An 87,437-nucleotide genomic window follows, 5' to 3' on the forward strand; every position below is an offset into this window, starting at 1 on the left:
GCGTCCTCGAGGTCGAGGATGACGGCGTCGGCTCGGTCGGCGGCCTTCCCGAAGCGCTCGGGACGGTCGGCGGGGCAGAACAGCAGGGCCGGGCCCATGCTGAAGGGCGTGGGCCTGCTCGATTCAGACGGCGTCATGGTGTGCTTCCTTGGTCCACATGAGGCACGAGCGCTTCGCCCGCGCAACGACGACGCCGTCCTGGTTGCGGCCAGTGTGCTCCATCGTCACGATCCCCTGACCGGGCCGGGACGAGGAGAGCCGCTTCTCGACGACGACCGTCTCGGTGTAGAGCGTATCGCCGTGGAACACGGGATGCGGGAACGAGACGTCGGTCAGGCCCAGCTGCGCGACGATCGTGCCTTGGGTCAGCTGGGCGACGGACTGCCCCACAACGGTCGCGAGCGTGAACATCGAGTTCACGAGGCGCTGGCCGAACGGCTGGGCCGCGCTCCACGCGGCGTCGAGGTGCAGCGCCTGGGTGTTCATGGTGAGCGTCGTGAAGAGGACGTTGTCCGCCTCCGTCACCGTCCGGCCGGGCCGGTGCGCGTAAACCACACCCTCTTCGAGTTCGTCGAAGTAGAGGCCACGCTGCTCGATGACACGGGGGCCCTCCACGTTGGCGTTTCCGCCGGCTGCCGGCTGCGGATCAGGGCTCATTGTCATGGATCTCCACCTCGAGCTCGGCCGCGGTCGCCGCCACGACCTGCTCCTCCGTCACGCCCGGAGCCAGTTCGCGCAACACCAGCACGGCACCGGTCGCGGTGGCAGGCTCCATCCCCGCCCCCACGAGCCCGCTCCCGGCGTCCCGCACCACGTCGATGACCCCGAGGTCCGTGATGATGCGGTCCACGCAGCCCTTGCCCGTGATCGGCAGGGTGCATTCGGGCAGGATCTTCGGATTCCCGTGCTTGTCCGTGTGGTCCATCATGACGATGAGCCGCTTGGCCCCGAAGACGAGGTCCATGGCGCCGCCCATCCCCTTGACCATCTTTCCGGGGATCATCCAGTTGGCGAGGTCGCCGTTCTGCGACACCTCCATGGCTCCGAGCACCGCAACGTCCACGTGGCCGCCGCGGACCATCCCGAACGACGTCGCCGAGTCGAAGAACGCGGCGCCCTTCTTGACCGTCACGGTCTCCTTGCCGGCGTTGATGAGATCCGGATCGACCTCGGCCTCGACGGGATACGGCCCGGTGCCGAGGATCCCGTTCTCGGAGTGCAGCACGACCTCGACGCCGCTCGGAATGTAGTTCGGAATGAGCGTCGGCATCCCGATCCCGAGGTTCACGTACTGGCCGTTGGTGAGCTCCTGCGCGACGCGGGCCGCGAGCTCGTTGCGGTTCCACGGCATTACTGGGCCACCGTCCTCTTCTCGATCCGCTTCTCCCCCAGCGGGCTGTCCGCCGGCACGTGCACTACGCGTTGGACGAAGATCCCCGGCGTGTGGATGTGCTCGGGGTCCAGCTCGCCGGGCTCCACGAGCTCCTCGACCTCGGCGATCGTGATCCTCCCCGCCATCGCACACAGCGGATTGAAGTTCATGGCCGTCTCATGGAACACGAGATTGCCGTGCCGGTCTCCCTTGAGGGCGTGGACCAGGCCGAAGTCCGGCGTGAGCGACTCCTCGAGAACGTAGTCGGCGCCGTGGAAGGCGCGCACCTCCTTCGGCGAGGAGGCCTTCACGACGTTCCCTTCGGCGTCGTACTTCTGCGGAAGGCCGCCCTCGGAGACCTGGGTGCCCACCCCTGCCGACGTGTAGAAGGCGGGAATCCCGGCTCCGCCAGCGCGGAGCTTCTCGGCGAGCGTCCCCTGCGGGGTGAGGACGACCTCGAGCTCGCCCGAGAGGAACTGGCGCGCGAACTCCTTGTTCTCTCCCACGTACGAGCTCACGGTCCGGCGGATGCGACCCGAGGACAGGAGGATCCCGAGGCCCCAGTCGTCCACGCCGCAGTTGTTGCTGATGGTCTCGAGGTCTTTCGTGCCCTGCCGGTGCAGGGCGTCGATGAGCCCTACCGGAATGCCGCACAGGCCGAAGCCGCCGACGGCGAGCGAGGCGCCATCCGGGATGTCCGCCACCGCCTCCTCGACGCTGGCCACCACTTTGTCGATCACAGAACCTCCTTATGGCACCGCTTCGTGACCCAGGCTGTTTCCGCGACCTACGCTACAGCCCAAGCTCCCGGGCGATGAGCATGAGCTGCACCTCAGTTGTCCCCTCGCCGACCTCGAGGATCTTCGAGTCCCTGTAGTGGCGCGCGACCGTGAACTCGTTGATGAAGCCGTAGCCGCCGAACACCTGGGTCGCGTCGCGAGCGTTGTCCATCGCCGCCTCGCCGGCGACCATCTTCGCGATCGCGGCCTCGGTCTTGAACGGCTTGCCGGCGAGCATGCGCGCGGCGGCGTCGTAGTAGGCGAGCCGGGCGGTGTGGGCCCGGGCCTGCATACGGGCGATCTTGAATTGAATCCCCTGATACTTGCCGATGTTCGAGCCGAACGCGCTGCGTTCCTTTGCGTACTTCACGGAGAGGTCGACGCAGCCCTGCGCCGCGCCCGTGCCGAGCGCGGCGATCGCGATCCGGCCCTCGTCGAGGATCGACAGGAAGTTCGCGTAGCCGCGGCCCCGCACGCCGAGGAGATTCTCCTCGGGCACGCGCGCGTCCTTGAACGAGAGCGGATGCGTGTCCGACGCGTTCCAGCCCACCTTGTTGTAGGGCTTCTCGGCGCGGAAGCCGGGGGTCCCGGAGGGGACGATGATCGTGGAGATCTCCTTGCGGGTCCGGCCGTCGGGGCGGGTCTCCGTGCCCGTCACCGCGGTCACCGTGACGAACTTGGTGATGTCGGTGCCCGAGTTCGTGATGAATTCCTTCGAGCCGTTGATGACCCACTCTCGCCCCTCGGGACCATCCTCGAGCCGGGCATTCGTCTTCGTGCCGCCCGCGTCTGATCCGGCCTCGGGCTCGGTGAGACCGAAGCCCGCAAGCGCTCGTCCGGCCGCGAGCTCGGGCAGCCACGTCTCGCGCTGCTTGTCGGTGCCGAAGCGGTAGATCGGCATGGCGCCGAGCGACACACCCGCTTCGAGCGTGATCGCGACCGACTGGTCCACGCGGCCCAGCTGCTCGAGCGCGAGGGCGAGGGCGAAGTAGTCGCCGCCCATGCCCCCGAACTCCTCGGGGAACGGGAGCCCGAAGAGGCCCATCTCCCCCATCTGGGAGACGATCTCGTACGGGAAGCTGTGCTCCTCGTCGTGCTTCTGCGAGGCGGGGGCAACGACCTCGTCGGCGAACTCGCGAACGGTCTCGCTGAGCTCCCGGTAATCGTCGTCGAGCTGGAAGTCGACCATGGATGGCTCCTGAAGGTTTCGGGTCTCAGATTTCTGGGGTGGCGGTGGATGCGGGCGTGACAGTCGCGACGACTTGGTCGGCCTTGACGAGCGAGCCGACCGAGATGTGCAGCTGGACGGTCCCCGCGAGCGCGGCGACGAGCTGGTGCTCCATCTTCATCGCCTCGACGCTCACAAGAGGTTGACCGGGCTCGACGGCCTGGCCCGGGGCGACCGCCACGGAGACGACCGTCCCCGGCATGGGCGAGCGCACCTCGGGCGAGGCATCGCCCGCGTGGTGGTGGACGCCGTCGAGCACCCGCTCGAGGCGCTGCGCGCGGTCCAAAACGGGCAGCGCGACGGTCCAGCCGCCGTCGCCCAGGAACAGCGTGCGCCCGTCGCTTCCCCCGCCCACGGCCCATGAGTAGGGGTGCGGCTCGCCGTCGAGCCCGAGCGTCACGCCGTGGCCGACGACGGCGAGGCTCGCCTTGCGCTCCGGGCCCGTATCGACGCTCACGGCCGGCTCGTCCCCACTGTCGGTGCCGTAGTCCTGGGCGCCGGCCACGCGCACCGTGGTCACGCCGCCGTCTGGGGTTCCGAGCGTGACGCGGCGACGCGCGGGGGCGCCGAGGCGCCACGAGTCGGCACGCCAGGGTCCGGCGCCCACCGCGGGATCGCGCAGATGGTCGGCCAGCAGCGCGGCCGCGACGTACTCGGCCTCCCCCGCCTCGCGGAACTCGAGGTGCTCGAGGCGCCGCTCGATGAGCGTCGTGTCGAGGTGGCCCTTCTGGACGTCGGGATCGGCCAAGAGGAGACGCAGATATTCGATGTTCGTCTGGACGCCGAGGATCGTGTACCCGGCGAGCGCGGCGTCGAGCCGCTCGAGCGCCTCCTGGCGATCGCGGCCCCAAGCGATCGCTTTAGACAGCATGGGGTCGAAGTCGGATCCGACCTCGAGCCCGCCCATGAGGGAGCTGTCCACGCGCACGCCCTCCCCCGCGGGCTCGGACAGGAATTCGACCCGGCCCGTCGCGGGAAGGAAGCCCCTTCGCGGAACTTCGGCATACACGCGCGCCTCGATCGCGTGCCCGTCGAGCCGCACGTCCTCCTGCGCGAGCCCGAGCGCCTCGCCGGCCGCAACGCGCAGCTGCTGCTCGACGAGGTCCACCCCCGTGATCATCTCGGTCACGGGGTGCTCGACCTGGAGCCGCGTGTTCATCTCCATGAAGAAGAATTCCTCGGGCGCCTCGTCGCTCACCAGGAACTCGACTGTCCCCGCGCCGACATAGCCGACGCTGCGTGCCGCGTCGCACGCGGCTTTGCCGATCCGCTCGCGCGTCTCGGCGCCGAGCGGCGTGTCGAAGAGCGGCGACGGCGCCTCCTCGATGACCTTCTGGTGCCGCCGCTGGAGGGAGCATTCGCGCTCGCCGAGGTGGATCGTGGTGCCGTGCTGGTCGGCGAGGATCTGGACCTCGATGTGGCGCGGGGCGCGGATGAGCCGCTCGAGGAACAGCGTGTCGTCGCCGAAGGCGGCGGCCGCGACACGGCGAGCGGTCGCGAGGGCGCGCGGGAGCTCGTCCGCAGACTCGACCACGTGCATGCCCTTGCCGCCGCCCCCTGCGGAGGGCTTGATGAGCAGCGGGTACCCCACGCCGTCGGCCGCCTGGACCAGGTCCGAGTCGGTGAGCCCGGGCCTCGCGATGCCCGGAACCACCGGCACGCCGAAGCCCGCGACGTGGTTCTTCGCACGGATCTTGTCCCCCATGACGGTGAGGGCCTCGACGCCCGGCCCCACGAACGCGATTCCGGCCTCCTCGAGCGCCCGGCCGAACGCCTCGTTCTCGCTCAGGAAGCCGTAGCCCGGGTGCACGGCATCCGCGCCGACAGCGCGGCAGGCTGCGACGATCGCGCCGATGTCGAGGTAGCTCTGCACCGCGCTCTGGCGGCCGCCCGACCCGGAGCCGCCACTGGCGCCGAGATGCACCGCCTCGTCGGCCTCCAGCACGTGGCGAGCGCCCGCGTCCGCGTCGCTGTAGACGGCGACGGAGGGAATGCCGAGCCGTCGCAGCGTCCGCATCACGCGGCACGCGATCTCTCCGCGATTCGCCACGAGGACCTTCGCGAAGAGCGGGGCCTGGCCCGGATCGGACAGCGGGGTTTCTTTCACGGAAGTCACTTTCCTCACATCCTGAAGACGCCGAAGGACGTCTCGGGGAGCGGTGCCTGAGCCACGACGTCGAGGGCCATGCCCAGGACCCTCCGGGTGTCGGCGGGGTCGATGACGCCGTCGTCCCAGAGCCGGGCCGTCGAGTAGTAGGGGCTGCCCTGCGCCTCGTACTGAGCCTTGATGGGCGCCTTGAACGAGTCCTCCTCCTCGACCGGCCATTCCTCGCCGCGCCCCTCGAGTTGCTCGCGCTTGACCGTTGCGAGGACGCTCGCGGCCTGATTCCCGCCCATGACGGAGATGCGGCTCGCGGGCCACATCCAGAGGAAGCGCGGCGAGTAGGCCCGCCCGCACATCGAGTAATTTCCCGCGCCGAACGAGCCGCCGATCACGACCGTGAGCTTGGGGACGCGGGTGGTCGCCACAGCGGTGACCATCTTGGCGCCGTGCTTCGCGATGCCGCCGCGCTCGTAGTCGCGGCCCACCATGAAGCCCGAGATGTTCTGCAGGAACACGAGCGGGATGCCGCGCTGGTCGCACAGCTCGATGAAATGGGCGCCCTTCATCGCGGACTCCGAGAAGAGCACGCCGTTGTTGGCCACGATCCCCACGGGGTGGCCGTGGATGCGCGCGAAGCCCGTCACGAGCGTCGAGCCATACTCCTTCTTGAACTCGTGGAACGCGCTCGCGTCCACGAGGCGGGCGATGACCTCGCGCACGTCGTACTGGGCGTTCACGTCGGTGGGCACCGCGCCGTAGAGCTCGCCGACCTCGGCCTTCGGCTCGGCGGCCAAGGCGACGTCCCACGGTGCGGCCTGCGGCGGCTGGAGCGTCGCGACGATGCCGCGGACGATCTCGAGCGCGTGCTCGTCGTTCTCGGCAAGATGGTCGGCGACGCCGGAAATCCGCGCGTGGACTTCGCCGCCGCCGAGCTCCTCGGCCGAAACGATCTCGCCGATGGCCGCCTTCACGAGCGGCGGCCCGCCGAGGAAGATCGTGCCCTGGTTGCGCACGATGACCGTCTCGTCGCTCATGGCGGGCACGTACGCGCCGCCCGCCGTGCACGAGCCGAGGACGGCCGCGATCTGCGGGATCTTCGCCGCGGACATCCGGGCCTGGTTGTAGAAGATGCGCCCGAAGTGGTCACGGTCCGGGAAGACCTCGTCCTGCCGCGGCAGGAACGCGCCGCCCGAGTCGACGAGGTAGACGCACGGGAGGCGATTCTCGAGCGCGATCTCCTGGGCCCGGAGGTGCTTCTTGACCGTCATGGGGTAGTACGTGCCGCCCTTGACGGTTGCATCGTTCGAGATCACGAGCACGTGACGGCCGTGGACCAGGCCGATGCCCGCGATGACGCCCGCACCCGGGCTCTCGTCGCCGTACATGCCGTTCGCCGCGAGCGCCGAGATCTCGAGGAAGGGCGAGCCCTCGTCGAGCAGCGCGTCGATGCGCTCACGCGGGAGGAGCTTGCCGCGGGCCACGTGCCGCTCGCGCGAGCGCTGCGGGCCCCCGAGCGCCGTGGCCGCGAGGCGTTCGGCGAGCTCGCCCGCAAGGGCCCGCTGCGCGGCGTCGTTCTCGGCGAATTCGGCGCTTGCCGGATCGACGCGGCTGAGAAGGGTCTCCATCGAGCCTCCGCCTTGGGTTAGTGACGATTAACTGGAATCCAAGTTAGTCTTGATTAACTGTGATGTCCAGCACAGGAGACCTCATGCATGAGATTCCCAGCCCGCGCAGCGAAGCACACAGCCCGCGCAGCGAAGCACACAGCCCGCGCAGCGAAGCGAAGGCCGTCCGCCGCCAGGCGCTCCTCGATGCTGCCGCGGGGCTGTTCGCCGCCCAGGGCTTCGCGGGCGTCTCGCTCGACGATCTGGGCGCCGCCGCCGGCGTGAGCGGCCCTGCGATCTACCGCCATTTCGCGGGCAAGCAGGCCGTCCTCGGGGCGCTCCTCGTGGGGGTGAGCGAGGAGCTGCTCGCGGGCGGGCTCCGAGTCGCCGACGCGGACCAGCGCGCGAACGACGACGGCGCAGCGCAGCGGGGGGCGCAGGGGAACGCGAACGACGACGGCGCCGTCCTCCGCGCGCTGGTCGCCTTCCACGTGGACTTCGCGCTGTCGAAGCCCGAGGTGATCCGGGTCCAGGACCGCGATTTCACGAGCCTCTCCCCCGACGACCGGTCAGCGGTGCGGCGCCTTCAGCGCCGATATGTCGATGTCTGGGCGGGCGCCCTCGCCGGGCTGCACCCAGGCACGACGCCGGCGGAACTCCGCGTCCGCGCCCAGGCGGTCTTCGGACTCATCAACTCGACGCCGCATTCGGTGGGTGGGGCGCAACGCGGCGGGGGTCGTGTCCCCGCCGCGCGCGCCCGCGAACTGCTCAGCGCCATGGCGCTAGCCGCACTCACGGCGCCGGCGCCCTAGCCGCTCCCCGCGAAACGGCTTCCCCCGAAGCCGGGACCCTGGGCCGCTCCGCGAGGGAGTCTGATCACACCATCGCCAGGACCGTGCCGGGATCGGCCATGATGGCGCCGACATCGGCAAGGAACCGCGACCCCTGCTCGCCGTCGACCAGGCGGTGGTCGAAGGAGAGCGAGAGCGTCATGACGTCGCGCAGAGCGACCTCGCCTCGGTATTCCCAGGGCAGTCGGCGCACCTGGCCCATCGCGAGGATGGCCGCCTCGCCGGGGTTGAGGATGGGAGTGCCCGCATCGACGCCGAAGACTCCGATATTCGTGATCGTGATCGTCCCACCCGACAAGTCGGCCGGGCTCGCGTGCCCTTCGCGCGCCGACGTCGCGAGCTGGCTGATGGCGTCAGCAAGCTGCGCGAGTTCCATGGAGTCCGCGTCCTTGACGTTCGGGACCATGAGGCCACGCGGCGTGGCCGCCGCGAAGCCGAGGTTCACGTAGTGGTATTGGACGATCTCCTGCGCTGCCTCGTCCCAGTGCGAGTTGAGCGACGGGCTGCGTCGCAGGGCGATAAGCACTGCCTTCGCGACGAGAGTCATGGGAGTGAGCTTGACGCCCGCGAACGCCTTCGACGCCTTGAGGCGGGCCAGGAGCTCCATCGCCGGGGTGACGTCGACCGTCAGGAATTCGCTGGCGTGCGGCGCCGAGAACGCGCTCGCGACCATGGCCGCGGCGGTGTGCTTGCGCACGCCGCGGATCGGCGTCCGCGTCTCCCGCTCACCACGAACGACGGCGGCGGCCGCTCCCCGCGCTGGCCCACCCTGCTCTGGGCGAACCTGCTCTGGCCCACCTTGCTCCGGCCCAGCCTGCGCGAGTCCTTCCTTGCCGAGCCCGTCCTGCTCAGGCGTGCCGACGCGGCTCAGCACGTCGTCACGGGTCACGAGCCCCCTGGGCCCGGAGCCACGAACCGTGCCGAGATCCACGCCGAGGTCCTTCGCAAGCTTTCGCACGGGCGGGGTCGAGCGCGGGCGCTCCGCTCGCTCGGGCTCCGCCGGCGCAACGGGCTGGGCATCCCGCGGTGCCGGGGCGGCAGCCTGCGACTCCCGGTCGGGCGCGGCCCGGGCCGCGGGCTCGACCGGCGCAGCTGGGGCCGCCTGGGCGGGCGCAGCCGCGGGCTCGTCCGGTACAGCCGGGGCCGTCTGGGCCGGCGCAGCCGCCGTGGGCTCGTCCGGGACAGCCGAGGCCGCCTGGGCAGGCGCAGCCGGGGCCGCCTGCGCGGGGGCCGCCCCGGCCCAGCTGCGCACCTTGCGCGCCGGGCGGCCCGTGCCTTCCGGCATCGCACCGTAGCCCACGAGGTTCGGCTCGCGTTTCGGAGCGCCTCCTCCTGAACCCCCGCCAGGCTCCTGGCCCTCGACCTCGAACTCCGCGATCGGGGCCCCGACCGCGACCACCTGACCCGGTTCCGCGAGGAGCGCCGTGACCTTACCCGTGTAGGGGCTCGGGAGCTCGACGACGGCCTTCGCCGTCTCGACCTCGCCGATCACTTGGTTGAGCTGGACCGTGTCGCCGACCGCGACCCGCCACGCCACGATCTCCGACTCGGTCAGGCCTTCGCCGAGATCCGGCAGTCGGAATTCCCTGGTGTGCGTTCCCACGCTCGCCACGCTCATTCGCCCTCCTCGGTCCCGCTCAGGGAGTTCGGTCGGCCAAGCGCCCGGTCCACTCCGTCGAGGATCCGATCGAGGTCCGGGAGGTGGTGGAACTCGAGCTTCGAGTACGGGTACGGGACGTCGAAGCCCGTGACCCGCACAGGCGCATGCTCGAGGTAGTAGAAGCAGCGCTCGGTGATGCTCGCCGCGATCTCGCCGCCGAGGCCGCCGCTCTGCGAGGCCTCGTGTGCAATGACGAGCCGCCCGGTCTTCCGCACCGACGCCTCGAGCGTCGCGTAGTCGACCGGCGCGAGGGAACGGAGGTCGATGACCTCGACCGACACGCCCTCGTCCGAGGCGGCAACCGCCGCGTCGAGGCACGTCTTGACGAGCGGGCCGTAGGAGACAAGGGTCACGTCGTGGCCCTCGGCCATGACGCGGGCCGATCCCATGCCGAGCCCGTCCGGGGCATCCAGGCCGAACGACTCGTCGACGTCGCCCTTGTCGTGATAGCGGCGCTTCGGCTCGAAGAACACGACCGGGTCGTCGCACGCGATGGCCTGCTGGATCATCGAATACGCGTCCTGCGGGTTGGAGACCGCCATAACCCGCAGGCCGGCCGTGTGCGCGAAGTACGCCTCGGGCGATTCCGAGTGGTGCTCGGGCGACCCGATGCCACCGCCGAACGGGATGCGAATGGTCAGCGGGACCTTGACCCGGCCCAGAGTCCGGAAGTGGAGCTTCGCCACCTGGGCCACGATCTGATCGAACGCGGGATACACGAAGCCGTCGAACTGGATCTCGACCACCGGCCGGTATCCGCGGTAGGCCATGCCGATCGCCGTTCCCATGATCCCGGACTCGGCGAGCGGCGTGTCGATGACCCGGTGAGCCCCGAAATCCTTCTGGAGACCGTCCGTGATACGGAAGACGCCGCCGAGCTTTCCGATGTCCTCGCCCATGAGCACGACCTTGGAGTCGCGCTCCATGGCGCGGCGGAGGCCGGCGTTGAGGGCCTTGGCGAACGTCATCTGCGACGTGTTCGGGGCTGTCTGCTCAGTCATCAGTGCCCTCCTTCTGCATGTGCTCCGGCGAGGCCGGACTGATAGCGCTCGTAGTGGTCACGCTGCCGCTCGAGCACGGCGTGGGGTCCGGCATAGACGTGGGCGAACACGTCCTCGGGTGCCGGGTCCGGCATGTGGATCGTGGCCTCACGCAGCTCTGCGCCGACCTTGTCGGCCTTCGCGGCGACCCGCGCGCGCACCTCGTCGTCGAGCAGGCCCCGGCTCTCGAGGTAGCGCTCGAGCCGCGCGATCGGATCGCGCTCCTTCCAGTCCTCGAGTTCGTTGGCGTCCCGGTACCTGGTGGGGTCGTCCGCCGTCGTATGCGGGCCCATGCGGTAGGTGACTGCCTCGATGTAGGAGGGGCCATTCCCGGAGCGGGCTCGCTCCAGGGCCTCGCGCGTCGCGGCGAGGCAGGCGAGCACGTCGTTGCCGTCGACGCGGACGCTGGGGATGCCGAAGCCCGGAGCGCGGAGCGCAATCGGCACATGGGCCTGCAGCCCGACCGGCTCCGAGATGGCCCACTGGTTGTTCTGGCAGAAGAAGACGACGGGCGCCTGATAGCTCGCGGCAAACACCATCGACTCGTTGACATCGCCCTGGCTCGTCGCGCCGTCGCCGAAATAGGTGACGACAGCGGTCTCGGCGCCGTCGAACTGGACTCCCATCGCGTAGCCCACGGCGTGCAGCGTGTGGGCGCCGATCACCACTTGGGACGGTGCCATGTTGAATTCGTAGGGGTCCCAGCCCGAGTGGGCGTTGCCGCGCCATTGGCGGACCAAGTCCGGCAGGGCGACGCCCCGCACGTACGCGACGCCGATCTCCCGATAGCTGGGGAAGATGAAATCGTCGGCCGCAACGGCCCGCGCCGAGCCCACCTGTGCGGCCTCTTGGCCGACGAACGGGGGCCAGAGGCCCAATTGTCCCTGCCGCTGGAGGGCGGTGCCCTCCGCGTCGACACGGCGGGCGACGACCATGTCCTCGTACAGCGAGACGAGAAGCTGGGCGCCGTCGTCGCCTTCGACGTCGGCTAGGTAACGGTCGTACCGCTCGTGGCGGTGCCGAGCGCCATCAGGCGAGAGTAGCTGGATCGGCGACCCGTCGTCGCCGGCGGTCATGTGATACGTGGACACTTCGGTTCGCATCCCTATCTGCTCGCGGGAGGCCTGTAGGCCCCCGGGTTAATGTGACGATACTCACAACGAACAGGGGGTACAACCAACCGCGCCGAAACTGAGCAGGATGCCCTATTCGGCGGTGCGCTACCGTGCTAATCTGCGCATCATGCACCCCGTGGATGCCACCGACACCCGAATCTTGCGCGCTCTCGCCGTCGACCCGCGCAGAACCGTCGTGGCGCTCGCCCAAGAGCTGGGCCTCTCGCGCAATACGGTTCAGGCACGCCTGTCCCGCCTCGAGCAGCACGCGTTCCTCGCCTTCGACCGCCGCATCAACCCGGCCTCCCTCGGATATCCACTCCTTGCGTTCATCACGGTGCATGTCCAACAGCGCAAGCTCGGCCCCATCACGGAGGCGATCGCCCAGATCCCGGAAGTGCTCGAGGGGCACGGCCTGACGGGCACCGCGGACCTCCTGCTCCGCGTCGTCGCCGTCGACGCCGAGGACCTGTTCCGGATCAACGGCAAGATCCTCGCGTGCGACGGTGTCGAACGGACCGACACGGCTCTCGCCATGGGAGAGCTCGTTCCGTTCCGCATGGACCCGCTCCTCGAACGGGGTCCGCGGCCAGCCGGTTAGGGACATGACCGTTCTTGTCACAGAATTGGGGTCATGGACGTCGTCTTGGATGTCATGCTCCTTGGCCAACGCCGCTTTCATGAACTGAGCCTGCGGGCCCAGGTCGTCTTGAGGCAGCTGCCGCTCAACCTCACGATGATCCTGGTGTGCGGGATCTCCGTGCTCTCGGACACGTCCGACTTCGCGGACCTCGGATTCGTGGCCAGCCAGCTGCTGGCGCTGGCCCTTCTGGGTGCCTGCGCGGCGGTTCCGTGGGATCGACTTCCCTACTGGTCCTTCCTCGTCATCCCGGTGCTGGACTTCTATCCGATCGCGCTGCTCAGATTCTCCGACAACGACCTGCTGCCCGGACTCGGCCTCCTGGCGGTCTTTCCCGTGATGTGGCTCGCGGGCTCGGGCTACCGGCCACGCGGCGCGGTCGCCTTCGGAACGATCTCGACCCTCCTCATGGTCTGGGTCCCCCACTTCCTCGACGGAACGGCGAACGTCAGCACGCTCTCGTCCGAGCTCCTCACGCCGTTCACGATGCTCACGGTCGGGGTGGCCACGTCGGTCAGCGCTCTGAGCAGCAGCGCCCAGCGCCGCCAGATCGCGGAGCTGCTCGATCGCAGCGAGACGCGCCAGCAGCTCCTCGAGACGATCGTCGACACGGTCGATGTCGGGGTCGTCGTCGTCGATACCGCTGGGGAGATCCTGCTCATGAATGCCCGGCAGCAGGAGCTGCACCGTGCTGCCCTTCCCGACGGCGCCGATACGGCGCGCGAGCCCGAGCTGCTGGTCTTCGCAGACGGATCCGACAAACTCGTCCCGAGCGAGCGACGCCCTGCCGCGCGGGCCGTGGCCGGCGAGACGATCACGCACGAGCTATTCCGGCTCGGAACCGGGCAACGGTCCCGAACCGTGTCCGTCTCTGCTCGACCGTTCCGCGACGCGGGCGGAGAGATGATGGGATCGGCCTTGGCCTTCTCCGACGTCACCGACGTGGTCGCGGCCGTGCGTGCCCGCGACACGTTCCTCGCGGCAATGTCGCACGAGTTCCGGACACCGCTCACGAGTCTCCTCGGCTACGCCGAGCTGCTCCACGACGACCCTTCACTGAGCCCCGCCGCCCGCTCCGACACACTCGTCATGGCCCGCAATGCACGGCACCTCAACAAGATGGTGGACGACATCTTGGCCGCCGCAACGCCCGGCGCCACGGAGACGCACCAGCCCAGCGCCATGGACCTCGCCCAGCTCGTCCGCGACGCCGTGGACTCGGCGTCGCCGGATGCGGCGCGCCGTGACATCACCATCCACCTCACGGCCGACGGCGAGCTGCCGGTGTACGGCGACCGCACCGGATTCGTGCGCCTCCTCGACAATCTCATCTCGAACGCGCTCAAGTACTCGAGCGACGGCACGGCCGTCACACTCAGGACAGGGCGGGAGGGACGCTGGGCCGTCTTCTCGGTCTCTGACCAGGGCATCGGGATTCCCCCGGAGGATCTGCCGCGCATCTTCACGCGATTCCAGCGGAGCTCGGCCGCGGTGCGCTCGGGCATCCCTGGGACCGGGCTCGGCCTCGCTTTGGCGCGCGAGGTGGCGGTGCGGCACGGCGGAGACCTCGAGTGCGAGAGCGAGCTCGGCGTGGGGAGCACGTTCACGCTGCGCCTGCCGTTGCGGATCGGCGCGGCGGAACGACGTTAGGCGGGGAGCGCTGCGCCTCGACCAGTCCGCCCGGCCGGCGGGCAGGGTGGGCGCGGTCAGGCGATCTTGGCGATGAGCTCCACGCAGCGGTCGAGGAACGCGTCCACCTGCGTCTCCTCGTAGCCGTCGCGGCCAGTCACGGTCCGGAAGACGGCCGTCCGGACGTCGTCGGCGCTCATGACGGCGTCATGCTCAAGGTAGTTGAGAAGCCTGTGGCACAGATCGTCGACGTCACGCGGGTTGTAGCTCGGGGCGCCGTTCTTCGACGGACGGCGGAACCGGTCGCCGTCGGGCCGGAGGAGCCGCGCACGGAGCACGCTCGCAAGGTGGCCGACCTCATGCAGCCACGCGTCCTCGCCCTCGCGGTCGATGAGCTCGTCACGCTCGCGCCGCGCCAGGGCATCCTCGAGCCGATCGAGCGCGGCGTCGACCTGGCCCGCGTCGTAGCCGCCGCGCACGGCGTCGAACGCCACGCTGCGCACCTGATGGCTCGTCACTGGCTCGGCTGAGGACGTATTGCGCAGGTAGGCCCGAGCGGCCTCCATGAACTTCTCGACCTGCTTCGGGCTGTACCCGAGATCGCCTCGGCCCACGCGATTGAACCCAGCCGCGGCTCCCGAACCATTGCGCGCCACAGTGCCTCCGTCCTCGTTGTCAAACATTATCTTGCATCACGCCCCGGGCAGGAGGCTGAATACGACATACGCCACCGGCACGCCGAACAGGATCGAATCGAGCCGGTCCATCATGCCGCCATGCCCCGGCAGGATGCTGCTCATGTCCTTGATGCCCAGCTCGCGCTTGACCATCGACTCAGCGAGATCGCCAGCTGTCGCGGCACCGACCATGGCAAGGGCCAGCACGATGCCCTCCCACCAGGGGCGCCCCAGGATGAAGACGGTACCGAGGACGCCGATGACGACGGCGCCAGCCACCGATCCGGCGAATCCCTCCCACGACTTCTTCGGACTGATCTTGGGCGCCATGGGGTGCTTGCCAAGGCTCGCGCCGACGATGTAGCCGAACGTGTCGTTCGCGAAGACCAGGAGGAGGGTCACGATGAGCTGCAACACGCTGTGGGGAACGGCAAGCCCCGGCCACACGCCGAGCGGCGGTGGCGTGACGCCTGAATCGTGCAGCGGAAGCACGGAGAAGCCCACGAAGAAGGGGATCCACAGCAGCACGAAGACGCCGCCCACCACGTTCGTCACAGCGCCGTGGGCCGACTCCAGGCTCTGCCACAGGAGCACTGCGGCACTTGCCGCCACGAGGGCGAACAGCTGCGCCTCGGGTCCGCCGAAGAACGCGGAGAACGGGATCGCGACCGAGCCGATGAGGACCGGGACGATCGGGATGGTCGTCTTCCGCGTCTGAAGCGCCCGAAAGACCTCCCACACGCCGAGAACGCCTGCGGCTGTCGCGACGAATACGAAGCCGAGCGGCCAGAGGAACAGTCCTGCGAGCACGGCGGCGAGCAGGATGAGGCCCACCACGATCGCGGCTGGCAGGTTCCGCCCTGCTCTCGGGGTCGGCGACGCCGCCGCAGCAGCGCTCGCGGCGGCTTTTTCGGCGTCGTCCGCCGCGCGGCGGGCGCGCCGGGAGCTCGGGGCACCCGGAGCGTCAGGGGCCGGCCCAGCGTGCTCTGGATGATGTCCAGGCTGCGGGCCGGCCTCGGGCTGGGGATCGGTCATCAGACCTCGAGCAGCTCGGCTTCCTTGCGCTTCACGAGCTCGTCGACGCTGTCCGTGTGCTGCTTGGTCAGGCCGTCGAGCTCACGCTCGCCGCGCACGCCGTCGTCCTCGCCGACCTCGCCGTCCTTGACGAGGCGGTCAAGGGACTCCTTGGCCTTGCGGCGGACGCTGCGGATGGACACCTTCGCGTCCTCGCCCTTGCCCTTGACGATCTTGACGTACTCCTTGCGGCGCTCCTGCGTGAGCTCAGGGAGCACCACGCGGATCACGTTGCCGTCGTTGGACGGGTTCGCGCCCACCTCCGAGTCGCTCAGTGCCCGCTCGATGTCGCGGAGCGCGGTCTTGTCGAACGGCGTGATGAGGATCGTGCGCGCGTCCGAGACCTGGAACGAGGCGAGCTGCTGGAGGGGCGTCGGAGTGCCGTAGTACTCGACCATGACCTTCGCATACAGGGCGGGGTTGGCGCGGCCGGTCCGGATCGAGGCGAAGTCCTCCTTGGCCACCTCGACGGCCTTCTCCATCTTTTCGGCGGCTTCGAGAAGAGTCTCTTCGATCACGATTGCTTGGCTCCTGATTCGTGGGCTGCGGACAGCTGGCTGTTGCTCAAGGACTCCTGACATCCTAGCGGGATTACGGGGTCACCACCGTGCCGAGCTGGCCGTCAAGGATGGCCTTCGTGACGTTGCCCTCGCCCTGCATGCCGAACACGATCATCGTGAGGCCGTTGTCCTTGCACATCGTCATCGCCGTCTGGTCCATGACCCGGATATCGCGGCGGAGCGCCTCGTCGTAGGTCAGGCGCTCGAGCTTGCGCGCCGAGGGGTCCTTCTTGGGGTCCGCCGTGTAGACGCCGTCCACTCCGCTCTTGGCCATGAGGACCACGTCGGCGTGCACCTCGAGCGCGCGCTGGACGGCCACGGTGTCCGTCGAGAAGTACGGGAGGCCGGCGCCAGCACCGAAGATGACGACGCGGCCCTTCTCCATGTGCCGGATCGCCCGCCGCGGGATGTAGGCCTCAGCAACCTGGCCCATGGTGATCGCGCTCTGGACCCGCGTCTCCACCCCGGCCTGCTCGAGGAAGTCTTGGAGGGCAAGGCAGTTCATGACCGTGCCGAGCATGCCCATGTAGTCGGCGCGCGAGCGGTCCATGCCGCTCTGCGAGAGCTCGGCGCCGCGGAAGAAGTTGCCGCCGCCCACCACGATCGCGACCTCGACGTCGTCGACGGCAGATGCAATCTCGCGCGCTACGCCCTGCACGGTGGCCGGGTCGACGCCGAGCTTGCCCCCGCCGAAGACCTCGCCGGACAGCTTGAGAAGGACACGGCGTCGGCGGGGAGGAACCGGGTCATCGGCGATGGGGAGGGTAGTGGTCTGCACGTCGGTCTCTACGGTGTCCATGAGTGATCTGTCCCCTCGAACCAGTGGATTGGGCCTTGGTCTAGATTATCGGCATTGCTGGCGCGCAAAAGGGGCGGCCACACGGGGTGGCCGCCCCTCACGCTGGGTGGCTGCGAACAGCCGGGGGTGGATCGGCTAGGCGCCGACGCGGAAGCGCGCGAACGCGGTAGCCTCGACGCCAGCCTCCTGGAGGACCTGGCCGACGCTCTTCTTGGCGTCCTTCGCGAAGGCCTGGTCGAGGAGGACCTCGCCCTTGAAGAAGCCCGTCACGCGGCCTTCGACGATCTTCGTGAGGGCGGCCTCGGGCTTGCCCTCGGCACGGGCGGTCTCCTCGGCGATACGGCGCTCCGACTCGACGAGGTCAGCCGGGACGTCCTCGCGGCGGAGGTAGTTCGGCGACATCGCGGCGACGTGCACTGCGACGTCGTGGGCAGCGGCCTGAGCCGCCTCGCCCTCGCCGCTGACCGCGAGCAGCACGCCGACCTGGGCCGGGAGGTCCTTGGACGTCTTGTGGAGGTAGGCGTCCACGGTCGCGCCTTCGATGCGCGCAACGCGGCGCACGGCGACCTTCTCGCCGAGCACGGCGCCTTCCTCAACGACGAACTCGCTCACGGGCTTGCCGTCGATCTGGGCCGCGAGGAGGGCCTCGACGTCCGAGGCGCCCGAAGCGATGGCCGCACCGAGCACGCGGTCGGCGAGCTCGATGAACTTGGCGGACTTGGCAACGAAGTCGGTCTCGCAGTTGACCTCGACCATGACGCCGACGCCGTTCTCGACCTTCGCGGCCACGAGGCCCTCGGCGGTCGAGCGGCCTTCGCGCTTGGTGGCGCCCTTGAGGCCCTTGATGCGGATGATCTCGATGGCCTTCTCGGCGTCGCCGTTGGCCTCGTCGAGAGCCTTCTTGACGTCCATCATGCCGGCACCCGTGCGCTCGCGCAGGGCCTTGATGTCAGCAGCGGTGTAGTTCGCCATGTGAACCCCTCTGTCTCGTTCTCTGCACTTCTCACAGTGGCAGGATGGCACCGGGTCCGGTGCCATCCTGCCGTCAGCCTCCGGGCCGGGCGCATGCCCGGCCCGAAGGAATGGTTTGGGGGCTAGTTCTGCTCACCCTCGGCCGGAGCGGCCTCGGCGGCGGGAGCGGCCTCGGCGGCGGGAGCAGCCTCAGCGGCCGGAGCTGCTTCGGCGGCCGGAGCGGCCTCCTCGGCGTTCTGACCCTCGAGGAGCTCGCGCTCCCACTCGGCGAGCGGCTCGGCGGACGAGGCACCCTCGGAACCGGAGCCGCGGTTGTTGCGGGCGATCAGGCCCTCGGCCACGGCGTCGGCCACCACACGGGTGAGGAGGTTGACGGAGCGGATCGCGTCGTCGTTGCCCGGGATCGGGAAGTTGACCTCGTCGGGATCGCAGTTCGTGTCGAGGATCGCCACGACCGGGATGCCAAGCTTCTTGGCCTCGTCGACCGCGAGGTGCTCCTTCTTGGTGTCGACGACCCAGAGGAGCGCCGGCGTGCGCGTGAGGTTGCGGATGCCGCCGAGGGTCTTCTCGAGCTTGTCCTTCTCGCGCTCGAGGATGAGGAGCTCCTTCTTGGTGCGGCCCGAACCGGCCACGTCCTCGAAGTCGATCTCCTCGAGCTCCTTGAGGCGCTGGATGCGCTTGGCAACGGTGGAGAAGTTGGTGAGCATGCCGCCGAGCCAACGCTGGTTGACGTACGGCTGGCCGACGCGCATGGCCTGCTCGGCGATGGCCTCCTGGGCCTGCTTCTTCGTACCGACGAAGAGGACCGTGCCGCCCTTGGCGACGGTGGCCTTGACGTGCTCGTAGGCGCGGTCGATGTACGACAGCGACTGCTGCAGGTCAATGATGTAGATGCCGTTGCGCTCGGTGAAGATGAACCGCTTCATCTTCGGGTTCCAACGGCGGGTCTGGTGACCGAAGTGGACGCCGCTGTCGAGCAGCTGGCGCATGGTGACGACGGGCATGCCGACGCTCCTTCCGGCAGGTCATTTCGTGAGGGAGCCTTCTCGGCTGCCCTTGCCCCTGCCCTTGTTCTGACGGTTGTTCGACGGCGGCCGGTTGGCCGCTGTCCCTGGCATCCCCTGCAGTCCCGGACCGCCCGGCTGCAATCAGCTGAGCGGACCGTCGGGCACAGGGCCACGCCGTCGGACGGCGGGGCGCTGGATGCGCGGAGTCGGCATTCCCTACCTCGCGCATGGCATGACAAGCAAGTGACATGACAAGAGGGAGCAGAAAGCCGCGGCTCTCAGTGTACTACAGGGGCACGAGCTGATCGGCGCGACGTCGCGGATCCACACGCCGCTTCCTCCGGGGGCGAGGCCCGATTTCCCCTCCCCAGAAACGAACGACGGCGGAGCGTCCACATCGAGCGCGGCGCACCTCCCGCGCCAGGCCCGTCGGATGGAAGTCTCACCTCATGCTCGTCTTCTCGCCAGGCCTGCTTTTCGCGGCCGCCGTCATCCTCGCCTCGCAAGTGCACCTACCCCTGATGTTCGGTGACGTGCCGGAGTCGGTGGCAGCCGGTCCTGCAAGCGCCGCCCCGCGCGAGGCGTGGGGCTGGCCGCTCTCGCCGCGACCCGCCGTCGTCCGCAGCTTCGACGCCCCTGAGCGACCATGGCTTTCCGGGCACCGCGGCGTGGACCTTGCGAGCGCACCCGCGCAGGAGCTCCACTCCCCCGCGCCCGGTGTGGTGGTGTTCGCTGGGCAGGTCGTGGACCGTCCCGTCGTGACAGTCGACCACGGGAATGGCCTGCGGAGCAGCTTCGAGCCGATCGAGACGACCCTCAGCTCGGGCGACCGCGTCGAGGCGGGGCAGACTCTCGGCCGGCTCTGGACTGGAAGCACCCATTGCCGCGCGGGCCCGTGCGTTCACTGGGGCGTGCGCGATGGCGACGACTACGTGAATCCGCTCAAGTTCCTCGCCGACACGCGGCCATCGATCCTGCTGCCGTGGAGCGAGTGACAGCGCCCGAAAAATGGGGCAGACCTGCCGGCCCCTGACGGCTGCCGCCCACCCGAGGCGGGTCACGGCAGTCCTCGGCATGTCGGACGCCTAGACGATTGCGGAGATGCCCGTGATCGCGCGGCCCGTCACGAGGGTGTTGATCTCGTGCGTGCCCTCGTACGAGAACACGGCCTCGGCATCCGCAAACACCTTGGCCATTCCGTAGTCCGTCACGATGCCGTTGCCGCCCAGGATGCCGCGGCCCAACGCCACCGACTCGCGCATGCGGGCCGTCGTGTAGGCCTTCGCGAGAGCTGATTGCTCGTCGCGCGCCCGGCCGGCCTCCTCGAGCTGCGACAAGCGCACCATGAGGCCGAGCGAGCTCACCATGTTGCCGAGCATCGTCACGAGCTGATCCTGGACAAGCTGGAAGGAGGCGATCGGGCGGCCGAACTGCATGCGCTCCACGGCGTAGCGGCGGGCCACGTCGAACGCGGCCATCTGGAGCCCAACGGCCTGCCACGCGACCGAGAGCCTCGTGACCTTGAGTACGCGGTTCGTGTCGCGGAAGCTGTTCCCGTGGGCGAGCTTGAACTCGTGCGGCACCACGACGTTTTCGAGGGTGACGTCGGCATTCTGGACTGTTCGGAGAGAGATCTTGTTCTCGATCTTGGTCGCCGAATAGCCCTCAAGGGAGGTGTCTACGAGGAAAGCCTTGACCTGATCGTCGTCGACGTCGCGGGCGAAGACGACGATCCAGTCCGAGAACGTCGCGTTGCCGATCCAGCGCTTCGCGCCGTTGAGCACCCAGTTCGAGCCTTCGCGCCGAGCCGTGGTCCGGGTTCCGCCCGCCACGTCGCTGCCGCCGAGCGGCTCCGTGAGCCCAAACGCCCCGATCTTCCGCAGGGAGTACACGTCGGGCAGCCATTCCTCCTGCTGCTCGTGCGAGGCGAGAAGCTCGAGCGACCCAGTGAAGAGCCCGTCGTGAACGCCCATGAACGTCGCGATCGAGGCATCGGCCCTCGTGAACTCGGCGTGCAGGAGGCCGGCCAGGAGGTTCGAATGCCCCTGGCGGCGGATCGGGCTCACGACGTCCAGCTCGGCGAGGCGCGGGACAAGGCCGTGCGGAAACTCCGCGCGGTTCCAGCACTCGACTGCGATGGGACGCACGTTCGCGTCGAGCCAGTCGCGGACCTCGTGGAGCCGGTCACGCTCCTTGTCCGAGAGAAGCGCCTCGAACGCGTAGAAATCGCCGTCGGCGTAGGGCAGCTCAACCGGAATCGTCTGGGTCACGGTGTCCTCCTGACCTCAAGGGCCAGATGATCACCGGCCGTAGTTACTGGTCAGTAACATAGCAGCGGCAGCCCAAGCCGACAAGACCCATACCTTGCCTCGGCACGCGGTCCGCGACGGCGAGGAGCGAGTATTCCTTGCTGGACCGTCCTTGCTCAACCACCGGACTCCACGGACCCCTCGCGCGGCGCTTTGGCCTTGCGCGCACTCCAGGTCTTCGAGCTAGAGTTTATGCCATGCGAAGTATTACTAGATATTACGGGCACAAAAAAGACCTCGAACGGCACGTCGAGGGCGAGGCAGATGCGCTTGGCCGTGCGGGCACCGTTGACGGATTGAGTCCTCCCGGAGACGAGGTTGTCGATGGTTCCCGGCGCGCAGCCAACGAACTCCGCAAGGCCCCGGTTTGACAGGCCGCGAATGGACATCAGCTCCACTAGGGCGTCGTGCGCCACAAGCTTCATGCGCATGCCGGCGTGCCACCCCCTCAGGTACGTCCGATGCCTGATGCGTTACCCCATTCAATCGACAGCCTCGCGCAACGTCAAGCATGAGGTAACGTCAAACCAAGCAAAGTTAGGCACATCTTAGGCAGCCGCATCCATCGATCCGCGAGATCACGCGGATCGCACCACTGAAAAGTTAGGCAGAAGTTAGGCACCCCGGCTCGGCGTGTCGGCACGCGACGGCGAGAGATGCCTAAGATTCAGGAGTTGGACCCACACCGTCCAACACGAAATGAGGGGAGAGTGATGAGCCAGCCTGATCTCGGAACGCTGCTTGCGGAGGTGAAGGCTGCCCGCGGCTGGTCCTTCGAGGCCATGTCGCGAGCGTGCGGCGGCGTCCCCACCGGCAAGCGACTCTTCCAGCTCATCAACTCGCCCTTGAAGAACTTCCCGGATCCCGACACGATCCGGGGCCTGCAGAAGGCCACCGGTGCCAGCACGACCGAAATCGTGATGGCTGCAGCCCGGTCGCTCGGCCTCGACGTCACCGAAACGGACCCCGACGCTCTGCATGTCCCCGGCATCTCGCTCGCCTCCGACAGCGGTCGCAACGCGCTCCTCACGATCGGAAGGGAACTCGCAGACGCCGCGGCTGAAGTGGCAGCCAGCGGATCGTCACGCGGACGGAAAGCACAGGGCGGGTCGGCCGGCCGGAAGTCAGGCCGCGGGGCGCAGGGCCCGGCAACCGACCTCCCGGACAACTGGCAGGACCTCGCCGCCTATCAGGGACCTGAGGGCCACCTCCGCCGCGCGGACGAATGGGACTCAAGGGGCGAAGAGTCCCAGGGCTGACTGCCCCCGCGATCGTCAGCGACGCCCTTCGACCGCATCAGCAACGCGATGGGCGAGGAGTTCGAACTGCGCCCACAGGCCCTCGCGGATCGGACCCGGCGGGCAGTTCGCGATCCGGAACCTGACCCGCACCGTTCCGCGGTGCGCGACATGGAGATTGAGGTACGGGTCGCCGTCCGGTGAGCGGGCGTACGCCACCTTCCACGCCGGGTTGCCCCGCCCATAGCCTCCGGGAAGCCAGAAGACGCAACTTTCGCACTCTTCGTCGACCACGACGAGCGGCGGACGCACGGGCTGGTCCGAGTGATCGAGATCCTCTTCGCGGAGGAAGAAGAGCGTGCCGGGGACGCTCAGCACGAGGCGGTCCCAGCTCCTGTGGCTGCCCAAGTCGAAGAGCGTCACGGGGAGCAGCGCGGATTCGGCGATGAGCGCGTCTTCGCCGCCATCCCCGGCAGGGCCGCCCTCCCCGCCTTCGTGCGCGCCGCCGTCGTCCGCGACTCCTTCACGACGCACGCCGTCCGCGCCGCCGTCAAGGTCTCGGTCGTCGCTCGTGCCGTCGCCCACCAGACGCAGGGCGCGCCGGATGTCGAACTCGTGCTCGAGCTCCCACAGGGTGGCCGTGAGGTCCTCGCCCCGCGAGGGCGGGCCGAATCCCGCCCCGGCGGCCCCCTGACTCGCCGAGGCCGACGACTCGGCACCAGCCGCGACGGTCTCCGGCACGGGGAGGATCGCGCTCGGACCCGGGCGGCGCGCCACCGTGGCGTTCCGGAGCTCTCTGTCGAGCTCCAAGATCCGTTGCCGCGCGACGATGCCCATGAGCACGCCAGCCGCCGCGAAGACCAAGCCTGCTACCGGGACGAGGGGAACGGTGCCCGCTGCAGAGAGAATGGCTACGGCGGCACCCGCAAGCGCCGCGGCGCGGCCGGTCCACAGCGCCTCGACAGAGGCGCGACGCAGCCGCTTCAAGTGCTCGGTTCGCTGGCCCACGCTTTCCCCAATTCTTGGGCCGCGCCGACTGCCTCGACAGCGAGGACCAGGCGGAACGGCCTGCCCACACGATAAGGCAAGATTCGGTCCTGCGGAATGGGTCATCGGCGCGTCACGTCACGGGGCTCGGCGGGCCGCGCCGGGCGCTCGACGCTGCACGCTCTCCGCGGCGCGGAGAGTATGCTCTCCACCGTTGGGGGGAGCGAAGGAGTGCCCCTGCGGACCAGACAGGAGCACACATTGAGCCAGGAATCCGCCGGGCCGCAGCGGCCCGCCGCCGAATGGCCCGCCGCGCCGAGCTGGACCGGCCCAGCTCCGACTGGACCGGCCGTCCTCTCCCCGAGAGATGCCGCGAGGTCGAGCCGCTGGCGGATCATCGTCGGCTGCAGCGCCCTCTTTCTCGCCCTGTTCTCCGGCTTCTACGGCTACCTGAACTGGACGTCGGTCGCACGGGCGACGAGCGCCATCCAGGCAGCAGGGGGCTTCGTCCCTGAGAGCGCCATGGCTGCGGCCGTCGCTATCGTCGCCGCGTTCTGCGTGCTCGCCGTGTGCTATGCCGGTGTCGGCGTGTGGAACATCGTGGCGCGGAACTCGACGGCGAAGGCGCCGCTCATCGCGGCGATCGTCCTCGCCGCCGTCGCGCTCGTTCTCGTAGTGCTGTACACGGTGAGCCGCCCCACGGGCGTGACCCAGATCGGGGCATTCGCGCTCAATGTCCTCATCATTGTGCGGTCCGCGGTCATCCTCCGGATGAAGACGGGACCAGCAGGGCACCCGATCACAACGCGTGCCTGACCACCCAGGACGCCCGATCACACAGTAGGGGCGGCGGGGCTTGAACCCGCGACCGACGGATTATGAGTCCGCTGCTCTAACCGGCTGAGCTACACCCCCGCACAGCAGCAATAGCTGCGCATTACAGGCTACAGGAGCCGAGGCCCCGCACCGGCCGTCCGCCGCGCCAGCCGCGCTCGAGTGCTCAGCTGCCAGCCGCGCTCGGGGGCTCAGCCGTGCTCGGGGACAGTGTCCGCCCCACGGTAGAGCGCTTCGAAGGTGTCGAGCGTGCTCTTGATGCTGTGCTTCTGCACCATCTCGTGGCTCACCTTGCCCATCGCGGTGCGCTCGGCCTCCGGCAGGCTCACAATCGCCGAGAGCTTGGCCGAAAGGTCGTCGCGGTCGTTGGGACGGAACAGATAGCCGTTCTCGCCGTCCCGGACGAGGTGCGGGAGAGCCATCGCGTTGGCCAACACCACGGGAGTCGAGGCGCTCATCGCCTCAAGCGTCACGAGGGACTGGAGCTCCGCCGTGCCTGGCATGCAGAACACGTCAGCGCGGATGTAGGCCTCGCGGAGTTCCGCATCCGGCGCGAGGCCGAGGAATCGCACTCGATCCCCGAGGCCGAGCCGCGCGACCTGCGCATCGAGTCGCTGGCGGATCTCGCCATCGCCCACGATCTCGAGGTGCACGTTGAGCTCCTTCGGGAGCTTCGCGACGGCGTCGATGAGGACGTCGATGTTCTTCTCCTCGGCGAGCCGCCCCGCGAAGAGCACTGTCGGCCAGGGGTTGCGCTCGATGCGCTCCCCGGGCGCGAGCTCGTAAGCGTGGGAATCGATGCCGTTTGAGAGCGGGATGACCTTGTGGAGGAAGGCGTGGTCGCGCATCGCCTTGGCGGCGAGCGGCGTGGGCGTCGTGACGACGTTTGCCCGGCCCATGACCTTGCCCATGTCCTTCCAGGACTGGCGCCCCACGATGTCGAGGAACCACTTCGGGAACGGCAGGAACGGGTTGAGGTTCTCCGGCATGAAGTGGTTCGTCGCGACGACGCGGATCCCACGCTTCACGGCCTCGTACAGGACGTGCTCGCCGATCATGTAGTGGCTCTGGATGTGGACGACGTCCGGCTGGACACGGTCGAAGAGGAGCGCGATCTCCTTCTTGATCTCCCAGGGGAACACCACGCGGAAGTACGGGTGCGTGGGCACCGAGTGCGAGCGCAGGCGGTGGACCGTGGCTTCGGGGCGGGCCTCGCTGAAGCTCTTGCCCTTGTCGGCGCGGCTCGCGAGCACGTGGACGTTGTGCCCGCGGGCGGTCATCCCCTTCGCGAGGCGGTAGCCGAACTGCGCGGCACCGTTCACGTGGGGCGGATAGGTGTCTGCGCCGATCAGGATCGTCAGCGGCTTGTCGGTCTGAGCCTCGGGGTCGGGCAGGGTCACGAATATCTCTCCTGGTCGGCCGGTCACTGCCCGGGTCCGCTGGAACCCCGGAGTTCGCGGGCCGCTTCGTTCCTGCGGCTCGTGACCTCCGGGTGATGCCGGGACAGGGCAACGACACCCACGATAGCAACGAGCGCAGCCGCAGCCATGCCGATTCCCATCACGGGCGGTACGTGTGGCGCGAGCTCGCCGAGGATCGTGATGCCGATCGCGATGCCCACCATCGGGTCGATCACGGTGAGCCCCGCGATGACGAGGTCCGGCGGGCCCGCCGAGTACGCGTTCTGGACGAACCACGAGCCGAGGCCGCCGGCCGCCGCGATAGCGAGGATCGAGTACCACTGGACATTGAGCAGAAACAGCCCGTTCGGATCGAGGAGCTGCGTGCCGATGATGCGGGTGAGGACCGCCACGAAGCCGAACAGGACGCCCGCACCGAGGATGAAGACGAAGGCGTTGAGCCGCCGCCTGAAGACGACGGCGAGCCCGCCGAACAGCGCGATCGCGAGTGCGAGCAAGAGCACAATCGTGAGCTCCTCGGCGCTCGAGACGTGATGGTTCTCGACTGTCGCCCCGACGGCCAGAAGCACGAAGACCGCGGACCCCGTGACGCACGAGCTGATCGCGACGACGGTCGGACGGTTGAGGGTGATCCCCTGATCCTTCGAATTCACAACGGTCGTGATGACCAGGGCGATCGCCCCGATCGGCTGGACAACTGTGAGCGGGGCGGTGATGAGGGCCATCATGTTGGACAGCAGCCCGAGTCCCAGGAGCAGGAGCCCGAGGAGCCACCGCGGGTTCCGAAGAAGCCGCAGGAAGCCGTTCGAGTTGAGTCCCAGGCCCCCGGTATCTGCCTTGACGGCACTCCCCTGACGCTGGGCACCGAGGGCGAGGAAGAGCGCCCCAAGGAGGGCGAGGACAACGGCGAACAAGACCATCAGAGCCGCCCCCCGCCGTCGTCCGCTGCGCCGTCCCGGCCGCCGTGGGGCTCTCCGGTTCGCCGCTCGCTCCGGACGCCGCGGCCCTTGCGCACGATCGCCCAGAAGTAGTTGTATCCCGCCACCCAGTGCCCCAGGAGGCCGAGCACGAGGAAGAGCCACGCGAGCGCGAGATACACCTCCGCGCCGGGGATCCGCAGCTTCGAGAGGACCAGGAGCGGCGTGCCCACGAGCAGGAACGCCGTGCGCACCTTGCCGATGCGGCTGACGGGAAGGTCCGGGTGGTTGCGGAAGTAGAAGAGGGACGCCGTGCCGAGGACGACGTCGGGCAGGAGGAGCGCAGCGAAGTACCACCACTGGATCACTCCCGCGAGCACGAGGGTGAGCCCCACTGCGAGGAGTGCGAGGCGATCGGCAGCGGGATCAAGCACCCGCCCGAGCTCGGACACCTGGTCGAAGCGCCGGGCAACATACCCGTCGACCCAGTCCGTGCCGCCCATGACCGCGAGCACGAAGACGGCCCAGCCGTATTCGCGTGCGCCGAGGACGAGCCACATGAAGAGCGGCACGCCCATGAAGCGGACCACCGTGAGCACGTTCGGCACAGTCAGCACGCGATGGTGGTAGACCGACGGCTGCCCAGGACGGGCACCCGCGCCGAAGATCTTCATCGAGAGTCCCGAGCAGCGGCCCGAGGCCGCGTCAGCTCTTCACCAGCTTGCGCAGGAACACGACGAAAGCTGTGGCGGAGACCGTGAAGACCGCAATCGGTGCCCACCGCTCCTTGACGGCGTCGGCAGTGGACGACGCGCGGGCCGCAGCCTCCGCTGTCGGCTCGCCGGCTGCGGCTCCCGTCGGGGCGTGGGAGGTGCGCTGGGCCTTCGCCAGCGCGGCTCCCCGAAGCCGGAAGAACGCGTCGCGCGCGTCGTCGGCAAAGGCCTCCGCCTGGCGCTTGACGTCGAGTTCCTCGACGAGTCCGTCGCGGACGTCGAGGATGTGGTCGCGCCGCTTCGCGATGCGGGCGCGGAGCTCCGCCTCGCTCGGGGTCGGCGGCTTGATCTTGCCGTGCGCCCGGTCTTCGGCAGCCTTGTCCATCTTGGCCTTGGCCGCGGCCGCTTCCTTCGCCGCCTGCGCGCGCTTGTATTGGATCGTGGTGGGATCGAGGACGCGCGGATCGAAGTCGCGACCCTCGGTGATGACGCCCAGATCGTGTCGGATCCCGCGAATTGCGTCAGCGGGCATGAGCGGCATGGCCTTCTTGACGTTGCCCAGTCCGAGCAGCGCGGCAACGGCGAGGATGACGAGGCACGCGGCACCGACGATGAGGGCGGCCAGCCAGCCCGGCATGACCGTCGCGAGGCCGAGGATCGCCGCCACCACGAGGGCGATCACCAAGAGGCCGAGGAATACGAGCGCCACGGCGAAGAGTCCGGCCCCGATGCCGACCTTGACCCCTCGGGCCTTGAGTTCGTACTTCGCGAGGGCAATTTCGTCGTTGAGCTGACGGGGAGCCAGTCTCGCAGCCTGACCCACCAGGTCCGGCAGGGCCGCAAGGCGCGGACGCCTCCCGGCAGGCGAGCTGTGGCGACCACTCATTGCTGGGCCCCTTCCCCTTCTCGGCCGAAGCTGACAGGACCACGAGGCGGTCCGTCACCAAAGCTACCATTGACGTCCGCGCTTTCGCGGCACCGGGGAAGGAGGGGCAGGGCCCGGAGGGGACGGCCGGGGTCAGCTGGCTCAGCCGATGGCCCCGAAGGTGGCCTCGGCGACGAGGAACTGTTCTGCGGACTCGACGGCCGCCGCGAACGCGTCCGCGTCAGTGGTCGACCCCCGCGGGGCCCGGGGCTGCCACTCGTGCCGCGCGGTCAGAATGGGCTCCAACCCGTCACCCGGGGGCGCGTAGTAGATCGCGAAGCGCTGGACGGGCCAGCCGGTGGGAGTCTCGGGGGCCACGAGGATAGCGGACTTCGACGAGTAGTTGACCCATTGCGCGATGGGCCTGCGATGGTCGCGGACGAACATGCCGTCGGCGTAGTGCTCGGCAGACCCCTCGCCGTAGATGCGCTCGTACCGCTCGCGCCAGATCGTGAGGAGTGGACCCTCGTAACGGGTCCATCCGGCAGGCAGGGTGACCTTCCGCGCGGCCATGGATCCATGATATTCCGGCCGATGGCTCCCCCGACTGGACTCGAACCAGTAACCCTTCGATTAACAGTCGAATGCTCTGCCAATTGAGCTACGGGGGAATGGCGCCCGCCTGCCACAGGGCATAGGGCTCCAAGCTCCCCCGACTGGACTCGAACCAGTAACCCTTCGATTAACAGTCGAATGCTCTGCCAATTGAGCTACGGGGGAAGGCGCAACGCCCTAAAGATTAGCAGGGAGCGAGCCCGGATCGGAAATCGGCTCAGTCCCGCTGGCGCAGCTGACGGCGCCGCAGCTCGAGCTCCATGAGCTCGCGATTCAGGCGCTGGTGCTCCTCGGGCGGGGTGCTCGGATCCAGGCGCTGGAGCTGCCCCATGAGGTCGGCTTTGCGGGCCGTGATCTGGAGCTCGAAAAGCCCCGCAAGGATGTCGCGGCAGTAGCGCTCGAGCGATTCCTGCGTCGAGGCCGGCAGGGGCGTGACGGCAAGCTCCGCGAGCAGGGGCCGGAGGGGCTCGGGGGCCTCGTCGCGGATCCGCTCGACCCACGCCGACAGCCCCTCGCCCCCCGTGGCCGGGCGCCCCGCAGCCCCGAGCGCGGCGTGCACTGCCTGGTACGCCGGCACCGTGAAGTGGGCCGATCCGAAATCGCGCCACGCCTCATCGTCAAGCGTCTCGGGATGCTGGAGTGCGACCTCGAGAGCCTGCCGTTCGAGCGTTGCGACCGGATCCCGGGGGTCCGGCCGGTCGGCTCGTCCGCCGACCGGGCCGTCAGAGGACGCGCGGCGCCCCGCCGCGCCGACGGCACGCGAAACGTCGTCCGGGGCCATGCCGAGCCATTTGGCGAGCTCGCGCGTGTACGCAGGCCGGATGGCGTGGTCGCGGATCTGTGCGACGACGGGCGCTGCCTCCCGCAGGGCCGAGACCCGGCCCTCGACCGTGTTCAGATTGTGCTTGCGCAGCGTCGCCTGGATGGCGAATTCGAAGAGAGGCCGGCGGCTCTCGATGAGTCCCTGAACGGCGGCGTCGCCGCGGTGCTGGCGCAGCTCGCACGGATCCATCCCGTTCGGCTCGACCGCCACATACGTCTGGGCCACGAAGCGCTGATCCTCGTCGAAGGCCTTGAGCGCCGCCTTCTGGCCGGCCGCGTCGCCGTCGAACGTGAAGACCACCTCTCCCCCGGTGCCGTCGTCCGAGAGCAGGCGGCGAGCGATCTTGATGTGCTCGCTGCCGAACGCCGTACCGCAGCTCGCGACCGCGGTGTCGATTCCTGCGAGGTGGCAGGCCATGACGTCGGTATAGCCCTCGACGACCACGAGCTGGCGCTTCTTCGCGATGCTGCGCTTCGCGAGGTCGATTCCGTAGAGCACCTGGGACTTCTTGTAGAGCGTCGTTTCCGGCGTGTTGAGGTACTTGGGGCCTTGGTCCTCGTCGAAGAGCCGGCGCGCGCCGAATCCGATGACGTCCCCCGCGATGTCCTTGATGGGCCAGATGAGGCGCCCGCGGAAGCGGTCATAGGGGCCACGGTTGCCCTCGGAGAACATCCCCGTGAGCCTGAGCTCGTCGTCACGGAAGCCGCGCCCTCGCAGATGCTTGAGGAGGCCGTCCCAACCCTGGGGCGCGAAGCCGACGCCGAACTGCTCCGCGACGCCGCGATCGAAGCCGCGCTCGAACAGGAACTGCCGTCCGGCGGCAGCGCCGGGACCGAGCAGCTGATCGCGGAAGAACTCGGCTGCGATCTTGTGCGCGTCGAGGAGCCGCTGCCGTCTCCCGACCTCTTCGCGCCGGGGCCCGGCTCCGTCCTCGTAGTGCAGCTCGTAGCCGATGCGTGCCGCGAGCTTCTCGACCGTTTCCGCGAAGCCCGTGTGGTCGAGCTTCATGACGAAGCTGATGACGTCGCCGCTCTCGCCGCATCCGAAGCAGTGGTAGGTGCCGACCTGCGGCCGGACGTGGAACGAGGGCGAACGCTCGTCGTGGAACGGGCACAGCCCCTTGAACGAACCGATGCCGGCGCTCTTGAGGGTGACGTAGCCCTCGACGACTTCCCTGATGTCGGTGCGCGCACGCACCTCGGCGATGTCCTCAGGTTTGATCAGCCCAGCCACGTCATCACCTTAGTCCCCCGCGCCGACAGTCCCGAGGCGGTCACCAGAGGCTCGGGAGGCTCCCGACGAGACGCTCGTACCACGAGAGCGCCGAGGCGTCGGTGAGGGAGGCCACTTGGTCGACCACGACGCGGAGCCTCGCCGCATCGTCCGCCGCCGCGCGCCAGTCCGAGGCGAACATGGGCTCGAGGTGTCGGTCTTCCGACGCGCTGAGCGCAGTCACGAGCGCGTGGAGCACCTCGCGCTGCCGCTCGTAGATGGGCTGACGGTGGTCGGTCGTCATGACGAAAGTCGTCGCGAGGCCCTTCATGACCGCGATCTCCATGACGGTCTCCTCCGGCACCACGACCTCGCCCGCGTAGCGCGTGAGCGGTGCCTCGCCATACGCGGCCCGGGTCAGCCCGAGGGCACTGTCGCAGAAGCGGCCGATGAGCTGGCTCGTCATGTTCTTGAGGGCGGCCATGGACTTCCGGGAGCCATCGGCCTCGAGCACCCAGACGGGAGTGGACTCGAGGCGCGCGAGCGCCGCATCGATCTCGGCGGGGTCACTGTGCGGCAGGTACCACTGCTGGGTATAGCCGACCACACGCGCCCGATGATCCGGGTTCGCCATCCACCTGAGCTGGAACTTTCCGGCAACGATCGCGTCCTCGACATCGTGCACCGAGTACGCGATGTCGTCGGAGAGGTCCATGACCTGGGCCTCGATGCAGCTCCGGCCAGAAGGGGCGCCCTTGCGGACCCACTCGAAGATCTCGAGATCGTCCTCGTACGCCCCGAACTTGCTCGTGCGGTGCCCATGCACGAGCGGCGCGTCGCGCGCGGTCCACGGATACTTGCACGCCGCGTCGAGACTCGCCCGCGTGAGGTTGAGGCCAGCGGGCCGGCCCGCGGCGTCGAGCACTTTCGGCTCGAGCCGTGTGAGGAGGCGCAGCGTCTGCGCGTTGCCCTCGAAGCCGCCGATCCGGTGGGCGATGTCGTTGAGCGCGCTCTCGCCGTTGTGCCCGAACGGAGGGTGGCCCAGATCGTGGCTCAGGCATGCCGCGTCGACCACGTCCGGGTCGCAGCCGAGCACCCGGCCGAGCTCGCGGCCCACCTGGGCCACCTCGAGCGAGTGCGTGAGGCGCGTGCGGACGAAGTCGTCCGTGTCCGGCGCGACCACCTGCGTCTTGGCGCCGAGGCGCCGGAGGGCGGACGAGTGCAGCACGCGGGCACGGTCCCGCTCGAAATCGCTGCGGTAGCTCTTCTTGATGGGCTCGGCAACCCACCGGAGGCTGTCTTCGGCCCCGTAGTGGCCGTTCTTCAGGGGCTCAGCCACCGGAGACATCCAACTCGGCCGCAGCGATGTCCCGGGTCTGCCCGGCGTCCATCGAGCGGCTCTCGAGCCAGCGGTCCGGGAGCGCCGGGCGCTTCGGCGAGCCGGCGCGGCCGCGGGGACCCTCGGCGTCGGCACCTGGGTACGGAGCGTCGACGTCGAGCTCGCTGAGGAGCTCGCGCAGGACTGCGAGCGTAGGCACCTGGGCGAGCTTCGCCCGCAGTTCCCCGCCCACCGTGTAGCCCTTGAAGTACCACGCAACATGCTTGCGGATGTCCCGCAGCGCCTTGTCTTCGTCCTCGAAGTAGTCCACGAGGAGCTCTGCGTGGCGGTAGAACGCCTCGGCCACCGCGGCGAGCCCGGGCCGGTTGCGCTCAGAGCGTCCCTCGAACGCGGCCTGCAAATCGCCGAAGAGCCAAGGCCGGCCCTGGCAGCCGCGCCCGACTACGACGCCATCGACGCCCGTATGGCGCACCATGCGAATGGCGTCCTCGGCGCTCCAGATGTCGCCGTTGCCGAGCACAGGGATGTCCGGGAGGCTTTCGCGGAGGCGCGCGATCGCGTCCCAGTCCGCGGTGCCCGAATAGAACTGCGCGCAGGTCCGGCCATGGAGGGCCACGGCGGCGACGCCTGCGTCACGCGCGATCCGGCCGGCCTCGAGATACGTCAGGTGGTCGTCATCGATGCCCTTGCGCATCTTGATGGTGAGGGGGATGTCGCCTCGCTGGGCCTCCCGGACCGCTGTCGTCACGATGGACGTGAACAAGTCCGTCTTCCACGGCAAGGCGGAACCCCCGCCCCGCTTCGTGACCTTGGGGACCGGGCATCCGAAGTTGAGGTCGATGTGGTCGGCGCGGTCCTCCTCGACCAGCATGCGCACGGCGCGGCCGACCGTGACCGGGTCGACGCCGTACAGCTGCACCGAGCGGACCTGCTCGTCGTCATCGTGGGAGATGATCCGCAGCGACTCGGGGTGGCGTTCCACCAGGGCACGGGACGTGACCATCTCGGACACGTAGAGGCCGCCGCCGAACTCGCGGCAGACGCGACGGAACGCCTTGTTCGTGATGCCGGCCATGGGCGCGAGCACCACGGGGGTCTCGATGGTGAGCTTCCCGAGCCTGAGCGGCGGGAGCTCGAGCCTGGCGGGCGCGTTGGCTTCCGGGAGGGCGATGGGCACAGCAGTCACCCGTCTATTGTGTCAAAGTCCCGGGCCGGGGACGGCCACGTCGTCTCCGGGCAGGATCGCCTCGAGGGATTCGTCGAGGACTGCGGTGGTCCTGCCCAGCGGAGTCGTCGCCGCGACGACCCGCTCCCCTGGACGCCACCAGAACAGCTCCCTGCTCAGCGGCGCGACCTCGCCCTCGGCCAAGATCGCGGCGAGGTCCCGCATCCGGTGCACCTCCTCGACCGAGGCCAGGGTGTCAACGGCCTGGAAGCCGAGCATGCGGTGGGCCGGCACGCAGAACAGCAGCCCCGAGGAGCCGACCTCGAGGTCCAGCCGCTCCACGAGCCGCTCCGGATACGCGAGCCACGCCGCCTGCCGCGGGTGCTCGGATTCCAGGACGATCACGGACGAGCCGGTGGCCGATTGGTAGGCGGTCGGCTCGCCGAGCTCGCCCTCGAAGAGGTTGGCCTCGGCCGTCTCCCAGGCTTCCTCGACCCCTCCGGCCTTCGCGAGGTGGACATCCGCGAGGAACGCGGAGGCCTGACTGTGCCTCACCGCGAGAAGGAGCGGGAGGCCGGCAACGCGCCGCGAATACGTGTAGTCCTCCGCGAGCCGAGGCTCCGGGATTCGGCCGGGAGCCGAGAACCGGGGAAACAGCTGATCCCGGAGCTCCTCCCTCGAGAGATGCGGCGGGGACGCCAGGGCCGTCGAGATGAGGTGGCCGACGATGTCCGCCGTGAGCGCGCCCCAGTCGGCCTCAGGCACTCGGGCCGCCTCCCGGGCAATGGTCGTGAAGCCAAGCGTCGCGCCCGGTGCCGCGAACGGCCCGCCGGTCACCACGATATGGCTCCCCCGGTCCCACGCACGGTACCCGAGCGCCCGGACCGCCTCGGCGCAGTGCCAGCGCAGCTCGTCGGCCTGACGAACCGTGCACCCCTCGATGTAGCGGTCCGGAGACTCGGGCCCCCTCGCCTCTCGCGAACCCTCCGCGTAGCTCTTCCTGATGCGTGCTGCCTTGCCCACAAGGTCCCCCCGAGCGTGTCGATGACCCCGACGCTAGCGGGGTCATCGACGGCTCGGGAGGGCGGCGCCGTCGTATGTGGACAACGCTCCTAGGCGACCGGCTGCCGCAGCGGCTCCCCGGCCCAGGCGATGGACGCGGCACGCCGGCTCACGACGAGGCCCTGGATTCCGAGCGTGACCGCGATGTACAGCATGATTGACGCGCTCGCCGCGGGGCTCGGGCCGCGGACGCCGTCAAGCACCGAGCCGAAGGCCTCGACGCCCACGTGCACGGCAATCCCAGCAATCCACAGGGCAACCGCGGACCAACCACCACGCCGATAGGCGACGCCGTCTTCGATCCACACCGCGGCCGCGCGGCCGCGCAGCCAGCCAAAGACCGCCGCGAATCCGATCGAGAGGGCGAGCGTGGTGGCCTCGACGGGCGTGAAGCCGTGCGAGTCGGCGACCTGGGCGAGCTGCCACACGCCGATGGCGCCGAGAATCACGAACATGCGGGCCCGCAGGGCGCCCACGGCCCGCGTCTGGAACTGTCGCACGATCGCCCATCCGAGGACGGCGACGGCGAGCACGATGTTGGCGAAGCTGAGGGTGAGGCCGGTCATCGGAAATCCTGCTCCTGGTTCAAGGTGTGCCGCCCCTTCGGCGGCCTGAAACCATCGTTCCGCGGACACGGCCGCCGGCCCCCATGCACCTGTCATGACTGGGGCGTGACATCTGTCAGATCGCGTCCGTCAGATGAGCCAGCCGTTCTCTTCGGCGATGCGTGCAGCCTCGGCACGGGTTCTCGCCCCGGTCTTGCCGATCGCGCTCGAGAGGTAGTTGCGGACCGTCCCCTCGGAGAGGAACAGCTCCCGGGCGATGTTCGCGATCGTGCCGCCGCCCGCGGCTGCCCGGAGCACGTCGGTCTCGCGTTCGGTCAGGGGGCTCTCCCCTGCCGTGAGGGACTCCGCCGCGAGGGCGGGATCGACCACTCGGAGGCCGGCGGCGACCCGGCGCACCGCGTCGGCGAGCTGGCGCGCGGGTGTGTCCTTGACGACGAAGCCGGCGGCCCCCGCCTGCATCGCGCGGCGCAGATATCCCGGGCGGCCGAACGTCGTCACCATGAGGACGCGGCACTGCGGCGCCGCTTCCCGCAACGCGGCAGCAGCCGAGATGCCGTCGAGGCCGGGCATGTCGACGTCGAGCATGGCGACGTCGGGGCGGTGCTCTGCCACCGCGGACACCACCTCGTCGCCGCGTCCTACCTCGGCCACCACCTCGAGATCCGGCTCGAGGCCCAGGAGCGCGGCGAGGGCACCGCGCACGAGGGCCTGATCGTCGGCGATGAGCAGCCTGATCATCGCGCGACCCGCAGTCGGTACCCGCCGAGCTCCGAGCGTCCGAGCGTCAGGGTGAAGCCCGCCGAACGTGCCCTCTCGGCGAGTCCCGCCAGCCCGTGTCCCAACGTCGCAGACCCGGGAGCAGGAGCCGGGCCCGCGCCGTCGTCGTCGATCTGGATCCAGTCGGCGCCGAACGCAACCTCGCACACGGCCGCGCCCGAGTGCCGCACGACGTTCGTCACGCCCTCGCGCAGGACCCAGCCGAACAGCTCGCGGTTCGCGGTCGCCACCGAGTCTGCCGCGACGGGCAGCCGCGGCGCGATGCCCGCCGATTCCAGCGCGGCGCGCGCCTCGGCAAGCTCGGCGGCCACGCTCACGCCGCGATAGCCGCCCACCGTGGCGCGGACGTCGGCGAGCGCGCCGCGCGCAAGCTCCTCGACCTCCCCGGCCTCCTGCTCGGCCCGGTCCGGGTCGAGCCGGACGAGCCGGCCCGCGAGCTCGGCCTTGACGGCGATGACCGTGAGCGAGTGCCCGAGGATGTCGTGGAGATCCCGGGCGACGCGGTTCCGCTCCTCCGCCACGGCGAGCTCGGCGAGCTCGTGCTGGGCCTCGCGCAGCTCGCGGAGCGTCTGCGCGTGCCGCCCCAGCGCCGCAAGGAGAAGGCCCAGCGAGACGATGAGCGTGGGCTGGCTGATCGCGTCGACGAAGGCGAGGCCGTGGCCCAGCTGAATGGACAGGGAGACCACGAAGAGCCCTGCGAGGAACCCAACGAAGAGGCCGCGCGGGAGCTGCTGCACACCCGCCATGACGGCGACGTACGTCCAATACCAGCCTCCCGACGAGTCGTACAGGAAGAAGCCGAGGCTCAGGACCACGAGGATCGCGAGGAGCACGAGCTTCCGAGCCAGCGGACGGCCCCAGCTGAACGGCGGGAACAGCATGAACGCAAGCATGAAAGCCGCGAGATGAACGATCCGCAGAGGCAGCTGCCCGGCGGCTGAGGCCGCCGCGGCAAAGTGGTCCCAGCCGCCGACGATCCAGAAGACGACCGCGATCCCCGAGCCGAGGAACCAGCGGCGCGAGGCCGGAGCGCGGAGCACCCCGAGGAAGCCGAGGCTCGAAAGATCCTGCCCGAAGATCTCCGCACCTCTGAGCCTCCCGAAGGCCGCGGAGGACTGGGGGCCGGAGGTCATGCGATCACTCTAATAGCCTCCCCGATCCGCCCCGCGACGTGCGCGCCCTCGCGGCTCCGACGCCCCGCGAAGACGGAGGCCGATCGCTCAGCCACGCTTTTCCCCGCGAGCTCTGGAAGGGCGTCCGTCCCCTGCCTAGTCTGGGCGCATGGCCACGCCACCGGCAGCGCCGTCCCGCACCCTCCCGTTCGGGAGCCTCTGGCTGTACGACGTGGCCCGCAGCCTGTTCGAGCGAGTCGCTGGCGCCGCCCACATCGAGGTCACGGCGACCGGGCTCGAGAACGTCCCGCCAGGACAGGTGGTCCTCGCGATCACCCACTTCGGGTACATCGACTTCGTGCCGGTCGCCCTTGTCTGGTGGGCGCGCCGCCACGACCGGCTCCGCTTCCTCGTGGGCCCGCGCCCGTATCGGAGCCGCCTGCTGGGAGCCGCCATCACAGCGTGCGGAGGGATGGCGGTGCTCGGGGCGCCGAACCACGCAAGCCTCAACGCGTCCGTGCGGGCGCTCGACACGGGCTGGAGCGTCGCGCTGTTCCCGGAGGCGGGCGTGAGCCGCAGCTTCACGGTGCGCCGCTGCCACACGGGCGCCCTGCGGATGGCGGCCGCGACGGGCGTCCCGCTCATACCCGTCGGCGTGTGGGGCGGCCACCGAGTGACGACGCGCGGTCACGGCACCATCGGCACCCACGGGCGGGGCTCCGCGCGGGACCTGTGGCGCGCGCCGATCCGCGTCCACTTCGGGGAGCCCGTGGAGCTCGCCGACGGGGATCGTCCCGAGCGCGCGGCAGCGAGGCTCCAGGCGGCGATGCAGGAAGCCGCCGACGTCGCGGCGCTCGACTTCCCGCTGGGCCAGCCGGCTGGCGCGTGGTGGCTTCCGGCGAAGTTCGGCGGCGGTGCGCCGACCGAGGGTGAGCGCGACATCTGGGACGCGCGGGACGCGATGAATGGCATGCGTCCGGATCTGGACAAGATGTGACTCCGGACGCATTCGGGGCTCCAATGCGTCCGCAGGGGAATACCCGGCAGCAGAGTCGGTTGCACGCAGCATGACAACTCTTGGACTGATCGGAAGCGGACACATCGGATCGCAGCTCGCACGCCTCGCCGTCGGGGCGGGGCTTGACGTGGTCCTGAGCAATTCTCGCGGCCCGGAGACCCTCAGCGATCTCGTCGCTGAGCTCGGTCCCCGCGCCCGCGCCGCGACGCCGGCCGAGGCCGCGCGCGCCGCGGACATCGCCGTGGTCAGCATCCCGCTCAAGAACATCGGCGACGTGCCGGCCGAGGAACTCTCTGGCAAGACGGTCATCGACACCAACAACTACTACCCCCAGCGCGACGGCATCATCCCCGAGCTCGAGGCCGAGGAGACCACCACCGCGGAGCTCCTCCAGAGCCGGCTTCCCGATTCGCACGTGGTCAAGGCGTTCAATCACATCTACTCGCGGGAGCTCACGAGCCATGCTCTCCCCGCCGGCTCACCGGACCGGAGGGCGCTCGTCATCGCGGGCGACGACGAGGCAGCCAAGGCCGAGGTCGCCGCGCTCATCGACTCCTTCGGCTTCGACACGGTCGACGCCGGCCCGCTCGCCGAGGGCTGGCGCATTCAGCGCGACACTCCCGGCTACGGGCCGCGGCTCGACAAGCAGGGGCTCGTCTCGGCGCTCGCAGGGGCGAAGCGCTACCGCGACGCGTAGCCGGGTTCGGGCTCGGGCTCGGCCCATCGCGCGGCGCCCGTCGCCTTGACCACGGCGACGGCGATCGCGGTCGTGATCGGGATGGCGAGCACGAGCCCGATCGAGCCCACGAGCGTGCGCACGACCTCCTCCGCGAGCTCGGAGCCCGTGAGGGCGTCGAGCAGCGGGCGGTCGTAGAGCGAGACGATGACGAGCAGCGGAAGGGCCGCGCCTGCATACGCGAACGCGATCGTGTACACGGTCGACGCGATGTGGTCGCGCCCGATCCGCAGCGCCGAGGAGAAGAGCCTCCGCGCAGACGTGTGCGGCGCAAGCTCGTAGAGCTCCCACACCGCCGACGCCTGTGTCACCGTGACGTCGTTGAGCGCGCCGAGGCTCGCGATGATGAGCCCGCACAGGATGATCCCGGAGACCGAGAGGTTTCCTCCGACGTTCACGAGCGAGGCGCCGTCGTGCCCGCCGACGCCCGTGAGATTGCCCGCGTCCATCGCCCAGGCCGCGAGGGCGGCCGTCACGCCGAGCCCGAAGACCGTGCCGAGCAGCGCCGTGGACGTGCGCGCCGAGAACCCGTGGGCGAAGTACAGGACGCCCATCATGATGACCGTCGAGCCGACGAGCGCGAGCAGGAGCGGCGGCTTGCCCTCGATGAGGCCCGGAAGGATGAACAGGGCCAGAACCGCGAAGGCGCCCCCGAGGCCCAGGAGCGCCCTCACCCCCCGCCACCGCGCGACCGCCACGACGACGACCGCGTAGAGGCCCGCGAGGAGCAGCAGGGGGACGGTGCGTACGAAGTCGACAAACACGTACGACGGCGGTTGGGGACTGCCCGAGGGATCCTGCGGCTGTGCCTGCTGGACCTTCGAGAGGTTCAGGTAGCGGATCTTGTCACCGGCCTTGACGCCGTGGGAGACCACGACATCCGGGTTCATCGCGACCCGCACGGCCGTGCCCCCGGCGTCCGGCTGGGTCACCGCAACCGTGCATTGGGACGGCTGCTGGCCCTTCGCGCACCCGGCTTGGGCAACCTGCTGAACGGTTCCGGTCTCCATCGTGACCCCCTGCGCGAGCGCATACGGGTTGGAGAGCCTGAGGTCCCCGCGGTTGCCAGACGGCCACAGGAGGACCATCGCGACGAGCGTCACGAGGCCAAGGGGCACGAGCACAGCGGCGAGGATCCACGTGGCACGACGTCGCGCGGCCGCCGCCGCCCGGCTCGGCGGCTCCCCGGGAGCCGCGTGGCTGTGTCCGGAGTCCGCAGCTCGGGCCACCCGGGTCAGTCCCCGAGGATCACGGTGTCGGGACCCATCTGGTCCGCGAGTCCCCCGGCGAGGAGCGGATCGACGGCGGCGCGAAGTGCCTCCATCGAGTCGTCGACCTCGAGCAGCACAGGGTGCTGGTACGCGACGAGGGCGAGCAGGCCGCGCACGGCGTCGCGTGCGTCGTCCGGCTCGAGCTTCGGATCATGGCCGAGGAGCACCTCGGTGGGCTGCTCGTCGCCCCGCGCGCCGCTCACGACGGGCTCCGCGGCGAGCGGGCTCGCGTAGCTCACGGCGAACGCCCTCAGCCGCCCCTTCTTGCTGGCAGGGGCGGCCCCGCCGAACGCGCTTGCGGCCGGGGCCCGCAGCACCACGGCACCGTGGGCGCCCGCCGCGTCGGAGAGAAACAGCTGCTGCGCCCTCCCCACACTCAGCGGGGCGGGCGGGTCCCATGCGTGCACCGACGTGTAGTAGCGGCCGACGGCGTCGCTCAGCTCGACGGAGCCCGTCGCCAGATCCTGGACGAGCTGCGAGCTCTGCTCCTCGGAGCCGTCGCCGAACACCGGGAGCTTGAGCGTGCCGGGCCGCACGACGACATGCCGCGAGCGCTGGAGCGGAGCGAATCCGGACGCGAGGGCGAAGGCCTGGCCTTCGGAACCGTCCGCCGTCTTGGTGCGCAGCCCCTTGGGCCCGCCCGGCGCCGTGAGCGCGGCCTCGCGGAGGCGCCGCAGGAGCGTGGCACCGACGCCGCGGCGACGGTGGTCGCGCGCCACCTCGACGTACGCCCACAGCCGCTGGGGATGCAGGGCGCTCGCGTACACGACTCCGGCCGCAACCGGGATACCCAGGTCCTCGGCGACGACGCAGCGGCGCCACCCGCCGTCGTCGTCCGCCCCCGCGTCAGGGGCGAGCTCGCCGCGGAACTGCTGTGCTGCGGGTCCCTCGGCGTCGCCCCAGATCTGCAGGAGCGCCTGGTCGTCGCCCGCGCGCCACGGGCGGTAGCTCAGTTCGGCCACTCGCTTGATTCCTCCCGGCTCGGCCCGTCAGTTCCCGTCGAGACGCTCGGCGAGATAGCCCTGGACCTTGTCGAGCGAGACGCGCTCCTGCGCCATCGTGTCGCGCTCGCGGATGGTCACGGCGTTGTCCTCGAGCGTGTCGAAGTCGACCGTGATGCAGAACGGCGTGCCGATCTCGTCCTGGCGGCGGTAGCGGCGGCCGATAGCTCCGGCGTCGTCGAAGTCGATGTTCCAGCGCCTGCGGAGCTCGGCGCTCAGGTCGCGCGCCTTGGGCGAGAGGTCCTCGTTGCGGCTCAGCGGCAGCACCGCGGCCTTGACCGGGGAGAGCCGCGGGTCGAGGCGAAGCACGGTGCGCTTGTCCACGCCGCCCTTCGTGTTGGGAGCCTCATCCTCCGAGTAGGCGTCGACGAGGAACGCCATCATGGACCGCGTGAGGCCGAACGAAGGCTCGATCACGTACGGGATGTAGCGCTGGTTCGTGGTCTGGTCGAAGTAGGCGAGCTCGTGGCCCGAGGCCTTCGAGTGGCTGCCGAGGTCGAAGTCGGTGCGGTTCGCGATGCCCATGAGCTCGCCCCACTCGTTGCCCTGGAAGCCGAAGCGGTACTCGACGTCGATCGTCCCTGCCGAATAGTGCGCGCGTTCCTCCTTCGGCACATCGAATCGGCGCATGTTGTCCGGGTTGATCCCGAGGTCCACGAACCAGTTCCAGCACGCGTCGACCCAGTGGTCGAACCAGGAGGGTGCGTCCTCGGGCGCCGTGAAGTACTCGATCTCCATCTGCTCGAACTCGCGCGTGCGGAAGATGAAGTTGCCCGGCGTGATCTCGTTCCGGAACGCCTTGCCGATCTGGCCGATACCGAACGGCGGCTTCTTGCGCGAGGTCGTGACCACGTTGTTGAAGTTCACGAAGATGCCCTGGGCCGTCTCGGGCCGCATGTAGTGCAGGCCCTCCTCGTTGTCCACGGGACCGAGGAACGTCTTCATGAGCCCGGAGAACATCTGCGGCTCGGTCCACTGGCCGGTGACGCCGCAATCGGGGCACGTGATGGACTCCATGCCGTTCTCGGGAGCGCGGCCCTTCTTGGCCTCGTAGGCCTCGATCAGGTGGTCCTGGCGGTGCCGCTTGTGGCAGTTGAGGCACTCGACGAGCGGGTCCGTGAACGTCGCAACGTGGCCGGACGCCTGCCAGACCTGCTTGGGGAGGATGACGGACGAATCAAGGCCCACCATGTCCTCGCGGCCGCGGACGAACGTCTGCCACCACTGCTCCTTGATGTTCTCCTTCAGCTCGACGCCGAGGGGACCGTAGTCCCACGCGGACCGGGAGCCTCCATAGATCTCGCCCGCCTGGAAGACGAATCCGCGGCGCTTGGCCAGGGAGACGATTGCGTCCAGTTGGGATTTGGGTGCCAAGACATGTCCTCCATACAGTGCAGGCCGCTGGGTGCGGTCCGGGTAGTCCAGAGTCAAGAGTACCGGCGGCTGGGACGAATAAAGTGGGAGCCATGCATGACGTCGAGATCCGCGAAGGCACGATCAGGCTCGGTCAGCTCCTCAAGCTGGCCTCGCTCGTCGGGGACGGTCACGAGGCCGCCGACCTCATCCGCAACGGCCTCGTCAAGGTGAACGGCGAGATCGAGGAGCGGAGAGGCCGGCAGCTCGGCCCGGGTGACGTCGTCGAGGTCAACGGCGAACAGGTCCGCCTCGTCAGCCGCGGCTGAGGACCTTGAAGCGCAGGAAGTCGGCCACGTGGGCCATCTCGGGCGCGCTGATTCCGTGCATGATGCCCTCGTAGACGATTTTGGTGAGGTCGACTCGGCCTCGGATCCACCCGAGCGTGAACTCGACCTTGTCCGGCGTGATGACGGGATCCGCCTGGTCGCGCCCCCAGAAGAACGGCACCGTGCCGTCGAGCTCGGCGTCGCGGACGTAGGGCCAGCTCCCGCCGGCACTCTGATGGGCGGCCGTGCCGCGCTCCATGTCCTCACCGTTGATCGCGAAGCCGGAGAGCCCGACGACGGCGGCGAAGTCGCCCGGGCGCCGGCGCAGGAGAGTCGTGGCCATCGCCATGCCCATCGAGAAGCCGAGCAGCGTGACCGAGCTGTGCTGCGCCCTGACCGCGTCGAGCCACTCGAGGGCGTACTCACTCGCGGCCTCGACGTGCCCGAGGTCGAAGTCGGCGTCCGCCACGAGCGGGAACCATTGGTAGGCCCCCGGCGCCAGCTGCTGCGGCGCGCGCAGGGAGGCCACCGTGAACTCCTCGGGCAGGAGGGGCACGAGTCCCATGAGATCGGCCTCGTTCGCGCCGTAGCCGTGGAGCAGGACGATGAGCGGTGTCCCGGCCCGCGCCTCCTCGGGCCGGCTCCACACGGCATGGTGGGTCGGGTAGGCCATCGGGTAGCTGGGGGTGGTCTGCGCCTCAGTCATGGGATCCATTCTTGCATGTAGTTGAATCATCAAGTAAATGCCCTCGGCACCACGGGCCCCTCGGCACCACGGGCCTCTCGGCGCCCCGGGCACAGTCCGCGCCTCCCCAGCGTTAACGCCGGATAGATAATGCAGGAGTGACCGACATGACCCAGACCAATCACCGCGATGCTCAGCTCACGGATGGCCAGCGCCACCCGTGGCACCGCTACGTGGCCATGGGAGATTCGTTCACGGAGGGAATCGGCGACCCCGACGACGCCGCGCCCGGCGGGCACCGCGGCTGGGCGGACCGCCTCGCCGAGGAGCTCTCGCGCGGGAGCGAGGACTTCGCATATGCGAATCTCGCGATTCGCGGGCGACTGCTCGGGCAGATTCTCGACGAACAGCTCGCGCCCGCGCTGGACCTCTCCCCCGACCTCGTCTCGATCTCGGCCGGTGGGAACGACCTCCTGCGGCCCGGAAGCGATCCGGACGCCCTCGCCGTCAAGCTCGACAGCGGCGTGGGGCGCATCGCGGAGACCGGCGCGACCGTGCTGCTCTTCAACGGCCCCGATGTGGGCTCGACGCCCGTACTGAGCGCGATCCGCGGCAAGGTCGCGATCTACAACGAGAACCTCCGGACTGTGGCCGCGCGCCACGACGCGATCATCGCGGACATGTGGAGCCTGCGCCAGCTCTCCGACTCGCGCATGTGGGCGAGCGACCGGCTGCACTTCTCGCCGCTGGGCCACCACACGATCGCGATCATGGCGCTTGAGGCACTCAACGTCCCGCACAGCCTCTCGCCCATGGAGCCCACGGCACTCCCCAGCCGCTCGTGGCGCACCGCCCGCGCCGAGGATCTGGTGTGGGCGCGCGAATACTTCGTACCCTGGGTGATCCGCCGGATCCGCCACAAGTCGAGCGGCGACGGCATCTCCGCAAAGCGGCCGACGGCGGAACCCGTCTTCGGCGTGGGCGTCCCGTTAGGCTCGGGCGGCGCACTCGGAACGGACGAGGGCGGCGAGTAGGCTGAAAACATACCCGCCCGGCAGACCGGGCGCGTCAGACCGGAGGCAGCCATGAGCTGGATGTTCTGGGTCATCGTCTTCGCGTGGGTGGTGCCGTTCATCATGCGCAGGATGAGCCAACCGCCGCGGGATCGGCGCCAGTACCCGCCGCGCGACCGCGGCTACAACCGCGACGGCGGGTACCCGGGCAACCCGTACCCTCGCGGGTACCCCGGCCAGCAGCCGCGCCAACAGAACCCCGCGGGAACCGGCCAGCAGCTTCCGCCGCAGTCCCCACCGGCCGGCAACCCGCCGGGCGGAAACTGGTGGCAGCAGCCCATCCCGCCCGGCACGTTCCCTGGACAGCAGCCGCCGCGGACCTCTTCGGGCCAACCGCAGCAGGCCCGTACTCGCCAGCGGCCCGCCCAGCAGGCGCCCACCCAGCAGCGGCCCGGCCAGCAGGCGCCCACCCAGCAGCGGCCCGGCCAGCAGGCGCCCACCCAGCAGCGGCCGCAAAGCGCCCCGGAGGGCGTCCAGCCCATCCCTCACGCCGACGAGCCCCAGGGCTACCGAGCCAGGAAGCTCGCCGAGCTGGACCAGCAGTTCACAGACCAGAAGATCTCCCTCGAGGAGTACATGAAGGCGCGGAACGAGGTCATGCGCGGCTGACGAGTCGAACCTGCGTGGCGGGGCCGTGGCTGTATATCCAGCACGGAGGGCCTACTTGTGCCTTCAACGAGTGATTCCTGTTGGACCACTGTGTCCTGATCTTGAGGGCCACATCCCGCGTGCAGGACCGCCGTCGCCTAGAGGGTGAAGACGTCGCCTAGAGGGTGAAGACGTGCCTCCGCAGCTCTGGACCGAGCTGGCCGATCTCGGTGAGGAAGCCGTCGTGGCCGATCTCGGCGTCGATCCGGTAGACCGGCACCTTGCCGGGGAGCGCCTCGGCAAGCTCCTCGCTCTGCTCCGGAAAGTACAGGCGGTCCGAGTCCACGGCCGCGAGGAAGAACTCGGGAGCGGTCGAGGAGAGCGCGCGCACCACTCCGCCTCGGCCCCGGCCTACGTCGTGGCTCATGAGCGCCTCGGTGAGGATCAGGTAGCTGTTCGCGTCGAAACGCCGCACGAGCTTCTCCGCCTGATGATCCAGGTAGCTCTCGACCTGGTACCTCCCGCGCGAGGCCACACCTTCCCGCGCGTCGAACGGATCCTCGGCCGCTTGGCCTCGGCGGCCGAAGCGGTAGCCGAGCTCGGTTTCCGACCGATAGCTGATGTGCGCGATCCGCCGTGCGAGGCCCAACCCAGCGTCGGGCGTCGCCTCACCGTAGTAGTCGCCGTCGCGGAAGTTCGGGTCCTGGCGGATGGCGAGGATCTGGGCCTGCGCGAGGGCGATCTGCTCCGCGGTGCTGTAGGCACCGATCGCGACGACGACGCAATGCTTGACCCGCTCGGGGAAAGTCGCGCCCCACTCGAGGGCCCGGGCCCCGCCCATCGAGCCGCCGACCACGGCATGCCAGCGCCGAATGCCGAGGCGATCGGCGAGCCGCGCCTCGGCCCGCACGGAGTCCCTGATCGTGACGAACGGGAACCGCGAGCCCCACGGTCGGCCCTCGGGATCCGGCGAGGCGGGCCCCGTGCTGCCGTAGCAGCCGCCGACCATGTTCGCCGCCACGACGAAGTACTTCTCGGTGTCCACGGGCTTACCGGGCCCGACGAGCGCGTCCCACCAGCCCGGCTCATCCGTATGCCCCTGGGCCACGTGGGTGGAGCCCGTGAGAGCGTGCTGGATCAGCACGGCGTTGGAGGCGTCGGCGTTGAGGCTTCCCCACGTCTCGAACGCGAGCTCGACGTCGGGAAGCGCTCCCCCGGCCTCGAACTCGAGGGCACCGATTCCGAGGGTGCGGACCACGCTGTCGCGGGGTTGGGTCCGGACTGCGTCGGTGGGCGAGTCTGAGGCCGGCGCAGTGGCGATGTGGGGCGTCGCGATGCGGTCCACGACCGTCATGCGACGGGCTCGGCGACGGCGGACGCGGCGCGAGCGGACGCCGCGGCCTCGAAGCCGGCCTCAAGGTCCCCGAGGATGTCGGCAATGTTCTCGATGCCCACGGCCAGTCGCACGAGGCCAGGCGTCACGCCTGCGGCGCGCTGCTGGGCCTCGCTCAGCTGGGCGTGCGTGGTCGACGCCGGATGGATCACGAGCGAGCGTACGTCGCCGATGTTGGCCACGTGCGAGTGCAGCGTGAGGGCGTCCACGAAAGCCTTGCCCGCTTCCGCGGGGGACACGCCGTCGCTCCCCGCGAGCTCGAACGAGACGATCGCGCCGGCGCCCTTGGGCGCGTACTTCTTCCCGAGCGAGTGCCACGGGCTCGACTCGAGCCCCGCGTACGCAACAGACTCGACGTCGTCGCGTGCCTCGAGCCACTGCGCGACGGCAAGGGCGTTCTCGACGTGGCGCTCGACGCGGAGGCTCAGGGTCTCGAGACCCTGGGCGATGAGGAACGCGTTGAACGGCGAGACGGCCGAGCCTAGGTCACGCAGGAGCTGCACGCGGGCTTTCAGGACATACGCGAGGTTGGCCCCGAGGATCCCGTTCACGCCGAGATCACGCGCGAAGACGAGCCCGTTGTAGCTCTCGTCCGGCGTGTTGAAGCCGGGGAAGCGCTCGGGGTCCCTCGCGTAGTCGAACGTGCCGCCGTCCACGATCACCCCCGCGATCGCCGCGCCGTGGCCGCCCAGGTACTTCGTCGCGGAGTGGACCACGACGTCTGCGCCGTGCTCGAGGGGACGCAGGAGGTACGGAGTCGCGACGGTGTTGTCGATGATGAGCGGAACCCCGGCCTCGTGAGCCACCGCCGCGACGGCATCGATGTCGAGGACGTTCTGGCGCGGGTTCGAGATCGACTCGGCGAAGAACGCCTTCGTCTCGGGGCGGACGGCTGCCTTCCACGCGTCGACGCTGTCGGGGTCCTCGACGAACGTCGTCGCGATGCCGAACTTCGCCAAGGTGTGCTTGAACAGGTTGTACGTGCCGCCGTAGAGGCTCGCGCTCGCCACGACGTGGTCGCCCGCCTCCGCGACGGTGAGGATCGAATACGTCGTCGCGGCTTGCCCCGAGGAGAGCAGGAGCGCGCCGACGCCTCCCTCAAGACTCGCGATGCGCTGCTCGACGGCGTCCTGGGTCGGGTTGCCGATTCGGGTGTAGATCGGGGCGAGCTCGGCGAGCGCAAAGCGGTTGGCGGCACTCTCCGCGCTCGGGAAGACGAACGACGTGGTCTGATAGATCGGCAGGGCCCGGGCTCCGGTCTCGGAATCGGGGGTCTGGCCGACGTGGATCTGACGGGTCTCGAAGGACCACTGGGTGCTGGACATAGCATTCCCTCCGCACTGCGCTTGACCGACGACTCCCGCCGGCCCAGGTCTTCACCCGGGGCACCCCACCGCGGCAGGAGGGTTGCCGGCCAGCAAACCGGGGTTTAGCGCTGGCACTCATGACCTGATGCGAGTGTAGAAGGCCCCGGAATCGCCCGGACAAATGTGTGACCGTGTGTGAAGGCGGGCCGCGCAGGGGAAGGCCCGCTGGCGGAGAGCGCTCAGCCCTCCATGAGCCGCCGACGGTGCTTGAGCTCCTTGACCCACGCTCTGGTCTGGCTCGGCGGGAAAGGCGAGGCGCCGCCGTCGTCCGTCTCGAGCGCCGCCACGAGCGGGCCCGCGGCCCTCAGTGCGAGGTCGACGACGCCGGCCGCCGCGCGCTCGGGCAGGCCGAGCTCCGCCGCCCACCCCAGGAAGTGCCGCCGCGAGATGCCCGTGCGCTTGCCGCCGAGCTGGAGCGCGAGGGACTTGTCCCCGTAGGGAACGGTCGAGGGAATGTCGTAGACCGGTGCGACGGCCCACTCGCCCGGCGAGGTGAGCCCGCGCACCACGGAGACGTTCTTGGCATGCAGGTCCCCGTTGCCCACGAGCCACGCGAACGCGCCTTGGACCGCGAGGTTCCGGAGGGCCGGCAGCTCGGCGGAGCACTGCGCAGCGACCGCGCGGCAGAGCTCCTCATAGCTCACGTTGTACTTGTCGGCCGGGTACAGGCCGAGCAGCTGGGAGCCGTCCTCGACCGCGAGCCGAGCCGTCCCGCCGTCGGGACGCGCGGGCCGGTCGAAGCGCTCGACGAGGAGGCCCGCGCGCCCTGCGACGTCGCGCACGAGCTTGACGCCGCTCACCGGAAGGCGCAGCCGCGCGGCAAAGCGGTACATGAGGGCCTCGTTCTCCACGACGTGCGGGAACTCGGGTGCGTTGAGCTTGAGGATGTAGCGTCGGCCCGCCTGAGCAGCGGGGAGGGAGATCATGCCCGCGCTCACCTTGTCCTGGACGCCCGCGAGCGCTTTGGGGTCCACGAGCGTGGGGTCGTCCACGAGCGCCGCGAAGTCCGGCGGCCGCCGGGCATCGAATTCGACGGCGTGCTCCCCCTCCCTCGCGCCGGTCGCGAGAGGCTCACCGTGCGGGACGATCTGCACGTCCCCCACGGGATCGCCGCCGGCCGCCATGAGGAGGCCGAGCTCGTCGTCCGCGCTCGTCTTGACCGCGCGCCGTAGCGACGCGAGCCGCCGGCCCTCGGGCAGGAGACCCGTGAAGAACGGTGGAACCGCGCCGGCGGGAGCGTCGACGGGCCGCGAGCTCAGCGGAAGCGTGCTCGCAACAGGCTCGCCCCGGGACGCGAGATAGGACGGAACGTAGGAGAAGCGGGTGCCGCCGTCCACGCGCTCGAGCCGCGCCGCGAGCACCCCCGCCTTGTAGACGTCCGCGATGCGATGGCGGGTCATGGTGCGTGCCCTCCGGCGGTGACCCGGGTCTCCGTGCCCCCGGGGCGCGCGACGACAGCGAGCTCGAAGCCGAGCGCGTCGAGGACGGCCGCGAGCGCGTCGAGCCGCACGCTGGCCTTGCCCTGCTCGACGAAGCGGACGAACCGCTCCGACACCCCGGCGAGGTCGGCGAGGTCTTGCTGGGTCAGGCTCAACGCACGACGGCGGTCCCGCACCCGGGCGGCGAGGTCCCGGACCGCTTCCTGCATCTCGTCCTCCCGCGTTCTCCGTGTGGTCTCTGGGGTGTGCGCCGCTGCCTCCGCCCGTCTCGGGGCAGCCTTGCCCGCGAAACGGGTAGAGGCAGCGGCACGATCGTTCCGATTCCATGCTCGCGCCGGGCCGGCATGTGAGTCAAGCAACAGGGGGCGGCCGAGATCGGTACGATCGTGCCGATCTCAACGTGAGTCTCGGCGCTCCGCCCCGAAGGCGGGGCTGGCGCGCCGCAAAATCCTTGAACCGACGCGGGGCGGTTCTTAGAGCGGTCTTAGACGGGGCAGGGCAGGATAGGCACATGACCTCTCCCGACTATGCGGCGCACGGCGCCCGGATGGCGCGCGAACCGCGCAGCCGACTCGTCACTCTCCCGAGCCTGCGGCACTGGATCCTCGTGCCGGTCGCGATGAGCATCGTGGTCTTCGCCCTCGGATTCCTCGCCAAGACCACGCCCCTGACCGACACCGAGCTGAGCGTCGATCAGACCATGAGCACCCAGCACGTGGGCTGGCTCAACACCCTCTCGCTCGCCCTGGAGAAGATCCTCGGGCCCTCGGGCGCGATCGTCATTCTCGTGATCCTCATCGCGGTCCTGTGGTTCCTGCGCCGCACGCCGATCGACGCAGTGGCCGTCGCCTCCATCACGGGCTTCGGCTGGATCTTCAGCCTCATCTTCAAATATGGCGTGCACCGCCATCGTCCGGACCCGGGCCTCCTCGCGAACCCGCTCTCCCCGGACATGGACCCGAACAGCTTCCCGAGCGGTCACGTGAGCTTTGCCGTGTCGCTCACCATCGCGCTGTACTTCCTCTTCCGCGACAAGCGCTGGGGCATCTGGGTCCTGGTCGTCGGCATGGTGCTCTCGGGCTTCGTCGCGATCTCCCGCGTGTACGTGGGCGTCCACTACCCCATCGACGTCATCGCGTCGTTCCCGGCCTCAGTGGCCGGCATCCTCCTCTGGTGCGGCCTGTGGAACAGGTTCGCGCTCCCACTCCTCGACCGTGTCCCGTTCGTGGCGCGGCTCGAGTACCGCTGAGCAGCAGCCTCACCGAAGACCTCCCACCAGCTCGTCGGGCCTCCCGGCTGGGCAATACCGTCGCGCGCTACTGACAGGACACTCCCATGCTTGATCCGACCGCCCTGCTCGTCGACGCCGGACCCTGGGTCCTCGGCGTCGTGGGCCTCATCGTCTTCATCGAATCCGGGCTCCTGTTCCCGTTCCTGCCGGGCGATTCGCTCCTCTTCACCGTCGGCCTCCTCCACGCCCAGCTCGGGATCTCCCTGCCCGTGCTCATCCTCGTGGTCATGGTCGCCGCCGTCGCGGGCGACCAGGCCGGATACCTGATCGGCCGGGCCGTGGGCAAGCGCTGGTTCCGTGAGGACGCGAAGATCCTCAAGCTGAGCCACCTTGAGAGCGCAGAATCGTTCTTCGGCCGCTACGGCGGGCGGGCGCTCGTCCTCGCGCGGTTCGTGCCGATCGTGCGCACGTACGTTCCGCTCGTGGCGGGCATGGCCCGCTATCCGTACCGCCGCTTCATCGGCTGGAACGTGATCGGCGCCGTCGCGTGGGCCGTCTCCGTGACGCTGCTCGGCGTCTGGCTGGGCCACGTCGACTTCATCAAGAAGAACATCGACGTGCTCTCGGTGCTCATCGTCGCCGCTTCCGTCGTCCCGATCGGCATCGAGGCCCTGCGCCACCGCCGCAAGGCCAAGAAGGCGCGCGAGGCCGAGGCTGCCCGCGCCGCGGCCGAGCCCGTCGAGGCGTACGCCGAAAACTCCGCCGACTGATCAAGGAGCCCCTCGCTCAGCCGCTCCCTTGACACAATGGCAGCCATGGACCTCCGACCCCGCGTGCTCCTCGTCGAGGACGACCGGCAGCTTGGCCCGCTCGTGGCCGAGCTGCTGGGAACGGACTTCGCCGTGACCCTCACCGCCGACGGGCGCGAGGGGCTTGAGCTCGCCCTTGCACAGGAATGGGACGCGCTCGTCGTGGACCGGGGCCTGCCCCGTCTCGACGGGGTCCTCCTCGTCAAGTCGCTCCGCGCCAAAGGCCTCGCCACCCCCGTCCTGATGCTGACCGCGCTCGGGACCGTGCCGGACAAGGTGGAGGGCCTCGACGCCGGGGCGGACGACTACCTCGTCAAGCCGTTCGACGCCGAAGAACTCGCGGCCCGCCTCCGGGCCATGACCCGCAGCTACGCGCCACCCGAGCGCGGTCGCCTCCCGGTCGGAGACTGGGAACTCGACCCGGTCTCGCGCATCCTGTCCTCCCCCTACGGGAACCGGGTGGACCTGTCGGGCACGGAGTCGGCGCTCCTTGCCGTCTTCGCGCGCGAGCCCGCGCGCGTGTTCTCGCGCTCCGAGCTCCTGGCCCTCGCGTTCGACGCCGGGGATACCCCGGGCGCGGTCGACACGTATGTGCACTACCTCCGGAAGAAGACGGACAAGTCGGTGATCAGGACCGTCCACGGCGTGGGCTACCAGCTCGGGGGGCTCGCGTGATGACCGCGCGCCGCCGTCTGCCCCGGAACTCCGACGAGGCCGCGCTCCGCCGCGCGGCACTCAGGGTGGGCCTGCAGATCGCGGGGGCGATCGCCGTCGTCGTCGTTCTCCTGCTCGGCGCCGCCGGGCTGTACCTCTGGGCCAAGTCGCAGCCCCAGGAGGTGCTCGCCCACCTCGAACGCTCCGAGCCGCAGGTGGTCCTCGACGCCGTGGACGTCCTCGGGATCCTCGTGGTGGGCGGCGTCGCGGGCATCGTTCTCGGAGGGCTCGTGGGGATGCTGAGTGCCCGCCGGGCCGTCAAGCCCCTCGGCGAGGCCCTCGCGCTCCAGCGCCGGTTCGTCCAGGACGCGAGCCACGAGCTCCGGACTCCGCTCGCTGTCCTGGACACCCGCATCCAGCTCGCCCAGAAGCGTCTCGGGCCCGGCAGCGAGGCCGCTCCCGTGCTCGCGGAGCTGCGCAGCGATTCCGCCTCGCTCGCCGCCGTCATCGAGGATCTCCTCGGCAGCATCGCGGGGCAGGGCCCGGACACGCCGGAAACACCGACGGACCTCGCGGGCCTCGCGGACGAGGTGGTCAACGACTTCGCCGTCCTCGCGGCCAAGCGGAAGATCTCGCTCGAGCGCGAGGTGGGCCCAGGACCCGTCGCCGTCCCCGTGGCGCCCGCGCCCCTCAGGCGCGTCATCGTGGCGCTCCTCGACAACGCGCTCAAGTACACGCCGGAGGGCGGGCGGGTCACCGTCGGCGTGCACTCCGCGGCGGGCGTGGGCCGGGGCACGACGGCGGTGCTCACCGTGGCTGACACAGGCCCCGGAATCGAGGGCCCCGCCCCAGAACGGGTCTTCGAGCGCTTCGCACGATCTGAGACCGCGACGCTTGCGGCGCGGCGGAGCTACGGGATCGGGCTCGCGCTCGTGCGTGAGATTGCCGTCCGCAACGGCGGATCCGTGCGGATCGCGGAAACTGGCGCCGGAGGTACCACTATGGAGGTCACCCTCCCGGCAGCCCCGCACAAGTTAGGTTAACCTAAGCTGAGACCCACATCTCAAAGTGCCAAGATGACTGCATGCGTATGGACCATGTTTCTTATGCCTGCGAACCTGATGGCCTGGCGGCCACGACGGAACGTATTGCCAGCGCACTGGGGGTCGAGGCGGTCAAGGGCGGGGTCCACCCTCGGTTCGGTACCCGCAATATGATCATCCCGCTCACTGCGCACCACTACCTCGAGGTCGTCGAGGTCCTGGATCACCCGGCGTCGGACAAGGCGCCCTTCGGACAGGCGGTGCGGGCCCGCTCCGCCGCAGGCGGCGGCTGGATGGGCTGGTGCGTCGAGGTCGACGACCTGGTTCCGTTCGAGGAGCGCCTGGGCCGCAAGGCCGTCCCCGGCAACCGCAAGTTCCCCGACGGCCGCGAGCTCGTCTGGAAGCAGATCGGCATCCTGGGCCTCATCGCCGATCCCCAGGTTCCGTACATGCTCAAGTGGGAGGGCGATCCGACGCTTCACCCGTCCAACGCGTACGCCGCCACGGTCTCGGTCACGAAGCTCACCATCGCCGGCTCGGCCGAGCGCGTGACCGAGTGGCTCGGGGAGCCGGTCGAGCAGCCGCTCGAGGACGTCGAGGTCGAGTGGGTGGCCCCCAAGGGCACGCCCGGCATCATGTCCGTCACGTTCAACACGGGGAACAGCCTCGTCACGATCTGAGCCTGGGCGGAGGCCCCGCAACGTTGCGGGGCCTCCGCCACCCCACTGCTGGGTCCCGGCCCCTACCCCAGTCCGATGGCCCTGCCCACGAGGCTGAAGCCCACGAACGCAAACGTGTCGAGCAGCGCGTGGGCGATCACGAGCGGCATCACCCGCCCGTACCGCCGGTACACCCAGCAGAAGACCACGCCCATCACGGCGTTCCCCACGAACGGCCCGATGCCCTGATACAGGTGGTAGCTCCCCCGCAGGATCGAGCTCGCGGCGACCGCCGCCGTCGTGCTCCAGCCCAGGCGCCGCAGCCACGCGAGCATGAAGCCGACGACGATCGTCTCCTCGAGAAGAGCATGCCGGATCGCCGAGAGGATGAGCACCGGCACGGTCCACCAGTACTTGTCGAGACCGCTGGGGATGATCGACGTCGTGATGCCCAGCATCCGGCCCGCCCAGTACAGCCCGAGCGACGGGATCCCCATGGCGAGGAAGAGGCCGACGCCGTAGAGGGCGTCGCGGCCGGGACGGCGGAAGTCCAAGCCGAGGCGAGCAAATGGGGCGCGCCACCCGCGGCGGCCCACGGACTCCCATACGAAGTACAGCGCGAGGGCCACGGGAACGAGCGAGAACCCGATGTCGAGCAGCTGATACGTGAGGTCGAAGTACTCGCGCGAGTTGAGCGTCGCGTTGAGCGTCGACTTCCCCTGAGCGAGCGGCGCCTGCGTCGCCTTGTCGAGCAGCTGCACCACGGAGTAGACCGCCGACTGCCCCAGCGACAGCCCCAGGACGATGAGGAGCTGGGCACGCCAGCGCGTGCGGGAGGCCGAGCGGACGACGGCGACGGCATCAGGCATGCAACAATCCTGCCTTACGCTGGGGTGCTATGAGCGCGCCGCGGCAGATCATCATGGTCCGGCACGGCCAGTCGGCCGCGAATCTGGATACGAGCATCTACGAACGCGTACCCGACTACCGCATCCCGCTCACCGATCTCGGCATCGAGCAGGCTCGGGAGGCCGGCCGGCTCGTCCGCGAGCAGCTCGACGGCCAGCGGGTCCGGGTCTACGTCTCGCCGTATCTGCGGGCGTATCAGAGCCTCGAGGCGATGGGGATCGAGGACCTGACCGAACGGGTCATCGAGGAGCCGAGGCTCCGCGAGCAGGACTGGGCGAACTACCAGATTCCCGAGGAGATCGAGCAGCAGAAGCGGCTTCGTGACACCTACGGCCATTTCTTCTTCCGTTTCCGCGAGGGCGAATCCGGAAGCGACGTCTATGACCGCGTCTCGAGCTTCCTCGAGACGCTCCACCGGCACTGGGACAAGCCTGGGCACGCCCCGAACACGCTCCTCGTGACGCATGGCCTCACGATGCGACTCTTCTGCATGCGCTGGTTCCACTGGACCGTCGAGTACTTCGAGTCCCTCAACAATCCCGAGAGTGCAGGTGTCCACCGGCTCCTGCTGCAGGACGACGGCCGGTACGAGCTCGACCGCCCGTTCAGCCAATGGTCCGAGCGGACCCCGACGGACACGGTGCTTTCGACGCTCTCCGAACGCCTCTAGGATCCCAGGCCCCTCCGGGCTGGGCCCTCCGGGCTAGCGCACCTGCTTCCCAGCGCGCCACACGGCGTGGGTGAGCGGCATGCCGGGCCTATAGGCGAGGTGGGTCGCCGAGGGCGCGTCGAGCAGCTGCACGTCGGCGCGATGGCCGACGGCGATCGACCCCACCGCTCGCTGCCCGTCCTCGTCCCGCCCGACGTGCCGGCGCAGGGCCAGAGCGCCCCCGAACGTCGCCGCGCGCACGGCCTCCTGGACGCTCAGGCCCATCTGCAGCACCGCCGTCGTCACGCAGAACGCGACGGAGCTCGTGTAGCTCGTGCCCGGATTGCAGTTCGACGCGATCGCAAGCTGGACGCCCGCGTCGAGGAGCCTCCGCGCGGGGGCGAGAGGCGCACGGGTCGAGAGGTCGCAGGCCGGAAGCACCGTCGCAACCGTGCCGACCTCGGACTCCGCGCTCGGTCCTGTCCACCCGGACCACGTCCCGGCGAGCGCCTCGACATCCGCATCGTCGAGGAAGTTCACATGGTCCACGCTCGCCGCCCCGACCTCGGCCGCGAGCCGGACGCCGGGCCCCGGACCGAGCTGGTTCCCGTGCACGCGCAGCCCGAGGCCCGCGTCGCGGCACGCGAGCAGCACGCGGCGGGACTGTTCCTCCGTGAACGCGCCTCGCTCGCAGAAGACATCCGCCCAGCGGACATAGGGCCGCACTGCGGCCAGCATCTCGCGGCACACGAGGTCCGTGTACTCCTCGGCGTCGGCTCCCGCCGGCACGAGGTGAGCCCCGAGATAGGTCACCTCGTCGACCGCCTCGGCGGCGAGCCCCGCGCTCCTGCGCTCGTTCTCGACATCGAGCCCGTAGCCGGTCTTCGTCTCGAGATACGTGGTCCCTCCGGCCGCGGCCTCCGCGACGCGCGAGGCCAGCAGGCGCCGCAGCTCGCCGTCGGACGCCGCCCGCGTGGCCGCCGTCGTCACGCCGATGCCGCCCGCCGCGTAGGCCTGTCCGGCCATGCGCGCCTCGAACTCAGCCGTCCGATCGCCGGCGAACACGAGGTGGCTGTGCGAGTCGACCCAGCCCGGCAGCGCGGCGCGGCCCGCGGCGTCATACCGCGCGTCCGCGGCTGGCGCGGATGACGACGGCCCTACCCACGCGATCCGCTCGCCGTCGAGCACGACTGCGGCATCGCGGAGCACGCTCGCCGCTGCGGCCTCTGGACTTCCATCGCCCCAGTCCTGGGTCGAGAGCTCGCCGATGTTGTCGATGAGGAGGGTCGTGGTGCTCATTGAGCAATCCTCTATCGGCGCACCGACAATCGGTGGGGATCGAGCGCGCGCTCCGTCTCGGATACCGGACGGGCGCCTGTACGCAGGGCCTCGGACCCGGCCAGGAGTTGGCCTGCTGCGTCCTCCGCCATGGCCGCGGACGTCTGGAAGCCGTAGCCGCCCTGCCCGGCGAGCCAGAAGAACCCGGGCGCTTCGGGATCGAATCCCAGCAGCGGCAGTCCGTCCGCGGGCGAGGTGCGGAGCCCGGTCCACGCCCGGACGATCCCGGTCACGGGGAGATCCGCGACCCGGCGGATGAGCTCGACCGTTCGCTCGACGTCGCCGGGCCGCGGAATCGCGTCCTCGGCGCGGCTCGGTTCGGTCTCGGACGGCGAAACGAGGGCCCCGGCCTCGTCGGGACGGAAGTACCAGGAGTCGTCCGCCGCGGCGATCATGGGCATGTCCGGGTCAAGCGGCTCGGCGAGCGAGACGAGCGCGGCCGTACGGCGGAACGGCTGGAGACCCAGGCGCTCCACCCCGAACAGGATCGCGACGTCATCGGCCCACGCGCCCGCTGCGTTGACGACGTTCGCGGCATGGAAGCCCTCGGCCCCGGCGCCTACGAGCCACCCCGCGCCCACCCGCTGAGCTGTGTGGACTGGGCTGCCCACGTGGATGGCGACGCCCCCCGCACGGGCCTTCGCCTCGTGGTCAGCGACGAGCGCGAGCGCATCGGTGCGCACCGAGTCCGTGTCGAGCGCGGCCGCCTCGAACGCGCCCTCACGGAGCACGGGCGCGAGACCGCGCGCCTCGTCGGGCGCGAGGCGCCCCATGCCGGCGTGCGCCTCCGCCGCGACGTCCGCCGCGGTGCCCACGAGCATGAAGCGGCTCGGCCAGGCAAGCCGCCGCCCGGCGTCGTCCACGGCGTCGCGGAGCGTGGCCAAGGTGCGCCGCGTGAGCTCCTGGACCGGCGCGGGACCGTAGCTCGGGATGAGCTGCTGGGCCGAGCGCGAGGACGTGTGGTAGGCGAGGCTCTGTTCCGCCTCGACGAGTGCAACGCGACACTTCCCGGCAAGTTCGGAGGCGAGCGACAGGCCGGCGATGCCGCCTCCCACGATGAGGACGTCGACGTCGTGGGTGCTGTCCGTAGTGGCCATGCGGCCACGATACCGCGCGCCTTCTGGGCCGTCCCGCGGTGAAAACGGCGGCGCCTAAGAACCTTTCCACAACGACCAAACAAGTGCGCCTAAGATTTCCATCTATGGTAAGTACTGCTTGACAAGCGCCTCGCCGAGGCGCAAGGATCGCCCTGTGGCTCGGGGCGAGCCACACCAACTCACACCATTGGGGTATCCATGACTGCTCAAGCAATCTCACCGACCGCGTCCTTCGCTCCGCGCCTGCTGAGCGCCGGAGGACGGACCGAGGAACACGCCGACTGGGCCATCATTGGCGCGGTCGCCGGCATCGCAGGCGTCGGCCTCGGCGTCGTCGCCTACATCTGCGGAGTGTGCCAGGCACGCTCGTTCGACGCCTGCCTGCACGCCGTCCGCAACTACTGGGGATCTGGCTGCTGACCATGGCCACGCTGCCGGGTGCCGGGGACGTCCGGCGGAATGCCGTGGTGTCCCTGGCACCCGGTGTCCGCCTGAGTGGAACCAGGCTCGAGGACGTCGACGGGCAGGTGTACGAACTCGATCCGGACGGGGCGTCGTTGTGCGCCGTGTTCGCGGGGCCTGCCGACGTCCGCACGGTCATCGACGGCCTCGCGCGCCTGCGGGAGGTGTCTCCGAGCAGCCTCGCCGGCCCGGTCTGGGAGTTCGTTGAGGACCTCTCCTCCCGAGGACTCCTCTCGGTGAGCGAATCATTCTCGGCCGAACGCGCCGCGCGGCTCGCCGAGTGGCCGCGCCGCGCCTTCACCGCCCTCACCGCCGGCGCCCTCCCGCCGAGCGCCGTGCGCCGATCCCTGCGCCGCTATCCCGGGACCTTCACGGGTCTCGCGAGGGCAGGCCTCGAAGCCCATCAGGCCACCGCATGGATCGGAGTCGCGCTCGCGGTCGCGGCGGCAGGGCTCGCCCTCGTCCTCGCGCCCACCGAGTCCGCCCGGGGCGTGGGCGTCCGCACAGCCTGTCTTCTCATGTCCGGATATTTCGCGCTGCTCCTCGCGAATATGTTCGCGCATGAATCCGCCCATCTCGTGGCCGCGCGCCTCGGCAAATGCACGGTCTACGGCGTGTATTGCCGTCCGTCCGGAATGGGAATCTCCTACACGACGGCGTCGGAGCCGCGCCGGCTTGCCGTCGCGGCCGCCGGACCGCTCGCGGCGCTCGCGCTCGATCTCGCGGTCATGGCGGCAATCGTCCTCGGCCCCGGCACCATCTGGGCAACCGCCGGAATCGATCAGCTTCGGCTGTCCGCATTCGCCGGTGTCGCGGCCCTCGCCGCATTCCAACTCGTCTGCCTCACGCCGCTGGCCCGCGACGGGCGGACCATCGCCGCGTCGCTCAGAAGGATCCTCAGGAAGGAGCCTGCCCGTGCTTGAGATCCGGAACCTCCGGGCTTCCTATCCTGGCTTCGCGCTCGGCCCCGTGACGGCGACCGTTCGCACGGGAGAGTTCGCGACGCTCGTGGGGACCAACGGCTCCGGCAAGAGCACGCTCCTGCGCAGCATCCTCGGACTCCAGAAGCTCGACGGCGGGGGCGCCCAGTGGGACGGGCTTCCGATCCCCGAACGAAGTCCTGCCCTCCTGTCCCTCATCGGCTACGTGAGCGACTCGCCCAAGGACGTCCTCCCCGAGTTCACGGCCCTCGAGTACTGGCGCTATTGCCGGATCGCACATGAGCAGGCCCGCCGCGAACGCTTGGACGGCGCCATGGAACGGGCGGAGTTCCTGGCGGATCGGCTCGACTTCCCCCTCGGCCAAGCGAGTCCGCTCGGCGCGCTGAGCCTTGGAACCACCCGGAAGGCCCAGATCATCGGGGCCCTCCTCGCCGAACCGGATCTCGTGATTCTCGACGAGCCGTTCATCGGCCTCGACTTCATTGCCGCGCGCGCCTTGGAGAGCCTGCTCCGTGACTTGGTCGACGACGGCGCGACCGTGCTCGCCTCAAGCCATGATCTGGACCTGACGTCTCGGATCGCGGACCAGCTCGTGGTGCTCCACGCAGGGGCCATCGTGCTGGACCGGGCGGTGGCCGACCTCGGGGGCTCCGGCGGTCTCGAGCCCGCCATCGTCGAGGCGCTCCGAATCCACCGCGAGGCATCTCGCCCATGAGTCTTGTCCTTCCGACCCTCCGCCTCGCGTATCGACGCGTCTTCGGCGGGATGGCCACGGCTCGGTCTCGCGCCGCCCGCGCTGCGGCGACCGGCGCCGTCGTCTGTCTGATCGAGTGGCTCGCCATCGCTGAGGCGCGCCGCCAGACGGCGGCAACCGAAGCCCTCAGTGCGTTCGTCCCGCCCCTCGCGGCCATCATGGTCTACCTCGCAGGCGGCAGCATCATTCTTCTCTCAGTGTCCGCCCGAGACTCCTCCGGAAGCATTCGCGGCGTGCTCGCGACCCTCCCGTTCTCGAAGACCGGAGCCGTGCTGCTCGAATGGATCCCGGTCCTGACAACCGCGCTAATCCTACTGGGATTGGCCGTCACGCCCGCCGCGACGGCGCTCATCTCAGCCCGGTACCCGCCCTCTGCGGCCGTGGCGCTCATCGTCGCCGCGCTCGCCGCAGGCGCCGGGACAGCGGGGCTCATCCTGTCCGGGGTCGCCGTAGCGCTCCGGGACTCCACGTGGAATTCAGTGCGGTATCCCCTGTCGATGCTCGCCTGGGCGGCCGTGGCAGCCACCGCGATCTGGCGGAGTTTCGCCCAGTCAAAATCCGCCTACTCCTCCCCAGGCGACCTCGCCCTCGGGCTTCCGCCCGTGGTGCGGCAGGCTGGTTTCGGTGGGACGATCGAGCCGTGGGCCGCGGCGATCGCGGCACTCGGGGGCCTTCTGGTGGTCGGCTTCCTTGTTCCGTGGTCGCTGGCCGGTCAGCTGACCGGCCGGCGACGGCGGATCGGCTGGAGCTGGAAGGGCGGCCGGCCGTCCCTCACACTGGGCGAACTCGTCTACTCGACCCGCAACGCCACGCTCGTGGCCAACGCCGTCGCGGCGGAGGTGCTCGTCGTCGGGCTGTGCATCCTGCTCGCGGCCGTTCCCGCCCCCATGCGGCAACCCCTCCTGGCTCCCATCCTGATCGTCGCGGCGTGCCTCGTGGGTTCGGTCGTGCGGCAGCAACGATCGCAGTTTCCGGTGCGACGACCGCCTCAGCAGCTCATCAATCTCGACAGCGTGCCGTGGGTCGCGCGCCAACTCGGCATCGGCTTGCTCTGGTTCTCCGCACTGTATGCGCCAGTGGTCGCGGCGGCGCTCTGGATCGGACTCCCGCCCGCGACGGCGTGGGGGACGTGGGCCGCGGCGGGGGCATCGGCTTTCGCGGTTAGCGCCCTTTCCGGGTGGCTTTTCCCGTTGCCGCTCGACAACGCCCCGGGCCAGCTGCTCGCCTCGGTGGCCACCGTCGCAGCTGCCGGAACCGCCAGCGCGTTCACGGTCGAGGTCAGCTCAACCTCGCCGTGGCTCGCGCTGACGCTCAGCCTAGGCACCCTCGTGCTCTGCGCAGGGACAGCAGTCGCGGTCGAGCGGCACCGGTGGGCAGCATTCGACGTTTCGAAAGCAGGAGAAGGCAACCAAGGGGGACAAACATGATGGACAAGAACGTGAGGGCCTGGACGTGGTACGGCGTCGCATCGGTCCTGGTCTGGGTCGGCGCACTCGCGGTAGGAGCGATTGCCTTTGTCACGGCGAGTGAGGCGGCGCGGGGGGCGACACAGGACGCGACGTTTCTTCAGCAGTTCCTCGGAGCCCCGCTCTTCGAGGGTTTCCGCCACGGCAACAGGTTCGGCGTCCGCCCGCAATGGGGCCTCCTGCTCCTCGTAGTCGTCCCAGTGCTGGTGACGATCGCGGCGACGGCGTACCAAGTGCGAGCCTTCGTGCGAGGCCGCCGTGCTTGACGTCCTGGCATGGGTCATACCTGCGGTGCTCCTGGCCGTCACCGAGCTCGTGTTCGCTGCCCGAGGGAGCCGCGAGGCGCCGGCGGAGGCCGTGGCCATGGATCACGTGATGAAGGCCGCCACCGTCCTGAGCCTCGCAGCACCGCTCCTTCTCGCTCCGATGATCGCGAGGCCGCTGCCCGCGATCGTCGGAGCCGGTTTCGCCGTGGCGCTCGGCGGCGTGGCGGTCCGACTCGTCGCGATGATGACCCTGAGGAGCCGCTACCGGCTCACGCCCCAGCGCCAGTCATCGGACCACTACCTCGTGACGAGAGGCCCATACGCCTTGGTGCGCCACCCGGGCTACGGAGGCATCCTGCTGGCCCTCTCCGGCATGGCGCTCACCGCCGCGGGCCCGGTGGCGCTTGTCTTCGTGGCACCCGTGGCGGTGTTCTGTGTCCTGCGGATCGCCGGAGAAGAGCGCCTCCTCCGGGAGGAATTCGGCACCGACTTCAGCGACTACTGCGGCGCCGTGCGTTGGAGGCTCGTCCCATGGCTGTACTAGACGAACAGCGCGAACCGCTCGACGACCCCGAATTCGAACTCGTGCTCCTCCGGGCCCGAGAGGTCGGCGCAAAGACCACGGCGCGCCGCCAGCTAGAAGGGCTCGCCCCCGCGGTTGTGATTGCAGGGACTTTCCTGCTCAGCGTCCTCGCGGTGGTGCTTGGAGTTCCGTGACCCGAGCGGTCGGCGCCGCCCGGACGGGCCCTACCCGACCTCCGTTGCGCGCGCGGCGACGAACGCCCGCACGGCGGTCTCGACGTCGTCCGCAGTGTGCGCCGCGGAGAGCTGGACGCGGATCCGGGCCCGGCCCTTCGGCACCACCGGGTAGGAGAAGGCCGTGACATAGACGCCGTGGGCGAGCATCTCCGCGGCAATCCGGCCCGCGAGTGCGGCGTCGCCGAACATGACCGGGACGATCGCGTGCTCGCCGGGGAGGAGCTCGAAGCCCTCCTCGCTCATGCGCCGCCGGAAGTGGGCGGCGTTCTCGAAGAGCCGCTCGCGCAGCTCGCCCGAGCCGGCCACGAGGTCGAGTGCCCGCAGCGTCGCGGCAACAATCGCAGGCGCCACGGAGTTGGAGAACAGATAGGGGCGCGCCTTCTGGCGCAGGATCGCGACGATCTCGGCCCGACCCGAGACGTAGCCGCCTGACGCGCCGCCGAGCGCCTTGCCGAACGTGCCGGTGTAGATGTCGATGCGGTCGGAGACTCCGGCGTGCTCGGGCGTTCCCGCGCCCGTCGCGCCCATGAAGCCGACTGCGTGGGAATCGTCCACCATGACCATCGCCCCGTAGCGCTCGGCGAGGTCGCAGATCTCCCTGAGCGGCGCGAGGTAGCCGTCCATGGAGAACACGCCGTCGGTGACGATGAGCGTCCGCCGGGCGCCCACGCCGTCGTTCATGGCGGCCGACTCGCGCAGGCGAGCCTCAAGCTCGCCCATGTCGCGGTTAGCGTAGCGGAAGCGCGCCGCCTTGGAGAGGCGGATGCCGTCGATGATCGATGCGTGGTTGAGGGCGTCGGAGATCACGGCGTCGTCGGGCCCGAGCAGGGCCTCGAACACCCCGCCGTTCGCATCGAAGCAGCTCGAGAACAGGATCGTCTCCTCGGTCCCGAGGAACTCGGACACGCGGCGCTCGAGCGCGAGGTGCGAATCCTGGGTTCCGCAGATGAAGCGCACGGACGCCATGCCGAAGCCGCGCTCGTCCAGCGCGTGCTTCGCTGCGGCGATGAGCTCCGGGTGATCCGCGAGGCCCAGGTAGTTGTTCGCGCAGAAGTTGAGCACCTCCCCCGCGGGGGCGTCGAGCGGGCCGGCCTGGATATGGGACGACTGCGGCGAGTCGATGTGCCGCTCCTCCTTGAACGTCCCTGCCGCTCGGATCTCCGCGAGCTCAGCCGCGAGCTGCTCCTTGACGCCTGCGAACATGTGTCTGCCCTTCTCCTCTTCCCTGAACTTCCGCTTCTGCCCTAAACGCCCGACCAGTCCAGCACCACTTTGCCGCCCCGGCCAGAGCGGGCGACGGCGAAGCCCTCCTCCCAGCGGGAGGCCGGGAGGACGTCGGTCACCACCGCGGCGACGTTGCGGTGCAGGACCGGGTCGGACGAGAGCATGGCGCTCATGGCGTACCACGTCTCGAACATCTCGCGGCCGTAGATTCCCTTGAGCGTGAGCATGTGGGTGACGATCTTGCCCCAGTCGACCTGGATCGGCTGGGCGGGCAGGCCAAGCATCGCGATGCGGCCGCCGTGGTTCATGTTCTCGATCATCTCGGGGAGCGCCGAAGGGTGGCCGGACATCTCAAAGCCCACGTCGAAGCCCTCGCGCATTCCGAGCTCACGCTGAGCCTCGCGAACGCTCATGCTCGAGACGTCGACCGCGAGGTCCACGCCCATACCGCGGGCGAGCTCGAGCCGCGGAGCGGACACGTCCGTGATGGCGATCTTGCGGGCGCCGGCGTGCCGGGCCACCGAGATGGCCATGAGTCCGATCGGCCCCGCGCCGGTGATGAGAACGTCCTCGCCCACGAGCGGAAAGCTCAGGGCCGTGTGGACGGCATTGCCGAACGGGTCGAAGATCGCGCCAAGCTCGGGCGTGATCGACGGATCGTGATGGACCCACACGTTCGTCTCAGGGATCACGACGTACTCGGCGAACGCACCGTCGCGCTGCACCCCGACGCTTGAGACGTTGATGCACATCTGGCGGCGGCCGGCACGGCAGTTTCGGCACATCCCGCACACGATATGGCCCTCGCCGGAGACGCGGTCGCCGACCTTGACCACGCGGACCTCGCTGCCCACCTCGACGACCTCGCCGTAGAACTCGTGGCCGGGGACGAGCGGGAGATTGATCATGGACTGCGCCGTCGCGTCCCATGACTGGATGTGGAGGTCGGTGCCGCAGATGCCGGTCGCGAGGACGCGGATCTTGACGTCGGCAGGGCCTGCCTGCGGCTCCGGGCGCTCGACGAGCTCGAAGCCGGGCTGGGGACCGGCCTTGAAGAGGGCTTTCATGAGGCCATTCAAGGCCAGCCGACGGCTTAGAACAACAGCAGGTGTCTCAAGCGACGGTTTAGCATGCCTTACGCTACGGACGCCTCAGTGCCACCGCGGCTCAGTGTCACGCGCAGGGATATCGTTGAGGTTGCGGGCGCCGCAGGGGTCGGCGCCGTCCGTCCTAGGGGGCTCCGGATGTACTACTCGAAGTTTCGTCTGCCCGGCGCGATCTGTGCAGGCTTGCTCTGCTGCGGATGCCTCGCGATCTCCATCCCGTTCCCCGGAAAGTACCCATGGGTGGCGTGGACGACCGCTGGGATCGCCCTGATGTCCCTCCTCGCCACCGCCACCCTGAGGCCTCGGCCTCGAATCGGCGCCGTTCTCTTCATGGTGGCGGGGCTCAGCGGGGCGGTCTTCACGTCTGCGAGTGGCATCCACATGCCGACAGAGCTCGCCGTGTGGGCATGGGTCGTGATTGCGCTGGCCCTCGCGACGGTGGGCCTCGTCGAGCAGGCCGAGTCACGCGCCGACCCGTGAGCCCAGAACACGGGGAAAGCGCGAGTCAGGGCCTCAAAAAATTAGCAGAACAGAGAGTGTCGAGGCCAACAGTTTAGGATTCACTTATGGATGTTCGGCAACTGCAGATTCTCCGCGAGCTCGGGGAGCTGGGGAGCGTCAAGGCGGTCGCCGAGGAACTGCTCGTCACTCCGTCGGCCGTGTCGCAGCAGCTCGCGCTCCTGACCCGCAGCGCGGGCGTGCCGCTCACCCGCAAGGAGGGCCGCTCGCTCGTCCTCACCGACGCAGGCAAGGTGCTCGCGGAGGCGGGCGGCGCCGTCGTCCGCGCCATGGCCGATGCGCGCGCGGCCATCGGCACCTACCACGAGGACGCGGCGGGGACGGTCTCGGTGAGCGCCTTCCACTCCGCGGGCCAAGCCCTGTTCGGGCGGCTCGCCGCGCGCCTCGCGGCAGGAACGAACGACGTCGCCGCACCTCGCCTGAGGTTGGCCGACGAGGACGTGCCCCAGCACGGCTTCCCCGCGCTCACGGCGCGCTACGACGTCGTGCTCGCCCACCGCATGGCGCACAGCGAGGAATGGCCCCTCGACCGGCTCGTCGTGGTCCCGCTCGTGAAGGAGCCCTTCGACGTCGCCCTCCCTACGGGCCATCCGCTCGCGGCCCGACCGTCCCTGACCGCTGGCGATGTCGCCGGCGAGGCATGGGTCTCGAGCCGCCAGGGCTATTCGCCCGCGGATGTGCTCGCGGCGATCGGCGCAGTAGCCAGCCACGCACCCGAGGTCGCGCACCGCATCAACGACTACTCGACGGTCGCCGCGGTCGTGGCGGGCGGAGGCGTCCTCGGGCTGCTCCCCCGCTACACCGCTGCGATCGGCCTGCCGCCCGGCGTCGTGCTGCGCCCGCTCGAGGGCATCGCGACGCGACGCAGCATCGACCTTCTGATCAGGCCCGAGAACGCGCGACGGCACTCGGTGCGCGCGGTCACGGACGCCCTGCATGGGCTCGTCGCCGAAATCGTCGTGGAGGCAGAGTCGCGGGCCCGCGCGTCAGCCGAGGGATTGGCCGCAGGCTAGGACGTGCTCGACGGCGAGGGCGAAGGCTTCGTCGTCGACGGCGCGGACGGCTTGGACGACTGGGTACCCGGCGACTGGGTACTCGGGGATTCGGTGCCCTGGCCGCTCTCGCGATGCTGCCCGAAGCCCTGGCGCATCTCCTTGCCGGGGAACGGACCCTTCTTGACCTGCTGCGCCACGTAGTCGCTGCCGGACTGAACGGCGCGAACCATGATCGTGTCGCCCTTGGCAAGGTCGCCGGACTTGATGGCCGCGCCCTTGGGCTGATCCTGCGACGAGAATTGGGTCGAGCTGTTGAGCGTGTAGCTCTGGGTGAATCCGTCGTCGCTCTTGACCGTGACCTTCGTGTCGCTCACGTCGGTGACCGTGCCGCGCTGCACGAAGACGGTCTGGATCGTGCCGTCAGCCTTCTTGACGGTCATCTGGCCGTGCAGGGTCTCAGCGCCGACCTGGCCCGCGCCCGGCTTTGCGAGGTGCTTGCCCGGGTGGGCACTCGCGCTCGCGCTCGGAGTGGGCGACGGCGAGTTGGTGGCGTTGGCCGCCAAGGCGGCGGCGCTCCCTACACCGGCAAGGCCGACGACGACGGCGCCCACCACGAGTCCGCGGCGCACGTGGCGGCGCGGCGGGAGCTGCGACGTCGGCGGAGTCGGGGGAACAGGTGGATAGGAGTTGCTCATGCTCCCATCATCCCGCGACACGCCGGTCCATGGGCGGATCCTCAGGCAGTCGGTGGCAGATTCACAGATTCGGCAAAGACGCGGGCTGGCCCGGGTCGAGTCGATTCCCGAAGCGGTCCGGTCAGTTCTCGAAGAGGCAGAACGGGTGGCCCGCGGGGTCGAAGAACACGATGACATCCTCCTGCGGCTGGTGCTCGGCCCGCGTGGCACCGCACTCTTTGGCGTGCGCGGCGGCCTTCTGAAGGTCAGCCACCTTGAGATCGAGGTGCATCATCATCTGCTGCCGGCCCGGCTGCTCGGGCCACACGGGCCGCTGGAAGTCCTCCTCGAGCTGGAAGGACAGCTTCGGCCCGCCGCCCGGGTTGACGACCGTGGCCCACTCCCGCTCGTCGTCGCCGAGCTCCCACCCGAGGAGGTTGGCGTAGAAGCGAGCAAGCCGCTGCGGATCCGGGGCGCCCAGGACGGTGGCGTGGAGACTGATCGGTGAGCCCATGGCGCCCAGCTTAAAGGCGCGCCGCCGGGCCCAGAAGGTCTGGACCCGGCGGCTTGCGGCTGTGCTGGGGACGGCGCGCGACGATCGCTACGCGCTGACGCCCAGCCGCTCGAGGATGAGCTCCTTCACGCGGCCCGCGTCGGCCTGGCCGCGCGTGGCCTTCATGACCCCGCCGACGATCGCGCCGACGGCCTGGACCTTGCCGGCGCGGATCTTGTCGGCGACGTCTGGCTGGGCCGCGAGGGCCGCGTCGATCGCCTCGAGGAGGGGGCCGTCGTCGGACACGAGCACGAGCCCGCGCGCCTCCATGACCTGCGTCGGCGTACCCTCGCCGGCGATGACACCGTCGAGGACCTGCCCCGCCATCTTGTTGTTGAGCTTGCCGCCCTCCACGAGGCCGTTCAGCTCGACGATGGCTGCGGCACTCACGCCGAGCTCGGCCGGGTCGACGTCGGCGACCTTCGCGCGTCCGACGATCTCGCCCATCCACCACTTGCGGGCGGCGGCCGCCGAGGCGCCCGCGGAGATCGTCTCCTCGATGGCGTCCATGACGCCTGCGTTGACCACGTCACGGAACTCAGGGTCGGAATAGCCCCACGCCGTCTTGAGGCGCTTGCGGCGCTCGGCGGGCGGCTCGGGGAGCTGGGCTCGCAGCGACTCGACCCACTCGCGGCTCGCGTGGATCGGGACCAGGTCCGGCTCGGGGAAGTAGCGGTAGTCGTCAGCGTCGCTCTTGGGGCGGCCCGCCGTCGTCGTCCGCGTGTCCTCATGCCAGTGGCGCGTCTCCTGGGTGACCTTCGCCCCCGCCGCGAGGACGGCCGCGTGGCGCTGGATCTCGAAGCGCACGGCGTGCTCGACGGACCGCAGCGAGTTGACGTTCTTCGTCTCCGAGCGGATGCCGAACTTCGTGGCGCCCTTCGGCATGAGCGAGACGTTGGCGTCGCAACGGACGTTGCCGCGCTCCATGCGGGCGTCGGAGACCCCGAGGTTCTTGACGATCTCACGGATCGCGGCGACGTACGCGCGGGCCAGCTCGGGCGCGCGGCGGCCGGCGCCGACGATCGGCTTCGTGACAATCTCGACGAGCGGGACGCCCGCGCGGTTGTAGTCGACGAGCGAATACTCGGCGCCCTGGATGCGGCCAGCCGCGCCGCCCAGATGCGTGAGCTTGCCCGCGTCCTCCTCCATATGCGCGCGCTCGATCTCGACGCGGAACACCTCGCCGTCCTCCAGCTCGATGTCGATCCAGCCATCGTGCGCGATGGGCTCGTCGTACTGCGAGGTCTGGAAGTTCTTCGGTGTGTCCGGGTAGAAGTAGTTCTTCCGCGCGAAGCGGCACGACTCGGCGATCTCGCAGTTGAGGGCAAGGCCGATCTTGATCGACGATTCGACCGCGGCCTTGTTCACCACTGGGAGCACGCCGGGCAGGCCGAGGTCGACCTCGTTGACGTTCGTGTTCGGATCGTCGCCGAAGGCGTTCGGAGCCGAGGAGAACATCTTGGTCTTCGTGTTGAGCTCCACGTGGACCTCGAAGCCGAGGACCGGGTCGAATTGCTCCATGGCCTCGTCGAAGGTCAGGGTTGCATCAGCCATTTACTTCACACCTCCGGTCTTCTCGGTCCCGAGGACCGGAGCTTTGGCGAGCAGGGGGCCACCCCACTGAGCCTCAAGCAGGGACTCCAGCGCCGCTCCCACGCGGTAGAGGCGTGCGTCCTCGCGGGCCGGGGCGAGGAGCTGGATCCCGACGGGCAGGCCGTCCTCGTCCGCCAAGCCGCCCGGGAGCGAGAGTCCGGGGACGCCGGCGAGGTTCGCCGGGATCGTCGCGACGTCGTTGAGGTACATGGCCAGCGGGTCGTCGAGCTTCTCGCCCAGCTTGAAGGCCGTGGTCGGCGCGGTCGGCGAAATGAGCAGATCGGCCTGCGCGAACGCGGCGTCGAAGTCGCGCTGGATGAGCGTGCGGACTTTCTGCGCCGAGCCGTAGTACGCGTCGTAGTAGCCGGCCGAGAGCGCGTACGTGCCGAGGATGATGCGGCGCTTGGCCTCCGCGCCGAACCCGGCCGCGCGCGTCGCGCCCATGACGCGCTCGATGGTGAGCGGGCCGTCCTGCGGGAGGACGCGAAGTCCGTAGCGGACGCCGTCGAACTTCGCGAGGTTGGAGGAAACCTCGGAGGGCATGATGAGGTAGTACGCGCCGAGCGCGTACTTGAAGTTGGGGCACGAGACCTCGACGATCTGTGCGCCGGCACCGCGCAGCAGCTCGACCGCGTCGCGGAACCTCGCCTCGACGCCGGGCTGGAAGCCCTCGCCGCCGAGTTCCTTGACGATGCCGATGCGCAGCCCCTCGACACTGCCGCTGCGGGCCGCGGCGGCGAGCGTGTCGAACGAGTCCGTGAGGGACGTCGAATCGAAGGGGTCGTGGCCGCCCACAAGCTCCTGGAGCAGCGCGGCGTCGAGCACCGAGCGCGACACCGGGCCGATCTGGTCGAGGCTGGACGCCATCGCAATCGCGCCGTACCGGGAGACGGCGCCGTAGGTCGGCTTGACCCCGACGGTTCCGGTCACGGCGCCGGGCTGGCGGATGGATCCGCCGGTGTCCGTGCCGAGCGCGAGCGGCGCCTCGAAGGCAGCGACGGCGGCAGCGGAGCCGCCTCCCGAGCCACCGGGAATCCGGTCGAGGTCCCACGGGTTGCGCGTCGGGCCGAATGCCGAGTGCTCGGTCGAGGAGCCCATCGCGAACTCGTCGAGGTTGGTCTTCCCGAGGATCGGGAGCTTCGCGGCGCGGATCTTCTTGATGACGGTCGCGTCGTAGGGGCTCATCCAGCCCTCGAGGATGCGGGAGCCGGCCGTCGTCGGCTGGCCTACCGTGACGATGAGGTCCTTGATGGCAATCGGCACGCCGGCCATCGGGTGGAGCCCCGCGGCGTCCTCCCCGCCCGCGGCGCGGATCGCGTCGACCTCGCGGGCGACAGTGAGTGCCTCCTCGGTGTTGACGTGCAGGAACGCGTGGACCTGCCCGTCGACGTCGCCAATGCGGTCGAGGTGAGCCTGGGTGACCTCCTCGGAGGAGACCTCCTTGGCGGACAGCTTCGCGGCCAGCTGCGCGGCCGTGCTGGTGATCAGCTCGTTCATGGGGGCGCTCACTCCTCGTCCAGGATGGCCGGGACCCTGAAGCGGTGCTCCTCGGCGTCGGGGGCGCCAGACAGCGCCTCGGCGGGCGTGAGCACGTGGCCCACGGTGTCCTCGCGGAAGACGTTGCTGAGCGCGATCGGATGCGAGGTGGCCGGGACATCGGGGCCCGCGGCCTCGCTCACCGACTTGACGGCGTCGACGATGTGAGCGAGCTCGCCCGCCATCCTGTCCAGTTCCTCTGGGCTCATCTCGATGCGCGCGAGCTGCGCAAGGTGCGCAACGTCGTCGCGCGTGATCTCGGCCATGGGTCTCCCCTGTGCGGTGGATAGGTTCGCGAACCAGTCTAGTGCGGCGCGGCGGACCACGGGTGGCATGTGATGCGGACGTCGACCGAGGCGCCAGATGCCCGCGATAGTTGCTCGCGATAGTTGCTCGCGATCGCGCGGAGAGCACGGAGCGCACGGCGCAAGAACAACGCGGCACAAGACAATACGGCGCGGGGAACAACGGTGAGGCAGACCAGGCCTTCGCGACGCAGACCAGGCCTTCGCGACGCCGACCAGGCATTCGCGCAGGGAGGTCAGCCGGCGTGGCGGATCTGCTGCTCCTGCCAGGATGCGGCGCCCGGGAGCACGACCGGCGGGGAGTAGTACTGGTGACCGGTTGGCGTGACGGTCATGATGTCGCCCTGCGGACCGAGACCGCCAGCCTCGTCAGCGCCGACGACTTGCTGCTCCCATCCGGGCGAGTCCTTGGCGTGGTTGCAGTTCTCGCAGAGTCCCTGGCCGTTCTCAACGCTGGTGTCCCCGCCCTGGGCTGCTGGGACGACGTGGTCGATGTGCCTGATCGGCGCATCGCAGAACGGCGTCCGGCACCGCTGGTCGCGGGTCTCGATGAAGTCCGCGAGCGCCCGGGGGAATCTGCGCAGCTTCGACTCCATCGCTGCGAGCTCGCCTGTCGATGGATTGAGGAACAGCCGCTTCAGCCACACCCCGGCAAGCGCAGCGGCGCCGGCCCCCGGCGGAACGCGCCCGCCCCGCAGGCCCGGGTCTGAATCGGCGTCCAAGTCAGGGTTCGCCCCCGGGCCGGTGCCCGCCCCGGAGCTAGGGTCCGCGCCCATGTCTGGGTTGGCGCGGGGGCTCGACTGTCCAGCGGCTCCGCGGGCCGTTGTGGCGATCATGCCGCGCGCCCGGGCTGCGGTGATGGTCCCGTAGCCCAAGAGCACGGCCGATTCGCGGGCGCCACCGAAGAGCGAGGCGTCGGTCATGACGAGCCCGACCCGCAGGGGCACGGCGTCCGCGTGCGCCTGGCCCGTCGCCCGCTCGACGAGCGTATCGGCGGCGACCTGCCCGACCGTCCGCCCGTCCCCGGAGGCCCGCGCCGTGCCTGCGGCCTGCCGGAGGGCGGCCTCGACAGCTGCGGCCTGGGCCACCGGAAGGATGGCCGTGAGCTGGGCCATGGAATCAGGGAGCCGCCGGACGGTCACGCGGCGCCCGGCCTCGGCCCGACGGACCCGGGCGAGGGCGGCGGCGTCATCGATCGCGTCGACGCACGCGCGCACCGCGTCCTGCACGGCACGATCCCCGAGCCCCTCGAGCCGACGCGGGTCCGCGCACAGTTCCCTGTCCGCCGCGGCGCGATCGGCTGGGGAGAGCACTTCCACGCCCTCGGCAACCAGGACCGCTCGGTCCTCGTTCAACCTCCCGGCGCCGAGGGCCAGCAGCGTGTGCGGCAGGTCATCGACGAGCCGCCTGGCCGCGGTGAGCAGCCTCGAGCCCTTCGACGGCGAGACACTGCGCGCCAGCGCGATCTGCGAAGCGGCCGAACGCTCCCGCACCCTAGCGGGACTTCGGCCGGTCCTGCCCTCGAGGGCCGCGGTCCGCGGATCGGCGCCGGCCTCACACAGCCCGGCGAACGCCGCCTCCGCCCTCGCCTGCTCGGCCGCAGCCGCCGCCTTGAGCCGTTCGAGCACCGCGATCCGGTCGATCAGCTCGGGTCCGGTGAGCTCGGGCCCGATCAGCTCGGGCCCGGCAAGCCCTGGCCCGCCATGCCCGGCGCCGGCCACGTTCCGGCCGGCGAACCTGCTCCCAAGACGCGTTGCGAAGGACTCGATGTCCCTGAGCGTCAGCCCGGACCCGTCACGGCCCAGCAGATCCTCGATCTCACTCCGCCAATCCCCCATGTCACAATTTTATCGAATTCTCGTTCGAGACACAACGATTGTTGAGCAGCTTATTCGAACATGATTGTGAGTACCTGCCTGGCCAAAGTCGGCTGAGTCCAGCCGACTTGTCGCCGCAGATACCGCGTGCTGACCTGGACTACCCCAAGAACTTCGGGCATTTCCAAGACTGGCTCAGCCCCGATGAGTCCTGCATCAGGGGGTCGCTCTGCTGTCACGTCGAGGATGGTGGGTTGTGCTCACATGTGCAGTCGGACGACGAAGAGGAAGTAGCACCAGACGGGCAGGGAGAGCAGTGACAGCACGGCCATCCCGGTCCGCACCAGGGATTGCTCGCGCAGCATCACGGAAAGAAGCCTGAAGGTGAAGATTCCGATGATTCCTCCAACGCAGTTCAGGATCACGTCGTCGATGTCCGATGCTCCAACCGCAAACACGCCTTGGATGATCTCTACCGCCACGCTGACCGCGGCGACCGTGAGCACGGTCGGCCGTACTGCCGCCCGACGTCGGAGCCACGATAGGTAGGCTCCAAGAGGGATGAAGATCAGGATGTTCCCGACGACGTTGGCGAACGCCACTCTCCCGATCCCGGAAGAGTGGCTGGACACGTATTCCGCGATACTCGCGGACGGGATGAGATTTATCGATCTCTCCGAACCCGGTGCGCGAGAGAAGAGAAGCAGCCTGAGAAGGAAGGCCACGTAGAGAGCGAAGACGGCGAAGATGGCCACGGTCTCCGCTTTCGCCCGTTTCGTGGTGAATTGCCGGCCCGGCACACCGTCCGTGGCTGCGGTGGGTTGCGGTTGTACGTCCATCCAGTAGGACGGTATAGGTGCAACCTGTCGTGCTCCTGTGAGACCTGGATTCGACAACGGCCGCCGCGGAGCGCAACGAGGCCACCGTGGCGCGCAACGAGGCCACCATGGGCCCAAGGGAGGGTGCGCTCCGGGCCGGTCGCGCCGGTCAGGCGGCCCGCCGGAGCTGGCATGAAGCCGGGCTCGGGTCAGAGGGTCTTGCGGTAGACCGGCAGCATGATGTCGGTGTCTGGGATGGGCCAGTCGAGCTCGGGCGCGCGGACGTAGCCGAGTCGTGGGTAGAGCGCGTTGGGCGCCTCCCAGCGGTCACCAGTCGTGAGGACGACGGCGGTGGCGCCCGCCCGCTTGGCCCTCGCCTCCACTTCGGCGACGAGGGCGCTTCCCGCACCGCTGCGCTGCACCGCCGGGTCCACGACCAGGAGCCGGAACTCGAATTCGCCCTCCCGAGCGACCTGCTCGAAGCCGTCGCCGTGGGCCATGAGCGTGACGGACCCGACGATCAGTCCGTCTCGCTCCGCAACCAGGACGGTGCCGCGCGCGGCGCGGTAGCCGACGTCGGCGATCTGCCGCATGTACGGATGTTCCGTGCTGTCGAAATAGCCGGCGCCGAGATACGCGGCCCATGTGATGCGGGCGATCTCGGCGTAGTCGGCAGCCGTGGCCTCCCTGATGGTCAGGTGCTTGCTCGGTGCACTCACGGTCCGGCTCATTCGACGGGGAACCGGCCGGAGAACTCGATGCCGCCCGCACACGTCCAGGACGCGAGCCGCTCGACGTCGGTCGGGCCGCCTTCGAGCGGGCTCGTGAGCTGCGGCCGCCGGACCCAGCAGCCCGCCTCCTCGGCGATCAGTGCGCCCGCGGCGAAGTCATGCTCGTTCAGGCCGCGCTCGCCGTAGGCATCGTGCGTCCCGTCTGCGACGAGGCACAGATCCAGCGCAGCTGAGCCGAGTCGGCGCATGTCCCCGAAGCCGTCCATGAGGCCTGGAAGGAAGCGTGCCTGCTCGGCCCGGACCCGCGGGTCGTAGCTGAAGCCGGTCGCGAGGAGCGCCGCCCCCGCGGCGTCGCGCCCCGGCACGGGGCCGTCGAGCAGGCGGGGCTCGCCGCCGTCGTCGCTGCGGAACGCACCCGCGCCGCGCACGGCCCAGTATTCGCGGCGCAGCGCCGGGGCATTGACGACGCCGGCGAGCCACCGACCGCTCGCATCGGCGACCGCGACGCTGGTGGCGTAGTAGACGATGTCGCGGATGAAGTTCGTGGTGCCGTCGAGCGGGTCGATCGACCAGCGGAAGCCGCTCGGCTCGGCGACCCTGGACGTGCCCTGCTCCTCGCCCGTCACGATGTCGTGCGGCCGCTCCGCGGCGAGCACCTCGCGCACCGCCTTCTCTGCCGCGAGATCGAACTCGGTGACCCAGTCGCTGCCCGAGCTCTTCGTCTCCTGACCCAGCCGCGCGCCGTCGCGCGCGCCGAGGACCGTCGCGCCCGCGGTGGCCGCGCGACGTGCCGTCGAGAGCAGTCCCGCGAGGAAGTCCGGCGTGTAGGCGGCGCTCACGGGGCCTCGTCCGTCTCGAGGAACGGCGCTGCCCCTGCGGCTGATTCCGCCTCGGCAGCCGACTCCGCCTCGGCAGCCGATTCGGCCGCTGTCCCGGATTCCGCCTCCGCCGCGGACTCGGGAGCGGCTGGAGCCGCGCCATCCGCCGCCGGGCTCGCGCCCCCGCCGACGCCAGCGGGGCCTTCGGCCAGAAGGGCACGGAACCCGTCCTCGTCGAGGACCGGGATGCCCAGCGATTCGGCCTTGTCGAGCTTCGTGCCGGCGTTGTCCCCGGCGACCACGTAGTCCGTGTTCTTCGAGACGGATCCTGCGGCCTTCCCGCCGCGCGTGATGATGGCCTCCTTGGCCTCGTCGCGGCTGAAGCCGTCGAGAGAGCCTGTGACGACGACCGTGAGGCCTTCGAGCGTGCGCGGACCGGCCGCGTGCCGCTCGTCCTCCATCTTGACGCCCGCCGCCTTCCAGCGGTCCACGATGTCGCGGTGCCAGTCCTCGGCGAACCACTCGATGAGCGCGTCCGCGATGATCGGGCCCACGCCGTCGACCTCGGCGAGCTGTTCCCGTGCGCCCTCGGAGTCGAGCACCGCCCGCAGCGCGTCCATCGAGCCGTAGCGAGTCGCCAGCGCGCGCGACGCCGTCGGGCCGACGTGCCGGATGGACAGCGCCACGAGGACGCGCCAGAACGGCTGAGCTTTGGCCTTCTCGAGCTCGCGGAAGAGCTTCTCCGTGTTGGCACTCGGCTTGGACGGCGTCTTCGCGCTCGGCTTCGTCCAGAAGTACGGAACGAGTTCCCACTCTCCCGTGCCGACACCCTTCGAGCGCTTCTCGCGCCGGATCATGACGTCGCGCAGGTCCTCGGGCGTGAGGTCGAAGACCCCCGCCTCGTTCCTGAGCGGCGGCGTCTCGGGTTCGGCCGGCTGGGTAAGCGCGATGGCGGCCTCCCAGCCGAGCGCCTCGATGTCGAAAGCGCCGCGGCCAGCCAGATGGAACACGCGCTCACGAAGCTGCGACGGGCAGGAGCGCGCGTTGGGGCACCTGATGTCCACGTCGCCCTCCCTCGCCGGGGCGAGCGGAGTCCCGCAGGACGGGCACTCGGTGGGCATGACGAAGTCGCGGACCGGAGGCTCCTGCTGGTCTCGGAGCGCGAGGACGGGACCGACAATCTCCGGGATGACGTCCCCGGCCTTGCGGAGCACCACGATGTCGCCGATCTTGACGCCCTTGGCCTTCACGACGTCCTGGTTGTGGAGCGTGGCCATTTCCACGGTGGACCCCGCGACCTTGACCGGCACCATGACGCCGAACGGCGTGACGCGGCCCGTGCGGCCCACGTTCACGAGGATGTCGAGGAGCTTCGTGTGGACCTCCTCAGGCGGGTACTTGAACGCAACCGACCAGCGCGGCACGCGGCTCGTGTGGCCGAGGGCGCGCTGCGTCGCGAAGTCGTCGACCTTGACCACGATGCCGTCGATCTCATGGATGAGGCTGTGGCGCTTCTCGCGGTACTTCTCGATGTAGTCGCGCACCTCGGCGTACGTCTCGAAGACCTCGAAGTACGGGCTCGTGGGGAGGCCCCAGGACTTGAGCAGCGCGTAGGTCTCCGCCTGGCTGCTCGCAGGGATTCCCTCGCGCACGCCGACGCCGTGGACGAACATGCTGAGCGGTCGCTTGGCGGTCTCGGCTGGGTCCTTCTGGCGCAGGGAACCCGCGGCCGCGTTGCGGGGGTTCGCAAGCGGCGCCTTGCCGTCCGCGATGAGCGCGTCGTTGAATTCCTTGAACGCCTTCTGCGGGATGTAGACCTCGCCGCGGATCTCGACCTCCTCGGGGTGCCCCTCCCCCGCGAGCGTCCTGGGGATGTCCTTGATGGTCAGGACGTTGTGGGTGACGTCTTCGCCCGTGCGCCCATCTCCGCGCGTTGCCGCGCGGACGAGTTCCCCGCGGCGGTACAGGAGATTGATGGCGAGCCCGTCGATCTTGAGCTCGGTGAGCCAGCGGACCGGCGGGAGGCTTCCCCCGAGCCCGGCGACGCTCGCCTCGGCGCGGGCGATCCAGGCGTCGAGCTCCTCGATCGAGAACACGTCCTCGAGGCTGTACATGCGGCTCAGGTGAGTGACCGGCGCGAACGCCGCCGTGGCCTCCCCGCCGACCTCCTGGGTCGGCGAATCGTTCGAGACGAGCTCGGGGTGCAGGGCCTCGAGCTCCTCGAGGCGCCGGAACAGCGAATCGTACTCGGCGTCGGAGATGACCGGGGCGTCCTCGTTGTAGTACAGGGCCCGGTGCCGGCGCACCTCGTCCGCGAGGGAGTCGTACTCCTCCCGGAGCGTCGCAGATGGGGCATCGGGTGGGATCACGGATTCTGCGGTCACGTGTCCTATCTTGCCCTAACCCTCCGACAGCGGAAGGGGCGGCGACGCCGCGGGGCCGCCGTCGTCGTCGCCCTCGCGCACCGCGACGACGACGACCGTGACGTTGTCGCTTCCCCCGGCCGCGAGCGCGGCGGCGACGAGCGCGTCGGCCGCCGCCTGCGGGTCCGCGTGCTCGGCAAGGATGCCGGCGATCTGCTCGTCGTCGAGCTCGCACGTGAGTCCGTCCGAGCACACGAGCAGCCGCTGCCCGGGGTTCGCCGGGAAGCTCCACAGGTCGGGGTCCGCGTCAAAGCCCGTCCCGAGCGCCCGCGTCACGACGTTGCGCCGTGGATAGACACGGGCCTCCTCAGGCGTGAGCTCGCCTCGGGCCAGGAGCTCCCACACCTCCGAGTGGTCCTCGGTGAGCTGCGCGAATTCGCCTTCGAGTTCGAGGTACACGCGCGAATCGCCGACGTTCGCCACGAGCCACGCCGGGCCGTCCTCGCCCTCGGTGAAGATCGCGGCGGCGAGCGTCGTCCCCGCGAGCGCGCCCGTGGCCTCGCGGATCGCGAGGTCGGCGTTGCGCACGGCCAGGACCACGTCGACCGGCGTGACCGTGCGGCGACCCGGTCGAAGCACGGACTCGCTGTCGAGGGACTCTATGCAGAGCCGACTCGCGACTTCGCCGGCCTCGTGGCCGCCCATGCCGTCCGCGACCGCGAAGACAGGCTCCCGCGCGAGGAACGAGTCCTCGTTGAGCTCGCGGACGCTGCCGCGGTCCGTCGCGGCCCCGACGCCGAACGCTAGGGATGCAGTGTGTCGCGGATTTTCGGCCTCCGCCATGGGCCCTCCCCTCGCTCGCACCATCAGTCGAGGACGATACCCGTTCCCTCGCCGCGCCTGAGCACGACTGGCCGGATTTCGCCGAAACCACGCACGTTCTGCGCCTCGAGCCCCTCGAAGACGAAGCGCGGATCGCTCCCCAGGACGCCGGCCGTGAGCTCGTCGACGAGCACCTGCCCCGGGTCGGCGATCGCCGTGAGGCGGGCCGCGAGGTTGACGGTCGGCCCGTAGATGTCGCCGAGCCGGCTCAGAACGCGTCCCCAGACCATCGCGACCCGGCCCTCGGGCAGCCGCTCGTCCGCGGCGATCTCGCGGGACAGCGCAAGCGCGATCTCGGCCCCGGCGGTCGGAGTCTCGGCGATGTACAGCACTTCGTCCCCGACGGTCTTGACGAGCCGGCCGCCGCCCACGGAGATGACCTCGGCGCAGATGCTCTCGAAGGTCTGGACGAGCCGTGCGAGCGTCTTCTCGTTCATGCGCCTCGAAAGGCTCGTGTAGGAGACGAGGTCGGCGAAGCCGACGGCCCGCGCCAGCGGCAGCGGCGCGTCGTCCTCGGTGCCCTTGCGCCCCTCCTCGCTCGCCTCGAGCCCTTCCTTGGCGCGCACGGCAAGCCGCTGGACGCCCGCGCTGAGCTGGCGCCGCCACGAGTAGACGAGCATCTCCTCGAGCGGCTCGATGAGCCTCGGAAGCTCGTCGACGAGCCGCACGCGCGCCTCGGCGTCGGAGATCCCCTGGGTCGCGACCATGTCCTCGACGAGCGCCTCGACCTGCCACACGACCATGCGGTCGGTCATCTGGCCGATCGCGCGCGTCACGGAGATCGCCGCGTCCTCGGTGAGCACCCCGTCGCGCACGAGCGCCGGCATGATCTTGAGATGCTCGAGGTCCTCGCTCGTGAACGCGAGGTCGTCGTCCGTGAAGTTCGGCATCCCGAGGGCCCGCCACAGCTTCCGGGCGGAGAACAGCGAGAGGCCGACTCCCTGGGCGACGTCGCGGCGCTTGAGCGTGCGCTCGCCGCCGAGCAGGAGGCTTTCGAGGGACTTCGCGTCGCCGCGGTAGTCGGCCCGGCCGCCCGCGGCCGCGGCCACGGCCTCGACAGGATCGCTCGCATCGACGTCCAGAACCTCGTCGAACTCCCCGTCCGTCGGCTCCTCGGGCGCGGCGGAGGTCAGGTCCTCGTCCATCGCGTCGCCCTCCATCAATCTCTCAGCTCACTCGGCCGCGGCGCATCCGAGAAGCCCGGCCCGCCGAGCGGACCCGGCAGGCCGCCGTCGTCCGCCCCGGGGAAGTCCTGGCCCGGTGGGAGCTCATCGATCGCGTCGAGGACCAGCTGCCGAAAGCTGCGCACTTCGGGCACGTCGTCCAGCCGGAGGCTCGCCGCCTGCCCCGTCGTCAAGGTTATCGTCCCGGAGCGTGCGAGGGACTGCACCACCGACTGGCGGACCGCGACATCCCGGACCATCGCGAGCGGGAGCTCCCGATCGCTCCGCCTGAGGCCGCGCTCGCGGCGGAGCACGCGGTGGCTCGTGAGCACGTAGTGCAGAGACGTCCACCCGACGAGGCGGTGCAGCGGGTACCTGGCGAGGAGCCACACGCCGAGCGCTGCAGGAACGAGCGCGAGCCACGGACCGAGGCCTCCGGGGAACCACGGCACGACGCCCTCGAGCCGCCCGCGGTAGAGCCATCCGGCCGCGAAGGCGGCCGCCCCGACCACGAGCACGCCAACCGCGGCAGGCACGACGAGAACCGAGCCGTGCCGACGCGTGTCGACGATCACCTGCTCGCCGGGGACAAGCAGTCTACGCATAGCCGCCGTTGGCCGGGCGCAGATGCACCACGTCGCCGGCGGACACGGTGTGCCGCCCGCCGTCGTCCTCCACGATCTGCAGCGCGCCGTGCCCGTCCAGGCCCACGGCGCGCCCCTCGAGCCGCCGACCGCCCGGAAGCTCCACGCGGACGCGCCGCCCCAAGCTGATCGTCGCGTCCTGGACCTCGGAGAGCAGGCTGCGGCCGCCCGCGAGCGAGGCGTCGGCGCTGCCGTCCACGGAGCAGAACGCCCGGTAGCGGCGCGCGAAGTCCTCGAGGTACGCCACGAGCACGTCGGTGCGGTCCACGGGACGCCCCGCGGCGAGGCTTGCCGACGTTGCCGTGGGCACCGGGAGCTCCTCCTGGCGCAGCGAGACGTTGATGCCGGTGCCGAGGACGACGGCGGGCGGCTCGCCATGCGCGCCCGGCGCGAGGTGGGCGAGGATGCCCGAGATCTTGAGGCCCCCGACCACGACGTCGTTGGGCCACTTGAGCGCGGACTCGAGCCCCGCGACCTGGGCCAGCGATTCGCGCAGCGCGAGCGCCGCAAGCGGGGAGAACCACGAGTAGCACTGCGTGGGCAGCGGCCGGCCCGAGCCGTTGTGCGGACGCAGGAGGATCGAGACGGCGAGCGAGGATCCCGCCGGGGACGCCCAAGGGCGGTGCAGGCGCCCATGGCCGTGGATCTGGTGGTCGGCGACGAGCACCGCGAGGTCGCCCCAAGCGTCCGGCTCGGTCTCGGCGAGCCGCGAGAGCTCCGTGTTCGTCGAGCCGAGCTCGTCCGCGATCTCGAGCCGCGACAGCCCCGCGCGCGCCGCGAAGTCCGCCCCGAGGCGGGAGCGATCGAGGGGGCCGCGTTCGTCGGCGGCGGGCTGGGCGTCGTTCTCCATAACGGAATCCTAGCGATCCACCCCGACCCGGCGCCCGGCGAAGCCGCTGGTCAGAGGAAGAAATCCGGAAGGAGCTGGTCTTCGGGAGCGCCGAGGCTGTAGCCCGAGAAGTCCGTCACCCCGACCCGCCGGAGAGCGTCTTCGTCGATGAAGAACTGCCCCGTGGTGGTGCGGGGATCGCTCGTGAGGATCGCATGTGCGGCGTCGGCCATGATCTCCGGGCTGCGGGTGGACCGGGCCATCTCCGCGTTGGCCACGACGTTCCGGATGGCCGCGGTGTCGATGGCGGTGCGCGGCCACAGGGAGTTGACGCCGATCCCGTCGCCGCGGAGCTCCTCCGCAAGACCGAGCGTCACGAGGCTCATGCCGTACTTCGCCATCGTGTACGCGAGATGCGCCCCGGCCCACCTGGGGTCGAGGTTGAGCGGCGGTGAGAGCGTGAGGATGTGGGCGGCGCGGCCGCCGCGCGAGGCCTCGCGCAGGGCGGGCAGGGCGAGCTTGGCGAGGAGGAAGGAGCCCCGGGCGTTGATGTCCTGCATGAGGTCATAGCGCTTCATGTCGATCGCGTCCGTGCGCGAGAGGTCGATCGCCGAGGCGTTGTTGACCACCGCGTCGATCCCGCCGAAGCGTTCGACGGCGGCGTCCACCGCGCGCGCGACGTCGTCGTCGTTGCGGACGTCCCCCACGATGGGAAGCGCGCGGCCGCCGACGGCGTCGATCTCGGCGGCGGCGTCGAAGATGGTTCCGGGGAGCTTGGGATGCGGCTGGGCCGTCTTGGCCAGCAGCACGATGTTCGCACCGTCGGCGGCGGCGCGTTTCGCGATCGCGAGGCCGATCCCGCGGCTCCCTCCGCTCATCAGGAGGGTTCGTCCCGCCAGCCCTTCCGAGCCGTCGCCGCCCGCGGTGCCACCGGGTGTGATCGTCGTCATGCCACGAGTGTACGGCACATGTTACTGACGAGTAACAAGCGGTGGGGGAAAGCGCTCGGGGACAGCCGCCGTCGTGCACTGCGCGCGGCGCCCGGAAATTGTAGGGTTCCTACACACGAACCCCGCACACGCCTCACTAGACTGTGGTGACGACGCCGCCAATTGTGCGGAACCTACATTTGACCGAATCGCCGACCGAGAGCTGGAGCACGTGACCCACGACCTGACCACGACAGCAGGCAAGATCGCGGACTTCCGCGAGCGGCGGGCAGCCTCGCAGCTTCCGTCCGGCCCCGAGGCAGTCGAGAAGCAGCATGCTCGCGGGAAGAACACGGCCCGGGAACGCATCGAGATGCTGCTCGACGAGGGCTCGTTCGTCGAATTCGACGCGCTCGCGGTGCACCGCTCCACGGCGTTCGGCATGGCGAAGAAGAAGCCCCTCGGAGACGGCGTCGCCTCCGGCTACGGCACGGTGGACGGCCGGCTCGTCGCGGTCTACAGCCAGGACTTCTCGGTCTACGGCGGTTCGCTGAGCCAGGTCAACGGCGAGAAGATCGTGAAGGTCCAGGAGTTCGCACTCCGGAACGGCTGCCCCGTGGTGGGCATCAACGACGGCGGCGGCGCGCGCATCCAGGAGGGCGTCGCCTCGCTCGCGATGTTCGCAGACATCTTCCGGAACAACGTCGCGGCCTCCGGCGTCATCCCGCAGATCTCCCTCATCATGGGCCCGTGCGCCGGCGGCGCGGCCTACTCCCCCGCACTCACGGACTACGTGGTCATGGTGGACAAGACGAGCCACATGTTCATCACCGGCCCCGACGTGATCAAGACGGTCACGGGCGAGGAAGTGGACATGGAGACGCTCGGCGGCGCGCGCCAGCACAACGCGACCACCGGCACGGCGACGTACCTCGCCTCGGATGAGAAGGACGCGATCGAGTTCGTCCGCGAGCTGCTCGACTACCTTCCCTCCAACAACCTCGTCGAGGCTCCCCTCCTGGAGTCGGACCAGGAGCTCGAGGAGACGGACGAGGACGCGGCGCTCGACACGCTCGTCCCCGATTCGCCGACGCACGGCTACGACATGCGGACGGTCATCGAGGGCATCGTCGACGACGGTGCGTTCCTCGAGATGCAGTCGCTCTACGCTCCGAACGTCATCATCGGCTATGGGCGGGTCGAGGGCCACACCGTGGGAATCGTGGCGAACCAGCCCATCCAGTTCGCGGGCACGCTCGACATCGCGGCATCCGAGAAGGCCGCCCGCTTCGTGCGGCACTGCGACGCGTTCAACATCCCGATCATCACACTCGTCGACGTCCCAGGCTTCCTTCCGGGCAAGGACCAGGAGTTCCAGGGCATCATCCGGCGCGGCGCGAAGCTCCTCTACGCGTATGCCGAGGCCACTGTCCCGAAGCTCACGGTCATCTGCCGCAAGGCGTACGGCGGCGCATACATCGTCATGGGCTCGAAGAAGCTCGGCGCAGACCTGAACCTCGCGTGGCCCACGGCCCAGATCGGCGTCATGGGCGCACAGGGCGCCGTCAACATCCTGTACCGCCGCGAGCTCGCGACCGTCGCGGCGGACGGCGGCGACGTCGAAGCCAAGCGCGCCGAGCTCATCCAGCAGTACGAGGAGGAGCTCCTCAACCCTTATCAGGCCGCCGAGCTCGGCTACGTGGACGCGGTCATCGCGCCGTCGGAGACGCGCGTGCAGCTCGTGCGCGGGCTCCGCGCGCTGCGCGACAAGCACGCGTCGATGCCCGCCAAGAAGCACGGGAACATCCCGCTGTGAGCGCGCACCCCACCCCTGAGGGGATCGGCTCGGCGAACGACGGCGGGGACGCCCCCGCCGTCGTGGCTGAGCCCCTGTTCTCGGTCACCAAGGGGAACCCGACCCCCGAGGAGCTGGCCGCGCTCACGGCCGTGCTCGCCGCCGCTGCGAGCGAAGAGCCCGAGGAGGCTCCCGTCGCGGCGCCCACGCGCCGCGAACGCATCCGGCGCGCGGCGCTGCGCCCGCGCTACGCGATGGCCCAGCGCCGCGGGCGCTACTGAGCCACTTCTGCCCCCACTTCTGCCCCACGGGCCGAGGGCTCGCGGTGTGCACGGGTTCTTTCATAAGCCAAACCTGAGGGATAGGCTCGGGCTCGTGACTCAGAATTCCCCGGATTCCCCGACCGCAGACGCCGCCGATCAGGTCCCGAACCGCGCGCCGTCCATGATCGACGCTGCGGCGGAGACGTTCACCGATCGACTGCTGGAGCTCAACCCGTCCCTCGCGACGGAGCTCGGCTTCGCCGGCCACGAGACCGAATACCCGGACTACTCGCCCGCCGGCCACCAGGCCGAGGTCGGGCTGGTCCGCGACACGCTCGCGCTCCTCGGAGCGCTTGAGCCGACGGACTCCATCGACGAGGTCACGCTCGACGCGATGCGCGAGCGGCTGGGGCTCGAGGCCGAGGAGCATGCGAGCGGCTGGAAGCTCGGGGAGCTCAACAACATCGACTCGCCCGCGCAGCACATCCGGGCCGTCTTCGACCTCATGCCGACCGACACCGCCGAGCAGTGGGGCAACATCGCCGGGCGCGCGGCGAACGTGCCCGCCGCCGTCGCCGGCTACATCGAGTCGCTGCGCGAGGCCGCCGCGGCCGGCAAGGTCGCAGCAGCGCGCCAGGTGCGCGCCGTCGTCGGCCAAGCGCGCAAGTACGGCGCCGAGGGAACCGGCTTCTTCGCACAGCTCGCCGCCAACGCAACGCTCGGCGGCGCGCCCCTGGGCGCGGACCTGGACCGTGCAGTCACCGAAGGGTGCGCCTCCGCCGCGGCGGCGTACCGTCAGCTCGCGGACTTCCTCGAGGGCGAGCTCCTGCCGCAGGCGCCCGAGAAGGACGCCGTGGGACGCGAACGCTACGCGCTCGCCTCGCGCCGCTTCCTCGGGGCGGCGGTGGATCTCGAGGAGACGTACGCGTGGGGCGTGGCCGAACTGGACCGCATCATCGCCGAGCAGGAGGCCGTCGCCGAGCAGATCAAGCCCGCCGCCACGATCGCCGAGGCCAAGGAAGCGCTCAACGCCGACCCCGCTCGCCAGCTCAAGGGCACCGACGCGCTCCGCGAGTGGATGCAGGGCCTCTCGGACCGCGCCGTCGCTGACCTCGCGGGGAAGCATTTCGACATCGCCGAGCCCATGCGCAAGCTCGAGTGCATGATCGCCCCGACGCAGGACGGCGGGATCTACTACACGGCACCCTCGGACGACTTCTCCCGGCCGGGCCGCATGTGGTGGTCCGTCCCCGCGGGCGAGGACTCCTTCACAACATGGTCCGAGACGACGACCGTCTACCACGAGGGCGTCCCCGGCCACCACCTCCAATGCGCCACGGCCGTCTACCAGCGCGAGACGCTCAACCGCTGGCGTCGTCTCGTGTGCTGGGTGTCCGGGCACGGCGAGGGCTGGGCTCTGTACGCCGAGCGGCTCATGGACGAACTCGGCTACCTCTCCGATCCCGGCGATCGCATGGGCATGCTCGACGCGCAGCGCATGCGCGCGGCCCGCGTCGTGTTCGACATCGGCGTGCACCTCGAGCTCGAGGTACCCGAGCGCTGGGGCTCTGGCATCTGGACGCCGGAGAAGGGCTACGCGTTCCTGCGCGAGAACCTGGACATCTCGGACGGGCAGCTCGACTTCGAGTACCACCGCTACCTCGGATGGCCGGGGCAGGCGCCGTCGTACAAGGTCGGGCAGCGGCTGTGGGAGCAGACGCGGGCCGACCTCGCGGCGCGTGCCGAGGCCGAGGGACGCGAGTTCGACCTCAAGGAGTTCCACACGCGGGCGCTCAACCTCGGTTCGGTGGGTCTCGACACGCTTCGGCGGGCCCTGCTCGCGTGACATTGTTCACTTGTGCGACGGGAATAACGTAACAATTCACCCGTCTGGCGCGGCATTTCAGGGATCCTCAAATGCCGCGCCTTTCTTTTGGCTGTCATATTTCTCAACAGTTAGTGTGTGTGTTATACGCGATCGACCTATCGTGCTGCGAGTGAGCACATCTCCCAGCACCCGCACCCGCCGGCTCCCGGCGTGGGCCACGTCGTTCGGCACGCAGATCATCGCTGCGCTCGTCGTCGGCGTCATCCTCGGCCTCGTCGCGAAGTACACCGGCAGCACCGCAGCCAAGCCCAACGGCCTCGGCGCCACGCTTTCGACGATCGGCAGCAGCTACGTCGCCCTGCTGCAGACCGCCGTCGTCCCCCTCATCTTCACCGCGGTGGTGAGCTCGATCGCGAACCTCCGTCAGGTCTCCAACGCCGCCAAGCTCGCGTGGAACACGCTCCTGTGGTTCGCGGTCACGGCGCTCATCGCCGTGCTCATCGGGATCGGCCTCGGCGTCCTGTTCCAGCCCGGGGCGAACACGGGCATCACCCAGCAGGCCAAGTACGCGGGCAAGACCGGCGACTGGTGGGCCTTCCTCACGGGCCTCTTCCCGCACAACTTCCTGGGCCTCACCGCGAGCTCGACCGTGGCCGACGGCGGCGCCGTCACCACGAGCGTGAGCTTCAACGTCCTCCAGATCCTGGTCATCGCCATCGCCGTCGGTGTGGCCGTGCTGAAGCTCGGCGCGAAGGCGGATCCGTTCCTGACGTTCACGCGCTCCGCGCTCGAAATCATCCAGAAGGTCCTGTGGTGGATCATCCGGATCGCTCCGCTCGGAAGCATCGGCCTGATCGGCAATGCCGTCGCAACGTACGGCTGGGACACTATCGGGGCGCTCGGGAAGTTCGTCGTCGCGATCTACGTGGGCTTGGTCCTCGTGCTGTTCGTCGTGTACCCGATCCTCGTCAAGAGCCACGGGCTCTCGGTCCGGCAGTACTTCTCCGGGGTATGGCCGGCGGTCCAGCTCGGCTTCGTGTCGCGGTCCTCGATCGGCACGCTTCCGCTCACGCAGCGCGTCGCCGAGCGCAACCTCGGCGTCCCGCAGGGCTACGCCTCGTTCGCCGTGCCGCTCGGTGCGACGACCAAGATGGACGGCTGCGCCGCGGTCTACCCCGCCGTCGCGTCGATCTTCGTCGCCCAGTTCTTCGGCCTGCACCTCGACTTCAGCCAGTACCTGCTCATCGTGCTCGTGTCCGTGCTCGGCTCGGCCGCCACGGCTGGCACGACAGGGGCCGTCGTCATGCTGACGCTCACGCTCTCGACCCTCGGGCTGCCGCTCGCGGGCGTCGGCCTGCTCCTCGCCATCGACCCGATCCTCGACATGGGCCGCACCGCGATCAACGTGGCGGGCCAGGCCCTCGTGCCGACCATCGTGGCGAAGCGGCAGGGCATCCTCGACCTCGCGCTGTACAACGCGCCGCGGTCACGCTCGGCCTTCACCGAGGACGCAGCGAACGACGGCGAGCTGGTCGCCGCCCGCTGACCCCCCCCATCGGTTGCGGGGTCCCGTCCCACCGGTTGCGGGGTCCCGTCCCACCGGTTGCGGGGTCCCGTCCCACCGGTTGCGGGGTCCCGTCCCACCGGTTGCGGGGTCCCGTCCCACCGGTTGCGGGGTCCCGTCCCACCGGTTGCG

89 protein-coding genes, 3 tRNA genes and 1 riboswitch (1 of these 93 only partly in view) are annotated in these 87,437 nt (G+C 69.7%); of the genes, 30 read left to right on the forward strand and 62 right to left on the reverse strand.

From position 1 onward, the window contains the following. The 7 genes in view from E6A26_RS04015 to E6A26_RS04045 are tightly spaced (at most 52 nt apart) and all read right to left on the reverse strand, a layout consistent with a single transcriptional unit that may run on beyond the window. Window positions 1–137, reverse strand: the 5' portion of a protein-coding gene (locus E6A26_RS04015) for an HpcH/HpaI aldolase/citrate lyase family protein (protein ID WP_136609907.1). The gene continues 712 nt to the left of window position 1, outside the view; 137 of the gene's 849 nt are visible here — the first part of the coding sequence; it begins with the start codon at window positions 135–137; its stop codon lies off the left edge, out of view. Continuing rightward, window positions 124–663: a MaoC family dehydratase gene (locus tag E6A26_RS04020; protein WP_136609908.1), complete on the reverse strand. Its 540-nt coding sequence runs from the start codon at window positions 661–663 to the stop codon at window positions 124–126. Before E6A26_RS04020 ends, E6A26_RS04015 begins: the two co-directional genes overlap by 14 nt. After that, window positions 647–1,351: a CoA transferase subunit B gene (locus E6A26_RS04025; RefSeq protein WP_136609909.1), complete on the reverse strand. Its 705-nt coding sequence runs from the start codon at window positions 1,349–1,351 to the stop codon at window positions 647–649. The genes E6A26_RS04020 and E6A26_RS04025 overlap by 17 nt, the downstream gene beginning before the upstream one ends. Next, on the reverse strand, window positions 1,351–2,112 hold the full coding sequence (locus tag E6A26_RS04030; protein WP_136609910.1) for a CoA transferase subunit A: 762 nt from the start codon (window positions 2,110–2,112) through the stop codon (window positions 1,351–1,353). Before E6A26_RS04030 ends, E6A26_RS04025 begins: the two co-directional genes overlap by 1 nt. 52 nt (window positions 2,113–2,164) lie before the next feature. After that, window positions 2,165–3,340, reverse strand: coding sequence for an acyl-CoA dehydrogenase family protein (locus tag E6A26_RS04035; protein WP_136609911.1), 1,176 nt, complete (start codon window positions 3,338–3,340; stop codon window positions 2,165–2,167). A 25-nt stretch (window positions 3,341–3,365) separates the two neighbouring features. Next, complete coding sequence (locus E6A26_RS04040) at window positions 3,366–5,495, reverse strand: acetyl/propionyl/methylcrotonyl-CoA carboxylase subunit alpha (protein WP_407695358.1); 2,130 nt, start codon at window positions 5,493–5,495, stop codon at window positions 3,366–3,368. Window positions 5,496–5,500: 5 nt separating this feature from the next. Next, window positions 5,501–7,108, reverse strand: a complete 1,608-nt coding sequence (locus E6A26_RS04045; protein WP_136609912.1) for a carboxyl transferase domain-containing protein — start codon at window positions 7,106–7,108, stop codon at window positions 5,501–5,503. Window positions 7,109–7,191: 83 nt separating this feature from the next. Here E6A26_RS04045 and E6A26_RS04050 point away from each other — a divergent pair, with 83 nt between their 5' ends. Continuing rightward, window positions 7,192–7,899, forward strand: coding sequence for a TetR/AcrR family transcriptional regulator (locus tag E6A26_RS04050; RefSeq protein WP_136609913.1), 708 nt, complete (start codon window positions 7,192–7,194; stop codon window positions 7,897–7,899). Between the two features lie 64 nt (window positions 7,900–7,963). Here E6A26_RS04050 and E6A26_RS04055 read toward each other — a convergent pair whose 3' ends face one another. Genes E6A26_RS04055 through pdhA form a run of 3 tightly spaced genes read right to left on the reverse strand, consistent with a single transcriptional unit; the run spans window position 7,964 to window position 11,741 of the window. Further along, entirely contained in the window at window positions 7,964–9,556 is a 1,593-nt protein-coding gene (locus E6A26_RS04055) for a dihydrolipoamide acetyltransferase family protein (RefSeq protein ID WP_136609914.1), read from the reverse strand. After that, entirely contained in the window at window positions 9,553–10,599 is a 1,047-nt protein-coding gene (locus E6A26_RS04060) for an alpha-ketoacid dehydrogenase subunit beta (protein ID WP_136609915.1), read from the reverse strand. The genes E6A26_RS04055 and E6A26_RS04060 overlap by 4 nt, the downstream gene beginning before the upstream one ends. Beyond that, the gene (gene pdhA / locus E6A26_RS04065; RefSeq protein ID WP_136609916.1) at window positions 10,599–11,741 is read right to left on the reverse strand and encodes a pyruvate dehydrogenase (acetyl-transferring) E1 component subunit alpha; all 1,143 of its coding nucleotides are present in this window, start codon (window positions 11,739–11,741) and stop codon (window positions 10,599–10,601) included. The genes E6A26_RS04060 and pdhA overlap by 1 nt, the downstream gene beginning before the upstream one ends. Before the next feature lie 139 nt (window positions 11,742–11,880). On the opposite strand from pdhA, the gene E6A26_RS04070 reads away from it, so the two are divergent. After that, window positions 11,881–12,354 carry an Lrp/AsnC family transcriptional regulator gene (locus E6A26_RS04070; RefSeq protein ID WP_136610045.1) on the forward strand — a complete coding sequence of 158 codons (474 nt, stop codon included), beginning with the start codon at window positions 11,881–11,883 and terminating at the stop codon, window positions 12,352–12,354. A 33-nt stretch (window positions 12,355–12,387) separates the two neighbouring features. After that, window positions 12,388–14,043 (forward strand): sensor histidine kinase, encoded by a 1,656-nt coding sequence (locus tag E6A26_RS04075; protein ID WP_136609917.1) that lies wholly within the window; start codon window positions 12,388–12,390, stop codon window positions 14,041–14,043. Between the two features lie 56 nt (window positions 14,044–14,099). Here the strand turns inward: E6A26_RS04075 and E6A26_RS04080 are convergent, their stop codons facing one another. From E6A26_RS04080 to rpsB, 6 genes are all read right to left on the reverse strand, one after another. Further along, window positions 14,100–14,705 carry a DivIVA domain-containing protein gene (locus E6A26_RS04080; RefSeq protein WP_136609918.1) on the reverse strand — a complete coding sequence of 202 codons (606 nt, stop codon included), beginning with the start codon at window positions 14,703–14,705 and terminating at the stop codon, window positions 14,100–14,102. A 9-nt stretch (window positions 14,706–14,714) separates the two neighbouring features. Continuing rightward, entirely contained in the window at window positions 14,715–15,734 is a 1,020-nt protein-coding gene (locus E6A26_RS04085) for a phosphatidate cytidylyltransferase (protein ID WP_136609919.1), read from the reverse strand. Beyond that, a complete protein-coding gene (gene frr, locus E6A26_RS04090; RefSeq protein WP_136609920.1) occupies window positions 15,734–16,291 on the reverse strand; it encodes a ribosome recycling factor in 558 nt (185 codons plus the stop codon). Before frr ends, E6A26_RS04085 begins: the two co-directional genes overlap by 1 nt. A 73-nt stretch (window positions 16,292–16,364) precedes the next feature. Then, entirely contained in the window at window positions 16,365–17,132 is a 768-nt protein-coding gene (gene pyrH, locus E6A26_RS04095; protein ID WP_234865014.1) for a UMP kinase, read from the reverse strand. Between the two features lie 135 nt (window positions 17,133–17,267). After that, entirely contained in the window at window positions 17,268–18,104 is an 837-nt protein-coding gene (gene tsf / locus E6A26_RS04100; RefSeq protein ID WP_136609921.1) for a translation elongation factor Ts, read from the reverse strand. A 122-nt stretch (window positions 18,105–18,226) separates the two neighbouring features. Next, complete coding sequence (gene rpsB / locus E6A26_RS04105; RefSeq protein WP_136609922.1) at window positions 18,227–19,108, reverse strand: 30S ribosomal protein S2; 882 nt, start codon at window positions 19,106–19,108, stop codon at window positions 18,227–18,229. 452 nt (window positions 19,109–19,560) lie between these two features. Between rpsB and E6A26_RS04110 the strand changes: the two genes are divergently transcribed. Then, window positions 19,561–20,106: a M23 family metallopeptidase gene (locus E6A26_RS04110; protein WP_234865016.1), complete on the forward strand. Its 546-nt coding sequence runs from the start codon at window positions 19,561–19,563 to the stop codon at window positions 20,104–20,106. A gap of 90 nt (window positions 20,107–20,196) precedes the next feature. Here the strand turns inward: E6A26_RS04110 and E6A26_RS04115 are convergent, their stop codons facing one another. Together E6A26_RS04115 and E6A26_RS04120 are read right to left on the reverse strand one after the other, a co-directional pair. Continuing rightward, window positions 20,197–21,381 (reverse strand): acyl-CoA dehydrogenase family protein, encoded by a 1,185-nt coding sequence (locus E6A26_RS04115; protein ID WP_136609923.1) that lies wholly within the window; start codon window positions 21,379–21,381, stop codon window positions 20,197–20,199. Between the two features lie 155 nt (window positions 21,382–21,536). After that, complete coding sequence (locus tag E6A26_RS04120) at window positions 21,537–21,851, reverse strand: helix-turn-helix domain-containing protein (RefSeq protein WP_136609924.1); 315 nt, start codon at window positions 21,849–21,851, stop codon at window positions 21,537–21,539. A 282-nt stretch (window positions 21,852–22,133) separates the two neighbouring features. Between E6A26_RS04120 and E6A26_RS04125 the strand changes: the two genes are divergently transcribed. Continuing rightward, the gene (locus tag E6A26_RS04125; protein WP_136609925.1) at window positions 22,134–22,679 is read left to right on the forward strand and encodes a hypothetical protein; all 546 of its coding nucleotides are present in this window, start codon (window positions 22,134–22,136) and stop codon (window positions 22,677–22,679) included. Between the two features lie 15 nt (window positions 22,680–22,694). Here the strand turns inward: E6A26_RS04125 and E6A26_RS04130 are convergent, their stop codons facing one another. After that, complete coding sequence (locus E6A26_RS04130) at window positions 22,695–23,666, reverse strand: hypothetical protein (protein WP_136609926.1); 972 nt, start codon at window positions 23,664–23,666, stop codon at window positions 22,695–22,697. Between the two features lie 240 nt (window positions 23,667–23,906). Here E6A26_RS04130 and E6A26_RS04135 point away from each other — a divergent pair, with 240 nt between their 5' ends. Then, on the forward strand, window positions 23,907–24,461 hold the full coding sequence (locus E6A26_RS04135) for a hypothetical protein (RefSeq protein ID WP_136609927.1): 555 nt from the start codon (window positions 23,907–23,909) through the stop codon (window positions 24,459–24,461). Window positions 24,462–24,486: 25 nt separating this feature from the next. Here the strand turns inward: E6A26_RS04135 and E6A26_RS04140 are convergent. The 15 genes from E6A26_RS04140 to E6A26_RS04210 form a co-directional block, all read right to left on the reverse strand. Beyond that, a tRNA-Ile gene (locus E6A26_RS04140) sits at window positions 24,487–24,560 on the reverse strand. Window positions 24,561–24,670: 110 nt separating this feature from the next. Further along, the gene (locus tag E6A26_RS04145; protein ID WP_136609928.1) at window positions 24,671–25,879 is read right to left on the reverse strand and encodes a glycosyltransferase; all 1,209 of its coding nucleotides are present in this window, start codon (window positions 25,877–25,879) and stop codon (window positions 24,671–24,673) included. Between the two features lie 23 nt (window positions 25,880–25,902). Further along, window positions 25,903–26,820 carry a DMT family transporter gene (locus E6A26_RS04150; RefSeq protein WP_136609929.1) on the reverse strand — a complete coding sequence of 306 codons (918 nt, stop codon included), beginning with the start codon at window positions 26,818–26,820 and terminating at the stop codon, window positions 25,903–25,905. Beyond that, window positions 26,820–27,491 carry a CDP-alcohol phosphatidyltransferase family protein gene (locus E6A26_RS04155; protein ID WP_136609930.1) on the reverse strand — a complete coding sequence of 224 codons (672 nt, stop codon included), beginning with the start codon at window positions 27,489–27,491 and terminating at the stop codon, window positions 26,820–26,822. Before E6A26_RS04155 ends, E6A26_RS04150 begins: the two co-directional genes overlap by 1 nt. A gap of 31 nt (window positions 27,492–27,522) precedes the next feature. Then, the gene (locus E6A26_RS04160) at window positions 27,523–28,416 is read right to left on the reverse strand and encodes a phage holin family protein (RefSeq protein ID WP_136609931.1); all 894 of its coding nucleotides are present in this window, start codon (window positions 28,414–28,416) and stop codon (window positions 27,523–27,525) included. A gap of 141 nt (window positions 28,417–28,557) precedes the next feature. Beyond that, on the reverse strand, window positions 28,558–28,968 hold the full coding sequence (locus E6A26_RS04165; protein WP_136609932.1) for a hypothetical protein: 411 nt from the start codon (window positions 28,966–28,968) through the stop codon (window positions 28,558–28,560). A gap of 22 nt (window positions 28,969–28,990) precedes the next feature. Then, window positions 28,991–29,066, reverse strand: a tRNA-Asn gene (locus E6A26_RS04170). A 36-nt stretch (window positions 29,067–29,102) separates the two neighbouring features. Beyond that, window positions 29,103–29,175, reverse strand: a tRNA-Asn gene (locus tag E6A26_RS04175). Window positions 29,176–29,227: 52 nt separating this feature from the next. Next, entirely contained in the window at window positions 29,228–31,066 is a 1,839-nt protein-coding gene (gene dnaG, locus E6A26_RS04180; RefSeq protein ID WP_136609933.1) for a DNA primase, read from the reverse strand. Between the two features lie 40 nt (window positions 31,067–31,106). Continuing rightward, the gene (locus E6A26_RS04185) at window positions 31,107–32,393 is read right to left on the reverse strand and encodes a deoxyguanosinetriphosphate triphosphohydrolase (RefSeq protein ID WP_136609934.1); all 1,287 of its coding nucleotides are present in this window, start codon (window positions 32,391–32,393) and stop codon (window positions 31,107–31,109) included. Further along, window positions 32,377–33,561 carry a tRNA dihydrouridine synthase DusB gene (gene dusB, locus E6A26_RS04190; RefSeq protein WP_234865054.1) on the reverse strand — a complete coding sequence of 395 codons (1,185 nt, stop codon included), beginning with the start codon at window positions 33,559–33,561 and terminating at the stop codon, window positions 32,377–32,379. The genes E6A26_RS04185 and dusB overlap by 17 nt, the downstream gene beginning before the upstream one ends. A gap of 21 nt (window positions 33,562–33,582) precedes the next feature. Next, window positions 33,583–34,572 carry a hypothetical protein gene (locus tag E6A26_RS04195; protein ID WP_136609935.1) on the reverse strand — a complete coding sequence of 330 codons (990 nt, stop codon included), beginning with the start codon at window positions 34,570–34,572 and terminating at the stop codon, window positions 33,583–33,585. An 89-nt stretch (window positions 34,573–34,661) separates the two neighbouring features. Further along, the gene (locus E6A26_RS04200; RefSeq protein ID WP_136609936.1) at window positions 34,662–35,177 is read right to left on the reverse strand and encodes a hypothetical protein; all 516 of its coding nucleotides are present in this window, start codon (window positions 35,175–35,177) and stop codon (window positions 34,662–34,664) included. Window positions 35,178–35,306: 129 nt separating this feature from the next. After that, window positions 35,307–35,915, reverse strand: a complete 609-nt coding sequence (locus tag E6A26_RS04205; protein WP_136609937.1) for a response regulator transcription factor — start codon at window positions 35,913–35,915, stop codon at window positions 35,307–35,309. Then, the gene (locus E6A26_RS04210) at window positions 35,912–37,087 is read right to left on the reverse strand and encodes a sensor histidine kinase (RefSeq protein ID WP_211128942.1); all 1,176 of its coding nucleotides are present in this window, start codon (window positions 37,085–37,087) and stop codon (window positions 35,912–35,914) included. The genes E6A26_RS04205 and E6A26_RS04210 overlap by 4 nt, the downstream gene beginning before the upstream one ends. Before the next feature lie 148 nt (window positions 37,088–37,235). Between E6A26_RS04210 and E6A26_RS04215 the strand changes: the two genes are divergently transcribed. Together E6A26_RS04215 and E6A26_RS04220 are read left to right on the forward strand one after the other, a co-directional pair. Continuing rightward, on the forward strand, window positions 37,236–38,063 hold the full coding sequence (locus E6A26_RS04215) for a lysophospholipid acyltransferase family protein (RefSeq protein ID WP_136609938.1): 828 nt from the start codon (window positions 37,236–37,238) through the stop codon (window positions 38,061–38,063). 70 nt (window positions 38,064–38,133) lie between these two features. Next, the gene (locus tag E6A26_RS04220) at window positions 38,134–38,781 is read left to right on the forward strand and encodes an NADPH-dependent F420 reductase (RefSeq protein ID WP_136609939.1); all 648 of its coding nucleotides are present in this window, start codon (window positions 38,134–38,136) and stop codon (window positions 38,779–38,781) included. On the opposite strand, the gene E6A26_RS04225 is transcribed toward E6A26_RS04220, so the two are convergent. From E6A26_RS04225 to E6A26_RS04235, 3 genes are all read right to left on the reverse strand, one after another. Continuing rightward, the gene (locus tag E6A26_RS04225; RefSeq protein WP_234865018.1) at window positions 38,766–39,944 is read right to left on the reverse strand and encodes a YibE/F family protein; all 1,179 of its coding nucleotides are present in this window, start codon (window positions 39,942–39,944) and stop codon (window positions 38,766–38,768) included. The genes E6A26_RS04220 and E6A26_RS04225 overlap by 16 nt on opposite strands. A 110-nt stretch (window positions 39,945–40,054) precedes the next feature. Further along, window positions 40,055–41,053: a GNAT family N-acetyltransferase gene (locus tag E6A26_RS04230; protein ID WP_136609940.1), complete on the reverse strand. Its 999-nt coding sequence runs from the start codon at window positions 41,051–41,053 to the stop codon at window positions 40,055–40,057. Between the two features lie 27 nt (window positions 41,054–41,080). Beyond that, window positions 41,081–42,466: a glycine--tRNA ligase gene (locus tag E6A26_RS04235; protein ID WP_136609941.1), complete on the reverse strand. Its 1,386-nt coding sequence runs from the start codon at window positions 42,464–42,466 to the stop codon at window positions 41,081–41,083. A 92-nt stretch (window positions 42,467–42,558) separates the two neighbouring features. Here E6A26_RS04235 and E6A26_RS04240 point away from each other — a divergent pair, with 92 nt between their 5' ends. Beyond that, window positions 42,559–42,774 (forward strand): RNA-binding S4 domain-containing protein, encoded by a 216-nt coding sequence (locus E6A26_RS04240; protein WP_136609942.1) that lies wholly within the window; start codon window positions 42,559–42,561, stop codon window positions 42,772–42,774. Here the strand turns inward: E6A26_RS04240 and E6A26_RS04245 are convergent. Beyond that, window positions 42,761–43,480 carry an alpha/beta hydrolase gene (locus E6A26_RS04245; RefSeq protein WP_136609943.1) on the reverse strand — a complete coding sequence of 240 codons (720 nt, stop codon included), beginning with the start codon at window positions 43,478–43,480 and terminating at the stop codon, window positions 42,761–42,763. The two genes, E6A26_RS04240 and E6A26_RS04245, sit on opposite strands and share 14 nt — an antisense overlap. A gap of 146 nt (window positions 43,481–43,626) precedes the next feature. On the opposite strand from E6A26_RS04245, the gene E6A26_RS04250 reads away from it, so the two are divergent. Continuing rightward, a complete protein-coding gene (locus E6A26_RS04250; protein ID WP_136609944.1) occupies window positions 43,627–44,493 on the forward strand; it encodes an SGNH/GDSL hydrolase family protein in 867 nt (288 codons plus the stop codon). 51 nt (window positions 44,494–44,544) lie between these two features. After that, complete coding sequence (locus tag E6A26_RS04255; protein ID WP_136609945.1) at window positions 44,545–45,141, forward strand: hypothetical protein; 597 nt, start codon at window positions 44,545–44,547, stop codon at window positions 45,139–45,141. Between the two features lie 157 nt (window positions 45,142–45,298). Here E6A26_RS04255 and metX read toward each other — a convergent pair whose 3' ends face one another. From metX to E6A26_RS04275, 4 genes are all read right to left on the reverse strand, one after another. Continuing rightward, window positions 45,299–46,474: a homoserine O-acetyltransferase MetX gene (gene metX / locus E6A26_RS04260; protein WP_136609946.1), complete on the reverse strand. Its 1,176-nt coding sequence runs from the start codon at window positions 46,472–46,474 to the stop codon at window positions 45,299–45,301. After that, window positions 46,471–47,838, reverse strand: a complete 1,368-nt coding sequence (locus tag E6A26_RS04265) for a bifunctional o-acetylhomoserine/o-acetylserine sulfhydrylase (protein WP_136609947.1) — start codon at window positions 47,836–47,838, stop codon at window positions 46,471–46,473. The genes metX and E6A26_RS04265 overlap by 4 nt, the downstream gene beginning before the upstream one ends. Before the next feature lie 12 nt (window positions 47,839–47,850). Continuing rightward, a riboswitch (SAM riboswitch) is annotated at window positions 47,851–47,963 on the reverse strand. A gap of 96 nt (window positions 47,964–48,059) precedes the next feature. Next, complete coding sequence (locus tag E6A26_RS04270; RefSeq protein ID WP_136609948.1) at window positions 48,060–49,280, reverse strand: type II toxin-antitoxin system HipA family toxin; 1,221 nt, start codon at window positions 49,278–49,280, stop codon at window positions 48,060–48,062. Then, the gene (locus tag E6A26_RS04275) at window positions 49,277–49,528 is read right to left on the reverse strand and encodes a type II toxin-antitoxin system Y4mF family antitoxin (protein ID WP_136609949.1); all 252 of its coding nucleotides are present in this window, start codon (window positions 49,526–49,528) and stop codon (window positions 49,277–49,279) included. Before E6A26_RS04275 ends, E6A26_RS04270 begins: the two co-directional genes overlap by 4 nt. 302 nt (window positions 49,529–49,830) lie before the next feature. Between E6A26_RS04275 and E6A26_RS04280 the strand changes: the two genes are divergently transcribed. The 5 genes from E6A26_RS04280 (at window position 49,831) to E6A26_RS04300 (ending at window position 53,736) form a co-directional block, all read left to right on the forward strand. Further along, entirely contained in the window at window positions 49,831–50,568 is a 738-nt protein-coding gene (locus E6A26_RS04280; protein WP_168928663.1) for a phosphatase PAP2 family protein, read from the forward strand. Window positions 50,569–50,654: 86 nt separating this feature from the next. After that, window positions 50,655–51,320: a VTT domain-containing protein gene (locus tag E6A26_RS04285; RefSeq protein ID WP_136609951.1), complete on the forward strand. Its 666-nt coding sequence runs from the start codon at window positions 50,655–50,657 to the stop codon at window positions 51,318–51,320. Window positions 51,321–51,365: 45 nt separating this feature from the next. After that, entirely contained in the window at window positions 51,366–52,034 is a 669-nt protein-coding gene (locus E6A26_RS04290; protein WP_327407385.1) for a response regulator transcription factor, read from the forward strand. Continuing rightward, entirely contained in the window at window positions 52,034–53,056 is a 1,023-nt protein-coding gene (locus tag E6A26_RS04295) for a sensor histidine kinase (RefSeq protein WP_136609953.1), read from the forward strand. The genes E6A26_RS04290 and E6A26_RS04295 overlap by 1 nt, the downstream gene beginning before the upstream one ends. A gap of 41 nt (window positions 53,057–53,097) precedes the next feature. Beyond that, window positions 53,098–53,736 carry a VOC family protein gene (locus tag E6A26_RS04300; RefSeq protein WP_136609954.1) on the forward strand — a complete coding sequence of 213 codons (639 nt, stop codon included), beginning with the start codon at window positions 53,098–53,100 and terminating at the stop codon, window positions 53,734–53,736. Between the two features lie 62 nt (window positions 53,737–53,798). Here the strand turns inward: E6A26_RS04300 and E6A26_RS04305 are convergent, their stop codons facing one another. Continuing rightward, complete coding sequence (locus tag E6A26_RS04305; protein WP_136609955.1) at window positions 53,799–54,584, reverse strand: CPBP family intramembrane glutamic endopeptidase; 786 nt, start codon at window positions 54,582–54,584, stop codon at window positions 53,799–53,801. Between the two features lie 29 nt (window positions 54,585–54,613). On the opposite strand from E6A26_RS04305, the gene E6A26_RS04310 reads away from it, so the two are divergent. Further along, window positions 54,614–55,294: a histidine phosphatase family protein gene (locus E6A26_RS04310; protein WP_136609956.1), complete on the forward strand. Its 681-nt coding sequence runs from the start codon at window positions 54,614–54,616 to the stop codon at window positions 55,292–55,294. A gap of 33 nt (window positions 55,295–55,327) precedes the next feature. On the opposite strand, the gene E6A26_RS04315 is transcribed toward E6A26_RS04310, so the two are convergent. Together E6A26_RS04315 and E6A26_RS04320 are read right to left on the reverse strand one after the other, a co-directional pair. Beyond that, complete coding sequence (locus E6A26_RS04315; protein WP_136609957.1) at window positions 55,328–56,572, reverse strand: amidohydrolase family protein; 1,245 nt, start codon at window positions 56,570–56,572, stop codon at window positions 55,328–55,330. Between the two features lie 11 nt (window positions 56,573–56,583). Continuing rightward, window positions 56,584–57,708 carry an NAD(P)/FAD-dependent oxidoreductase gene (locus tag E6A26_RS04320; RefSeq protein ID WP_136609958.1) on the reverse strand — a complete coding sequence of 375 codons (1,125 nt, stop codon included), beginning with the start codon at window positions 57,706–57,708 and terminating at the stop codon, window positions 56,584–56,586. Window positions 57,709–57,906: 198 nt separating this feature from the next. Between E6A26_RS04320 and E6A26_RS04325 the strand changes: the two genes are divergently transcribed. From E6A26_RS04325 to E6A26_RS04355, 7 genes are read left to right on the forward strand one after another with little or no spacing between them, the layout of a single operon-like run. Next, window positions 57,907–58,128, forward strand: coding sequence for a hypothetical protein (locus E6A26_RS04325; protein ID WP_136609959.1), 222 nt, complete (start codon window positions 57,907–57,909; stop codon window positions 58,126–58,128). Window positions 58,129–58,130: 2 nt separating this feature from the next. Continuing rightward, entirely contained in the window at window positions 58,131–59,093 is a 963-nt protein-coding gene (locus E6A26_RS04330) for a PqqD family protein (RefSeq protein ID WP_136609960.1), read from the forward strand. Beyond that, window positions 59,086–59,826: an ATP-binding cassette domain-containing protein gene (locus E6A26_RS04335; protein WP_234865020.1), complete on the forward strand. Its 741-nt coding sequence runs from the start codon at window positions 59,086–59,088 to the stop codon at window positions 59,824–59,826. The genes E6A26_RS04330 and E6A26_RS04335 overlap by 8 nt, the downstream gene beginning before the upstream one ends. Beyond that, the gene (locus E6A26_RS04340) at window positions 59,823–61,292 is read left to right on the forward strand and encodes a hypothetical protein (protein ID WP_136609961.1); all 1,470 of its coding nucleotides are present in this window, start codon (window positions 59,823–59,825) and stop codon (window positions 61,290–61,292) included. Before E6A26_RS04335 ends, E6A26_RS04340 begins: the two co-directional genes overlap by 4 nt. Next, window positions 61,289–61,597, forward strand: coding sequence for a transcriptional regulator (locus E6A26_RS04345; protein WP_136609962.1), 309 nt, complete (start codon window positions 61,289–61,291; stop codon window positions 61,595–61,597). Before E6A26_RS04340 ends, E6A26_RS04345 begins: the two co-directional genes overlap by 4 nt. Next, the gene (locus E6A26_RS04350) at window positions 61,590–62,141 is read left to right on the forward strand and encodes a methyltransferase family protein (RefSeq protein WP_136609963.1); all 552 of its coding nucleotides are present in this window, start codon (window positions 61,590–61,592) and stop codon (window positions 62,139–62,141) included. The genes E6A26_RS04345 and E6A26_RS04350 overlap by 8 nt, the downstream gene beginning before the upstream one ends. Then, complete coding sequence (locus tag E6A26_RS04355) at window positions 62,129–62,314, forward strand: hypothetical protein (protein WP_136609964.1); 186 nt, start codon at window positions 62,129–62,131, stop codon at window positions 62,312–62,314. Before E6A26_RS04350 ends, E6A26_RS04355 begins: the two co-directional genes overlap by 13 nt. A gap of 30 nt (window positions 62,315–62,344) precedes the next feature. Here the strand turns inward: E6A26_RS04355 and E6A26_RS04360 are convergent, their stop codons facing one another. Both E6A26_RS04360 and tdh read right to left on the reverse strand, forming a co-directional pair. Further along, complete coding sequence (locus E6A26_RS04360; RefSeq protein ID WP_136609965.1) at window positions 62,345–63,559, reverse strand: glycine C-acetyltransferase; 1,215 nt, start codon at window positions 63,557–63,559, stop codon at window positions 62,345–62,347. Window positions 63,560–63,600: 41 nt separating this feature from the next. Further along, window positions 63,601–64,647 carry an L-threonine 3-dehydrogenase gene (gene tdh, locus E6A26_RS04365; RefSeq protein ID WP_136609966.1) on the reverse strand — a complete coding sequence of 349 codons (1,047 nt, stop codon included), beginning with the start codon at window positions 64,645–64,647 and terminating at the stop codon, window positions 63,601–63,603. Window positions 64,648–64,956: 309 nt separating this feature from the next. Here tdh and E6A26_RS04370 point away from each other — a divergent pair, with 309 nt between their 5' ends. Beyond that, window positions 64,957–65,166, forward strand: a complete 210-nt coding sequence (locus E6A26_RS04370; protein ID WP_168928664.1) for a hypothetical protein — start codon at window positions 64,957–64,959, stop codon at window positions 65,164–65,166. A gap of 86 nt (window positions 65,167–65,252) precedes the next feature. Next, complete coding sequence (locus tag E6A26_RS04375; protein WP_136609968.1) at window positions 65,253–66,218, forward strand: LysR family transcriptional regulator; 966 nt, start codon at window positions 65,253–65,255, stop codon at window positions 66,216–66,218. On the opposite strand, the gene E6A26_RS04380 is transcribed toward E6A26_RS04375, so the two are convergent. From E6A26_RS04380 to E6A26_RS04450, 15 genes are all read right to left on the reverse strand, one after another. Then, window positions 66,215–66,895 carry a DUF5666 domain-containing protein gene (locus E6A26_RS04380; RefSeq protein WP_136609969.1) on the reverse strand — a complete coding sequence of 227 codons (681 nt, stop codon included), beginning with the start codon at window positions 66,893–66,895 and terminating at the stop codon, window positions 66,215–66,217. The genes E6A26_RS04375 and E6A26_RS04380 overlap by 4 nt on opposite strands. A 121-nt stretch (window positions 66,896–67,016) precedes the next feature. Continuing rightward, window positions 67,017–67,388 (reverse strand): VOC family protein, encoded by a 372-nt coding sequence (locus tag E6A26_RS04385; RefSeq protein ID WP_136609970.1) that lies wholly within the window; start codon window positions 67,386–67,388, stop codon window positions 67,017–67,019. Between the two features lie 87 nt (window positions 67,389–67,475). Continuing rightward, complete coding sequence (gene gatB / locus E6A26_RS04390; protein WP_136609971.1) at window positions 67,476–68,981, reverse strand: Asp-tRNA(Asn)/Glu-tRNA(Gln) amidotransferase subunit GatB; 1,506 nt, start codon at window positions 68,979–68,981, stop codon at window positions 67,476–67,478. Continuing rightward, window positions 68,982–70,517 (reverse strand): Asp-tRNA(Asn)/Glu-tRNA(Gln) amidotransferase subunit GatA, encoded by a 1,536-nt coding sequence (gene gatA, locus E6A26_RS04395; RefSeq protein ID WP_211128944.1) that lies wholly within the window; start codon window positions 70,515–70,517, stop codon window positions 68,982–68,984. It lies immediately after the preceding gene. Window positions 70,518–70,525: 8 nt separating this feature from the next. Beyond that, the gene (gene gatC / locus E6A26_RS04400; RefSeq protein WP_136609973.1) at window positions 70,526–70,822 is read right to left on the reverse strand and encodes an Asp-tRNA(Asn)/Glu-tRNA(Gln) amidotransferase subunit GatC; all 297 of its coding nucleotides are present in this window, start codon (window positions 70,820–70,822) and stop codon (window positions 70,526–70,528) included. Window positions 70,823–71,097: 275 nt separating this feature from the next. Beyond that, on the reverse strand, window positions 71,098–72,699 hold the full coding sequence (locus E6A26_RS17840) for an HNH endonuclease (RefSeq protein WP_234865021.1): 1,602 nt from the start codon (window positions 72,697–72,699) through the stop codon (window positions 71,098–71,100). Between the two features lie 239 nt (window positions 72,700–72,938). Continuing rightward, window positions 72,939–73,433 (reverse strand): VanZ family protein, encoded by a 495-nt coding sequence (locus E6A26_RS04410; protein ID WP_168928665.1) that lies wholly within the window; start codon window positions 73,431–73,433, stop codon window positions 72,939–72,941. Between the two features lie 272 nt (window positions 73,434–73,705). Continuing rightward, on the reverse strand, window positions 73,706–74,215 hold the full coding sequence (locus E6A26_RS04415) for a GNAT family N-acetyltransferase (RefSeq protein WP_234865023.1): 510 nt from the start codon (window positions 74,213–74,215) through the stop codon (window positions 73,706–73,708). A gap of 8 nt (window positions 74,216–74,223) precedes the next feature. After that, window positions 74,224–75,066, reverse strand: a complete 843-nt coding sequence (locus tag E6A26_RS04420) for an inositol monophosphatase family protein (protein WP_136609976.1) — start codon at window positions 75,064–75,066, stop codon at window positions 74,224–74,226. Beyond that, the gene (gene ligA, locus E6A26_RS04425; protein WP_136609977.1) at window positions 75,063–77,438 is read right to left on the reverse strand and encodes an NAD-dependent DNA ligase LigA; all 2,376 of its coding nucleotides are present in this window, start codon (window positions 77,436–77,438) and stop codon (window positions 75,063–75,065) included. The genes E6A26_RS04420 and ligA overlap by 4 nt, the downstream gene beginning before the upstream one ends. Window positions 77,439–77,444: 6 nt before the next feature. Further along, on the reverse strand, window positions 77,445–78,251 hold the full coding sequence (locus tag E6A26_RS04430; RefSeq protein WP_168928666.1) for a PP2C family protein-serine/threonine phosphatase: 807 nt from the start codon (window positions 78,249–78,251) through the stop codon (window positions 77,445–77,447). A 23-nt stretch (window positions 78,252–78,274) separates the two neighbouring features. Beyond that, window positions 78,275–79,435: an adenylate/guanylate cyclase domain-containing protein gene (locus E6A26_RS04435; protein WP_234865027.1), complete on the reverse strand. Its 1,161-nt coding sequence runs from the start codon at window positions 79,433–79,435 to the stop codon at window positions 78,275–78,277. Window positions 79,436–79,449: 14 nt separating this feature from the next. Next, the gene (locus tag E6A26_RS04440) at window positions 79,450–80,058 is read right to left on the reverse strand and encodes a PH domain-containing protein (protein ID WP_136609980.1); all 609 of its coding nucleotides are present in this window, start codon (window positions 80,056–80,058) and stop codon (window positions 79,450–79,452) included. Continuing rightward, window positions 80,051–80,947 (reverse strand): biotin--[acetyl-CoA-carboxylase] ligase, encoded by an 897-nt coding sequence (locus tag E6A26_RS04445; RefSeq protein WP_136609981.1) that lies wholly within the window; start codon window positions 80,945–80,947, stop codon window positions 80,051–80,053. The genes E6A26_RS04440 and E6A26_RS04445 overlap by 8 nt, the downstream gene beginning before the upstream one ends. Before the next feature lie 50 nt (window positions 80,948–80,997). Beyond that, window positions 80,998–81,876: an SDR family oxidoreductase gene (locus E6A26_RS04450; RefSeq protein WP_136609982.1), complete on the reverse strand. Its 879-nt coding sequence runs from the start codon at window positions 81,874–81,876 to the stop codon at window positions 80,998–81,000. A gap of 211 nt (window positions 81,877–82,087) precedes the next feature. Here E6A26_RS04450 and E6A26_RS04455 point away from each other — a divergent pair, with 211 nt between their 5' ends. The 4 genes from E6A26_RS04455 (at window position 82,088) to E6A26_RS04470 (ending at window position 87,287) form a co-directional block, all read left to right on the forward strand. Continuing rightward, on the forward strand, window positions 82,088–83,671 hold the full coding sequence (locus tag E6A26_RS04455) for an acyl-CoA carboxylase subunit beta (protein ID WP_136609983.1): 1,584 nt from the start codon (window positions 82,088–82,090) through the stop codon (window positions 83,669–83,671). Beyond that, the gene (locus tag E6A26_RS04460; RefSeq protein ID WP_136609984.1) at window positions 83,668–83,931 is read left to right on the forward strand and encodes an acyl-CoA carboxylase epsilon subunit; all 264 of its coding nucleotides are present in this window, start codon (window positions 83,668–83,670) and stop codon (window positions 83,929–83,931) included. Before E6A26_RS04455 ends, E6A26_RS04460 begins: the two co-directional genes overlap by 4 nt. A gap of 163 nt (window positions 83,932–84,094) precedes the next feature. Further along, entirely contained in the window at window positions 84,095–85,759 is a 1,665-nt protein-coding gene (locus E6A26_RS04465; protein ID WP_136610053.1) for a DUF885 domain-containing protein, read from the forward strand. Between the two features lie 151 nt (window positions 85,760–85,910). Continuing rightward, window positions 85,911–87,287, forward strand: a complete 1,377-nt coding sequence (locus E6A26_RS04470; protein ID WP_407695359.1) for a dicarboxylate/amino acid:cation symporter — start codon at window positions 85,911–85,913, stop codon at window positions 87,285–87,287. Window positions 87,288–87,437: the final 150 nt, after the last annotated feature.

Source organism: Sinomonas albida (assembly GCF_004919045.1).
GTDB classification, from domain to species: domain Bacteria; phylum Actinomycetota; class Actinomycetes; order Actinomycetales; family Micrococcaceae; genus Sinomonas; species Sinomonas albida.

What these genes read in the sequence shown, in the direction of transcription:
- E6A26_RS04020 (WP_136609908.1), bottom strand. Translation starts at nt 663, where the DNA reads ATGACAATGAGCCCTGATCCGCAGCCGGCAGCCGGCGGAAACGCCAAC.
- E6A26_RS04025 (WP_136609909.1), bottom strand. Translation starts at nt 1,351, where the DNA reads ATGCCGTGGAACCGCAACGAGCTCGCGGCCCGCGTCGCGCAGGAGCTC.
- E6A26_RS04035 (WP_136609911.1), bottom strand. Translation starts at nt 3,340, where the DNA reads ATGGTCGACTTCCAGCTCGACGACGATTACCGGGAGCTCAGCGAGACC.
- E6A26_RS04045 (WP_136609912.1), bottom strand. Translation starts at nt 7,108, where the DNA reads ATGGAGACCCTTCTCAGCCGCGTCGATCCGGCAAGCGCCGAATTCGCC.
- E6A26_RS04050 (WP_136609913.1), top strand. Translation starts at nt 7,192, where the DNA reads ATGCATGAGATTCCCAGCCCGCGCAGCGAAGCACACAGCCCGCGCAGC.
- E6A26_RS04055 (WP_136609914.1), bottom strand. Translation starts at nt 9,556, where the DNA reads ATGAGCGTGGCGAGCGTGGGAACGCACACCAGGGAATTCCGACTGCCG.
- E6A26_RS04060 (WP_136609915.1), bottom strand. Translation starts at nt 10,599, where the DNA reads ATGACTGAGCAGACAGCCCCGAACACGTCGCAGATGACGTTCGCCAAG.
- pdhA (WP_136609916.1), bottom strand. Translation starts at nt 11,741, where the DNA reads ATGCGAACCGAAGTGTCCACGTATCACATGACCGCCGGCGACGACGGG.
- E6A26_RS04070 (WP_136610045.1), top strand. Translation starts at nt 11,881, where the DNA reads ATGCACCCCGTGGATGCCACCGACACCCGAATCTTGCGCGCTCTCGCC.
- E6A26_RS04075 (WP_136609917.1), top strand. Translation starts at nt 12,388, where the DNA reads ATGGACGTCGTCTTGGATGTCATGCTCCTTGGCCAACGCCGCTTTCAT.
- E6A26_RS04080 (WP_136609918.1), bottom strand. Translation starts at nt 14,705, where the DNA reads ATGTTTGACAACGAGGACGGAGGCACTGTGGCGCGCAATGGTTCGGGA.
- E6A26_RS04085 (WP_136609919.1), bottom strand. Translation starts at nt 15,734, where the DNA reads ATGACCGATCCCCAGCCCGAGGCCGGCCCGCAGCCTGGACATCATCCA.
- pyrH (WP_234865014.1), bottom strand. Translation starts at nt 17,132, where the DNA reads ATGGACACCGTAGAGACCGACGTGCAGACCACTACCCTCCCCATCGCC.
- tsf (WP_136609921.1), bottom strand. Translation starts at nt 18,104, where the DNA reads ATGGCGAACTACACCGCTGCTGACATCAAGGCCCTGCGCGAGCGCACG.
- rpsB (WP_136609922.1), bottom strand. Translation starts at nt 19,108, where the DNA reads ATGCCCGTCGTCACCATGCGCCAGCTGCTCGACAGCGGCGTCCACTTC.
- E6A26_RS04110 (WP_234865016.1), top strand. Translation starts at nt 19,561, where the DNA reads ATGCTCGTCTTCTCGCCAGGCCTGCTTTTCGCGGCCGCCGTCATCCTC.
- E6A26_RS04120 (WP_136609924.1), bottom strand. Translation starts at nt 21,851, where the DNA reads ATGCGCATGAAGCTTGTGGCGCACGACGCCCTAGTGGAGCTGATGTCC.
- E6A26_RS04125 (WP_136609925.1), top strand. Translation starts at nt 22,134, where the DNA reads ATGAGCCAGCCTGATCTCGGAACGCTGCTTGCGGAGGTGAAGGCTGCC.
- E6A26_RS04150 (WP_136609929.1), bottom strand. Translation starts at nt 26,820, where the DNA reads ATGGTCTTGTTCGCCGTTGTCCTCGCCCTCCTTGGGGCGCTCTTCCTC.
- E6A26_RS04155 (WP_136609930.1), bottom strand. Translation starts at nt 27,491, where the DNA reads ATGAAGATCTTCGGCGCGGGTGCCCGTCCTGGGCAGCCGTCGGTCTAC.
- E6A26_RS04160 (WP_136609931.1), bottom strand. Translation starts at nt 28,416, where the DNA reads ATGAGTGGTCGCCACAGCTCGCCTGCCGGGAGGCGTCCGCGCCTTGCG.
- E6A26_RS04165 (WP_136609932.1), bottom strand. Translation starts at nt 28,968, where the DNA reads ATGGCCGCGCGGAAGGTCACCCTGCCTGCCGGATGGACCCGTTACGAG.
- E6A26_RS04185 (WP_136609934.1), bottom strand. Translation starts at nt 32,393, where the DNA reads ATGTCTCCGGTGGCTGAGCCCCTGAAGAACGGCCACTACGGGGCCGAA.
- E6A26_RS04200 (WP_136609936.1), bottom strand. Translation starts at nt 35,177, where the DNA reads ATGACCGGCCTCACCCTCAGCTTCGCCAACATCGTGCTCGCCGTCGCC.
- E6A26_RS04205 (WP_136609937.1), bottom strand. Translation starts at nt 35,915, where the DNA reads ATGATCAGGCTGCTCATCGCCGACGATCAGGCCCTCGTGCGCGGTGCC.
- E6A26_RS04210 (WP_211128942.1), bottom strand. Translation starts at nt 37,087, where the DNA reads ATGACCTCCGGCCCCCAGTCCTCCGCGGCCTTCGGGAGGCTCAGAGGT.
- E6A26_RS04215 (WP_136609938.1), top strand. Translation starts at nt 37,236, where the DNA reads ATGGCCACGCCACCGGCAGCGCCGTCCCGCACCCTCCCGTTCGGGAGC.
- E6A26_RS04220 (WP_136609939.1), top strand. Translation starts at nt 38,134, where the DNA reads ATGACAACTCTTGGACTGATCGGAAGCGGACACATCGGATCGCAGCTC.
- E6A26_RS04240 (WP_136609942.1), top strand. Translation starts at nt 42,559, where the DNA reads ATGCATGACGTCGAGATCCGCGAAGGCACGATCAGGCTCGGTCAGCTC.
- E6A26_RS04245 (WP_136609943.1), bottom strand. Translation starts at nt 43,480, where the DNA reads ATGACTGAGGCGCAGACCACCCCCAGCTACCCGATGGCCTACCCGACC.
- E6A26_RS04250 (WP_136609944.1), top strand. Translation starts at nt 43,627, where the DNA reads ATGACCCAGACCAATCACCGCGATGCTCAGCTCACGGATGGCCAGCGC.
- E6A26_RS04255 (WP_136609945.1), top strand. Translation starts at nt 44,545, where the DNA reads ATGAGCTGGATGTTCTGGGTCATCGTCTTCGCGTGGGTGGTGCCGTTC.
- metX (WP_136609946.1), bottom strand. Translation starts at nt 46,474, where the DNA reads ATGACGGTCGTGGACCGCATCGCGACGCCCCACATCGCCACTGCGCCG.
- E6A26_RS04265 (WP_136609947.1), bottom strand. Translation starts at nt 47,838, where the DNA reads ATGTCCAGCACCCAGTGGTCCTTCGAGACCCGTCAGATCCACGTCGGC.
- E6A26_RS04270 (WP_136609948.1), bottom strand. Translation starts at nt 49,280, where the DNA reads ATGACCCGCCATCGCATCGCGGACGTCTACAAGGCGGGGGTGCTCGCG.
- E6A26_RS04275 (WP_136609949.1), bottom strand. Translation starts at nt 49,528, where the DNA reads ATGCAGGAAGCGGTCCGGGACCTCGCCGCCCGGGTGCGGGACCGCCGT.
- E6A26_RS04280 (WP_168928663.1), top strand. Translation starts at nt 49,831, where the DNA reads ATGACCTCTCCCGACTATGCGGCGCACGGCGCCCGGATGGCGCGCGAA.
- E6A26_RS04285 (WP_136609951.1), top strand. Translation starts at nt 50,655, where the DNA reads ATGCTTGATCCGACCGCCCTGCTCGTCGACGCCGGACCCTGGGTCCTC.
- E6A26_RS04290 (WP_327407385.1), top strand. Translation starts at nt 51,366, where the DNA reads ATGGACCTCCGACCCCGCGTGCTCCTCGTCGAGGACGACCGGCAGCTT.
- E6A26_RS04295 (WP_136609953.1), top strand. Translation starts at nt 52,034, where the DNA reads ATGACCGCGCGCCGCCGTCTGCCCCGGAACTCCGACGAGGCCGCGCTC.
- E6A26_RS04300 (WP_136609954.1), top strand. Translation starts at nt 53,098, where the DNA reads ATGCGTATGGACCATGTTTCTTATGCCTGCGAACCTGATGGCCTGGCG.
- E6A26_RS04305 (WP_136609955.1), bottom strand. Translation starts at nt 54,584, where the DNA reads ATGCCTGATGCCGTCGCCGTCGTCCGCTCGGCCTCCCGCACGCGCTGG.
- E6A26_RS04310 (WP_136609956.1), top strand. Translation starts at nt 54,614, where the DNA reads ATGAGCGCGCCGCGGCAGATCATCATGGTCCGGCACGGCCAGTCGGCC.
- E6A26_RS04315 (WP_136609957.1), bottom strand. Translation starts at nt 56,572, where the DNA reads ATGAGCACCACGACCCTCCTCATCGACAACATCGGCGAGCTCTCGACC.
- E6A26_RS04320 (WP_136609958.1), bottom strand. Translation starts at nt 57,708, where the DNA reads ATGGCCACTACGGACAGCACCCACGACGTCGACGTCCTCATCGTGGGA.
- E6A26_RS04325 (WP_136609959.1), top strand. Translation starts at nt 57,907, where the DNA reads ATGACTGCTCAAGCAATCTCACCGACCGCGTCCTTCGCTCCGCGCCTG.
- E6A26_RS04330 (WP_136609960.1), top strand. Translation starts at nt 58,131, where the DNA reads ATGGCCACGCTGCCGGGTGCCGGGGACGTCCGGCGGAATGCCGTGGTG.
- E6A26_RS04340 (WP_136609961.1), top strand. Translation starts at nt 59,823, where the DNA reads ATGAGTCTTGTCCTTCCGACCCTCCGCCTCGCGTATCGACGCGTCTTC.
- E6A26_RS04345 (WP_136609962.1), top strand. Translation starts at nt 61,289, where the DNA reads ATGATGGACAAGAACGTGAGGGCCTGGACGTGGTACGGCGTCGCATCG.
- E6A26_RS04355 (WP_136609964.1), top strand. Translation starts at nt 62,129, where the DNA reads ATGGCTGTACTAGACGAACAGCGCGAACCGCTCGACGACCCCGAATTC.
- E6A26_RS04360 (WP_136609965.1), bottom strand. Translation starts at nt 63,559, where the DNA reads ATGTTCGCAGGCGTCAAGGAGCAGCTCGCGGCTGAGCTCGCGGAGATC.
- tdh (WP_136609966.1), bottom strand. Translation starts at nt 64,647, where the DNA reads ATGAAAGCCCTCTTCAAGGCCGGTCCCCAGCCCGGCTTCGAGCTCGTC.
- E6A26_RS04370 (WP_168928664.1), top strand. Translation starts at nt 64,957, where the DNA reads ATGTCCCTCCTCGCCACCGCCACCCTGAGGCCTCGGCCTCGAATCGGC.
- E6A26_RS04375 (WP_136609968.1), top strand. Translation starts at nt 65,253, where the DNA reads ATGGATGTTCGGCAACTGCAGATTCTCCGCGAGCTCGGGGAGCTGGGG.
- E6A26_RS04380 (WP_136609969.1), bottom strand. Translation starts at nt 66,895, where the DNA reads ATGAGCAACTCCTATCCACCTGTTCCCCCGACTCCGCCGACGTCGCAG.
- E6A26_RS04385 (WP_136609970.1), bottom strand. Translation starts at nt 67,388, where the DNA reads ATGGGCTCACCGATCAGTCTCCACGCCACCGTCCTGGGCGCCCCGGAT.
- gatB (WP_136609971.1), bottom strand. Translation starts at nt 68,981, where the DNA reads ATGGCTGATGCAACCCTGACCTTCGACGAGGCCATGGAGCAATTCGAC.
- gatA (WP_211128944.1), bottom strand. Translation starts at nt 70,517, where the DNA reads ATGAACGAGCTGATCACCAGCACGGCCGCGCAGCTGGCCGCGAAGCTG.
- gatC (WP_136609973.1), bottom strand. Translation starts at nt 70,822, where the DNA reads ATGGCCGAGATCACGCGCGACGACGTTGCGCACCTTGCGCAGCTCGCG.
- E6A26_RS17840 (WP_234865021.1), bottom strand. Translation starts at nt 72,699, where the DNA reads ATGGGGGATTGGCGGAGTGAGATCGAGGATCTGCTGGGCCGTGACGGG.
- E6A26_RS04430 (WP_168928666.1), bottom strand. Translation starts at nt 78,251, where the DNA reads ATGGCGGAGGCCGAAAATCCGCGACACACTGCATCCCTAGCGTTCGGC.
- E6A26_RS04435 (WP_234865027.1), bottom strand. Translation starts at nt 79,435, where the DNA reads ATGGACGAGGACCTGACCTCCGCCGCGCCCGAGGAGCCGACGGACGGG.
- E6A26_RS04440 (WP_136609980.1), bottom strand. Translation starts at nt 80,058, where the DNA reads ATGCGTAGACTGCTTGTCCCCGGCGAGCAGGTGATCGTCGACACGCGT.
- E6A26_RS04445 (WP_136609981.1), bottom strand. Translation starts at nt 80,947, where the DNA reads ATGGAGAACGACGCCCAGCCCGCCGCCGACGAACGCGGCCCCCTCGAT.
- E6A26_RS04450 (WP_136609982.1), bottom strand. Translation starts at nt 81,876, where the DNA reads ATGACGACGATCACACCCGGTGGCACCGCGGGCGGCGACGGCTCGGAA.
- E6A26_RS04465 (WP_136610053.1), top strand. Translation starts at nt 84,095, where the DNA reads ATGATCGACGCTGCGGCGGAGACGTTCACCGATCGACTGCTGGAGCTC.